Raw genomic sequence first — 110,805 nt, forward strand, 5'->3', positions numbered from 1 at the left:
CAGTAACGACAACGTCTACAGAATATACTTATAATGAGCGCTTCATTAACCGTGAGCTTTCCATTCTCGATTTTCACCTTCGAGTGTTGGAACAAGCTGTGGATCCGTTGCATCCGTTATTGGATCGCCTCAACTTCTTGCTGATTTTTTCTCGTAACATGGATGAGTTCTTTGAAATTCGTGTTGCAGGTGTCATGGAACAGTTGATGCTTGAAAATGAAAGCCGTAGCCCCGATGGTTTAACGCCAAAACAGGTACTTGAGCAAATTTCTCGGACGGCGCATGAAGCCATTGATCGTCAGTATCGTATTTTAAATGATGAAATCTTCCCAAAACTACGTGAAGCGGATATTAGTTTCTTACGTCGTGGAGAGTTAACGCCTGCGCAATCGGTATGGATTAAAAAATATTTCCAAGAACAAGTTGCACCAGTACTCACACCAATTAGTCTAGATCCTGCACATCCATTCCCACGTTTAGTTAATAAAAGCCTGAATTTTATTGTCACGCTTGAAGGTAAAGATGCTTTTGGTCGTCAAATTGATTTAGCCGTTGTTCCTGCACCCCGATCGTTGCCTAGAGTGGTACGTTTACCTGATGAGTTGACAGGGGGGAAAGAGCATTTTGTCATGTTGTCTGCCATTATTCATGAGCATGTTTCTGATTTATTCCCAGGTATGACAGCGACAGGATGTTATCAATTCCGTGTGACTCGAAATGCCGATTTAGCTTTAAATGAAGATGTTGAAGATTTAGCGAAAGCATTAATTGGTGAGTTAAGTTCACGCCGTTTTGGTCGTGCGGTACGTTTGGAAGTTACGCATAATTGTCCAAAGCATATTTATGAATATTTGCTTGATGAGTTTGATCTACATGAGGAACAACTCTACAAGGTAGATGGCCCTGTTAACTTGGCACGTCTTGTTTCGAACTTTAAAGTGCCACATTTGCGATATGACTCTCATGTGCCAGTCTTACCAAAAGTATTGAAAAAAACTGAAAATATTTTCTTAGCAATGCAGAAGCAAGATATCTTACTGCATCATCCATTTGAATCTTTTGCACCTGTCATTAATCTCTTACGAGAAGCCGCACGTGATCCTCAAGTACTCGCAATTAAGCAGACGCTATACCGCAGTGGTGCAGATTCTGAAATTGTACAAGTACTTGCTGAAGCGGCGCGTAATGGTAAAGAAGTCACCGCAGTTATTGAGCTACGTGCACGTTTTGATGAAGAATCAAATATTGAAGTGGCAAATGTATTACAAGAAGCTGGTGCCGTTGTGGTGTACGGTATAGTGGGTTATAAAACGCATGCCAAAATGATTTTGGTTGTGCGCCGTGAAAACAATAAATTAGTACGTTATGTACATTTGGGCACAGGAAATTACCATGCGACCAATGCACGTATTTATACCGATTATGGATTACTCACAACAGATAAAGAACTGTGCGAAGATGTGCATCGTATCTTCCAAGAGTTGACGGGTATGGGCAAAATGGCGAAATTAAAAAAGCTTTTACATGCACCATTTACTTTACATGCTCAACTCGTAACTTTTATTGATGAAGAAATAGAAAATGCGAAAGCAGGTAAGCCTGCGCAAATTATTATTAAAGTAAATGCTTTAACAGAAGTTCAACTTATCAATAAATTATATGAGGCTTCACAAGCAGGTGTGCAAATTGACTTAATCATTCGCTCAATTTGCTGTTTACGTCCAGGTTTAACTGGCTTGTCTGAAAATATTCGTGTGCGCTCAATTGTCGGACGTTTTCTTGAGCATACACGTGTATTTTACTTTGGCAACGCAGGGAATGCGCGGATTTATTGTTCAAGTGCAGATTGGATGGATCGTAACTTATTTAGTCGCGTTGAGGCTTGTTTCCCAATTGAGGAGCCTACTTTGAAAAAACGTATTTACCAACAAGGTTTGATCAACTATTTGAAAGATAATCAACAAGCATGGGAGTTGCAAGGCGATGGTACATGGGTACGTGTAACAGCTCAAGAGGGTGATATAGCACACAATGCACAGCAGATTTTACTTGCAACAGTGATGGGCTAATTTTTATTTGCTCTAACTCGGCTCTTTATAAAAAACCATCCCGATAATTCTTGGGATGGTTTTTAATTCAACAAATGGTAATTAACGGTCAATTTGGTCTTAAATCTTTTAATTAGTTAAATTCTCAGCTAGATTAAAATTATTTTTCAAGTTTAAATTAATAATATTATTAAAAAAGATAACAGAGACAATGATGAGTGTTAAATTGGAGGCCGAATAATTTTTTATCCTTAATAAAATTTTCTTGAATTTATTTAAATGAATTTGAGTGCCTGATATATAAAAATATAATAACTGCATTGGCAATGATTGTGTTCAATGAAGCCAATCTTGATGATGCCTTGCTAAAACAGGAAAAGAGTTTGACTATATTTGTAGGTCAGTTTTGTATGGCAGTTTCACTTTACTTATACAATGTGGCGTTGTTGAAGATCTGACGAAACGCCTGCTGAGCGTTTGGAGAATGTCAAACGAGGTTCTACATCAGATTTAAGCAGTGACATGGAACCTTGGATTGATAAGCCAAATATAGAACATGTCAATGGTATGGTAGAAAAAGCCATTAGTGATGGTGCAAAAGTGATTGTACGAGGTGATGTTGTTTCCGAGACTCCTTTGTCTAAAGGTGCATTCTATCGTCCAACACTTTTACAAGTGACCGATCCAAATGTAGATATCATTCAAAAAGAAGTTATTAGTCCTGTACTTTCTATGCTGATTTTTGATAGAGAAGAAGAACTTGCAAATAACAGTGAATATGGTTTTGTGGCAAGTATTTGGACACAAGATATTAACTGCCCGCTACATGTCGCACGTAAAATTTTAGCGGACACTTTTTGGATTAATGATTGGGCGATTATTTACGATGAATTTGAAGAAGGCAGTTATAAAAAGTCAGATCGAGGTTGTATGAATGGAGTGGCTACAATGGATGATTTTATTGAATATAAAAATATCACCATCACGGCAGGCGTGATTTAATTTTGTTTTGAGATTTCATGATTTAAATTAATTCATATGCATGAAAGTTAAATATGTAAAAAACCTCGAGTCAATGGTCGAGGTTTTTAATGCAAACTTTTAGAAAAATTAAATTGTCACAGTTGCGCCTAATGCTTTAATGAATTGTGCCATCCAAGCAGGGTGAGCAGGCCATGCTGGTGCCGTGACAAGATGACCATCGGTTACTGCTTCTGTCACTGCAATATCGGCATATTGTCCACCAGCAAGTTTTACTTCAGCCGCACAGGCAGGGTAAGCTGAGCATAAACGGCCTTGAAGTACATCTGCCGCTGCTAATATTTGTGCACCGTGACATACGGCTGCAATTGGCTTTTTCGCAGAATCAAACTCACGGACAATTTCAATTACACGATCATTCATACGTAAGTATTCAGGTGCACGACCGCCCGGAATGACTAAACCTACATAATCTGTGCTATCAACTGTATTAAAATCATAGTTGATGGCAAAGTTGTGACCACGTTTTTCGCTGTAAGTTTGTTCACCTTCAAAATCATGAATGGCGGTCGCAATGCTATCACCTGCTTTTTTATCGGGGCAAACCGTATGCACGTTATAGCCTAAACCTGTTAGGAACTGGTATGGCACCATGGTTTCGTAATCTTCTGCGTAATCACCGACCAACATGAGAATATTTTTAGACATATCGTATCCTTTTTGAAATCCATTTTTATTGAATATTTTTGAATATAGCATGTAGTAGTAACAATAAAATTGCAGAAAATGAAATCTTTAGTATTAATAATGACGACATAAATGTTGTTATATTCGTTATAAAATAAATACAAAATTTTAAGCAAACTTAAGTTTTTAGGATTAGTATCAGATGCATAGCATAGCCAAAATAATATTTTAAGGAAAGCCAAGCTAAATGTTTAAGTCATTTTTTCCAAATCCAAAGTGGTTTTTTAGTTCATTTGTGTTGTGGTTTTTGATTAACCTTGCATTGTGGTATTCAGGTGGTAATTCATGGGGTACTTTTATTGGTTTTCCTACAAATTATGCAACAGATGAGTTACCTATTAGTGTTAGTCGTTTTTGGTCAGCACAGTTTATTTGGTTCTATTTATGGTTTTTCATTTCAACTGCAATTTTTGCTACCTTTTGGAAATTAAAATCAACAAATCCATGGCAAAGATGGTCAGTATGGGGCTCTGCATTTATTCTATTTAATATTTGGTTTAGTGTACAAGTCAGTGTTTCTATTAATGCTTGGTATGGTCCATTTTGGGACTTAATTCAGAAAATGTTAAGTAGTGGTGGTGGAGATATTCGGCAATTATATATGGGAACTTTGACATTTCTTTTAATTGCAATGGTTGCTGTCACTGTCGCTGTGATGAATTCATTTTTTGTTAGCCATTATATTTTCCGTTGGCGTACTGCAATGAATGAATATTATACGGAACATTGGGCACAATTACGTGTTATTGAAGGTGCTTCACAGCGTGTGCAGGAAGATACAATGCGCTTTGCCACAACATTGGAAGCACTTGGAGTGAGTTTTATTAAAGCAATTATGATTTTAATTGCTTTCTTACCCGTACTTATTCAATTATCCGAGCATGTACCCGTTTTGCCTATTATTGGTGAAGTAAAATATTCGTTGGTTTGGGCTGCTGTAGGATGGGCGGTTTTTGGTACAGTATTATTAATGGGTGTTGGGATTAAATTACCAGGTTTAGAATTTAATAATCAAAAAGTTGAAGCAGCATATCGTAAAGAATTGGTTTATGGTGAAGATTATGAAGAACGTGCACAACCACAGACATTAAAAGAATTATTTAGTAATGTGCGTAAAAACTATTTCCGTTTGTATTTTCATTATGCATATTTTAATTTAGTCAGTACTTGGTATGCACAGCTTGATGTTTTATTTAGTTTAATTGTTTTATTTCCATCCATTGCAGCAGGAACTATGACCTTAGGTTTGCTTAATCAGATTGGTAATGTTTTTGATAAAGTTCGTGAATCTTTTCAATACTTAGTTAGCTCATGGAAGACTATTATTGAGCTACTCTCAATTTATAAGCGTTTAAAAGCTTTTGAAGCTGTTTTAAAAGATTAAATTGAGTCTATAAAAAGCCCGCAAATTGCGGGTTTTTTATTCAATATTATTTATAAAAATAACGCACCACTTCCTGCCCCTATCAGCATTAACCAAACAGGATGTACATTTTTAAATAAACTTAAGCAAGCGACAATAATAACAATCATGACCAGTAGAACATTCTGCGCCGATGTTCCTGCAATAATCCATGCACTGACTAAAACTAAACCGACTGTAATTGGCTTTAAAGCCTTTTCAAATTTGCCACGTAAAGGGTGATCTCTAAAGTTATTCCAAAATTTGAGTGCAAAAATGGTAATGACTGAAGATGGTCCAAACTTTGCAAAAGAAGTCACGAATAAGCCCATAGGGCCTGCGACATGCCAACCCACTAAAGGTACAATCATCATGTTTGGTCCAGGAGCGGCTTGTGCCATGGCAAACATTGAACTAAATTGTTCGGCTGTCATCCATTGATGTACTGTTACAACCTGATGTTGCATCTCAGGTAAAATGGCATTACCACCACCAAAGGCTAATAATGACAGTTGAGTAAAAACAAGAGTAAGCGCAACGAGAACATAAAGCATATTTTACTCCTGATTTTCTTTAGCATTTTGGATATTTGTGTGTAGCATATTCTTTTGTTGAATCATCAGAACCATCATATTTACAGTCACTAAGATCAATAAAGTCAGTGCCAAAGGCAGTTTAATGAACAACATAAAAATGACTGTGAGTGCGATGGTAAAATAGGTCAGTTTTTTTTTCATAATCGGTTTAAGCATTTTTAAACCTGTTGCAAATAATAACCCTGCAGCTGCAGCAGCCAACCCCTCAATCATGTGTTGTACGGTTGGAATAGACTGAAACTGTGCATAAAGTTCATATAAGCTAATGACGATTAAAGTGGGGGCGAGCATTAATCCAAAAATTGCACTGATTGCGCCTTTAACTCCCTGAAAGTCATAACCAATTGCAACTGCCATATTGACAATATTACCACCAGGTAATATTTGGCAAACACCGAGTAAGTTTGTAAATTCCTCCGCATTGAGCCATTTTTGATCTTCAACAATTAAACGATGTGCTAAAGGGAGTACACCACCAAAGCCCATTAAGCCAAGTTTCATGAAGCCTGAGAATAAAGCTTTGCAATTGGGAATATCTTGTATGTGCTCCATTGGAATTGTTTCAGTATTCATGCTTCATCTCGCTATCTATGTTATTGCACAAATTAAAATGATCCGACTGATTAGAACTTGTGGAAAGTATGCGCTTGTTTAGATATGTTTAAAAATGCTATTTTTGCTGTTACCCATATCAATAAAGTATGAATAAATGAGGTTGGAATGATAGAGATTCATAAACTGAATGCATTTGTTATTGTGGTTGAGGAAAGTAATATTTCTCGTGCAGCTGTTCGTTTAAATATGCAGCAACCGCCACTCACTCGCATGATCAAAAGTTTAGAAGATGAGTTAAATACAACATTACTCAAGCGATTACCACGTGGAGTTGAGGTTACAGAAGCAGGGAAAGCTTTATATCAAGAAGCAGTGACAATATTGGCACATGCGCAAGCCATTCCTAAACGTGTACAAAATATTGCGCAAGGCTTAGAAGGTCAGATGAATATTGGGTTTACGAATTCAGTCGGTTTGCATCCATTTTTGCCCGCATTATTACGTAATTTTCGTGATGCATTTTCTGCCGTTTCCATTCATTTAGAAGAAGATGGAAGCAATGCGCTTATTGACTCTATTCTCAATGAAAAAAATGACATTGTTTTTCTACGTAAACCTGCTCCGATTGGTTTGGGTTTAACGAGTTTACATGTTTTAGATGAGCCTTTAATTGTGGCTTTACCTAATAATCATCCACTCGCAATACAGCAAGAGAGCATTCACCTTTTAGATTTAGAGCCTTATGATTTTGTGTTATATAGACGTTTAGCAGGGCAGGATTTGTTTGATAATATTTTAGCGAGTTGTTATCAGGCAGGCTTTAGTCCAAATATTGTACAGGAGGCACCACGTTTAACATCAAGCTTAAATTTGATAGCCGCAGGTATTGGCTTATCGATTGTTCCTGAAGCCATTCGAGATTTTTGGAACAATCAAATTGTTTATAAGACTTTACAAGCAGATATACCCTGTATCGCACCAATTTATGCTGTGTATAAGCAAGATTTTAACCATATACGTTTAAGTCATATTTTAAGGTTATTGAAATAGCTGAAAGAAAAATGTTATTTGTTTTATGCTTTGGATTATAAATGCTTCAAGTTTGGCATTTATAGTGAAATTACAATATTAAGTCATATTTTATTTGGTAAAAATAAACAATAAAATCAATATTTTGACTCTATTTTTTTGTTTGATTTTCATATATTTTCAATATTTCAAAGTCATAGAGAATCAGATGTGAATTTAAAAGCACTTTTCCTGACAGGAAGTTTAGGTATTGCTTTACAGGGTTGTGCGAGCATGGGTGGTTTTAGCACAGATGCCTTTAAGAGCTATAGCTCACCACAACAGGTCATTGATCAGAAAAATCTGAATACTACCAATGGTACAGCAAAAGATTATGTTTATTACTGGGATCCAAAACAGGGTCAGCAGAATGTACAATCATTGACACCTAAATTGACTTTAGCGGCTTATTGTACAGCCAAAGGCGGTAAGCTTAAACAAGTACATAAAAGTTCGATGAAATTGATTAAAGATAAATGGTCACAAAAATTATTGAGCACATACAGCAGTGTTCAGCAGGGTATTGGTGCATATCAATGCTTAGAAAATAATGGTTCTACGTGGTTGGTGTCGATTGAACCTGTTGCTGAAAAGAAACTGGCAAAAGACAGCGAAACCCGATTGGTTGCTTTGCAAACTAAGGCTTTATCTTTGGATGAAATCAATCAATTTTACGGCATGAAGAATGTGACGGAAAAAAATAATACGCAAAATCAGAAAAATGTGATTACGCAGAAAAAAGATGATAAAAAAACACTAGAGAAAAAACAGGACAAAAAGACAGAAGAGAAAAAAATAGAGGAGAAGAAATTAGATGATAAAAAAGTAAACAATCAACAGACTATTACGCCATCTGTAAAAGTTACGGTTTCGCCACAAACACAACAAATGCAATTATATGCTGCTGCACGTAAAGATTTAGGTCGTGGGCAGAATCAAATTAATGCCTGTAATAATGCGGAACTCGCGTATGGTTATGGGCGATTAAGAGGAAATACAGGTGTTAATGCATACGCAGAATCAGGCATGCTCGTTGCACGTTGTTTAACGAGTATTCCTGCTTATAGTCGCAGATTCAATAATGCAGATGATCGTGCAAAGAAAATTTTACAAAATTTGGCAAGTAGCTATAACCATGCAGGTGCAAAACAAATGCTTAAACAGTTGAAGTAATGTGCCTTTTTTAAAGATTTATTTTTAAGCTACGGGAAATATACGTTCTTTGATTTGTTGCCAATTGGTCGATACCCAACAAATTAAAGAGCCACCTGTCACCAACAATACGCCATGCCAAAATTCGATAGGTAAACTTGTTTGTAAAATAGTCATAGAAATAAGTGTTGAAAAAATGGGGCTGAAATACGACAAAGCCACCAAAATGGCAATATTACCTTGAATAATCCCGATATTCCAAGCAGCGTAACCGAGTGCTGTGACGACTGAAAGCAACAGCATATAAATGAGAATATCTGGTTCAATGCTCGGAAATTCAGGAACACCATGTAAAAGCAACATTTTTGCCCACAGCACGATAGTGATCACTAAGAAAAACAGTGCAATTGGGTTATGCCCCTGACTGTATTTACGGGTAATAACACAATATAGTGACCATAACAATGCACCTGCAAAGGCTAAGAGATAACTCACAGGATTTTGTTGAATATTACTAAAAATCGTTGTCCAACTGAAATGACCATTGCCTGTTTGAATCAGCACAATTCCGCCTAAACTGACCGCTAAACCGATAATTACAAAAGGATTGAATTTGACTTCTTTAAATAAAATAAGTGCAATGATGGTCATACTTGGCCATAAATAATTGACCAAACTAATTTCAATGGCTTGCTGTGCAGATTGTGCTAAAGCAATGGCATAAGAAAAACATAGCTCATACACCACAAACAAAAGCGTGGCAAAGATTAGATAAGGTTTCGGAATCAGCTTTAAATTGGGGATTCGGAATATCAACAACAAAATGACAGCACTGAAGCTATACATACAAGTAACTGCCAAATCAGCACCTATACTAAAACTGATTTTTTTTAGTAAACCTACAATTGCAGACCATTGTAAAATGGCGCTAAAGCCAATCAGCGTTGCCAAAGTTTTGGACATGATGTACTCAGATGAAAAGGGATGAAATCAGCCAAGATTTCAAATGAATTATACAACCAAGCCTTTGCATGTGACAGCATGGAGATGAGTGATTTAGGTGTAAGTATTATGAAAAAAAGCCATACAAAATAGGATTGAAAAAAATATTAAATATGAGATTAATGCGTTGCATTGTAAAAATTTAAAATAGGGGTAGCTAAGTGCCGATTTTGTTGTTCTAAGGTCAGGTGAATGTTTACAAAATTGAAATCACCATCATCTATATACTTGGCAACACCATGCGTTTTCCCACTGATATTTGGAATTTGATAACTAAAAAATGCAGTCGTTTTTAATGGATAAACCAATGTTAACTTTTTATTGCGATCTTGCACGCCACCATATTCATATTCCAAGCTTTGTTTGAGTAATTGTGGAAAATACAGACTTGCATTTGGGTAACCACAACCTGCACATACCGATGAATTATACAACGTAATCGCCTCTTTTTGATTTGGGCTCATGATCAGTGCTGAACCTGTACCATTTGCCCCTGTTCCCGCAGAAATATCTGTCCAATGGCGTGGAATAAGTACATAACCAATGCTCGGTAATTCGATCAGTTTAAGTTGTGTCGCATCTTGTGCTTTGAGTGTGAAATTAAAATTACAGGTTTTTTTTGTACATGGTTCACTGTCCTTGAGTAATCCATCATCCATCGGGTTTTGTACCATTACACCATAGGCAGGAATTTTGATGCCATTTGAAAATGTTGCATCTCCCAATGAATAGAAGCGGTTAGATTTTTTACGTTCAATTGCATTCTCTGAAAACTGTGGGAACTGCGGGTCAAATGTTTTGATCTCTGCAAAAATCTGTGTACTGAATAATGTTGCTGACAGTGTAAATAGTGTGCTTAGTCCTAACTTGGCTAAAGATGGATTGACGAAAGCTAAGCGTGAGAGGTCAATCATTATTGTTCTTCTGTGAAATAGTGTGATTCAAAAATAGCATGATCTGTACGAATGCTGTATTTGAAAAGTGAATGATGAAGACTTTTTTACAGAGTTATAACAGCGCTAAAATTGCGATGTGATACAACTAAGCTGATTTTTATTTGGAGCTTTGCCCATGTCGGCTTTTGTATCTATGCGTTTTAAATTTTCTCGTTTGGCATCATCTACGTTGATGGTTGCAGGTATGTTGAGTGCGACTCAATTTGCTAATGCAGGGCAGACAGTCAATCAGCTCAGTGAATGTTTGGTGAAATCGACCACCGCAGCAGATAAAACCACAGTATTGCAATGGACATTTACTGCATTGGCGCAGCATCCTGAATTGAAAGCTTTTAGCAATGTAACGCCTGAGCAAAAAACGGCTTTAGATAAAAATTTAGCGCAGACTTTACAGCGGATTTTAACGGAACAGTGTTCTACACAAGCACAAGCAGTGATTAAGGCAGAAGGTCTGCAAGCTGTTGGTGAAAGTTTTCAGGAGCTAGGGAGTATTACAGGTGAAGAAATTTTGAAAACTCCTGAGATTAAACAGCAGTTAAATGGTGTGGTGAAATATATCGATTTAAATAAGTTGGTGGTGACTTTTTTAACCCCTGATCTTTGGAATAAATTAGGTGTGGTGAGAGGGGAGTGATCCCTCTTGTTTGAATTACAGATTATTAAGCTAAAGCAGATGTATTGATACAAATACGCTTATAGGTAAACAGCATTTGGCGCATCTGCTTGATCTGTTTTATCAGGTGGATGGCATTCGTCATAAAAAGGCGCAAACGGGTGGTTTAGGTTTGGCGATTGTACAGTCGATTGTGAAGTTGCATGGTGGTTGGGTGGAGGTTGAGAATAAAAAGAAAGGTGTGGTGTTTAAGGTGGCTTTGGCTGTTTGATTTGTTAACCTAGTAGGCCAAATAAAAAAGTGTATCTATTGTAATACGGGCCAGAGTCAATGAGGGGGGAATATTATAGAGGAAAGTTTTAGTTTATTATTTAATAAATATAAATTTTTTTTGTAAGGTATTGTTTTTATTTATATATTGTGTGATATTTCCAACTTCAATTTTTAACGGGGATAAAAGTGGAAAATAACGAAAATTTATTCATGGATGACTTGGTAGATGATGATGAAAGTAGTTACGCATTGTCAAATTTTAATTTGGTAACAACACCTAACGATTTTAATGTTGCGACAATTGTTGCATTTATGGATAAAGGTGTTTTTAAAATACCAAGTTTCCAAAGAAATTTTGTTTGGGATATTCAAAAAGCATCTAAACTTATAGAATCTTTGATAATTGGGTTGCCAATTCCGCAGATTTTTTTATATGAAAAATCTAGAAATAATTTTGAAGTTATAGATGGGCAACAACGACTCTTAAGTCTTTATTTTTTTGTGAAAGGACGATTTCCAAAAAATGATGCAAAATATCAATTGAGAAATATTGAAAATACGTGTGATCATTCATTATTTAAAGAAGAGTTTTTAAATAATGATAAATACTTTACAAACTTTAATTTGAAATTAAAGACTAAAGCAACTCCTGACAGTTTAGTTACCCCCTTAGACGGTAAAAACTATCAAACGCTTGATGTAAATAATAAAGTAGGTTTAGATTTAGCTACTATTAGAAATATGGTTATTAAATCAGCAGAGTCTAGTGATGAAGAACATTTAGCAAGATATGAAATTTTTAATAGGTTAAATAGTGGTGGTGTGAATCTTAATGGACAAGAAATAAGAATGTCTTTATATTCATCCAAATTTTTGAATTTATTAGTCGAATTGAACAAAAACCCTGTATGGCGAAATTTTTTTGGTAAGTAAAACCCTGATAATAGATTAAAAGATATAGAATTAATTTTGCGTTTTTTTGCGATGTTAATAGTTGGTGGAAAGGAAACACATCCTGCATACCCTCAAACTAATAAAATTTTATATCAAAATTCAATATTAAGCTTTCTAAATAATTTTGCTAATTTTTCTAAAGAATTTGATGATTTACAATTAAATAATTTTACAAAAATTTGGGAAAGTTTTATGTCTTCAATAGAACATATTGATATAGGAACATTTTCGAATACATTAGAAGATAATCCTAAAATAAAAAAAATAAGCATTCCTGTATTTGAGGCTGTATTTTATGGTTTATATAGAGATAAAATTAGGGCTGAGGATATTCAGAAAGTTGATATTACAGATCAATTAATTAAAAATTTAAAAATGGTTGATGGCTTTTTGGAGGCTTGCAATGATAAAACAACTTCTAAAAATAATGTTAATAATCGATTAAAGGAGTCACGTTTATTTTTTAGTATGAAGGGAATTTAATATGAATTTTGATAATGATGATTATAGAGGTTCAAAAGAATTTAGCCTTATACATGATATGTATTTAGATTATAGTGAAGATAATAAAATATTAAACTCAATTCTAATTAATCATGCAGAACTTACATCTTTCTATAGTGGGTACAATAATCTTTATACAAAAAGTTTTTTAGTAGCGTGTTCAAATTCTTTTGAAAAGAAATGGTTGGATTTTTTACCAAATTTTTTATCTGGAGATAATCCATTAACAAAAAACTTTATTCGCACCCAAGCTGTGGATAGAAAGTTTCATACTATGTTTGATTGGAAGAATAATAGTGCGGGGCCATTTTATGGGGCATTTGGTGAAGATTTTAAAAAATTTATTGCAGGTAAAATTAAAGCAGATAAGTATTTAAAGTCTAAACAAGATGCATTTTTAGAGTTAGGGAAATTAAGAAATCTAATTGTACATGAAGGTATACACAATTTTAATTTGCAGAGAGATATAAAATCTGTATATGAGTTATTTAATAATTCATTAGATTATTCTATATTTATTTATCAATCTATTTGTGATTTTTTTAAAAGAGAAGAAATTGCATAAAAAACCCGCTCTAAAGCGGGTTTTTTAAAACTAATTAGATTAACCAATCAGTTTCTTCATCAACTCATTTACTTGAGCAGGGTTGGCTTTCCCTTTAGACGCTTTCATCACTTGACCAACAAGACCATTAAAGGCTTTTTCTTTACCTGCTTTAAACTCTTCAACCATCTTCTCGTTGGCTGCAAGAACTTCCTTAATAATCGCTTCAATCGCGCCTGTATCAGTTTCCTGTTTCAAGCCTTTTTCCGCAATAATTTCGTCTGCAGTTTTGCCTTCATCCCACATAAAGCCGAACACTTGCTTCGCAATCTTACCGCTAATCGTGTTATCAACAATACGAGCAATCATACCGCCCAGTTTTTCACTCGATACAGGAGAGTCTTGAAGTTCTAGGCTCGCTTTGTTTAAAGCACCAGAGAATTCACCCATCACCCAGTTTGCAGCCACTTTACCTTGCGCAGCACCGCCAGCAGCTTTCACCACATCTTCATAAAACTCAGAAAGTTCACGAGTCAAAGTCAGAACGTGAGCATCATACTCAGTCACGCCAAAGTCAGCGATAAAACGAGCACGACGAGCTTTCGGTAACTCAGGCAACTCAGCACGCGCTGCTTCAATTTGCGCATCGGCAATGATTACAGGCAACAAATCAGGATCAGGGAAATAACGGTAATCGTTCGCTTCCTCTTTCGAGCGCATTGAACGAGTTTCCATCTTCACAGGATCAAATAAACGGGTTTCTTGGTCGATCTTACCGCCATCTTCCAAAATATCCATTTGACGTTCAATTTCAACATTGATCGCTTGCTCAATGAAACGGAACGAGTTGAGGTTTTTCAACTCACAACGTGTACCGAACTCATCACCCGGTTGACGCAAAGACACGTTACAGTCACAACGGAATGAACCTTCCGCCATGTTACCGTCAGAAATACCTAACCAACGCACTAATGTGTGAATAGACTTGATATAAGAAACCGCTTCTTCAACCGAACGCATATCAGGCTCAGAAACAATTTCAAGAAGCGGTGTGCCTGCACGGTTTAAATCGATGCCTGACATGCCTTCAAATTGGTCATGAACCGATTTACCTGCATCTTCCTCAAGGTGCGCACGTGTCACGCCAATACGTTTTACAGTGCCATCTTCAAGTTGAATATCGATATGACCCAAACCAACAATGGGATTGTCCATTTGACTGATTTGGTAGCCTTTTGGCGAATCAGGGTAGAAATAGTTTTTACGTGCAAATATAGAAGCTTGGTCAATGTAAGCATCAATGCCTAAACCAAATCGAATCGCAAGATCAACCACTTCTTTGTTTAAAACAGGAAGTGCGCCTGGCATTGCCAAATCGACAAGGCTCGCTTGTGTATTTGGGTCTTGACCAAATTCTGTTGAAGAACCTGAGAAAATTTTAGAATTTGTTGCAAGTTGCGTATGGATTTCGATACCAATAACGACTTCCCAACCATGAATCAATAAAGATTTAGGTTTCTTTTGAGCTTGAGCCATTATGCATTCTCCTCAGCAATTGCCGCACGTTTCGTATGCCAATCCGTTGCTTGTTGATATTGATGCACCACAGACAACAATTGAGACTCTGACCAATAATTACCAATCAACTGTAAGCCCACAGGCAAGTTGTTTTGGTCAAAACCAACAGGTGCGTTGATTGCAGGAAGACCTGCCAAGTTCACAGCAAGAGTGTAAATGTCGCCCAAATACATTTCAGTCGGGCTTAAATTTGCACCGATTTTGTACGCTGTAGTTGGCGCAGATGGTGCTGCAATCACATCAACAGATTCAAAGGCTTTTAAGAAGTCTTGCTGGATTAAACGACGTACTTTTTGTGCTTTCACATAGTACGCATCGTAATAACCCGCAGAAAGTGCATACGTACCAATGAGGATACGTTGCTGAACTTCTTTACCAAAACCTTCCGAACGTGAACGCTTGTACAAATCAGTTAAATCGACAGGATTTTCACAACGGTAGCCATAACGCACACCGTCATAACGCTGTAGGTTTGAAGATGCTTCAGCAGGGGCAATCAGGTAATACGTTGGAACATAGCTTTCAGTCATGTTGAGGTCAATCTCAACCAATGTTGCACCCATCTCTTCCAATTTTTTCAGAGATTCTTCAACACGTGCTTTAACATCAGCATCCAAACCTGCAACATTGAAGTATTGCTTAGGAATACCAATGCGTAAGCCTTTAACCGATGTAGCATTTAAGTTTGTCACATAGTTGTCGACGTCTTTTTCAACTGAAGTTGAATCTTTTGCATCGTGACCTGCCATAACATTCATCAAATAAGCACAGTCCTCTGCTGAACGTGCCATTGGACCACCCTGATCCAATGATGATGCATAAGCAATCATACCAAAGCGAGAAACACGACCATACGTCGGTTTTAAGCCTGTAAGACCACAAAAAGATGCAGGTTGACGAATCGAACCACCTGTATCTGTACCTGTTGCAAATGGTGCAAGATCAGCGGCTACAGCTGCCGCAGAACCACCTGAAGAGCCACCTGGAACATGAGATAAATTCCATGGATTAGCCGTTGCGCCATAGAATGAATTTTCAGAGGTCGAACCCATTGCGAATTCGTCCATATTCACTTTACCCAAAGTGACTAGACCAGCAACTTTGCCTTTAGCAACGACAGTTGCATCATAAGGAGAGATAAAATTATCTAAGATTTTGGAACCCGCAGTGGTTTTAATGCCTTGCGTACAAAAAATATCTTTGTGGGCAATTGGCACACCTGTTAAAACAGAAGCATTACCTGCTTTAAGCACAACATCAGCAGCATCAGCTTGTGCCAAAGCTTGCTCAGCAGTTACGGTAATATAAGAATGAACTTGTGTGTCAATATGAGCAATACGGTTTAAATAGTGCTGCGTTAATTCGCGTGACGAAAATTGAGCTGAGTTTAAGCCCTCAGTCATTTCACGAATCGATAAACGATGTAAATCAGTCATGGGTACAATTCTTTACGTTAATTTTTAAAAAGGTTAAACCGATTAAATATTATTCAATCACGCGAGGGACGAGGTAGTAACCATCCTGAATAGCAGGAGCTACTGCCTGATATGTATCACGCTGATTATTTTCAGACACGCGGTCTGCACGAAGTGGTTGAGGATTATCAAATGGGCTTTTCAATGGCTCAACACCATCAGTATCAATACCTTTTAAGCTTTCCATCATCCCCAAAATCTTGTTTAAACTTTGAGCATATTCAGCAGATTGCGCCTCATTTAGCTCCAGTCGAGCCAGATTGGCGATAGCTGAAACAGTTTGTGCATTTAACTCGGCAGATTGCTGTGCATCTGAAGTTGACATGTTTCTCACCTGATCAGTATTAAAAAAATTCAAAATATAGTGCTTTATAATAAGCGATTGACTTGTCCAAAGCATCACATTTAGTTAAAGTTGCCATCTTGCGTCCATATAAAGTTTAAACTGAGAACGACCTGTGATTCTAAAACGACTAATTGGCTTGTTTTCGCCAGATCTTGCCATTGATTTAGGTACTGCAAATACACTTATTTATGCACCAGGAAGGGGCATTATATTAAATGAACCAACAGTTGTGGCGATTCGTCACAGTGGTTCGCAGAAAATTGTTGCAGCCGTAGGTCTAGACGCTAAGCAAATGCTTGGTCGTACACCTGCAAATATTTCTGCAATCCGTCCAATGAAGGATGGTGTGATTGCAGATTTCGAAGTCACTGAAACTATGTTAAATCAATTTATTAGTAAAGTGCATGAAAAACGCTTATTTCCACCTGCACCACGTGTTGTGGTTTGTGTACCATGCAAATCAACACTTGTTGAACGCCGTGCGATTCGAGAAGCGGTATTTAATGCGGGTGCACGAGATGTTCGCCTGATTGAAGAGCCAATGGCTGCTGCAATTGGTGCAGGCATGCCTGTAGAACAAGCATGTGGTTCAATGGTGGTAGATGTTGGTGGTGGTACAACTGAAATTGCGATTATTTCATTGCAGGGTTGTGTCTATGCGGACTCGCTTCGTATTGGTGGTGATGTATTTGATGAGCAAATTATCAATTATGTGCGTAAAGCGCATGGTTGTGTAATTGGCGAGACAACTGCTGAAAACATTAAAAAAGAAGTGGGTATGGCTTTACCTGAAGTGGGTGCAAAACCGCTTGAGATTGAAGTTCGTGGTCGTAACCTTGCAGAAGGTGTACCACGTGCGATTACTGTCACCTCTGATGAAATTTCACAAGCAATTTCTGATCCATTACAAAGTATTGTTTCTGCAGTAAAATCTGCATTAGAACAAACACCACCTGAGTTATCTTCAGATATCGCAGAGCGTGGCATTGTATTGACAGGTGGTGGTGCATTGCTTCGTAACCTCGACAAATTGCTTTCACAAGAAACAGGGTTACCTGTTGTGGTTGCAGAAGAGCCGTTGACTTGTGTAACACGTGGTGGTGGTAAAGTTCTCGAGTTCTTCGATAATCCAAACCACGATATGCTTTTTGTAGGCTAATAAGCTAAGGACGGGCGGTGCAACCGAATCTCTTTTCAAGACAACCGCCATCTTTTCGCTCCTTCATTCTTGCAGTGATCACATGCTTTGTGGTGCTTTTTATTGATTGGCGCTTTTCAAGCGTTGTGAAACCTGCAAGAGAAGTTTTGTATGCGGCATATAATCCAATTTATGCCCTTGCAAGCTACCCGGTGTTGTCGAAAGAATGGCTGAATCAGCAAACCAAATCTGAAGCACAGTTGCGTCGTGAAAATACGGCAATGCAGGCTGAGCTCCTTCAGGCACAGGTGCGTTTGCAAAAACTCTCTGAACTCTCAGCAGAAAATACCCGTTTACGTGGTCTTCTCAATACACCATTGATTATTGATGGTCGTATGGAAATTGCAGAGGTGATTGGAACAGATGCTGATCCCTTACGCCATATCATTATTATTAACCGTGGTTCGAGTAGTCAATTACGAGTCGGTCAGACCGTACTTGATGATCAAGGGATCATGGGGCAAATTATTAATGTTTACCCTCACAGTAGTCGAGTTATGTTGCTGTCGGATAAAGAACACTCATTGTCAGTTCGTTTAGAAAGTTCGGGTATGCGTGCAATTGTCACGGGTACGGGTGATTTAGGGCGATTGAAGATGGAATATGTACCGACAAGTGCCAATATTAAAGTCGGTGATAAGGTCTATAGCTCAGGTCTAGGACAGCATTTTCCTGCAGGTTATTTAGTAGGGACTGTATCTAAAGTGATGCGCCATAATACGGGTGAGTTTGCACAAATTGATGTTAAACCAGCAGCGCAACTCGCGGGTGGTCATCATGTCGTGGTGTTGTTTTCAGATTCTTTAGCGATGGAGCAGCCAAATGTTGATCGCTAAGAGATTGCCTCAAGAAAAGAAGAATCGCGATCCTTTGTTTGTGATCGTGATTTCAGTTGTGATTGCCTCTATTCTAACGGTTTATCCATTGTCTTATGCCGTTGCAGGATGGCGTCCTGCATTTATGGTACTAATCACTTTATTTTGGGTGCTCTGTCAACCAACATGGTGTGGGGTATGGTTTTCCTTTACGATGGGGTTATTTACCGACCTATTACTTGGAGCGCCACTTGGCATAAACGCACTGAGTTTTGTTATTATTTGTTTTTTCTCTCGTTATTTTATAAGAGAAAGACGTGTACTGACTTTTAGTAATTTATGGATTATTGCAACTTTAGCCTTGCTAGCATACTTGGTAATTTTATTGTTTGTGCAAGCAATAATGGGTGTACATTTTTCAATTGCACGACATTGGCAACCGCTGTTAGGTAGTCTTTTATTTTGGCCAATTCAGTACTATTTGTTAAAGAAATGGCGAATTTAATATTAGCATCGAGTTCACCTCGACGTAGAGAGTTATTACAGCAATTGGGTTTGGTTTTTGATATCCATAGCCCAGATATTGACGAATCTGTGTTGCCGAATGAACAAGCTGATCAATATGTGCAAAGGCTTGCTCAGTCAAAGGCGAGAGCAGTTTTATCACAATATGTAGATGCTTGTGTTATTGCCGCCGATACGACACTCATGATTGATGGTATCATCATTGGAAAACCTGAATCTAAGCAACATGCTTTTGATATTTGGTCATTGTTATCTGGGCGTAAACATCAAGTCTTGACTGGCGTTTGTGTAGCAAATGGTCACCAGAAACATCAAATTGTCGTGCGTACATTGGTTGAATTTCAAAAATTAAGTCTCAGCGATATGGAAGATTACTGGGCAACAGGTGAACCGATTGGCAAAGCCGGTGGATATGCAATCCAAGGTATTGCAGCACAATATATTCCTCGTATAGAGGGCAGTTATAGCAACGTCGTTGGTCTGCCTTTATATGAGACGATGCAGTTATTTCGGGCGGTTAACACGCAGCATTAATTGCCTCAAAAAAATTTTATAATGTTTTGAGTTTTGTTATGTCTGACGAATTACTGATTAATGTCACACCTATGGAATGTCGTGTGGCTTTAATTCAAAATGGGACGGTCAATGAGTTATTTGTTGAACGTGCTGCCAAACGTGGTCTTGTAGGCAATGTCTATAAGGGGAAGGTTGTGCGCGTGCTTCCAGGCATGCAAGCGGCTTTTGTCGATATTGGTTTATCTCGAACTGCTTTTTTACACATCAATGATATGGTGTGGCCAAAAAACCAACCAACACCAAATGTTTTCGAACTTCTGCAACCAGGTCAAATTTTGACGGTTCAGGTCATGAAAGACATGTTAGGGACGAAAGGGGCTCGTTTAAGTACAGACCTTTCTATTCCTTCGCGATATTTGGTACTCATGCCTTTTGGTCATCATATAGGTGTTTCACAGCGAATTGAGTCAGAAGTTGAACGTGACCGCTTACGTTCGATGATTGAACGGATTCAAACACAGCATAAATTACCTGGTTCTGTGATTGTGCGTACTGCAGCAGAAGGAATCGAAGAAGAAGCAATTGCTCAAGACATGGCATACCTTGCGAAACTTTGGGAATATATCCAAAGTAGACAGAGAAGCGTGGTTGTACCTTCACTCATTTTTGAAGAATTGCCACTGCCACAGCGTGTAATTCGTGATCTTGCCAATGATGAAACCGCAAAAATTTTAGTCGATTCTCGTGAAATTCATAGTAAATTAAAAGAATTTGTCGATGTTTTTGTACCCAACATGAAGGAACGTTTAAGTCATTATCCTGGCGAGCGTCCTATTTTTGATTTATATAATGTCGAAGAAGATATTCAAAAAGCATTACAAACACGAGTTGCGTTGAAGTCAGGTGGTTATCTGATGATTGACCAAACCGAAGCCATGACCACGATTGATGTGAACACGGGTTCATATGTGGGTGGAAGAACACTTGAAGATACGGTGTTCAAAACCAACATGGAAGCAACGCTCGTCATTGCACGTCAACTGCGTCTGCGTAATTTAGGTGGAATCATTATTATTGATTTCATTGATATGCAGGAAGCTGTTCATCGTGATGAAGTCATGTGCCAGTTTGAAAAAATGCTGGAGCGTGATCATGCAAAGACTAAAATTACCCAAGTTTCAGAGTTGGGCTTGGTTGAAATGACCCGTAAGCGTACACGAGAATCATTGGAACACTTATTATGTGAATCTTGCCCGACTTGTCAGGGGCGTGGTTTTGTTAAAACGGCAGAATCGATTTGTTATGAAATATTTCGTGAGATTTTACGTTATACGCGTGCTTATGAGTCGCAAAGTGGCTTCACCGTTGTTGCTCATCCTTCCGTGATCGATCGTTTATTGACTGCGGAAGCAACAGCAGTGGCTGATTTAGAACATTTTATTCAGCGTGTGATTAAGTTCCAAGTCGAAAATTTATATACTCAAGAGCAGTACGATATCATTTTAAGTTGAAATTGTAACAGGATATCGTTAAACACTTGTTACATCTGAAATTTTACATTCGTTGCTGATTTTACAATACTAATAACATCTAGGTAGCCAAAGACAAAAGTAAAATTGTCTGAGCAAGTGAGGTCAAAAATGAATGTAACAGAAAAAATGATAACGCGCGGTTTGCAGCATGTCCTTGAAAATCAAGCAAAGAATACATGTGTGATGTTAGATGATAAAGGACGAGAAGTGCATATCACTAAAGATATGGTTGTTTCAGTGTGTCATCAATTATTAAAACAATGTCGTAGCGTGAAAAATTAAGGGGCTCATTTAAAGCCCCTTAATTTTTTGATCTAAAATTTATAAAATAAGTTCATGTTTAAAAAATAAAAAATCTAAATTGGTTTAGTTTGCTCAATTTCAGTCTTATTCAAAGTTGCATTTTCTTCCATATCGTTTTTTGCCGAAACTTGCTTTTTCGGTAACTCAATTTCAGCAGATTTTTTAGGAATAGATGCTTTCTTAACAGATTCAGATTTTACTTTTTCAGTTGCAGGAACATTAATAATTTCAGCTTGTATAGGTTGAGTGACTTGAATCAATTGTTCAAAACGTTGAATTTCTTGTTCTAGGTGTGTGAGTAAAGTTTGCATTTTAGGCAATGTTTTACGGCAGCCTGTTAGTCCGACTTCTAGTTTATCCATATAACTTGTCATGGTGATGTTAAGTGCTTGTCCATCTAGAACAATAGATGCAGGATATATGGCATCTAATTTTGCACCATTCCAATATAACGGTTCGCGTGGTCCTGGAACATTAGAAATAATCACGTTAAAAGCTTGGCGTTTTGGCATTAAGCCTGAAGCAATATTTAAACCTGCGGCGCCATATATAAATGCACTATAATTTAAAATTTGATTAGAACTCATACGTTTAAAGCGTGTTTTGGAGTTTTGTACACTACGTTTGATAATTTCTAGGCGTTCAAGCGGCTCTTCTTTATGAGTACCTAAGTTGGCTAAGATCATGGTAATTCGATTACTCATATCTGAGTCATCATCACGTAATGATGCAGGAACCATCGCAATTAAGGGCTTTTTAGGTAGGGCATCTTGAGTGATCAAATAATCACGTAATGCACCTGAGCAAACAGCAAGAACAACATCATTAATGGTTACACCAAGCGCTTGGGAAATTGCTCTAAAGCGACCCAAATCAAAAGACTGTGCCGCAAAACGTCGTGATGAACTTACACGCTGATTAAATAAACTGCTTGGTGCTTGAAAACTTGAAACATAATCTGGATTTTTGCCCATTTCTGTAAAGACAGTTTTAAATAATTCTTGGGTCACAGTAGGTGCAACTTCAAGCTGTCCTTTAATTGTGGACAGAATATTTTTAATTTTACCTAATCGCGTTTGTTTTAAGCGTTTTGCACGTTTACCTTCAATACACCAAGGTGGAACGATCGTTTTTGAATTTAGATCTTTAGAAAAGGATTTCTCTAATAAGCGCATGCCTGCTACACCATCAATCATGGCATGATGTATTTTGAAATACATAGCAAAGCGGTTGCCTTCTATGCCTTCAATAATATGACAGGTCCACAGGGGTTTTGCTCGGTCAATGAGTGAACTATGTTCTTGAGAAATATAGATAAGCAATTCACGAATACGACCAGGATGTGGTAACGCAATATGACGGAAATGATGGTCTATATCAAACTCTTCATCTTCATCCCAAAAAAAACCATTGAGGCGGTTATTGAAGGGTGGAACAGGGATACTTTTCGAGTTTCGAATATCTGCAACAAGGTCTTGAATAAAAGTCGACGGTGCATGTTCAGGAATCTGAAATAAAAATAGACCACCCACATGCATGGGTTGTTGGCGTTTTTCTAAGTTTAGAAAGATGAAATCGATCGGGTGTAATGGGCGCATGGTTTTTTGGTTGCCTCACTGCAAATACAACAGCCGCTCTTGTCTGAGTGCTGGATTTTTAGAATTATCAAATCAGTTTTTGAGTATAGAGCTTTTTTTACGAGATATCTAAATTTTTTTGAAATGCTGCGTCACAATGAAAAGCCACTACAAAATGAGTGGCTTTTATTATTATTTCTTTAGATTTCCTGCGTGTAAACCACATTCTTTGTGTGTTGCTTCTTCCCACCACCAACGACCTTCACGCTCATGTTGATTCGGTAAAACAGCACGTGTACAAGGTTCGCAACCAATTGAAATAAAGCCTCGTTCATGTAATGAATTATAAGGAATCTCCATCATACGGATGTAGTTCCATACATCAGCACTAGTCCAATTAGCAAGTGGATTGTATTTAATGAGTTGCTTATTTGGACCTGAAAATCCTACATCTGCTTGAACCACAGGAATTTCATTACGTGTTCCTGGACTTTGATCTTTACGTTGACCTGTAATCCAACCATCGAGTGTTGCTAATTTTTTACGTAAGGGTTGGACTTTTCGAATGCCACAGCATTGTTGATGACCATCCTCAAAAAAGCTAAATAAGCCTTTTTCTTTGACAAAATTTTGCACGGCTTCCGTTTCTGGATAGCAAATTTCAATATCAATTTTATAATGCTTACGCACAGTTTCAATAAATTGATAAGTTTCAGGATGTAGACGACCTGTATCTAAGCTAAATACACGGAAAGGTTTACCCAAATTTGCAGCCATATCAATTAAGACCACATCTTCAGCACCTGAAAATGAGATTGCTACATCACCTGATTGGCTAAGTGCAAGTTTTAAAATGTCCATTGGGGACTGATCTAGATATTCAGCAGCAAGTGCATCAACTAGATCAATAGTAGGGATTGTTGTCATATCTGTCCTGGCTATAGGCTTGGAACAATGAAACCTATATTAAATAATTTTATAACTATTTTACTAGAATTCATAAGTTTGACTTATCACTAAAAATTAATTAGTTATGAAAAAAATGGAATTAATAAAGAGCGAGGAAATGTTGTAAACATAAGCTATGATAGTTTGAATTTTATTAATAAAACAGAGGAATGATTCATGGAAGTCGTATGTCTAGATCTTGAAGGCGTTTTAGTGCCAGAAATTTGGATCAATTTTGCAAAAAAAACAGGAATTAAAGAGCTAGAAGCAACAACGCGTGATATTCCAGACTACGATGTTTTAATGACTCAGCGTTTAAATATTCTCAAACAGCATGGTTTGGGTTTAAACGATATTCAAGCCGTGATTGCGGATATGGGACCATTTGAAGGTGCAAAAGAATTTGTAGAGTGGGTGAGTACACATTTTCAATTGATTATTTTATCCGATACTTTTTATGAGTTCGCACATCCACTCATGAAACAATTGGGTTGGCCAACCATTTTCTGTCATAAACTTGAAACCGATGAAAATGGTGTGATTGCTGCTTATAAACTTCGCCAACCTGATCAGAAACGCAAAGCAGTACAAGCATTACATGGTTTGAATTTCCGTGTGATTGCGGCAGGTGATTCTTATAATGACACCACAATGCTTGGTGAAGCAGATGCTGGTTTCTTATTTGATGCACCAGATAATGTGATTGCAGAATTTCCTCAATTCCCACCTATTCATGGTTATGCAGCATTAAAAGAAGCAATTCGTAATGCATCGAACCGAGATATTCCAGCTTAATATTTTGATTAAAGTAAAAAGGCACATTACGTGCCTTTTTACTTTGCTTGCATCGTTTAGTTTTAGAAACGATAACCGAATTTTAAAGTATAGGCTAAAGCTGTATTGTCGTTAAACTCACCAACAACTGTACCACCAGTTTGTGCTTTTGCATCGCCTAACCACATGTAGCGGGCACCTGCTTGCACAAAATAGTTTTCTGCTGGGCTAAATTGACCGCCTAAGCCGATGCCCCAATAGCCTTCTGTTGGACCAAGTGTAGTGACTGGGTTGCCTGCACCTGTATCATAGCTGATAAGTGCTGAGCCTGACCATTTGTCATTAAATTTATGACCTAGACCAACATTTGCAGACCATTGGTCATCAGAGTAATCGATAAGATTAAAACCAGATTTAGCTTTTAAAGCTGTTGGCGTAACAGCGAATTGATCCCAATGTACCCAGCGAATATTGGCAAAAGCAAGTGTATTTTTTGCAATGCCTGTTTGTAGATCAATATTTACCGATTGAGGTGTGGTAGCTTGTAAAGTTGATGTTGGTACTTTTAAAAGTCCTAAACCAAAAGATTCATGTGCTGTTGCATTATGTTCAATTTCAGAACGATAAGTGATAGCAGCCTTTAATGCAATTTCAGGAATTTGATATGCCGCACCTGCGAGCCAACCCCAAGCTTCTTCTTTATCGACTTTAATATTATAACCTGAGTTTTTATAAGCCATACCACGTAAAGCAATGTCAGCTTCTACTGTTTGCCAAATAGGACCTGCATAAAAATTCCAGTTTTTAGTTGGTTGGTAACCGATTAAACCTGTTAGATTTTCAGTTCTGACCTCAACTTTTGTGCCCTGTCCATTTTGTGAAAAAACTGGATTTTCTAAGCCGTATTGTGCATCAGCGCCATAAGGTTGGTCGTAAATTAAGCCTAGAGAAATTTTATCAGTCGCTTGAACTTTAATTGCTGCTGATGGGAAGTAATAATCATCTGCCATGTCATTTACATTTTGTTGATTAATCGCTTGACCTTTTACGTCAGGATCAATAACTGTAATTGCAGCTTCTGCATAATTACCTGGCTGTAAAAATGCTTGGATAGATTGCCCTGAACGATCGAGACCAGCAGCAAATACGGAAGTTGTCGGTAGTAAACCTAATAGAATAGCTGTGTGAAGCTTAGTCAATTGCATGATGCATTTCCCTGATATGACTTACTTTTTTAAAACAGGGAGGGAAGTTAACACAATTTTACAATCTGTAAATGCTTGATGCTGTTTAGAATTTGAACTCAGGATGTATAAAAAAAGCTTGAATAGAGTAAATAGCCTATAAATATGTTTGTATATTAATAACTTGTCATAATTAAATTAGAGTAATTATTTTAATTTTAAAAGTTATTTGTTTTCATTCAATTGGTTGATTTTAAAACACAGTCAAAAATAAAAATGAGAACAATAAAAAAGACCATGATAAATCATGGTCTTTTTAGACTTTATACGAAGTGTATAGAATTAGAATCTATAACCAAGTTTCAAGCCATAAGCGAGCGCATTGTTGTCTTTGAACTCAGCAACGTAATCACTACCACCTGCTTGAGCACCAGTTTGAGCTTTAGCATCGCCTAACCAGAAGTATTTAACGCCACCTGAAATGAATGTTGCAGGAGTAGGGCTATACTGAACACCAAGACCTACGTTCCAATAACCTTCTGTTGGACCTAAAGTCGAAACAGGATTACCTGCACCAGAATCCCAACCTACAGAAACGTTACCTGCCCAATGATCATTTACTTTACGACCTACACCAGCAGTGACAGAGTATTGATCATCTGAATATTCAACAAGGTTAAAGCCATTTGGACGACCCACTAAGCCACCAATTGCTTCTGAAACCTTACCAAATTTGTATGGTTGAATAGAGAAGTCTTTCCAATTTACCCAACGTAAATTTGCAAATGCAACAGTATTAGCCATGATTCCTGTTTGGAAATCGACATTTACAGATTGTGGTGTAGTGATTTTAGTTTCACCAGTAGATTTCATTGCTGCAATTTGTGCTGGAGTAACACCTAAGCCACCTAATACAGCAGGATTTGCATCTAGTGCTTTTTCAACAGTTAAATTTTCTACTGCATCTACATCATGATCAATTTCAGAGCGATAGGTGACAGATGCTTTTAAGGCAATTTCAGGAAGTTGAAATGCTGCACCTGCTAACCAACCAACGCCACCTGTTTCTTTAATTTTAGCGTCATAACCGTTATATAAGCTGTACGCTGTACCACGAAGGCTTACATTTCCTTTGATCGTTTGGTAAACACCGCCACCATAGAGGTTAAAGTTTTTTGTTGGTTGGAAGCCAAAAATCATTGAAAGATTTTGGGTGTCAACTTCTACTGCGGTACTACCTGAACCAAGATTAGCATTTGCATCAGCTAGCCCTTTACTAAGTGCAACAAGTGGCTCACTTGCTTTTGCTAAAACAGCTTGAGTAGCGGCTTGTTGTGACAGACCTTGCTGCATTAAACCGCCAATCGCTTGTTTGGCTGCATCAGATTGCATATAAGCTGTAACTTTAGCAACACCAGCCGCTGCTAGAGCATCAAGCTGTGTTTTAGGTAAAATTGTATCTACACCAGGATTTGAAACGAATGCATTATTACCTTTGTATGCCGCATCTGCTCCAAAAGGTTGATCGTAAAGAAGACCAAATGAAAATTTATCTGTAACTTGTAGTTTTACTGCTGCCGAAGGGAAGTAGTAATCATCCCCCATGTCACTAATATCACGACGTGTAGGTGATGTACCTGCTTCTTGACCCTCAACAGTTGGATCTAAAATTGAAATACCTGCTTCAAAATAGTTGTCTGGTTGTAAGAAAGCAGAAATAGATTGACCTGAGCGATCTAATGCTGCAGCAAAAACACCAGTTGTCGGAATAGTTGTTGCAAGAAGAGCCAATGTTAATGTTTTTAATTTCATTCTAATCTTTCCCTAAATGTATAAAATGAATAATTTGAAGCACTTGTTTGTATATTTGAAATAACACACGCTTTACATAATCCAATACGTAATTTACTTCTGTTTACAAAATATCATATAAAAAATAAGAGTAAATACTCTAGAGCAAGGTTTAGTAAAAAAAATGTAAACTGAAGCGTTTATTTTTAGTACTGCATATTCACCGATTTTGCAGACACTCTTTAGTTAAAGTTAATAGTTGTGTTGTAATTGCTATAACAGCAATTTTATTTTTTTAAATATTTTCTTTAAATTTATGACTATCCTAAAATTTTGTGTTTAGAAATAATAAATAGTTTGACTCCATTTAATATTGCTTCCATATTTTTTAGATAGAGAAGCATTAAAGGTTGGAATACTAATATGCGCTACATGATCAGTTTCTTAGAATGGAGAAAAATCATGAATATAAGTAAATCTTAGAATAGCTTTTGCTTGAATCTAAACGGCTTTAGGTGTTCCTGATGTATGTAGCTAGAATATGAGTTCGATGATTTATTTCAAGTTGCACTAATTCGATATTGTTTTGTTGGTGTTGGTTTAAATTACGTATTTTAATAGTATTTGGTTCATTTAACGATCTTTATCTGAGTCTTGTGTAATCAAAATTTAAAATCAATTTTATTAAGCATTTTTTAAAACGTAAATTAGGTTAGTTTTTATTAAGTTTCATCTACATCTAAAATTGCTAATTGAACGATATTTTCAATGAATGGTTAAATGAGTATTCCAAGACGTTCTTTTGTTTTTATGTTCAATTATTTTAAGTAATGTGCGTATTTATGTGTTCTTAATAATAGGTCTTGATAAATTATTTTATGAATACCTAGATTTATTGCTTTTTTACTTGATTTTTATAACGATATTGTTTAAGTCCAAGTCGTTGTAATCTATTATTTGCTATGTGAGAAATATAATTTTATCTATGCATTATTCATAATTTTACAATATTTTTTTTTGGTTTTTGAAAAAAATAAATATTGTAGATTTTTAATAAAAAAGATAGCAGGTTGTAGAAAAATAAAAATGAATTTTATTTAATGTGTATTTTTGTTTTTTTTTCTAAATTATACTATGCTAATGGTTAATCTATATTGTTCTGAATGAGTTGCCGTTTTATTATTTCCTGAATATTTTTTATTTTTGGATGTTGTATTGATTTTATTGTTTTAGATAAATATTTTGAGCTGTTTACTTTGTATTAAATGTTTTTAGTGAAAACTAAAATAATTTTAATTAAATAAAAATACTAATTACATTATTTAATGTTGTCATAATATGATAAGTATTAAAACATAATTCCATTAAAATAATTTTTAGAATAGTGATGGATTGAGTATATATGGTTTTTAATAAAAAATTTAAAGATCAAGTTGCACTTATTACAGGTGCGGGAAGTGGTCTAGGTTCGGCTTTAGCTTTTGCACTAGGCAAACAAGGTGCGAAGCTCATTTTAGGTGACGTAAATCAAATAGCACTTCAAAAAGTGGTTGCTGATCTGACAGCGTTAGATATTCAAGTTGCTTTTAATGTATGTGATGTGAGTCAAAATACAGATCAAGTTGCGCTTGTACAATTAGCATTAGATACATGGGGGCGATTGGATATTGCAGTGAATAATGCAGGTATTTGTCCCCCGATGCATTCTTTTCATGAAATTTCAGAAGCTGATTTTGACTTTGCCATGAATGTAAATACCAAAGGTGTATTTTTAGGGATGAAGCATCAACTTTCAGCGATGGTTAAGTCTGAGCTATCAGGTGTAATTTTAAATGTGTCGTCTGTTGCGGGATTGGGTGCAGCACCGAAATTGGCATCTTATTCAGCATCTAAGTATGCTGTGATTGGACTAACGAAAACGGCTGCTGTGGAGTATGCTAAAAAGAATATTCGAATCAATGCAATTTGCCCATTTTATACGCAAACCCCCTTAGTTACTGAAAGTCAGCTATCTGATAAAATTGAATTTTTAAATAACTCTTCGCCAATGAAACGCTTGGCAACGACAGATGAAATTATCGATGTGATGTTAATGCTATGTTCACCCCAAAATACCTATATGACAGGGCAGGCAATTGCGGTAGATGGAGGCGTGACAGCACTTTAAGAGAGACATTTTTATTGTATCGTTTGATTGATTTGGTGCGCTCTGCGGGAGTCGAACCCACGCCGGTCACTTAGGAGGCAACTGCTCTATCCAATTAAGCTAAGAGCGCAAGGACACCTAATTTAACCCAAAAATAAATAAAAAAAAAGTTATTGCCAAGGCAATAACTTTTTTTTTCATAAAATTTATAGCGTTATTATTTTTTTGAATTCAGTAGTTTAAATACAACTGCCATTACTACAATCCAAATAGGAATCATGATTACAGATTCTTTAAAGCCTTGCGTCCACATAATGTACAAAACAGTCAAAATGAATGCCAATACCAAATAGTTGCTGATTGGTGCCCAAAGTGCAGGAAATTTAGAAACTTTGCCTAATTTATCCATGGCTTGTTTAAATTTCAAATGCGTTAAACTAATCATTGCCCAGTTTAAGACCAATGCACCAACCACAATATACATAAGGTGGCTTAAAGCATCTTCTGGAACAAAATAGTTCAATAATACACAACCAAAAATCAGTAATGCTGAGAACAATACTGCAGGAATAGGCACACCATGTTTATTCACTTTTTCAAAGATTTTCGGTGCATTGCCTTGTTTTGCCAAACCAAATAACATACGACTGTTGGCATACATGCCACTGTTATAAACAGAAAGTGCCGCTGTTAAAATGATGAAGTTTAACAAGTGCGCTGCCCAACCAATACCCAATTGACTGAAAATCATCACGAATGGGCTTTTATCTAGACCACCTAAATCGAGCTGATTCCATGGTACAAGCGAGAGTAAAATGGTTAATGAGCCGACATAGAAAATCAAGATACGAAAAACCACTTGGTTAATCGCTTTCGGAATGGTTTTTTCAGGGTTTTCAGCTTCAGCTGCCGCCATACCAATTAACTCGATGCCACCAAAGGCAAACATCAAGAAGGCAAGCATATAGAATAAGCCATCAAAGCCATGTGGGAAGAAACCACCATGCATCCATAAGTTACTAAATGAGGCAGTTGAGCCAACATCTGCTGTTAAAAGCAAATACAGACCAAACACGATCATAGAAACAACAGCGGCAACTTTAATAATGGCAAGCCAAAATTCAGATTCACCATAAAACTTCACATTGCCCAAGTTAACAATGGTAATGACAATGAAAAAGAACAATACCGATGACCAAGCAGGAATTTGCGGCCACCAATAGTGAATATATTTGGCAACGGCTGTCAATTCGGTCATTGCAACCAAAACATACAAAATCCAATAGTTCCAACCGGCTAAGAAACCAGGGAATTTTCCCCAGTACTTATTGGCAAAATGACTGAATGAACCTGCGACAGGTTCTTCAACAATCATTTCACCCAATTGACGCATAATGAGAAATGCAATTAAGCCACCTATGGCATAACCTAGAATAATAGAAGGTCCTGCAGATTGAATGACTTGTGCGGATCCTAAAAACAATCCGGTACCAATCGCGCCACCCATGGCTATGAGTTGGATATGCCGGTTTTTAAGTCCCCGCTGAAGATTTGTAGACTCGTTGCTCAAAGTATTCAGCTCTTTTTTTAATGGAATTTAATAATTGTAAATGATTGGTAACACTTAGCCTAGTAGTACACCCTTATGTTCGACTGAATGCATGGGTCATAAATTGATTTAAAAAACTATTCTTTTAAAAAACAATAGAATAATTTTTTAAGACTAAAGTAAAAAAATATTGAATCTAAATTCATTTTTTTGATGAGGATCTGTTTTATACTGTTTTAAAGGAAATGAAAGACATTTCTGCTGAATCTGAGTGATTTGACAGAAGAGAGTTAAAAAATTGAATCACAATGAGAATTTAAAGGATATAGACCAATGAGCTTTGCTGCACAAATTAAAATTCCGGCAACTTACATGCGTGGTGGTACGAGTAAAGGCGTATTTTTCAATTTAAAAGACTTACCTGAACAGGCTCAAGTTGCGGGTCAAGCTCGAGATCAATTACTACTTCGTGTGATTGGTAGTCCAGATCCTTACGGCAAGCAAATTGATGGTATGGGGGCAGCGACTTCAAGCACAAGTAAAACTGTAATATTGTCTAAAAGTAGTCAGCCTGAACATGATGTCGATTATCTATTTGGACAAGTATCCATCGATAAAGCATTTGTCGATTGGAGCGGAAACTGTGGCAACTTAACAGCGGCAGTCGGTTCATTTGCAATTAGTAATGGCATGGTCGATGCCTCTCGCATTCCTGAAAATGGTTTATGCACTGTACGTATTTGGCAAGCTAATATTCAAAAAACCATTATTGCGCATGTCCCTGTGACAAAAGGTCAGGTACAAGAAACGGGTGATTTTGAATTAGATGGTGTGACATTCCCTGCGGCAGAAGTACAAATTGAATTTCTTGATCCAGCGGATGATGGTGAAGATGGCGGTGCAATGTTTCCAACAGGTAATGTCGTTGATTCACTTGACGTTCCTGATATTGGTACATTTCAAGCTACACTAATCAATGCTGGTATTCCGACTGTATTTTTAAATGCAGAAGAGATTGGTTATCAGGGAACTGAATTGCAAGATGCTATCAATAATGATGTCGATGCCTTAGCTCGTTTTGAAACCATTCGTGCTTACGGTGCTTTGAAAATGGGTTTAATTAAAGATGTAAGTGAAGCAGCAACACGCCAACATACACCTAAAGTGGCTTTTGTATCTGCACCAAAAGCCTATGTATCTTCAAGTGGTAAACAAGTAAATACAACGGATGTTGATTTATTGGTGCGTGCACTTTCAATGGGCAAATTACATCATGCCATGATGGGTACAGCAGCAGTTGCGATTAGTACAGCAGCAGCAATTCCAGGTACTTTAGTCAATTTGGCAGCAGGTGGTGATGAACGTGAGGCTGTACGTTTTGGACATCCATCAGGGACATTACGTGTTGGTGCACAAGCCTCGCAAGAAAATGGACAATGGGTAGTCAAAAAAGCCATTATGAGTCGTAGCGCACGTGTTTTGATGGAAGGTTGGGTAAGAATTCCAGCCGATAGCTTTTAATACTTATTTTGATAAAAAAAATCAGACAAATGGATGTGGCATTTTTTAAAAATTGAGAGTAGCTTGTTTAAATCATATCATTTTTAATCATTAAGAACGTATCTTTTTTACCTAAAGACCTTATTTTAAAGAAGAAAAATAAGGTCTTTGTTGTTTTAATCTATTTGAAATACATTGTTTTGGCAGCATTTTATTATGGATTTATTTTTTAATTATTGATTACAATCTGTATAAAGTAATTGAAAATCCTAGACTATAAAATGATAACTTGTTCTCATAAAAATAAAATTATGCTATTTTTACTCAAAGATTCGATGCAATAAAGATTATAAATTTACACATTTCGATCAATCTATTCTTAATATAAAAAATTAATGATGAGATCAGCGAAACCGATAATTCCTTGAATAAATAGGTGTGAGGAAATGTCATGAATAAAGTTGATGTTGAGAGTAGTTTTAAGGTAATGATTCAAGATGAACAATTTCTTGATTTAATTCAAAAAACTGAAAAAATGGAATTGGTTTCTTTTCTAGCTCAGTTACCTATACCTGTTGCAATTTTTAGTAGAGAATCTCGTTTTCTTGGTTTAAATCAGGGTTTTGCTGATTTTTATGAAAGTGATGCACTGTATTTGAATGGTAAATTACTGAAAAGTGTTTCAACACTTGTTTACCATCAGTTTTTAGATGTCATTCCATTGTTTGAGAATGGCAAAAATGAAGTCGATTTTGAGTTTTATGGTCGAGGCCATTTTTATCTCTCCTATTATAAGGCACTTCGAGATCAAGATGGAGAAATCGTTGCTGTGGTCGTGGTATGTGCGGATATTACTCGTCTAAAACGCCGTGAAAATGTTTTATTACTCAATAATAAAAAACTGCATGATCATTTATATTTAGATGCTGTCACAGGCTTACCCAATAAAATCGCATTTGGGCAATTTTTAATTGATCCTGAAAATTTAGACTTAATGACACAGCGTATTTCGTTTTTAAAAATTGATTTAGATAGCTTTAAAAAATTTAATCAATTTAATAGTTATACTTGTGGTGATAAAGTTTTAGAAAAAGTTGCAGAAATTTTAACAGAAGAGCTTTCGCAAGATAATGCGAAGTATTTTCGGATGAATTCTGCAAATTTTGTGGTGGTGATGTTTGATGCAACAGAATGGTCAGTATTAACCGTTGCAGAGCGTTTAAAATGTGCAATTACGCAACAAAATTTAGAACTAACTGGAAACTCTACCGAATCTTTGACGGCATGTATTGGTATTGTTCATAAAGCAGCGAACACCGTGTTATCTGAAGATGAGCTTTTACAGAAAATGGGGGAGGCTGTGCAACAGGCAAAATCGCAAGGTAGTAACACTATTTATATGATGCCTGAATAAAAGGCAATAAGCGGGGAATGCTTCGAGTCCGACAAGATGATATGAATAATTGTTGATTCTGTGTTTGATAAAAAGATTTCAGGATGTTCAGAGCATTTAGAGGGTGAGTGTTGTATGTATTGTATGTAGAATAGGGCAAGATTTTTAGCTCGGTTCAGTAGACACGAGTACAAACATTTGAGGCGTAAAAGTGACATCTATACCCCATGTACATGCAAACGTTTTACAGTCAGCGCAACAACAAATTCAGCAAGATTTACAACTCGCACTTAATGCATTTTCTATTCCTGAGCCGTTAAAAGGTGCAGTACATCATGCGGTGATGTTGGGTGGAAAACGTGTAAGACCAGCACTGTGTTATGCAACCTCTCATTTGAAACCGAATCATCCTTGTTTTGCGGCAGCGCGTAGAGCGGCTGTAGCCATTGAATTGATTCATTGTTATTCGCTTGCACATGATGATTTACCGTGTATGGACAATGACTTATTGCGCCGTGGACAACCGACTTGTCATGTGGCTTTTGGTGAAGATACTGCATTGTTGACTGGTGATATTCTACAATCGATGGCATTTGAAGTGTTGGGAAGCCGTTTGTTTGATCAAGGTCAAGTTGTACCTGCGGAGATTGTTTTGCGTCAAATTCAGATTTTAGCGACGGCAAGTTCACGAATGGTCTGTGGGCAAGTGCTTGATTTACAAGCTGAAGGTAAGCATGTTGATCAGGAACATTTAGAACAAATTCATCGTAATAAAACGGGTGCGTTGATTCAAGCCGCAATCATGATGGCGGCTGTAACCATTTTTGAAGGCACTGATCCTGCTATTCCAAAGTTACGTCAATTTGGTCAAGCGATTGGGCTCGCATTTCAAGTGCAAGATGACATTTTAGATGTCACTGCCGATACTGAAATGTTAGGCAAAACAGCAGGCAAAGATGAGCAAGTTGAAAAGTCTACATATCCTGCATTAATGGGGCTAGAGCAGGCAAAACAGTATGCTCAGAAATTGCATGACCAAGCTTTTGAAGCATTAGAATATTTTGCTGATAATGCGACTGAATTAAATCAAATTTCGCAATTTTTACTGTCACGTCAAAGCTAATTTGAATTGAAATAATCTTGATTAAATGTCGTTAAGTACATTTAAATTGAATAAAAAACCGAAGCATTTTGCTTCGGTTTTTTATTGTACTGATTTATGCGTACATATTTTAACTTACATCTTTATAGGCACGATCTGCTTCTTCAAAACGATAAATAACATCTTGTTCAGGGGCACGAGTGATTAAGCTAAAGACAATAATGGCGATCATTGCACTGATGAATCCAGGAATAATTTCATAGATTTTAGTATCAGCAAAGACTGGGATATTTTTCCAAAGAATGACGACTACAGCACCAACAATCATTCCTGCAAGTGCACCTGCCAAATTCATGCGTTTCCAAAACAATGACAGCAAAATGAGTGGGCCAAATGCGGCACCAAAGCCCGCCCACGCATAAGCGACTAAGCCAAGGACTTGAGATTCAGGGTTACTTGCAAGTGCAATTGCTAAGACTGCAATCAGTAAAACCATTAAACGACCGACCCAAACCAGTTCTTTTTGTGAAGCATTTTTACGAATAAAGGCTTTATAAAAATCTTCTGTTAATGTGCTTGAACAAACCAATAGCTGACAACTGAGTGTGCTCATGACAGCAGCTAAAATGGCAGCAAGTACAATTCCTGCAATCCAAGGATTAAAGAGGATTTTGGTCAATTCCATGAACACAGTTTCAGAATTTTGATTCACTGTTACTGCAAGTTCAGGATGAATTTGGAAATAGGCGATCCCAAAAAAGCCAGCAGCCACTGCGCCACCTAAACATAAAATCATCCACACCATACCAATTCGGCGGGCATTTGGAATGGATTTTACCGAGTCAGCTGCCATGAAACGCACTAATATATGCGGTTGCCCGAAGTAGCCTAAGCCCCATGCCATCAGGGATATAATGGCAACAGCACTTAAATCTGAAAATAAGCTGTAGGCTTGTGGACGAGCAACTTCAAGTGCCGCATGAACCGTTGCCATATCACCAAGGCTTAACACCGCAACGACAGGAGTGAGGAGTAATGCAAAAATCATCAGGGTAGCTTGAATGGTATCTGTCCAGCTGACTGCAAGAAATCCACCAATAAAGACATAACTAATGGTTGCAATCGCACTAATCCACAATGCAGATTCATATGACATACCAAACATACTTTCAAATAGACGTGCACCTGCGACCATGCCTGAAGCACAGTAAATGGCAAAGAAAATCAGAATGACAAATGCAGATACGACCCTAAGTACTTTTTTATGATCATTAAATCGATTGGAAAAATAATCGGGGAGAGTGAGTGCATTGTTTTGCACTTCAGTGTGAACACGTAAACGCCCTGCAACCAATAACCAATTAAGCCATGCACCAATAATTAGACCAATTGCAATCCACATTTCAGATAAGCCTGAGAGATAAATTGCGCCAGGAAGCCCCATCAGTAACCAACCACTCATGTCGGATGCACCTGCAGAAAGTGCAGTCACAAAGCTTCCTAAGCGCCGCCCTCCGAGAATGTAGTCATCAAAACTATTTGTTGCACGGTAGGCAAATAAGCCAATGACGACCATGGCGACAATATAAAAAAAGAAAGTGATTAGCGTGGGATTCAGGAGATTCATACGGTATCCATTGACTCAGAATGGCGGTAAAGCGACAAGGAGTTTGTCAAAATATTCAATTCAGGCGAAATTTAACCACAGATTGATTATTTTTGCTGAGTCATTCTTGACCATAAGCACACGTCATTAAGCAACTTGATCTCATCATTTAAATTAGAATTCTGTAGGAAAAAGCATGAGGAACAAGTTAAAAAGTGGGGTAATGGATGTGGAATTGAGTAGTGAAATATTTTGAGAAAAACGTTTGTATTTAAATCTAATGCTATGGATGTAAAAATAGGCAGCCTAAACTGCCTATTTAAAATGGTATAAATATGAGGATTAGATTACGAATTACGCCCCATCACACCACGAATGGTATTCATAATATCGGCAGGTAAGACAACAGTTTTAGCATTGTTTGATTTCGACATATCTTGCATAGCTTTAATGTACTGTTCACCCAATAAATAAGACACAGGAATTTCTTTATCACCCACAGCTGAAGTTACCATGGTAATGGCTTTCTGTGAGGCTTCTGCCAATACAACTTGTGCCTCTGCATCACGACGAGAAGCTTCTAAACGACCATCTGCTTCTAGAATCGCTGCTTGTTTTTCACCATCAGCTTTGGTTACAGTTGCACGACGCTGACGTTCAGCGGCTGCTTGTGCTTCCATTGCCGCTTGCATGGTATTAGATGGTTGAATATCTTGAATTTCAACAGTTTTAAGTGTAATTCCCCAATCAGCAATATCATCTGAAATTGCAGCTTTGAGTTTAGCTTTGATATGATCTCGTGAAGATAAGGCATCATCCAAATCCATTTCACCGACAATTGAACGTAGTGATGTTTGTACAAGATTTTGAATTGCCCAACTATAATTTTCAATCCCATACACCGCTTTTTCAGGGGTGGTGATGTTGATATAGGCTACAGCGTTCATCACTAAAACAGCATTATCTCGGGTAATCACTTCTTGTGATGGAATATCAAGTACGATGTCTTTTGTAGTGATTTTATAAGCAACTTCATCGACATAAGGAATGACAAAGTTTAAACCAGGATTGAGCGTGGTGTGGTATTTACCTAAACGCTGCACAATCCATTTATAACCTTGCGGAACAATACGCACGCCTTTGAAAATCGTAATTGCAACAAAAGCAAAAAGTGCTAAGACAACTATAGAACCAAAACCCATTGATTATTCCTCATGATTGTTGATTATAAGAAGATGAATGTGGCTGAACCAAAAGGTCATTGCCTAAAATATCAGTCACACGAACACGATCACCTATTTGTACAGGCGAAGATGTTCGACAGTTCCATTCATCTGAACCGAGTAAAGGCATTGGAAAGCGAACTCTGATTTGGTCGTGTGCAAGCCCGATTTGAATGACCATGCCGACTTGTCCTATCGTCGCTTCACGAGGAAGTCCTGCTTTGGTTTTATCGACAGATAATGGTTTGATAAATTTAAACCAAGCAATGGTGCAACTAATGGATAAAAATATCCAACACACCATTTGCACAGTAAAGCTCATATTGGGAAAGAGCCACAAAAGAATACTGACCACAACGGCTGCAATACCAAACCATAGAGCAGCAAATGCAGGTAAGATCAGCTCCGATAAAATGAGCAGAATGCCCAAAACAAACCAATGCCACGGTTCAAAGATAAAATCCATACATTCACTCTGTTTGTTATGTTGATATGGATGACGCATCATCAATAACAATGTATCAGATTAAAAAACCTTCGACTAGAAAAACGTGTTTTTTCAATATTTTTACAACAAAGTAGCGCATGAAATGAGGGCGTAATAAAAATGCTGAATGTCAATTCATTATGACATTCAGCAAGCGTGTAATGCGCCAAAAATATATTTTTGAGTTTAGAATTTTGCTTTTGGTGCTGGTTTAAAGGCAGCAGGTGATTTTTTGAAATTAGTAATTGCCGCCTGAATGGCAGTAATTTTTCCTTGAGTAGCTTTTTCACCTTCTAAAATAGCTTGGTTACTCGCTTTGAGGTCAAGTGTTCCCAAATGTCCAACTTTGGGCTGAATCACAATATTGGCAAGACTCAATTCATAATTAATGCTTTGTTGCCCCATAATGTTAATGGTTTGGTCAAGTAAGCCCCACATATTCATCGATTGAGCACCCGTTGGGCGTGCTGAAATATCGACAGCGATCACAATGTCTGCACCCATATCTTTGGCTGTTTGTACAGGGATTGGACTGACTAAACCCCCATCGATATATTTACTCTTACCAATAGTCGCTGGTACAAAAACATTGGGAATACTGCATGAAGCACGAACGGCTTGTCCTGCATTACCTTTAATGAAATCTGCTTTTTTACCATTGTCTAAACGTGTCGCGACAGCAGCAAAGCGAATGGGAAATTGCTCAATAGGCTTATTGCCAACATTACGATTGACATAGTCTTGTAACTTTTGCCCAAGCACAATACCTTGACTATTCAAAGTCAAATCACGAATATCTGATTCTTTAAGTTGTTGCGCAATCTGTTGAAGTTGATAGGGGCTTTTACCACTTGCATAAATACTACCCACAAAACTGCCTGCACTTGTTCCTGTCACAATTTTCGGTTTAATACCATGTGATTCAAGCACTTTCAATACACCAATATGTGCAAAACCTTTGGCACCTCCGCCACCCAATGCAATTGCAATAACGGGTTCACGGGCTTTGATCACCGTGGTTTGCGTTGGTGTTTTGACATTTTTATCGCAACCAACCAATGCTAAACCCAATAAACTCAGTAATCCTAAGCGTTTCAAATACATATAAACTAATCATCAAAAAACAAAAAAATATGCTTTATATTTGAACAGATTAACACTTATTTCTCTATGTCTTTTTGCCATATTTTTTGTAAAGGAATAGCAAGTCGTTCAGCAATTTTAGGTGAAAACTTTCCTTTATATGTGTTTAGGATTTGTTCTAAATCATGTTCATAATTATCACTCGGATGCAGTATGCCTAAGCAACGTATGACTTTATGATCATAGTCGAAGGCAAACATGATTATTGGAATCTGTGCGCCATGAGCAATATGATAAAAGCCACTTTTAATGGATTGTGCGGTCTTTCGTGTGCCTTCAGGTGCAATGGCAATCCAAATTTTGTCACGAGTCCTGATAATATCTACAATTTGTTGAGTCAATCCATGTGTAGAATTTCGCTCTACAGGAATAACGCCAATCCATTCGAAAAAACCTTTGAACGGTGTTTTGAACAGTGTATCTTTGCCAAAAATAGTGACATTTAAGCCCAGTCCAAGTAGTGCAAGAAAGGCATATAAACCATCATAATTGGACGTATGTGGTGAAATAATGGCAACGGCTTTGGGTAAATTGGGAAATTCACCTTCAAAACGCCAACCTTGTGCTAGAAATAAGTTCTTAAAAATTGTTCGACTTAGCTGCGTTCCACGTGATGGAACTTGATCGGGTAATATTGGAAATTTTTTTGTCATTTTAATGATGATCTTGAACTTTTGAATAGTATAAACCTATGTTCTATTTTGAATTATTGCGAAAAGGTAAACAAGATAGTCATATTTTTATACGTCATATTTAAAATTATTTATATAAAATTGATGTATAAGCTTCCAATCCGATCAAGATAATATTCATCAAATAAAGGCACAGCACGACCATGCAAAAAAATATGTTGCAGAAAATATAATGCAAAAACACACACAGCTTTATCTACTATTGTTTTCCTTGTATTGGGCGCAGGGTTTACCTGTGGGTTTTATGACTCATGCACTTCCTGTAGTTTTACGTGCGCAAGGTGTGTCTTTGGCGCATATTGGTGGTTTTGGTTTGTTGATGTTGCCATGGGCGGTTAAAGTTTTTTGGGCGCCATGGGTCGATAAATTCGGTAGTGATCGTATTGGGCATTATCGTAGTTGGATTTTACCGACTCAAATGTTGACTGTAGTGATTCTGATAATCTTATCTTTTCTTCCAATTCACACCTTGAATCAGCCAAGTTATTTATTGGCATTTTTTGTGGCTTTATTTGTCATGAATAGTACTGGAGCAACGCAAGATATTGCCACCGATGGTTTAGCTGTAAGTATTTTAAAAGGTGATCAACAGCATTGGGGCAATATGTTCCAAGTGATAGGTTCACGTTTAGGCTTTATTGTCGGTGGTGGTGCAATTTTATGGGCTTTAGATTGGCTTAATTGGCAAAGTACCTTCTTAATTTTGGCAGGTTTGGTTGCCTTAAATACGCTACCGATTTTATTTTTTAATGAAAAATTTATTTCAACGGTTTCATTACATCAAAAATATGTGGCTGATTCTAAAATACAGGGAACACTTGGACAGCGCTTAAAGCATTACTTACGTTATTTTATAGATAGCCGAGTGATGCTAAGTTGGCTAGTGGTTTTGGCTTCTATTAAAATTGCTGATGGTCTATCAGGTCCGATTATTAAACCTTTATTAGTCGACCTAGGTTTGTCATTTTCTCAAATTGGCATTTATATCACGATGCTAGGTGCTTTGGCTGCACTGTTTGGTGCAGGTTTAGCGAGTTTAGTTTTAAGTAAAATCTCTCGTGCGAAAGCCCTCATTCTATTTTCAATACTTAAAGTGATCAGCTTAACGGGATTTGTTTGGTTGGCTTTTTTACATGATCAAGGACAGAGCATTCAGCCTAAATGGATTTATCTAATCAATGCTTTTGAAGATATGTTTGCAGCCATGCTACTTGTGGTGATTTTAACCTTAGTCATGCAATACAGTCGTAAAGAATATGCCGCTACAGACTTTACTTTTCAGGTGTCATTAATGGCAACAGTCAGTGGTGTACTTTATACGCTGAGCGGTTTTGCGGGAGATTATTTGGGCTATTTTAATTATCTGTTGGTGATTACTGTGGTTGCAATTTTTACACTCGTGCCAATTTATGAATGGGTACGGATTGAAAAATTTAAAAAATAGATATAAAAAATATTGAAGTGTTGTAGCGTTAACGAAGGGATAGAAAACTTAAAAAATAACTGATTATTAAGAATATAAGTAATTATTTTATACGTATAAATAATAATTTATTTGACCAATTAAGTTGCTTTTAAGTTTCAGGAAATAAATTAAAACATAATACTCGGGCAGTCTTGAAACGAATGATGCTTAATTTTTTACATAACTTAAAACAACGTAAAATAGCGTTGTCTCTAACAAGCTTCAACCTGATGGTTGCGGTATGGTTAGGTTTAGTGTTGAATTTTTCATTTTTTAAGAAAATTCAAACTCTTACACCATACGAAGGATTTAAGGCTTATGCCTTTATTGGTGCGACAGCAATTTTATTGATTGCCCTATACAATTTTATTTTGCAAATTTTAGATTGGAAATGGACGGCTAAATTTTTTGCAATCATTTTAGTTTTTATTGGTGGGTTTAGTGCTTATTTTGTCAACTCATTGGGTGTAGTGATTTCTCCTGATCAAATTCAAAATATGATGCAAACTGATTCGGCTGAAGCAACAGATTTATTGTCATTACGTTTTGCAGTATGGATTTTCTTTTTTGTTGTTTTTCCTATTGCCGTGATTAGTCGCATTCAAATTGGTTCTGAAACCTCAAAACCTAAAATTGTATTGAAAAAAGTATTGAATGTTGTGGCATCTTTGGCATTGGTTGGCAGTTTACTCTATGTATTCTATGTCGATTATGCAGCAATTTTTCGTGAACATCGTGACTTAAAAGGCATGATTTCACCGCAGAATGTCATTTCATCAACGCTATCGTATTACCATAAAAAGTCACCTAAAAAAGATTTACCTTTAATTCATTATGGTGAAGATGCGCATCTGGTTGAAGAAGTATCGAATCAACATATGCCGAAATTGATGGTATTGGTGGTGGGTGAAACAGCACGCGCAGAAAGTTTTTCATTGAATGGTTATAATCAAAACACCAATCCTGAATTGTCTAAACAGGCGGGTTTAATTAACTTTAGCCAAGTAAGTTCTTGTGGTACAGCAACGGCAGTTTCTGTACCGTGTATGTTCTCGGGAATGAAGCGAACCGATTATGATGAACAACTCGCTAGCCACCGTGAAGGTTTACTCGATATTGCCAAGCGTGTAGGTTATAAAGTCACTTGGATAGATAACAATTCAGGTTGTAAAGGGACATGTAACCGTGTTGAACAGTATGTGATTCCTGAACCATTAAAACAAAAATGGTGTAAAGATGATGAGTGCCAAGATGGTATGTTGGTCGATGCATTACAAACGTATTTAAAAACGATTCCTGAAAATGACAAATCACCACGTTTGATTGTGTTACATCAAATGGGAAGCCATGGCCCTGCATACTATAAACGTGCACCAAATGAATTTAAGAAGTTTGTGCCTGAGTGTGCAACCAATGCGATTCAAGGTTGTACATCGAAAGAATTGGTGAATGCTTATGACAATACAATTTTGTATACCGATCATATTTTAAGTCAGGTCATTGATACTTTAAAAGCACAGAAAAATTATCGTACAGGATTTTGGTATTTGTCGGATCATGGTGAATCAACAGGTGAGCATGGTATGTATTTACATGGCGCACCTTATGCCATTGCACCAACACAGCAGACACATGTACCTATGATGATGTGGTTCTCCGATGCGTGGAAAAATATTGCATCACCACAAATTAATTGCTTAACTCAACAAAGTTCAGCAACATTGAGTCAGGATAATTTATTTCCAAGTATGCTCAGTTTACTTGATATACAAACGCGTGTGATTGATCAGAATATCAATATGTTAAAACAATGCAGCTTACGCAGTTAATCAAACAAAATACTCAGGAACACGACCATGACAAAAATTCTGATGATTGAAGATGATTTTATGATTGCAGAATCCACTATGACTTTATTGCGCTTTCATCAATATGAAGTGGAATGGGTAAATAATGGTTTGGATGGTATAAAACAACTCACCAACAATGAATTTGACTTAGTATTGCTTGATCTCGGTTTACCCATGATGGATGGTATGCAAGTACTCAAACAAATTCGTCAGCGAACCACGTTGCCTGTGTTGATTATTTCTGCGCGAGATCAACTACAAAATCGTGTAGATGGTTTAAATTCAGGGGCAGATGACTACCTGATTAAACCCTATGAATTTGATGAGCTTATTGCACGAATTCAAGCTTTATTACGCCGTGTTGGTGGCACTCTACAACAAGTAAATAGTGACTGTGTATTAAAAAATGGTGATGTTGAACTTGATGTTGAACAACATATTGCCAAACTAAAAGGTGAAGAGGTTGAGCTTTCAAACCGTGAATGGGCGATTTTAGTTCCACTAATGACACATCCGAATAAAATCTTTTCCAAAGCTAATTTGGAAGATAAATTATATGATTTTGACAATGAAGTCAGTAGTAATACCATTGAAGTCTATGTACACCATATTCGTTCTAAATTGGGTAAAGATATTATTAGAACCATCCGTGGTTTGGGCTATCGTTTAGGTCAGGCAAGAGGTGTTTAATAAGTGTTGCCACGACATTATTCACTGAAAAAGAGGCTGATAGGGTTTACTTCAGCGTTTTGCATCCTGTTGGGATGCATTCTTGTTTTTACTGCATATAAAAGTGCGCTTCATGAAATTGATGAAATTTTGGATGCGCAGATGGAATATCTTGCAGAGCGTGTCGCTGTGGATGCTCGACCAATTCAAAGCCATTTCAATACTCATAAGCGTTACCAAGAAGAAGATTTATTTGTGGATGTTTGGGAATATGCCAAACAAAGTCATTTAACGCATGAACATCACATATTAGTAGAACCGAAGCAAAAAGCAGGTTTTTATACGCAGCATGCAGCAAGTGGCATGTGGCGGACGTATGTCATTCCAACTGACAAATATCAAATCCAAGTGAGTCAGCAGGAATCGGTACGTCAGCATTTGGCAATAGAGTTGGCGGGAACTATGTTCTTGCCTTATTTGTTAATTACACCATTTGCTTTGTTCGGCTTAGCGTTGGTTATTCGCCGTGGATTGAAACCTTTAGATGATTTTAAAGATGAATTATCACAGCGGAATTCTACTTCGTTAGAGGCGATACAACAGCAAAACTATCCTGAAGAGCTGCTACCAACCATCAATGAAATGAATCATTTATTTGAACGGATTTCTCAGTCACAACAAGAACAGCGGCAATTTGTCGCAGATGCAGCACATGAGTTGCGTACGCCTATTACAGCTTTAAATTTGCAAACTCAAATTTTACTTAGTCAATTTCCTGAAGAAAATAATTTGCATAATTTGAGTAAAGGTTTGGCACGAATGCAACATTTGGTCACGCAGTTGCTTACGCTTGCAAAACAAGATGGATCGCTTAGCGTGCAATCACAGCCGACGGCTTTAAAGTTGAATGATGTTGCTTTGAATTGTGTTGAGCAGTTAATGAATTTGGCAATGGAAAAAGAAATAGACTTGGGCTTTGAGCGCAACGATCCTATACATATGATCAGTATTGAGCAAAGTATTCATTCTATTGTGTTTAACCTGATTGATAATGCAATTAAGTACACACCGTCATCAGGCATAATTAATATTTCAGTGTTTCAAGATACATCTGGTATGGCATGTATTCAAATTGAAGATAGTGGTCCTGGTATTGATCCTGCATTGTATGATCAAGTGCGTAAGCGTTTTTATCGTGTGCATCATCACTTAGAAGTCGGAAGTGGTTTAGGACTGTCTATTGTTGATAAAGCCATTCAGCATTTGGGCGGGGAGTTGATTTTATCTAAAAGTGCAGATTTAGGTGGGTTAAGTAGTTTGGTAAAACTACCCATGAAATATGAATTTCACTAAAAAAGATGATAAATCAGGATAGTTGAAGTGGTTTATTGTCAACATTGAGTCATTGAAGTGAAATCAACATGGATAATAAAATCAATCTTTGAAGTACTTTTTTGTTATAGAGTGAATACATCAGTCATCTAAAGGTAGAGCTGATATATCTTTTGATAAGGTAGATTGCTTTTGTTGCTCAAAGAATTTATAGAAGTATGCATACAATGCGGTGTTAAAACACAGAATAATCCAACCTGTCCATAAGTTGTGACTTAAAAAATGTGCACCACGCATCATTTGTCCCCAACCCATCATAAAACCAAGCAGTAGCCCAGCAATAAGGTAAAACCATGCACGTTTAGGCTGAACTAGGCGAAAGACAAAAAAACCTGTGATGAGGGCAAAACCTGTACTGGCATGACCACCTGGAAAGCAATGACCGTGTGTTGCAGTAAAGTTCCAAATAAAACCTGTTGCCGTTTTCTCGGTCATGTCCCAAGGACAAGCATGTGCAGATTGGGATTTTAAAATACCAATGAGTGCAGTGGACAAGATGCTGACCACAAACATATAGCCATATAGCCAGCGTTGAGGTCTGAGCTTTTCGAGCTTAAAGGAAGCCAACCATAGAACGAAGAATGAAAGATAAACAGCAATCAGTAATTGTTTAAAAACTTTATGATTAAGATGAACGAGGTACCAATTATTGCGTTCAGTAAAATGACCGAATTGATCTATCCAAGGTTGTATTAATGCAAGATCGATTTTTCCATAAATAGGAAAAACATAAATCAAAATAGCTAAACTAAAGATCAGAATAGCGCTGATTCGAAGCATAAATTTTTTGAAATCGAAGGGCATGGTTTAGGTTCTTTTTTAGATTTTAGAATTATTCAGTGAGTTGCTTAATCAAAGCTTAAAAGCTAGCGTATTCTATAATAGTACTTAGTGATACTCTGAAATTTATACTCAAATATAGAACAAAATATTCAATAGAAAACAGCATATTCTTGTGAACATGCTGTCAGCTAAAAACTTAAAAAAAGACTTTAAACGTATGATTTAAAACATCGCATCTTCAGAGTTGGCAGAAATTTTATGAATAGATAAATCTGCGCCTCGGAATTCTTCTTCTTGTGTTAAGCGAATACCCATGGTCATTTTTAATATTCCATATACGACAAAACCGCCTATAAGTGCCACGATAATGGCAAACATCGTACCCAATAATTGTGACCACAGTGAAACACCACCTAGCCCTCCCATCCATTGTTGACCGAAGATTCCAACTGCAATACCGCCAAATGCACCACAAACACCATGTAATGGCCAAACACCCAAAACATCATCAATTTTGAGTTTATTTTGAGTGTAAGTGAAGAGTTTTACAAAGAGAAAGCCTGCAATTGCACCAATGAATAGTGCAGCAACAGGATGTACAATATCAGACCCCGCGCAGATGGCAACTAAGCCTGCAAGTGGACCATTATGTAAGAAACCAGGATCTTCTTTACCAAAGAAGTTAGCTGAAATTGTACCGCCAACCATTGCCATGAGTGAGTTAATTGCAACAAGCCCTGAAATAGCATCTAAACGTTGTGCGCTCATGACATTAAAGCCAAACCAACCGACTATTAAGATCCATGAACCAAGCGCAAGAAATGGAATGGATGATGGTGGATGTGCACTGACACGACCATCTTTTTTATACCGTCCATGACGCGCACCGAGTAAAAGTACGGCGACAAGGGCAATCCATCCTCCCATTGCATGCACCACAACTGAGCCTGCAAAATCATGGAAACCTGCACCGAATGTGGCTTCTAACCATTTTTGAATGCCAAAGTTACCATTCCATGCAATACCTTCAAAAAATGGATAAATTAGCGCAACTAAAAATAAAGTCGCAATTGCCTGTGTTTTCATTTTGGCACGTTCAGCAATTCCGCCTGAAATAATCGCAGGAATTGCTGCAGCAAAGGTCAGTAGGAAGAAACATCGCATGAGGTTATAGCCATGCTCGGCAGCAAGTTGTGAACCTGCATGAAAAAAATGCTGACCATAGGCAATATAATAACCGACAAAAAAGTAGGCGATGGCTGAAATAGAAAAGTCGGTCAAAATTTTACTGAGTGCATTGACCTGATTTTTATGGCGAACAGTCCCGAGTTCAAGGAAAGCAAAACCTGCATGCATTGCAAGCACAAGAATTGCACCGAGGAGGAGAAAGAGTAAGTCTGTATTTTGCATAGATGATTCTTTTTAGTGCTATATGTCACAATTCGGTTCAAGTATAACGATCTAAAACAGAACAGGAATACTTTTGCTGTAGGGAAAAATTGATTAAATCATTCAAAATATGATCAAGACTCGATATAAAGCGAGTCATGCACTGTTTTGGTCTTTTAGTATTAATTTGGTGCAAAGTTAATTTTATATATATTTTAATTTATTGATATTTAATATTATTTAAAAATTAATACTTACCATTTAGTTTATTATTTCATATTGTAAAACTACAGAAATGAATTAAGTTGAATAAAAGGGCATAGAATAATTTAAATTGTAGGCTTAAATAGTCGTGATAAATTTTTAAACTGAATGGCTTTGTTACATAAAACACCAAAAATCAAAATGACTCTAAACTACTCAAATTAAAGTGACAACTTGGATATAAGGTCGACCTAATTTTGTAAATTTATTTATTACTGGTACGAGTACATGAATTTTTTAGTTGGCTATGGAAGTTCTTAGTGCCGAGTTTATCGCTCAATAAATGAATGTAAAGAAGTCGATCCCTACATTCTGATAGAAAATTGAATATCAATATGCTCTTGTCCTTTGCAAAGGGTGGAATATCTGGTGCTGTTCATTTCAAACCACATTATTTAATAAGCGCTGAACAAGGCCTAAAACAATATATAGGAGCATCTAAAATAGAGATTTGATCATGAGGCAGCATTAAATAACAGTATCGGTATATATTTAATTTCAACCTTATTGACTTTGTCGTGGTACATACCATTAAGTAGTAGGGTTAAAGCAAAATAGATGTTTCCTCAACGAACTAATTTGGCGAAGTATACTGTTTATATAACAGGAGTAATTGATTGTATGATAGGTTTTAGCCTTATTCATTCGGTAATTTTATCTGCATAATGATGTTCTGTTTTTTCAATAATCATTGAGGTAAATTGCAGAATATAAGTGGCATGCTGCATGAGTTTTTTCTGTGAAGCCTGCCATTGATCTTTTACAGCATGTTTTAAAAACTGAGATAAAATTTCTTCAGAATGAAATAACTCAAAAGCCAATTGATTCACTTGCTCATCATAAATATTACTATGTACAAAAATATGTAATTCCTTGGCAAAAACAGGAATTAATTTTAAGTATTCAGATTCTAGACTGTGAATTGCATTCATTTCATGTTGATTTTGAAACTTTTCTAAAAATATTTGTGTGCTATTACGAAGTTGATACAGTGTTGGAAGTAATGTAATTAAAAACTTTTGTTTTTGATTTTCCTCAACTTGTTGTTCATCTCTATGTTGTTTTCGGTCAAAGTAAAGTGGAATTGCTACAGCAACAAAAATAGCGATGACTGAGCCAATGGCTTGTACCCATGCTGCGAGTTCTTGATTGAAAATTAAATTAGCTTCCGTTAAAGGCATATTTTTCCTCTATTTTTATCGGTTTAGAGTAAGTCTAGGATGAATTTAGCCTTTTAGATAGGACATAAAATACCGTTATATAGCTTCTTTCAAAGCCTGATTTTTAAAATGATGAACTTCCGTATGCTTTTGTTGGGTAAAAATTGCTACACTTTAGAACGTCTTATTTTTCATTTTTGTTATGTCTTTTGATCTAAAAATTAGTCTTTTACCAGATGTTGCATTGGCATCGCCACAGCATAAAAAGTTGCAACGTTTAATTGAACAAATTGAACAACAAAAGCTAGATTTAGCCATGTGGCAGAATATGCAACATGAAATTCAAAGTTATATGCACCATAAACTATTCCCGATTTATACTGAATTACATGGCACGTTATTTTCGCAACTTGAACAATTATGGATATATTTACAACAACAGGACTTTTCTAAGGCTGATTTAGAACAGCTCGATGCCAAATTACAATCATTGGCTAAAACACTCAAGAAATCACAGAGTTTAAATACTGAAAAAATCAATTTAGTCGATGAAATTTACAACTTTTATCAGCAAGATCGTACATATAGCCAAAGCAAAAAGCAGAGTAAACAGCAGAAAAAATCATCAAAACCAAGTTCTCAAAACATCAATCATTTTGAACAAGATGAGTGTGAAAGTGTAGATTTAGAGATTGAATATACTGAGTTTGAAGATTGGAATACTAAAGAATATGAGCAACAACGAGAAGAGTATCAACGGAAACGTTTAGCGCAAAAACGTGAGCAAGCTGAAAAGTTGGCAGAGCAGTCTTTAAAAACCGTGTATTTAAAGATTACGGCAATGATTCACCCTGACCGTGAACCTGATGAAGCTAAAAAAGTTGAAAAAACTGAGTTACTTCAAGTGGTGAATGAAGCTTACGCACAACAGGATTTATTTTATTTGTTGAAAATGCAATTACAGCTTGAAACTAATAAGGGCTTAAATCCTAAAGCTTTAAGTGATGAGCATTTGAAGTTTTATAAAATGGCGTTAGAAGCGCAAAGTCAGCGTTTAGCGAGTCAAATTGATGATATTACCGATGCTTTTCATTGGAGTGAAAAGCCTAAGCCGAAAAATATGCAGGTGAAAGATGTGTATAAGGTAATAGATGCAGATGTGGTGACTTTAAAAGAACAAGTAAAGTGGGAAAGAGAGCGATTGAAATATATAGGGAAGGTGAAAGGGTTGGAAGTTTTATTAGGTAATGAGATGCTTTAATTAATTATATTTAAAATAGTACTTTGAAAATACTAGAGAATTAATTAGAATGGAGTTGCCACTTATAATGGTTTTTTACTAGTGGTTTGCTTATCGGAGTATATTTTATTGCTGATAAGGACGTATATGTAAACTTCGGTATTAATGAATCGTTCGAACGCTTCATCAATACCTCGATGATTGTATTTATGTCGATGTAGATCCCTGTGCTGATGTATAGCATGAGAGAGAAGCTGATTAGTAACATTGTACAGACACTCCTTTGAAATGTTTAGACTGCACCTAAAAAGGAGGAAGGCATAGGCAGACTTGAGCTTATGTTCTTCAATAGACTTTGAGGGGATGTCCTTTTTGAGGATACAGATAGCAGTCCACTCTAACCCCTCAAAGTTGGCAAAATGAATAATATGATTGATATAAAATTTTTTGAAGATAGAAATAAAATTCGAAATTATTTACATTTTGATAGAAAGAAGAGTAATCAGAAAGTTTTCGAATATGTAACAAACCCAGCTAATATAGCTAAGCACTCATTTTTCCCTACGATTTCTTATTTTTTAAATGAAAAAAAAATTGCTCGAAATAATTCGCAGAAAACTTATCGAAAAGAAAGAATCAAGAAAAATGTTAATTTCAATAATATACCTAGATTGGTAAAATCTAGATACAAGTCGCCTTATGTGGTTAAAAAATATATTAATCAACTTAAAATGAGAAAAAGTGTACTGACTAGAAATGACTTTAAAGAAAAGCCTAGATTAATTAATTTCCCATCTCATATTGATGGGAATATTTATGCCTATTATTCAAAGATAATCGGTGAAAAATATGAGGTTTTTTTAAAAAATGAGCGATTAGATAAGAATATTATAGCTTTTAGAAAAGTATTAAAAGAAGATAAAAATAAAAAAATGATTTCTATGTGTAATATTCACTTTGCTAAAAATGTATTTAATTGCATTGAATCACGAAAAAATTGTTATGTATTGTGCTTAGATATTTCAGGATTTTTTGATAATTTAAATCATGAAATTTTAAAAGCTATGTGGATGACATTGTTGAATGATAGTAAATTACCAAAAGATCATTATCAGGTTTTTAAATCATTAACTAATTATGCTTATGTTAATAAAAAGGAATTATATAAGGAATTAAACTTATCATTAAATGCTCGAAAACTGTATAGACCTGATAAACGGTTATGTGATATTCAAACATTCCGAAACAGAGTAAGAACGGAAAAATTAATTAAGAGAAATTTAAAATCGAAAGGTATTCCTCAAGGCTCACCTATAAGTGGAATGCTATCAAACATATATATGATGGATTTTGATAAGAATATTGCCAAGAAGATAAAAGAGGTTGGGGGAGAATATTTTAGATATTGTGACGATATGATTTTTATTTTCGATCAAGAGTATCAGCAAGAGATTCAAAATTTAGTGTTAAAAGAAATTGATATTTTAAAGTTGAAAATTAATGACCAAAAAACCCAAAAAATTGAATTTCAAAATGGAATAGTTAAAAATAATAATAATCCAAGTTTTAACTATCCACATAAGCTTCAGTATTTAGGCATATTATACGATGGAAATAATATTTTTTTAAGAGAGAATGGACTGTCTAAATTTCATTATAAACTAAGAAAAGCAATAAGGATGAGGAATGCTCATTATAGAAGGTTAAAAAAATCGAATCAGCATAATAATCACAATATGTATATGAGAACATTATATACAAGATTTACCTATATCGGTAAAAGAAATTATGTGAGCTATGTTTTTAGAATTGCTAAAGAGTTTGAGTCAAAGAATGTAAAGAAACAAGTTAAAGGTCATTTTAATGTGTTTAATGATTATTTAGATAAGAAAAAATAAAACCCCCCAATTATGAGGGGTTTTAGCTTATTTTTTAAGTGTTTAGCAATAAATTAAAGCGCCGCAATCTGCTCCATATTTGCTTTAATCTTTGCTAATTGGTCAGCAAACTCAGCAAGTTTAACTTTCTCGCCTTCAACTACCGCAGCAGGTGCTTTCGCCACAAAACCTTCATTACCAAGTTTAGAGGCAATTTGATCATGTTGCTTTTGCACTTTGTCGAAGTCTTTCTGTAAACGACCAAGTTCCGCTTTAGGATCAATTAAACCTTTCATTGGCACAAATACAGATACATGACCAACGACAGAAGATGAAGACAATGGTGGTTGCTCACCATCAGCCAAGAAAGTAATACTTTCAACTTTCGCCAATGCTTTAAACAAAGGTTCAATACGAGTGATCTGTGCTTTTTCTGCTTCAGTCGTGTTCTGTAAAAGAACAGGCAATAAACGTGCATTACCTAAGCCCATTTCACCACGAATATTACGTACAGCACCAATCAAACCTTGAAGCCATTGCATATCTGCTTCAGCTTGTTCGTTTACACGCTCAGGGTTGGCAACAGGGTACTGCGCAAGCATGATGGTTTCAGCAGTAATGCCAAGTTTAGGCGCAAGCGTTTGCCAAATTTCTTCAGTCAAATACGGCATGATTGGATGCGCAAGACGTAAAGATGCTTCCATTACCGCAAGAAGAACACGACGAACTTCTGCTTTACGCTCAGTCGAAACATTCTCATCATTTAGAACAGGCTTAGTCAGCTCTACATACCAGTCACAGTATTCATTCCAAATGAACTCATAAATTGCTTGTGCGGCTAAATCTAAACGATATGTTGCAAATGCTTGTTGCACCGCAGCTTCCGCTTTTTGTAAACGGCTCACAATCCATTGCTCAGGCAATTCCCAAAGGTCTTGACGTTCTGATTGACCAATCACTTGCTCTTCACAGTTCATCATCACGAAACGAGTTGCGTTCCAGATTTTGTTGGCAAAGTTACGGTAACCTTCAACACGTTTCATATCGAACTTGATGTCACGACCTGTATTGGCAAGTGCACAGAAAGTGAAACGAACAGCGTCTGTACCGTAAGCTTGAATACCTTCTGGGAATTCTTTACGAGTAGACTTCTCAATCTTCGCTGCTTGTTTCGGATTCATCAAACCTGTAGTACGTTTTTGTACCAAAGTTTCAAGGTCAACACCATCAATCAAATCTAATGGGTCAAGCACGTTGCCCTTAGATTTAGACATTTTCTGACCTTCGCCATCACGGACTAAACCATGTACATACACCGTTTTAAACGGAACTTGAGGTGTACCATCGGCATTCTTCATGAAATGCATGGTCATCATAATCATTCGGGCAACCCAGAAGAAAATGATGTCAAAACCAGTGACTAGAACGTCAGTTGGGTGGAAAGTATTTAAGAAATAGTTTTCCGCATCTTTCTTCGCATCACCAGTCCAACCTAAAGTTGAGAATGTCCAAAGACCAGATGAGAACCATGTATCAAGTACATCTTCATCTTGATCCAGTTGAACATCAGCAGGGATGCCATTCTTTTCACGGACTTCTTCTTCAGAACGACCTACATAAATGTTGCCATCTACGTCATACCATGCAGGGATACGGTGACCCCACCACAATTGACGAGAGATACACCAGTCTTGAATGTTGTTCATCCATGCCATGTACATATTGCTGTATTGCTCAGGCACAAATTTAATGTCGCCATCTTTAACAGCTTTAATTGCAGGCTCAGCAAGTGGCGCAATTTTCACATACCATTGGTCTGTTAAAAGTGGCTCAACAATTACGCCTGAACGGTCACCACGAGGTGGTTTAAGCGTATACGGTTGAATTTGATCTAACCAACCTTCAGCTTCCGCTTGTTCAACCAATTTTTTACGTGCAGCAAAACGCTCAAGACCCACATATTCAGTAGGCGCTGTGATAGTTTTAGAAATTTGTTCACCAGCTTTGGCAATGAACTCAAACTCAGCCAAAATTTCAGCATTTTTATTGAAAATGTTGATGATTGGGAGTTCGTTACGTTTACCCACTTCATAGTCATTGAAGTCATGTGCAGGGGTGATTTTTACACAGCCTGTACCGAATTCTTTATCAACATATTCATCTTTAATGATCGCAACAGCACGACCTGTAATTGGTAAAATAATATTTTTGCCAACAAGATCTGCATAACGCTCATCATCAAGTGCAACAGCAACCGCGGTATCACCGAGTAATGTTTCAGGACGAGTTGTTGCTACAACGATGTAATCTTTACCATCATGTGTACGAACAGTTTTATCTTCAAAGAAATACTTAAAGTGCCAAAGTGAGCCTTGTTCTTCTTTATCTGACTCAACCTCTAAGTCAGACAGTGCAGTTTGTAATTTTGGATCCCAGTTAACGAGGCGTTTACCACGGTAGATCAAGCCATCTTCGTGTAATTTAACGAACACTTCTTTTACAGCATTCGATAAACCTTCATCCATCGTAAAGCGTTCGCGAGACCAATCTACAGATGAACCTAAACGACGAATTTGGTTAGTAATATTTCCGCCAGATTGTTCCTTCCATTCCCACACTTTTTCGATGAACTTTTCACGACCTAAGTCATGACGACTGACACCTTGCGCACCTAACTGACGCTCTACAACCATTTGCGTTGCAATACCAGCGTGATCTGTACCCGGTTGCCATAAAGTATTTTTACCTGACATGCGGTTATAACGCGTAAGGGCATCCATAATGGCATTGTTAAAGCCATGACCCATGTGCAAGTTACCTGTGACGTTTGGTGGTGGAATCATGATACAAAATGATTCGCCTTTTTCAGACGGTTTGAAGTAGCCACGCTCTTCCCAAGTTTGGTACCATTTTTTTTCGATCTCAGTTGGATCGTAAGTCGTAGAGATGTTTTGCGCTGAATCAGTCATAGCTCGAAAATTTTTAAATAGAATAAAAAATTAGATCCATTGTAGCAAAAAAATTCCATCTTTGTTGCTTCCTGTACATGCTGAAATACTGTGTTATTGAGACGATTCTGTTGAATGCAATGAATAAAACAAGCATGAAGAATGATTATTCATGTCAATTGTTTTAGGTAGGGCAAATAAATAGCTTTTGTGAATGTAATTGTTTTAGAAAAAATAGTCAGCTTTACAAATATATAGAAATAACTATTTGATTAAAAAATAAAACATAGAAAATAATATTTGAAATGGACGGTACTTAAAGACAATGTTGTTACACATTCGCTTTGTTAAGATGCATGGACTGCCCCAATAATGAAAATAATGGAAGTATAAAATGAGTTATAGAGTTGAATTATTAATCAAGCAACAGACCTATCAACAATTGGTCAATATTAGCCAACATCTCAACAAAGGTGAAAAAAAGGATGTTGCAAAAGAATTGGGGCAAGCATTTACGGACATGTCATGTCAGGTACTTGATCAGCTTTTTGGTACACTTATTGAAGAACAGCGTGCAAACTCACAACTCAGTGCCGAGGGTAAAAAGAGCTTAAAAGAGGCTGAGCAGATTTTTAATCAAATTGAAAGCGCAATGAAAAAGTACATGCCTTGGTCTATTTCTTTATTTAGTAATGAACGTCTAAAACCAGTTGCCAATCATATTTTGAAAAAATTTGATGCTTCAGAAAATGCTGAAGTGGTAATGCATTATCAACTAGATAAGCATTTGGGTGAAAACTCATTTAACGATTTACAAAAACTTCAGCAGGGCGATGTACAAAATTTGCGAGGCACGCTGAAAAATTTGATTCAGGTGATAGATTTGGGTGTTTCAGAATTTATTCGCGATCCTAAAACTTTGTTGAAATTTAATTTTGTGGTCGATAAAACCTTAAATGGTGTCATTAGTATGGTAACAAGTACAGGTTATAAACGCCTTGAAAAGGTGGCTGATGATTATGAAAAATCGAGTAGTAATGATGAAAAATTAAAACATTATGGTCATCATTTTTCAAAATTTGTACTTGAAGTTTAAATGAACTGATTCAATTCTTTAAAACTATTTTTATGTGAACTATTTTTCATAGATCGCATTTTTATGGCATAGTCGTGAGTAAAATAATGTCATTCAAAAAAATGAGGGATTGCTATGGAAAACGTACAAGGAAAAGTAGTGTGGATTACAGGTGCATCTTCAGGTTTAGGAAAAGCATTGACAACTACACTAGCATCGCAGGGAGCGCAAATTGTATTGAGCGCAAGACGCTTTGAAGAGTTGGAAAATGTGCGTGTAAGTTTGCCAAACTCAGATCAGCATATTTCTATTGCAATGGATATTACCAATGAAGCTCAAGTACGTGATGCATATGCACAAGTATTGAAAGAAAAAGGACGTATTGATTGGCTGATTAATAATGCAGGTTTAAGCCAACGTGCCTTGATTGCTGAAACAAGTATGCAAACTGAACGTGCGATTATGGAAGTCGACTACTTTTCACAAGTGTTTCTGACTAAGTTGGTTTTGCCTACATTTTTATCGCAAAAATCGGGACGTATTATCTATGTATCGAGTGTAGCAGGCTTATTAGGGACTCAGTATCGTGCATCTTATTCGGCAGCAAAAGCCGCTATTCATATGTGGGCAAACAGTTTACGTGCTGAAGTTGCACAAGATGGCATTAGCGTTTCTGTGTTATTTCCAGGGTTTGTACAGACCAATGTGTCGATCAATGCTTTAAACGGCGAAGGTAAAGCGCAAGGTTATGATAATGAAGCCACCGCAAATGGTTTAACTGCGGAAGAGTTTTCTGATCATGCGGTCAAAGCGTTATTAAAAGGTGAAGAATATATAGTGATTGGTGGACGTAAAGAGAAACTTGGCGTATTTGTTTCACGTATTTCACCTTCAATATTGTATAAAATGATTCGTAAAATGAAAGTGAAGTAATTGTGCATATTCGTAAGAAAGCAGTATTTAATTGGAGTGGTGGTAAAGATTCAGCTTTAGCACTCTCTAAAGTGTTACAAGAGAACCAGTTTGAAGTTATTGCTTTATTAACAACAGTCAATGAAGAAACAAAACTCTCTTCAATGCATGCGATTCCTTATACACTTATGATAAAACAAGCAGAGAGTATTGGTATTCCTCTTTATCCCGTATTTTTGCCTAAAAATCTTGAGATTTATGAGCTAAGAATGTTAAATGCGGCAAAACACTTTAAGGCACAAGGTGTGCAACATTTTATTTTTGGTGATATTTATTTAACAGATGTGCGTAAATATAGAGAAGATAGATTACATCCATTGGGAATAGAAGTAGTTGAACCATTGTGGAATCCCAACTCGACTGAAGTGATGCAAGACTTTTTAGCTTCGGGAATAAAAACAAAAATTATCGTCACTGATGCCAGTAAACTCGATGGAACTTTTATTGGAAAGGACATTAATTCGGGAAGCATTGACTTAATGCCAAACGATGTCGATGTATGTGGTGAAAATGGCGAATATCATACGTTTGCATATGACGGCGATTTATTCAATCATCCCGTAGATTTTAATATTATAGAAACACGTAAAATGATGTATGAATTTAAATTAGCCGATGGCGAAGAAAAAACCTATCACTATTGGCAAGCTATTTTTGAATAAGCAGTTTTTCTGTCCTGTCATTTAAAATGGTCAGGACAGTAATAATCATCATAATTGATGTGGAATAAATTAATAATATCAACTTCTTAATTTATTTTGTTGATAGCGATGATTTAATTTTTTAATGTGTTTTATTGACGTAATTTAATAACAATTCAGCATTTTTGCCTCTTAACTGCCATGACATACAGCGAACCCCACCGCCCATATGGCAAACATGATTAGATTGAACTGGAATAACTTTTCTTTTAGTGATTGCTCGAATTTGTTGTAATGCAACAGAATCTTCTTTGATACCAAATTGTGGGAAATATATGTGCTCAGGCGTTACTAACATATTGGTATATAAACCACATGCAGATCCGAATTTTTTATCATAGATTTGGCTTCCATCATAAGGGGTTATTATTTCATGAATTTTAATATTTGGAATACCACGTATTAAATCTGCTTTTAATTTTTTTGTATAATCAGGATCTTCAGGATAAGTGTTCATCACTAAGGTATTCTGATCTACGAAACTGACGACACCATCAGCATGTTCTAAGCCACCTTGTTCATCCGCATCAATAAATGCAATATGTTTAGCATTGGTCAAAGCGATTAATTTTTCACGTGCTACTTTTTCAGATAGACGATTATCCGATAAAAATTTAGTACTAATGACAACATTACCAAAACCATCTTCAACCCAATTTCCGCCATCATTGAGTAGTTGGGTCTGTATAAATTTTAAACCTGCTTTTTGGCTATAAAGTTTAAAGTCAGATTGAACATCATCAGAAATAGCTTGGGCTTTTTTAGTTCCACCTTGTCCAGCCGCTGTATAACGAAAAAGGGTCGGTTGATCTGGATTTGCACTACTAAAGTCACGCATCCAAATATCTTGCATAGGTGCAATGACAACATGATTTTGACCTATTGCTTTGACATAATCTGGGTAAAGATATTTGTCTGTTAATATAAGGACTTTATCTCCATTTTTAATAATTTGTTTTGCATAATTAATATGGAAGTCAAAAATATCATCAACCATTTTTGCATAATACGTATCCTCACTCTGAGGCGATGCCAATACAATTAATTCAGCTTTCGCTGTTAAAGAAATCATCGGTATTATAGCCATGCTCATTGTTAAAAATAAGTTTTTCATTTTTTTGACCAACATAATATATTGCCCTTTTTATACTCAATATAGATGAGTCATTAGGAGAGAAACAAGGTATATATGTTTATTCGTTCGTATGCTTGTTAATAAAAATAATCAAGCATTAATGAAAATATATTGTATTTTTAATACTTAATCGCTGTTCCATAAGCAAAAACTTCAACCATACCACCTTCCATTCCCAACTCAGTCGTACTTAAACGTAGCCCCATAATTTGATTTGCTCCAACATCTACAGCTTTTTGTTTTAAGCGAACAATTGCTTCACGCCGTGCACGATCTACAACTGATTCATAAGTTGTTAGACGTCCACCAAAGAAATTTTGAATTTGTGCAATTACATATTTAAAATAATCGTTAGAAATAACGACATTACTTTCAATGAGTTGTCCTGAATATTGAGAGGTTTGGAATTTATTGGTATCCATTTTAATATGTGCCAATTTTTTCTCTTTTTCTTCAAGCACTCTCAAATGTTTCTGTTCAACATGTCGTCCTACTAACCATCCAATACTAAATAAAAGGACAAAGAGGACGATCTTAAAAATCAATCCTTCCATAGCTTATCCTTGAGTTGGAAATGGATTAGGCAGCGAAGAAGAACTAATGGTTCGATTCGGTTGAACAATGACAGCCGTACCATAAACAAAAAGTTCCGAAGCACCTTGAGCAATATTTGATGTTGAAAAGCGAATACCAACAATTGCATTTGCACCCATCTGTTGTGCTTTTTGAATCATACGATCCATGGCTTCTTGGCGTGATTCTTCTAAAAGCTCGGTATAGCCTTTGAGTTCACCACCGACAATATTTTTAAGGCTTGCCATAAAATCTCGACCGACATGTTTACTACGGACAGTACTGCCATAGACGACATCAATTTGTTGAATAATGTCATGACCAGGAACACTTTCTAAATTACTTAGTTGCATACGATTTTTAACATAATGTGCTTAGTTTGAAGATAATCAAAATAAGGCTAAATTGCAATGTCAGGTGTATCTGAGAAAGTGAGTCATATTTTGAAGTTTTTCTATTTTTCTTTTAGACAGACATTATTTGATTAGAAAAGTGAAAGGTAATAAAAATGCCCACCGAAGTGAGCATTTTAAAAACTTAGAACTTATTGTTCAGTTTTACTTTGAGTCTTCAATTCAGCACTAGAGGGTTGCTGAATAACTTGGTCAGAACTGTTGGCTTTTACACCGCCACCAAGCGTTTTATACAATTCAACTTGGTTATTCAAATTGGCTTGTTCAAGCAATAATAAGCCTTGTTCAGCTGCATAAGAAGAACGCTGAGCATCCAATACAGTTAAGAAGCTATCAATACCAGCACGGAAACGGGCATTTGAAAGTTTATACGTTGTATTTGTTGCATCAACAAGACGTCTTTGCGCAGATAAACGGTCACCAATATTTTGGCGAACAGCTAGGGCATCATTGACTTCACGGAAAGCAGATTGAATAGATTTTTCATAATCAGATAACGCAATTTGTTGGTCTGTTTCAGAAATTTTTACATTCGCTTTACGTGTGCCCCAATCCCAAAGCGGAATATCAATACTTGGGCCTACAGACCAAACAAAACCACCTGATTTAAACAAATCGCTTAAATCGGTCGATGCGTAACCTGCAGAACCTGTCAGGCTAATGGTTGGGAACATACGTGCTTTAGCAGCACCAATGTTTGCACCCGCAGCAGACAGTTGATATTCGGCAGATTTAACATCTGGACGGTTATTCAACAAATCACTTGGTAGACCTGATGTAAATGTCGAAGCACTTGCAATTTTAGTCACGCGCTGCGCAGGGAGTAAGTTTGTCGGAATTTGCTGACCCACAAGCAAGTTCAGTAAATTTTGAGCTTGTGCAATTTGAGTCTTATAGTTCGCGACATCATTACGTGCAGTTTCAACAGAAATTTGTGCCTGACGAACAGGAACTTCACTGTCAATACCGACATCAAAACGTTTTTTGTTCAGATTGTAAGATTCTAACTGTGCTTTTAATGTTTGATCAGCCAACTTAAGCTGAGCATTGGCAAATGAGTAATTCAACCATGCTTGAGCTACTTGACCGACCAATGCAATTTGCGTTGCATCACGAGCACTAGACGTTGCCAAATAGTTATCTAAAGCATTGTCTTTTAGGCTACGAACACGCCCCCAAAAGTCGAGCTCATAAGCGGTTACACCCAAACCAACATTGTAAGTGGTCATTGGCTTGCTGTTCAGAGTGTCTTGACGTAGCACACCACCACTTGCACCAATGGTTGGCAATTGGTTGTTTTCAGTAATTTGGTATTGCTGCTGAGCACGTTGAATATTCAGTGTTGCAGTACGCAAATCACGGTTATTGGCAAGTGCTAGATCAAGCGTCTGAATCAGGCGAGGATCAGAGAAAAAATCTTTGTAGCCTTGTTCAGCGATTGATGGACCAGAAGATGCATTTGTTAAAAAGCCTTCTGGAATACTTGCTTGAGCTACGGGTTCTGGACCACGCATGCTTTGACATGCAGTCAAAGCAAGCGCAAGTGCAGATACCGCAATGCTACGACCTGAAATAGACCATACTTGTTGCATCACGATTTATGCTCCTGAATATTTTGATTTTTAGGTTTATATTTAAAGATACTACGAATCCATACGAAGAAGACTGGAATAAAGAAGATCCCGAGGAATGTTGAGCTGATTACACCACCCAATACACCGAAACCGACAGAGTGCTGACTTCCTGCACCTGCACCCGTCGCAAGCGCGAGTGGAAGTACACCGAAACCAAATGCCAATGTGGTCATGATGATTGGACGTAAACGCATTTTCGCTGCGTGTAAAGTTGCTTCAAACAAATCTTCGCCTTTTTCTTGCAGTTCTTTGGCAAACTCTACAATCAAAATCGCATTTTTCGCAGACAAACCGATGACTGCCACGATTGCGACTTGGAAGTAGATGTTAAAGGATAGGTTAGGATCACCTTTGATCACCATACCAAGCCAAGTTAATGCAAATGCACCAACAATACCTAGAGGTACAACCAAAAGAACAGAGAATGGAATCGACCAACTCTCATAGAGTGCTGCAAGACATAAGAAGACAATGAGTAGAGAAAGAATTAATAAAGGTAAAGTTTGATTACCTGAATCGCGTTCTTCTAAAGATAAACCTGTCCACTCGTAGTCAAAGCCTGTTAAGCCCATAGATGGAAGTTTGGCAATGATTTCTTCCATTGCTAACATCGCATCACCCGAACTTGTACCTGGTGCAGGTGTACCTTGAATGTTAACAGAAGAAACACCGTTATAGCGCTCTAAACGAGGTGAACCGTAAGTCCATTGACCTGATGCAAAGGAAGAGAATGGAACCATCTCACCTTTGTTATTACGAACGTACCACTTGTTTAGATCTTCAGGCATCATACGCGCGTTGGCTTCACCTTGAACATAAACTCGTTTTACACGGCCACGGTCAACGAAGTCATTAATGTATGAACCACCCCAAGCCATACTCATCGTCGAGTTGATTTCGGCAATACTCACACCCATTGCACCAGCTTGAGCTTGGTCAATATAGATTTGGTATTGAGGCGTATCTTCTTGACCATTTGGACGTACACCTGCAAGACGTTTGTCTTGAGATGCCATACCTAAAATTGCATTACGTGCAGCAAGTAGCTTGTCATGACCCTGACCCGCTGGATCTTTCAACTGTAAGTTGAAACCAGCAGTTACACCAAGTTCAGGCATTGCTGGTAGTTGTAATGGCATGATGTACGATGCATCTTTGACGATCATATTCAGTGCCATACCACGTTGAATCAGTGCACCAATTTGTTGTTCAGGTGCAGTACGTTCTTCCCAATCTTTTAATTTAATGAAAGCAAGTCCGGCATTTTGACCAACACCTGTAAATGAGAAACCTGAAACACTAAATACCGATTCAACAGTTTTACTTTCTTTATTCAAGAAGAAATCGGTCATGGTATCAATCGTTTTACCAGTACGATCTAATGTTGCATTTGGTGGTAATTGAACAAGTGTCATTACCACGCCTTGATCTTCTTCCGGTAAGAACGAAGAAGGCAACATTTTGAATAAAACAACTAAACCGCCAATCACTGCCGCATAAACAATACCCGAAAGGATTTTGTTATGCACCATGAAGTCTACACCGCCTTTATATTTTTCGGCAGTACGATCAAATACATTGTTAAATCCACGGAAGAAACGGGCAACAATATTGTTACTCGGTTTTGCTTCAGGATCATGTTGTTTAAGAATGGTCGCACATAGGGCAGGGGTGAAGGTTAACGCGACAATCAACGACAGAATCATTGCCGTTACAAGCGTAATAGAGAACTGACGGTAAATAACACCTGTGGTTCCACTAAAGAAAGCCATCGGTACGAATACCGCTGTCAATACGCTTGTAATACCAACCAATGCACCTGAAATCTGTTGCATTGAAATTTCAGTGGCTGTAAGCGGATCAAGATGATCTTCTTGCATGACCCGCTCAACGTTCTCAACAACAACAATCGCATCATCGACGAGTAGACCAATGGCTAGAACCATGGCAAACATCGTCAAAGTATTGATTGAAAAGCCGAAAAGATTAATTACAGCAAATGTACCGAGTACAACAACGGGAACAGCCATGGTTGGAATGATGGTTGCACGCCAATTCTGTAAGAACAAAAACATCACGAAGAATACAAGAATAATAGCTTCTACGAGTGTATGTACTACAGATTCAATCGAAAGTTTAATAAATGGCGTGGTATCAAATGCCAATTTATCAGACATACCTGTTGGATAGTTTTTACGTAATTCAACCAAACGTGCTTCAACAGCTTTGGCTGTATCAAGCGCATTTGCACCTGTTGCAAGTTTAATTGCTACACCACCTGCTGGCTTACCATTGAACTTTGAATCGAACTGATAGTTTTCAGAACCTAATTCAACACGAGCAACATCACCAATACGAACCTGAGCACCCGATGTGGTGTTTTTGAGGAAAATATTTTTGAATTGTTCAGGGGTTGTCAGCATACTTTGTGCATTGACGGTCGCATTAAGCATTTGACCTTCAATTGCAGGAGCACCACCCAATTGACCTACTGCAACTTGTGAGTTTTGCGCACGAATTGCTGCTGCAACATCACTTGGTGTGATATTGAGGCTGGTCATTTTGGCAGGGTCTAGCCAAATACGCATTGCATAAGAACCACCAAATACTTGTACTTCACCCACACCTGCCACACGGCTGAGGGGCTCAGAAATATTTGAGTTTACGTAGTCCTTAATGTCGGCTGCAGATAAGCTTTCATCTGGAGAATAAAACGCAATAACCTGTAGGAAGCTTGCGCCCGATTTAGTTACTTTTACCCCCTGACGTTGAACATCTTCAGGTAAAAGAGCTGTTGCAGATTGAAGTTTATTCTGTACTTGAACCTGTGCAATATCAGGGTCAATACCTTGATTAAAGTTCAACTCAATCGAGGCTTGACCATTACCTGCACTGTTAGATGAGATATAACGTAAACCATCCAAACCATTCATTTGTTGTTCAATAATCTGTGTCACTGTATTTTCAACAGTTGCAGCAGAAGCACCAGGGTATGTTGCAGAAATTGTAACAGTCGGCGAAGCAATGGTTGGATACTGTGCAATTGGCATTTTTGTGAGCGTGAGTATACCCGCTAACATAATGACCAATGCGATCACCCATGCAAAGATGGGGCGATGAATAAAAAATTGAGCCATTAAGTCTACCCCTTATGTATTTGAAGTAGCTTTTTGCTGCTGAGCAGGTTGAGTTGCTGACGCACCTTCTTTTGCAGCTGCAGGCGCTTGCGTTGCATCAGGTTTAGCTTGGTAAGGTTTAGCAACAACAGGCTGTTCAGGTTTTACTTTCGCAATACCATCAACGATAACTTTATCACCTGTTTGTAGACCTTGTGTCACAATCCAATTTTGACCTTGTGCACCAGTTGTTGTGATTGGACGCGCTTCAACCTGACCTTTAGCATTAACTAACATCGCCATTGCTTGACCCGTTGGCGTACGTGTAATGGCAGCCTGTGGAATGAGGTAAGCATTTGGAATCACACCTTGAACAATTTGTGCATTGGCAAACATACCTGGCAACAACAAATGATTTGGGTTTGAGAAGACAGCACGTAGCATTATAGAGCCTGTTTCAGGGTTTACACTTGCATCTGAAAATGCCAAGTTGCCTTCAACAGCGTAGAAACTACCATCTTCAAGTTTTAGGCGAACTTTGGTGTTGTTACTACGGTCGATACTACCTTGACTCAATTGTTGACGTAAACGTAGCAATTCAGCACTTGATTGGCTAATGTCGACATAGATTGGATCAAGCTGTTGAATTGTCACCAAAGCATTGGCTTGATTTGCTGTAACCAACGCACCAGCAGTCACCGAAGAACGACCTGATTGACCTGAAATAGGTGAGCGAACAGTTGAATAACCTAGATCAATTTGTGCATTTTTCACAGCAGCATTCGATGCTGCAATGTCAGCTTCGGCCAATTTGATTTGTGCAACTAAGTCATCATATTCCTGTTTAGATACGGCATTGATGCCGACCAATTGGCGGTAACGATTGGCTTTAATTTGCAGTGCATTTAAGTTGGCTTGTTGGCGAACCAAAGAAGCTTTGGCACTTTCAAGATTGGCACGATTAATACTTGAGTCAACTTCGTATAAAGGCTGACCTTCATGTACAAAGCTACCCTCTGTAAACAAACGTTTTAAGATAACACCGCTTGTTTGTGGGCGTACTTCAGAAATTTGATATGCTGAAGTACGGCCTGATAATTCAACCGACTGTTCAACACTTTGTGGTTGAGCAACAATGACACCAACCTCTGTCGGCGGCATTTTTTGGGCAGCAGCAGCTTGCTCTGCTTCTTTAGGATCTTTGCTGCAACCGACAAGTGCAATACTTGTTGCTAAAGCACAAGCAGTCAGGGCTGGTGCCCAAAGCTTTGCCGACATCATTATTTCACCTCATTAGGATTTTTTATCTAAAATAATTTGTTTCTTTTCAATGCGTAATGAGAGAGTACAAACCACACAAAGGTTGTCCATATCAATCCAATTCCCCATCCAGCCAAAACATCTGTTGGATAATGTGCTGCAAGATAAATTCTCGATAGCCCCATACAAACCAACCAGAAACAAGCGAGCATAATGAACAATTTAGCTTGTTTATGTCTACGGAAAATAAACATAACACTACAGCCTAAAACAGCAGCATAAATGCTGTGTGCGCTTGGAAATGAAGCACCGTAAGTCTCAACCATCCGATAAACTTCATCGGGGCGGGGACGGTCAATTGCATATTTGAGCAACCAACCTAGCGCAGCACTCCCAGTAATGTTCAATAATACGAACCAAATTTCCGTATACTTTTTACTTTTACTTAGGGTGAGACATCCTATTCCGCTGATGATCAGTGTCGATGGTAATCCACCCAATACAGACATAACGACCGTAATTGCATTGAGATATGCATTACGGTGCGAAGCTATCCATACGATGGTTGATGTATCGAATTGATGTATAAGGGGAATATGTAGTCCTATGCAGCTTATACTTAAACCAATACAGCCTAAAATCAAAAGTAAAAAAGGCATAAATTGACCTGTTTAGTTTATAAAATATCACAAGCCAGATCAGATTTCATTGCAAAGTGTACTAGCCAGTACACTTTTTTTCAAGTCAGACTAAACGGAAGATTTATATTAAAATCTTTTTATGTGCGATGTAAGAAAATGCACAAAATCATAACAAAATGTCTAATGTTTTGGCGGACTGTTTGTATTTGTGGTGTTTTGAATATCAATTGGTTGTGCTGGCGGCCAAAAAAAATCAATTGGGCGAGTCGTAAAGTGGGTAAAAACAAGCTTGGCTAAAGGCTTCCACTGTTCAAAACGTACCTGACGTGCACGTAAGGCGACAATAATGGTTAAAGTGAAGCTGACAAATAAGTTAGTCAGTCCAATCAGTAAAACACCTAGGAAGGAAACAATAATTAAACCCATTTCAGGTGTACCATTAATGCTCATTAAACCTTGTATAAAGTTGGCTGAAGCAAAAGCAATATGACGAATATCTAAAGGTAAACCTAAAATAAAGCCAACCGTTCCCATACTGCCAAGCATGATGCCGAAGATGAAATTTCCTGCCAATGCCCCTAAATTTCGTTCAATATAATTCGAAAATGTATCGAGTTTTGCTTGTCCAAGCTGTTTTTTAAGAAAAGGGTGTGCTTTTAAACGAGGGCCAACTTTTCTATAAACAGCCATATTGTCAAAATAGCCTGCCAATAAGCCCGATAAAAATAAACACACTCCAGCAATAGCTGCATGTGGAATGGCAAGTGAGGTAAATGGATTTAGGCTATGTAAAAGTGTAGTGGCTTTAGTATGAGTCAAAAGTGGCTCTTGTAAACCTATTTGCCATAGCCATGTAATGAGTGCGGCTGTAGGAATGGCAATGGAAATATTACCTAAAATTGCAATAAATTGGGTACGTATAATACTGATAATTAAGGCGGCGAGCTCTGCAATCTGTGCAGTTTTAGAGCCTTTGCTACGCTGAACGGTTGATGCAAGTGCAGCAGCCGTCATAGCAGGTTGTTTAGTCGCAACTGTAAAATGCAAGACATGAATAAGCATAAAGCCCAATGCATAGTTCATGCTATATAAAAAAGCATGTAAAAATGGAGCAAGGACGAGTCGGGCAGTCAAAATCTTTAGTGTTGCCATTATGGCAATAATGGCACCTGCACCCGCCGCAGCTTTGTACATGCCAAAGAAGCCTTTTTTGTCAGTACTTACATAATGCTCGCCTGTTTTACTTGCATTTTCAGTGACCTGTAGTGCAATCAGTTCACTATTAGTACGCATGAGTTCGCGAACACTGGTTTCGGTGTAATGAGCATGTACCACATGAGTGAGTAGCTCACCCATAGAGTCATAAAGTAAATCATCATCGTCAACCAACAAATTTAATAAAATTTCGACACGATCTAAGCATTGTTCAAGTAGTGCTAAAAGATAAGTTAGGCTTAGACTGACCCCAATGCGTTTGGTCGCACGTCGAATCTTAAGAACGACATCTCGGCATTGTTCAAGTATGACTAAGGCTTGGTCAGCATCGGATGGCACAAAAACAGCAATATCACCTATAGAGCGATATTGCTGTTTATAGGCTTCAATGAATTCAATAATTTCACGGTTTTGTACTAAAAAGGGTGACTCATATTCCGAAAGTTCAGGTTGTGCATTAATAAATTCTTGATATAAGCCAATACCACTAATGCGATAAGATAAGACCGTAATGGCTTTGATGAGTTCATTTTTAATGGTGGTTTTTTCGTTTGCAGAACCATAACCATTATTTAACAGTTTAAATAATTCTCGCCAAAGTTCATTATCAATACGTTCAAGCCATTGTGGATCACTTGGTTGATGGAAAATTTTTCCAATTAAATCACGTAGATCGGTTTCATCTCTCAGTAAGGGAAGAATATGTGCGCCTAGACGTTGTCCAAACTGATTCCAAAAACCATCTAAAGATAAAATACCGCTGTCAGTATATAAACTGGTTTGTTTGTAATGATTGATCAGTCGAAGTAAATAACATTGTAGGTCAATTGCAGCAGAAGGTGTAATGAGTAAGGCTTGGATCAATGCCTTTAATTTTTGATGGATTTCTTCAGTATTGCTTACTTCTTGAGGTCGTATCCGATTGATGAATTCAATCAGGATATTGGGGTTCGGAGCAGCCAGAGGTGTGTTCTGCTGCTCTCGTATTTGTTGGAATAAGTCATGAAATTTTATATGCATAGGCAAATTAAAGCGTCTAAATTATTGAATACGATGTAAAGCAAGCTGCGCTAAATTGTAGAGGGCTTGACGATATTCACTTTCAGGAAGGCGATGTAATGCCTTTAAAGCAGCGTCGGTTTCTTCATGTGCACGTTGACGGCAGTAATCAAGAGCACCTGATTGATGCACAATTTGAATTACCTGTTCCAAATGTTCTGTACCACCTGTTGCAATGCTCTTGCGAACAATTTCGTGCTGTTCACCTGTAGTATTTTGTAGTGCTGAGATTAACGGTAAAGTCGGTTTACCTTCCATTAAATCATCACCAATATTTTTACCTAATGTTTCAGCATCAGAGGTGTAATCGAGAATATCATCAATGATTTGAAATGCATTACCAAAGTGACCTGCAAATAAACGCATCGGTTCACGGTAGTCAGGTTTTCCTGCAAGAATGGCTGCACCTTCGGTTGCAAGTTCGAATAAACGTGATGTTTTACCGTGAATAATATCGAGATAAGTTTGTTCAGTAGTATCAGGTTGATGCTGTGCTTGAAGTTGAAGGACTTCGCCTTCAGCAATTTCACATGTTCCTGTAGAGAAGTCTTTGAGCAAGACCATATTGTCTAAATCGACTAAAAGGTCGAATGCGCGAGAAATCAGGAAATCACCAACCAAAACCGCAGTTTGGTTATTCCATGTTGCATTGGCTGTTGGACGACCACGACGTAAACCCGATTCATCAACCACATCATCATGTACCAATGTTGCAGTATGTAACATTTCAATGATTGCGGCAAGTTTGCGGTAAGGTTCCATTTGTATGTCGGTAGCACCACATGCCTTTGCTGCAAGTAGACACATAATCGGACGCATACGTTTACCACCTGCCTCAACAACATGTTTGCTGACTGCCATGACTAAAGCAACTTTTGAAGTAATCCCTTCATTAATAAACGTGTCCATCGCAGTGAAGTCAGTTGCTACAGGAGCGAGAATATCTTGCTTAAAGTCGATGGTCATGTGAACGGATTCCTCATGCAAATGCGTTGAATTTCAAGGCTAGTGTAACAATTTATCACGACTGAATGTTGCCTAAGCAATACAGTAATTGATCAAAACCATACAGCTTTGTACTTAATCTGTCCAAATTTGAATGATTTTTGAAAGTGAGTCATTGCTATTATTTTCTGAACTACTTTATTGTCTACATAGTAGCGGATTGATTTGAAATTACCATTTCAATTTGAATAAACAGTGAAATGATCATAACTTACCTTTTAAAGGTGGATAGTTGTTTGATTTATATCATGAGTTAATGCTGACATTGAAGTGCAAAGACTAAAAATGAAATGTAGAGGGGGCGGGATATCGGAAATATTAGACAAAATCACTTGTTGTTTAATAAATTATCACTTAAAATCTTCGCCTTTGTATAACCCCAGTGGCGTTCGTCTTAAGCTCGGTATCTTCCTTTATCGGCACGACGACACGGGAATGTTGGAGTACATTATGTACGCAGTAATCCAAAGCGGTGGTAAACAGCACCGTGTTGTTGAGGGTGAAACCCTTAAAGTAGAATTGTTGAAAGCTGAAACAGGCGCAACTATTACGTTTGATGACGTATTAATGCTTGTAAACGGTGACAGCATTCAAATTGGTGCTCCAGTTGTTGCTGGTGCTACCGTAACTGCTGAAGTAGTTAGCCATGGTCGTCACGACAAAATCCGCATCATCAAAATGCGTCGTCGTAAGCACTATCGTAAACAACAAGGTCACCGTCAATGGTTCACTGAGTTGAAAATTACAGCTATTTCAGGCTAATTACGAGGAGTAAATAGACATGGCAACTAAAAAAGCCGGTGGTTCGACACGTAACGGTCGTGACTCAAACCCAAAAATGTTAGGTGTTAAAATGTACGGTGGTCAATCTGTGACTGCTGGTAACATTATCGTTCGTCAACGTGGTACAGAATTCCACGCTGGTACAAACGTAGGTATGGGCCGTGACCATACTTTGTTTGCTACTGCAGACGGCGTAATTAAATTCGCAGTGAAAGGTCAGTTTGGCCGTCGCTACGTATCTGTTGAAGTGTAAGCTTTAATAGTAAAAAACCCGCTTTATTGCGGGTTTTTTTATGTCTGTTATAAAAAGTTTAAAATTTTAAATACAGTGACTTGTTCTTCATCATGATGGATAAATTTCAACAATTTATATAAAGAACAATACAAAAGTTCATTCATTCTCAATTCTTTAGCACTCAATCTAGTTTAAGATAAAACATCTGAAAAAATTGCGATTAAGCAAAACAAGTCAATATAAGGTGAACCTATGAATATGCTTCGTAAAACGGTTGGTGCAGTAGTAATAAGTGCGGCTGTGTTTGCACCGATAATGAGTACCCATGTTTTTGCAGCAGGTGCTGCATCGGAGCAACAAGCGACAGCACAACTGATTAAACAACTGGGTGATATTAAAAGTTTAACTGCTAATTTTGAACAAACCACGAAAGCAACAGATGCCAGTAAAATAGCGCCTAAAAAAGGTTTAACCGCACAGCACATGAATCAAACATTCAAAGGTTTAATGAAGGTTGAGCGTCCAGGTAAATTCTATTGGCAAACAACATCGCCCGCGAAACAAACCATTGTAACCTCGGGGCGTACAGTATGGATTTATGATCCTGATTTACAACAAGCGGTTCGTCAAAGTCTAGATGAGCAAGTGGCAAATACACCTGCATTACTGTTATCTGGAAATACTAAGCAGATTATGAATGCATATAAAATTACCATGCCTGATGCTGCTAAAACTTATTACACGCTTTATCCTAAACAAAAAGATGGTGCATTTCAAAGTTTGACCATTAGTTTTGGCGCAAAAAATGCACCCACATTAATGATTTTAAAAGACTCTTTAGGGCAAACAACTACTATTCGTTTTAATGATGTTAAAGTTAATGCAACGATTCCGGCTTCAACTTTTAATTTTGTACCGCCTAAAGGTACAGATGTAATTGATCAATAATTTTCATTCAATCTATTGAAAGCAGTCTTTGGACTGCTTTTTTTGATTGTTGTTTTATGGCTGATCGTATCTTATAGGTTGATATTTCGTGTTTAAAAATACAGAAATTATGAGTATGAACAACAATTAAAAATGTTTATTTAATGTTGGGAGCTTTATGATTAAAATAAGTCTGATTATGCTGTAAAAATATGGAAATGAACGTGAATTTTAAAATTGGTTTTGCTGTTTCTGCGTTGGTTTCTGCAATTGTACTGACAGCTTGTCAGGAAAAGCCAGCGCCACAGGCTGAACAGGTCACTGCTGCAGTTAAAACTGTAGCTTTAATTGAAGCTAAAATTGAACGTGTTGAATTACCAAAAAAGCAATTTTGTGATGAAGATGGTTGTACACAATATGATTTTCAGAATGTTAAAACCAATGTAGATTGGATTGATGCTTACTTTCTAGATCGTATGAAAAAAGATGTACCTATGGCTTTTTCAGTCGATGCACATCAGACGCAGACAGCGAGTGATGTTGCTGTGACATCTCCTAAGGGGCTTAATCAAAATAGTATTTATGTACGTTTTATTTCACAGCAGTACAATTTGGCAACTTTTGTAATTCAGTCTTATACTTATGTTGCAGGTTCGGCACATGGTATGCAGCACAATGAATTTGTGACCTTTGATTTAAATACACAAAAACGTTTAGCACTCACAGATATTTTAAAGCCTAATGTGGAGGCTAAGGTTGCTGAGCAACTTTATGATACTAATGCGAGTTGGTTAACGCAACATGACATCACACGTGACAAGTTGCAGTTGAGTGATAACTATTTTTATGGTGTAAATGGCATTGTTTTTGTTTACCCCTTATATGAGCTAGCACCTTATGCTGAAGGTATGCCTGAGCTACGCTTGCCTTATCAAATTGCAAAAGATTTGGTCAAAGCCGAATATTTACCTGCGTTGCCACAGATTAAGGCAGATCAACCCGTTAAGCAGGAAAATTAATTAAGGTGGTGTAAGGAAATTGAGTCTTGTGCATGATTGTTGTCTAAATATGCAATTCTAGGGCTGAAATATTCCTGTCACTGTATTTATCATGGTGAAAAGTTTACACTATGAACAGTTTTTTTCTAAATATTCAGATTGGCTATGATCGACCCGAAATTACTCAGAACTAATATTGAGGCTGTAAATTTAGCCTTAGCAAAACGTGGTGTTCAATTGGACACAGCGGAATGGGCTGCGCTTGAAGCACGCCGTAAAGACATACAATCCAAAACTGAAAACTTACAAGCAGAGCGAAATGCTGGTGCAAAACAGGTCGGTCAGATCAAAAAAGCTGGCGGTGATGCGTCTGAAATCATGGCACGTATGTCTGCCATTGGTGATGAAATCAAAGCCGCTGAAGTTGATTTAAATGAACTTCAAGCTGAACTTGATGCAAAATTGATGTCTATTCCAAACTTACCTGATGAATCTGTACCTGAAGGGAAAAGTGAAGAAGACAACGTTGAAATTTTAAAATGGGGCACGCCTCGTCAGTTCGATTTTGAAGTGAAAGATCATACTGACCTTGGTGAAATGATGGGTGGTTTGGAGTTTGAAACTGCGACCAAACTCACAGGAACTCGTTTTAGTGTTTTGAAAGGACCATTGGCGCGTTTACAACGTGCAATTACCCAGTTTATGTTAAATACGCATACACTTGAGAATGGTTATACTGAAGCCTATGTACCGTATTTAGTGAATGCTGATTCTTTGCGTGGCACAGGGCAATTGCCTAAATTTGAAGAAGATTTATTCAAATTGCAAGGTGAAAAAGAATACTATTTGATACCGACTGCTGAAGTTCCTGTGACGAATTTTGTCCGTGACGAGATTATTGATCCTGAACGTTTACCACTCAAATATGCTGCACATACCCCGTGTTTCCGTAGTGAAGCGGGTTCGTATGGTCGTGATACACGTGGTTTGATTCGTCAACATCAGTTCGACAAAGTTGAAATGGTTCAGATTGTTAAACCTGAAGATTCGATGAATGCTTTAGAAGAATTGACAGGTCATGCTGAAGGTATTTTGCAAGCATTGGGTTTACCATACCGTAAAATTTTACTTTGCGGTGGAGATATGGGCTTCGGCGCATGCAAAACTTACGATTTAGAAGTTTGGGTGCCAAGCCAAGAAACGTATCGTGAAATTTCTTCATGTTCAAATATGTGGGATTTCCAAGCACGTCGTATGAAAGCACGCTATCGTGCAGACCAAAAGAAAACTGAGTTTATTCATACATTAAATGGTTCAGGTTTGGCTGTTGGTCGTACATTGCTTGCTGTGATGGAAAATTACCAACGTGCAGATGGTTCTATTGAGATTCCTGAAGTATTACGTCCATATATGGGCGGTGTAGCATTTATTGATTAATCGCTGAAATTATACTGTTATTTGAATAAGCCAAATTTTATATTTGGCTTATTTTTTTATGTAAAATAATGATGAATGAAATCAATCGGTAGGTAGGGTGAGGCATGGATGTATTAATTTATAATGAACTCGATACACAAAAGATTACGGGTTTAGATAAATTAATTGCTCACTTAAAAGCAGATGATTTTAAATCTGCCGATGTTAAAAAAATTCAAAATAATTTATATCGTGCCAAATTAAATCGCAGTGATCGCATTTTATTTTCGATTTATCAATATCAACAAAAAAACTATATTTTGCTTTTAGAGTATTTGAAAAAGCATGACTATCAAGGTTCACGTTTTTTAAATGCAAACATTGGTATTGATGAAGATGCTGTGCCTGTAGTGCAGTCTGCAGATGAGTTAACTATTGATGAACAGATGGTCTATATCAATCAGAATAATCCTCAGTTTGTATATTTAAATAAATTTATTTCTTTTGATGATGTGCAGCAGCAAATTTATCGTCATGCGCTTCCTTTGGTGATTATTGGTTCAGCAGGTAGTGGTAAAACTGCGATTTTATTGGAAAAAATGAAACAACTAGACGGGCAAGTATTGTATGTGACTTTATCTGCTTTTTTAGTCAAAAACTCACGTGAACTCTATTATTCAGACCATTATTATAATGATCAACAATTAGTCGATTTTTATTCCTACCAAGAATTTTTAGAAAGCATCGCTGTACCAGATCAAGGTATGGCGGATACTGCATTTTTTATGCAGTGGTATAAAGAAAATTATAAACATAAATTTAGCGCACATAGTTTGTATGAAGAATTTAAAGGGGTTTTGACAGGTGCAATCACTGAAAAAGCTTATTTATCTAAACCTGATTATTTAAATTTAGGCATTAAACAGTCTATTTTTAATGTTGAAGAACGCACTGAGGTTTATGCAATTTTTAGTGAATATCTTGTAGCGTTGGGAAAAAATAATCTGAGTGATGTAAATGTACTTAGCTTTGAGTATTTGCAAAAAATCAAACCTGCCTATGATTTTGTAGTGATTGATGAGGTGCAGGATATTACAGCCATTCAACTCTATTTGATTTTAAATAGCCTAAGTAAATCTGGACAATTTTTGATGTGCGGTGATGCCAATCAAATTGTACATCCGAATTTCTTTTCTTGGGCGAAAGTTAAAACGCTATTTCATGAGTATGAATCCTTACATCATGGCGTTGAAATTACTCATATATTGCAACATAACTATCGTAATGCACAAAGAATTACTGAAGTATCCAATCGTGTTTTGTTACTTAAGAATGCGCGTTTCGGCTCGATTGATAAAGAAAGTCACTATTTAGTTAAAAGTAATGCTGATATTCAAGGTGGTGTATATTTTCTAAAAAATGTACCTGATGTTTTACATGAACTGGATCAAAAGACAGCCGTTTCTACGCAATTTGCTGTTGTGGTGATGCATGAATCACAAAAGCGCATGGCACAGCGTGTATTCAAAACGCCATTGGTCTTTGCAATTCAAGAAGCCAAAGGCTTGGAATATCAAAATATTATTCTTTATAACTTTGTTAGTCAGTCTGCTTCACATTTTTCAGATATTTGTGCTGAGATTGGTGTGCAAGATTTACAAAATGATTTTGTTTATGCGAGAAATAAAGATAAGGCAGATAAATCACTCGAACTTTATAAGTTTTATATCAATGCTTTGTATGTGGGACTAACGCGGGCAATGTCTAATATTTATTGGATAGAGCAACAAGATCAGCATCGTATTTTTCATTTATTGGGGTTGGATCAAGCCGCCGATTATTTAGATTTGGCAGATCAGCAATCGAGTTTAAAAGAGTGGCAGAAAGAAGCACAAAAACTTGAACTGCAGGGTAAAACAGAACAAGCGGCACGTATTCGTAAGGAAATTTTAAAAGAAGAAACACCAAATTGGGTGACTTTGAACAGCAGTGAATTAATACAACTCGCTCATCAAGCTTTAATATTAAAGAATAAAAAGGCGCAATTAACCTTGTTTGAGTATGCTGTAGTGTATCAGCATCAGGCATATTTGACGAAGCTTGCGGAAAGTGGTTTTAAACCTGCCTTGAGTGTTTTCAATCAGGCAAATGTCGTGCAAGCACATAAAGCTGAACAGGGGATTTTAGCCAAATATTATATGAATTATCAGGTGAAGCATCCGACAGCATTAATTAAGAAAATAGAAAAATTCGGTATTAACCACCGTAATGAGTTTAATCACACGCCACTCATGGCGGCAGTTTGGGTAGGGAATGCTGAGTTCTATCAGCAACTATTGCAAGATGGTGCTGATGCACAATTGATTGATAGTCATCATTTAAATGTATTTCAAATCGCATTACAGCGTAGTGTGCTCTCGCAAAAAAATATATCGAACTTTGCAGAACTGATTCCTAACTTAGAACAGAATAGTTTGGTTCTACAGATTAATCATCGTTTATTTAAGTTGGAGTCCAACCAACCTGAATATTTGATTGTTCAGTTGATGTACGTGATGAGTTTGATTCATGGCTATCAGCGTTATGTTTGGTTGGAAAAAGCTTTCGATAGCACTTTATTGATGGAGTATTTACAACGATTGCCTGAGCATTTATTTGATAAAAAACGTCAAAAACGCACGTATATCAGCAGTTTGTTCTCAAAAAATGAAGTTTGTAGTTCTGATAAGTACAATAAGAAACTCTTTAAGCGCGTGGGGCGTGGGCAATATATGTTGAACCCTGAATTGGTGATGAAGATCAATGGTGAGTGGCATCCAATTTATCAAACTATGGATGTAAAGCGTGTTGATTATTATAAAGAAGAACCGATTGGCTTAGATTATGCATATAAAACAGGTGCGGATAAAGTTGATCCTATAATTTTAGAGCATTCGCTGAAAGCACTTGAAAAAAAGGATCAAGAATACCGAAATCGTTCATCAATGTTTTTTGATATTATTGGGCGCAAATATGATGATAAAATTGTGGCTGAATCCTAAAGGGGCGTAACGTGGATATTTTTCCCATCTCTTTGAAATTACAACAACAAAAATGTTTGTTGGTTGGTGGTGGGCGCATTGCTTATCGTAAAGCTTTACTGCTTGCAAAGGCAGGTGCGTGCGTTGATGTAATTGCACCTGAAATTGAGCCTGAATTATTAGATTTGGTGCATGCTACTCAGGGGCAGTATGTTGCACATGCTTATGATATGCAATCAGGTTTATCTCATCATGGATTAAGTTTGAATCTGTACCGTTTAGTGATTGCTGCAACCAATGATAAGTTAGTCAATCAAACTGTATTTGAACATTGTGAAATTTTGAATGTGCTGGTGAATAGTGTGGATGATTTACCACATTGTCGTTTCATGGTGCCTGCGATTATTGATCGTTCACCTTTGGTGATTTCTATTGCGACTAATGGTGCTTCTCCTGTGCTATCTCGTCAAATTCGTACTCAGCTTGAGGCATCTATTCCGCATGGTATGGGTAAGCTTGCTGAATTTTCAGGGAAATGGCGTAAAATCGTTAAAGAAAAAATTATCAATCCTGATGAGCGTCGTATTTTTTGGGAAGATTTATACGCAAGTCCGCTGAAAGAACAAGTATTTAACGATAATGTTGCAGAAGCGGATCGCCTTATTGAACAGGCATTATTAGGGTGGCAAAAGCCGAAAGGTGAAGTGTACTTGGTTGGTGCGGGACCAGGTGATCCTGAGCTTTTAACATTGAAAGCATTGCGTTTGATGCAACAAGCCGATGTTGTGATTTATGATCGCCTTGTTTCACCTGCGATTATGGAGTTATGTCGCCGTGATGCTGAGAAAATTTATGTAGGCAAAGCACGATCTAATCATTCTGTTCCACAAGAGGGCATAAATGCTTTGCTTGTGGAATATGCTTCGCAAGGTAAGCGTGTCTGTCGTTTAAAAGGCGGTGATCCGTTTATTTTTGGGCGGGGTGGCGAAGAAATACAGGAACTCTTTGCGGCGGGTGTTACATTTCAAGTTGTTCCAGGGATTACCGCTGCTTCAGGTTGTTCTGCTTATGCAGGTATTCCATTGACTCATCGTGATTATGCTCAAAGTGTGCGTTTTCTAACAGGGCATTTAAAAGAGGGGTCGCCTGAGTTGCCGTGGAAAGAATTAGTTTATGAAAATCAGACGCTTGTGCTTTATATGGGTTTGGTAGGTTTGGAAAAAATCTGCCAAAAACTCATTGAGCATGGTCAGCGTTCTAATATGCCTGTCGCATTGATCTCCAAAGGGACGACACCTGAGCAAAAAGTTGTGGTTGGAACACTTGCCGATATTGCCTCAAAAGTAGAGAATAACTACATTCAAGCGCCTACACTGACCATTATTGGCGAAGTGGTGAGTTTGCGCGAACAGTTACAGTGGTTATAAAACTCCTCCCAACCCCGCTTTAAGAAAGAAGGGATTTCCTCACTTTTTGGAGGGGGCTAGGAGCGGTTTAAGAAACGTTGAGAAAATTTGTGATACATGTTGTTTTATTTGAGCCTGAAATTCCTGCAAATACAGGAAATATTATCCGTTTATGTGCCAATACAGGTGCACAATTACATTTAGTCAAACCTTTGGGTTTTGAGCTGGATGATAAGAAGTTGCGTCGAGCTGGATTGGATTATCATGAATGGGCGCATATGAAAGTGTGGGAAAACTTTGCTGAATGTTTAGCGTATTTAAAAGTACAGGGTATTGAAAATGATGCAATTTATCCGTTAACGACGAAAGGTTCTGAAACACCACATACCTCAAATTTAAACCGTCCTATTGCATTATTAATGGGGCCTGAAACTCGTGGTTTACCTGAAAGTGTGCGTTTAATATTTCCCGAAGCACATTGGATTCGTTTACCTATGGCACCAAACTCACGTAGTTTGAACTTGTCTAATGCAACAGCTGTAATTTTGTATGAAGCATGGCGTCAGCAAGGTTTTAAAGAGCTAAAATAACTCAGCTTAGTGTTTAGATTAGTATAAAACCCCATCTTGATGATGAGGTTTTATTTCAAGGTTTATAGTCAAAGTTGACTCAATTACATAGTTTTATATTGTGCTTCATCAAATTCTCTTTGTGCTTTCATGACGTGTTGCATATTGCCTTCAGCCCAAATTTTAAAAGATAGTGCGGTTTGTGCAAATTCAGCACCTAAAGCTGTGATTGCATATTCAACTCGAATGACTTTATTTTCATGGATAGTTCGTGAGATAAAACCATCACGTTCAAGAATTTTGACTTTTTGTGAAAGTACTTTAGGTGAAATACCATCTAAGCTTTTTTTTAGTTCATTGAAATACATAGATTGTGATGCAAGTTGGTAAATAATCAATAAAATCCATTTATCTGCAAATTTGTCAAAAAAAGATCGAGCGGGGCAATTTGTTTTAAATATATTGAAATTTATCACTTTATTCATTTAAGACAGCCTTAATAAATACAATTTATACTCAGTAATACTAAAAAATAGAGTGGTTACTTGGTGGTAACTAATTGATACTAGATTTCAAAAGTATATCATTAATTTATTCATTTTATGTGTATTCAATAATCGATACAATATTTTACTGTTTAGATAAATGGTTAGATTGAAGTTCATAATTGAATAAAAAATAAAATATTTTTAATACAATGCTAAAGAGTATTCATATGTCAAAAATCGCCGTCGTTTATTATTCAGGTTATGGTCACACCAAAGTGATTGCCGAAACTTTTGCCAATGAAATTCAGGCAAATTTGGTTCCAGTTGATCAGGAAGGAAATATTGCCGATGCAGATTGGGATACTTTAGATCAAGCAGATGCCATTGTATTTGGTGCACCAACCTATATGGGTGGTGTACCTTGGCAATTTAAAAAGTTTGCTGATGCTTCTTCTAAACGTTGGTTTACACGGGTTTGGCAAGATAAAATTTTTGCAGGTTTTACCAACAGTGCAAGCTTAAATGGTGATAAACAAGTCACCTTAATTAGCCTACAAACGCTTGCTTCACAGCATGGTGGTATTTGGGTGAGTCTGGGTCTTGCACCTTCAAATACAAAAGTTTCGACACGCCAAGATGTGAATAGTCTAGGTGGTTCTGTTGGTTTGTTGGTTCAATCACCAGCAGATGCAAGTGCAGATGAAATTCCAAGTGGAGATTTAGACACAGCAAAAGCATATGCAAAACGCATTAAAACTGTGACTGATAAATTTATTGGTTAAATATGATGATGTTGTAATTAAATAGATTTTTTCTATTTTAGAAAAAAGCAGAGTAAAAAAGACCGCATAAAAGCGGTCTTTTTTACTCTGCCTCAATCCCTCTTTTAAAAAGAGGGAAATTAAAGGCTAATTAAGCAGATTTAACGGCAGCAATTAACTCAGCTTGACGTGTTTTAAGTGCAACAGGTAAGCGCTCACCAAGTTTGTCAAACAGTTCAGTATGGCTTTCAAGCTCTTTGATCCACTGGTCTTTATCTTGACCCGTTACAAGGTCAAATTGTTCTTTAGTGAAATCTGTACCTGTCCAATTCAACTGTTCATATGTTGGAACTAAGCCAATTGGTGTTTCAACAGCATCAGCACGACCTTCACAACGGTCAATGATCCACTCAAGAACACGCATGTTTTGACCGAAACCAGGCCATACAAAGTTACCTTCAGCATCACGACGGAACCAGTTAACGTTGTAGATACCTGGAAGTTTGTTGCCGTTTGCAGCAGCTTTAGTGGCAACTTCTTCGCCTAGTTCTAACCAGTGTGTGAAGTAGTCAGCCATGTTGTAACCCGCAAATGGAAGCATTGCGAATGGGTCACGACGAACGATACCTTGTTGACCAACAGCAGCAGCAGTCGTTTCAGAGCCCATTGTTGCAGCTTTATATACGCCATCCACCCAGTCAAATGCTTCTGAGATTAATGGAATAGTGTCTGCACGGCGACCACCGAAGATGAATGCTGAAATTGGAACGCCAGCTGGATTTTCCCAGTCAGCATCAATAGAGGGGCATTGACCCGCGGCAACAGTGAAGCGTGCATTTGGATGCGCAGCTTTTTCACCCGTAACGTGCGGTTGTCCTTTCCAGTTTGTAAGGTTAGCAGGCGCTTCTTTAGAAAGACCTTCCCACCAAACTTCACCGTTATCAGTCACAGCTACGTTTGTATAGATTACATCTTTAGTCAATGTAGCCATACAGTTCGGATTGGTTTTTGTATTTGTACCTGGTGCAACACCAAAGAAACCAGCTTCAGGATTGATTGCATATAAGCGACCATCTTCACCTGGTTTGATCCAAGCAATATCGTCACCTACAGTTTCAATTTTCCAACCTTCATAACCTACAGGAGGAATCAACATTGCAAAGTTGGTTTTACCACATGCAGAAGGAAATGCTGCTGCGATGTAATGTTTTTCACCTTGTGGATTTGTTACGCCAAGGATCAACATATGTTCAGCCAACCAACCTTGTTGACGACCCATAGAAGATGCAATACGTAACGCTAAGCATTTTTTACCCAATAATGCATTACCGCCGTAACCTGAGCCATAAGACCAGATTTCACGAGTTTCTGGATAATGAACGATATATTTTTCAGGATTACATGGCCAAGCAACATCTTTTTGACCTGCAGTAAGCGGTGCGCCTACTGTGTGTACACATGGGATATAGTCGCCATCTGTACCCAATACATCATAAACAGCTTTACCCATACGCGCCATTTTACGCATGCTAACAGCAACATACGGCGAATCAGTCAATTCGATACCGATGTGTGCAATATGTGAACCTAAAGGCCCCATAGAGAAAGGTACAACATACAAAGTACGACCTTCCATTGCACCATCAAATAAACCATTGAGACGTGTACGCATTTCAGCTGGAGCTTCCCAGTTGTTTGTTGCACCAGCATCTTCAGCTTTTTCTGAACAAATATACGTACGACCTTCAACACGAGCAACGTCAGAAGGATCAGAATTGGCAAGGTAAGAACCAGGGTGCTTTTCTTGGTTAAGCGCTTGCATTGTGCCGTTAGCGATCATTAAATCAATATAACGTTGATTTTCTTCGTCACTACCGTCACACCATTCAATTTTTGCTGGTTTCGTTAATTTTGCAATTTCTTCAACCCATGCAATGAGCTTGGGATGACGAACGAATTCTGGTGCGTTCACTTGGGTCATGGTGAGGCCTATCTAAAAAATGTACATTTTTATGTACAAATAATAATCAAAATGCAGGTTTACTACATTTAGATTTTAAGTATGAAAAAAAGTGGGCATATTAAACCACATATTCATGTAAAAAATAAGACTAAAGGCGTAAAAGATACCAAATTCAACATTTTTGTTAAAACATTGAATTATAATAATATTTTATAGTTAATGCTGTTAAAATATTCATATTAATGGTATTTATGTGTGATATTTTAAATATAAATAGTATTTGTTTACAGTGGGATAGTAGTTGCTGTTTTGCAAAAAAGTATCATTGATTTAATGAATGATTATAATTTGAATTTTACATAAAGGTGCTTTTATTTGCATACATAATCAACGAAATTAGAATAAAGACTTTAAAAGAATCAATCTTATGCAATCAGCATTAAAACCACTTTCGATGATTTACAATGAAAAGTCTGGTTTTCATGCAAGTCATCATGATGAAATTTATGAACAATTGATGACCCTTTGGACATCGTATGGTTTTGAAATTCAAGTTTTTGATATTAAAGCTGAGCGAGATATACAAAGCTTAATGAAAAAAGTATTTCAACGCCATGAAAAATATCAGCATCAAGGTGTGATTGTCGCTGCGGGTGGGGATGGTACGCTCAATGCGGTAGCATCACAAATGCTCAATCAAAAAATTCCAATGGGTATTCTACCTTTAGGTACTTTTAATTACGTGGCGAGAGTTTTGCATATTCCGCTTGATATTTTACAGGCTGCTGAAGTAATTGCGACAGGTGAACAACGTGCGTCACATGTGGCATGTATCAATGATCAAATTTATTTAAATAACGCAAGTTTGGGGCTGTATCCTTTATTTATTAAAAAACGAGAAGAATATAACCGTAAATTTGGGCGTTTTCCTTTAAATGCCTATACATCTGGTTTAGATGTGCTGATTCGAGATTGGAAAGAATTAAAACTCGAAGTTGAAGTCGATGACAAAAAATATCCTGTTAAAACACCACTGATCTTTTTTGGAAATAATCAATTACAACTCGAAGAGTTAAATCTTAAAGTGTCTAAATGTGCTGAGTTTGGTGAAATTGCGGGTGTGGTGATTGCTAAAGGGGACAAGCTGACTTTATTTAAAACCTTATTTCAAACCATTCGAGGCAAGTTGGAACAAGCATCGGATGTGTATAGTTTTGGTGCGCAAAAAGTCACAGTCTATTCGCAAAAGCCTAAACTAACGGTCGCGATTGATGGAGAAATTGTATCAATGTCTACGCCACTACACTTACATGTAGAAAAAAATGCATTAAATATTATGGTGCCTCATGCTGCTACATCTGTCTGATCTACATTTTGGTACAGAGCGCCCTGAATGTATTCGAGCGATTCAAAAGTTTTGTATTGAACAGCAACCAGAAGTGGTGGTTGTGAGTGGTGATTTGACACAACGTGCAAAATTTAGGGAATTTTTGGCATGTAAGCAGTTTTTAGAATCCTTGAAAATACCATATTTTGTCGTGCCGGGAAATCATGATATTCCGCTGTATCATTTATGGAATAGGGCTTTTCGTCCATTTGGTTTGTACCAACTTTTTTTTGGCAGTTTGGAAAATACGCTGGTCACTCAACATTTTTATTTGATTGGAATGAATAGTATTCGACGTCGTTATCACACACGTGGTTCTATTTCTTTAGAACAAATTCAAAAAGTTGATCAACAATTGATGCAAGCACCTGCGAATAAATTAAAAATTATTGTCAGCCATCAACCATTTTATACTGCAAAAGAAAATCATCATTTGAAAGATTGTCCTGCTTTAGGCCAATTTGCCATTCAAGAATGGGGGAAACATCAACTTTATGCTTTGTTACATGGGCATTTGCACTTGGTTGCTGTTTATGATTTAAATCAAGAGTTTGAATTAAATCTTAGTCAAGCTGTTTATGAAGTTCATGCAGGAACGGCTATTTCTAGTCGCTTACATAAAAATATACCCAACAGTTTTAATGTTATTAGTAGTGATGGTTCATTTAAGCATTATTTTTTTGATGAGCAACAACAGGATTTTATTGCCCAAATTTGAGGGTGAATTTTTAAATAATGAGCAATTTGATGTAAACGTGTAAAAAACACACATTTTTTGATTTTTTTTTATATTTTACCCTTGAAGCATTTATTTCAATCCCCACAAATGTGTCATGAATAAATTTTGTCGATGACCTAGGAATAAGAGTCATCTTCACATCGTAATCAATGACATTTTAAAATGTCGATGGAGTTTCTAATGAGCAACATTCGTCCTTTACATGACAACGTAGTAATCCGCCGTGTTGAAAAAGAAACTAAAACTGCGGGTGGTTTAATTCTAAGCACTTCAGCTGCTGAACAACCTGCTCAAGGTGAAATCCTTGCTGTCGGTAACGGTAAAGTAACTGATACAGGTGTACGCCCATTAGATGTAAAAGTTGGTGACAACGTATTGTTCGGTGCTTATGCAGGTACGAAAGTAAAAGTTGATGGTGAAGAGCTTCTTGTGATGAAAGAATCTGACATCCTTGCTGTACTTGAAGGCTAATTGCAGAACGAATTTGATTGTTCTGAACAATCAATGAATTGAAAAATTTAAAAATATTTGGAGATAAGCATGTCAGCTAAAGATGTAAAGTTTGGTGATTCAGCGCGTTCAAAAATGATCGCAGGTGTAAATGTCCTTGCAGATGCAGTAAAAGTAACTTTAGGTCCTAAAGGTCGTAACGTTGTTATCGACCGTTCTTTCGGTGCGCCGCACATCACTAAAGATGGTGTAACGGTTGCTAAAGAAATTTCTCTAAAAGATAAATTTGAAAATATGGGCGCTCAATTGGTTCGTGAAGTTTCTTCAAAAACCAATGACATCGCAGGTGACGGTACGACTACTGCAACTGTACTTGCTCAAGCGATTTTAAATGAAGGGATCAAATCTGTAACTGCAGGTATGAACCCAATGGATTTAAAACGTGGTATTGACCTTGCTGTTAAAGCATTAGTTAAAGAAATTAAAGCAACTGCAAAACCTGCTTCAGATACCAAAGCAATTGAACAAGTGGGTTCGATTTCTGCAAACTCTGATGAAACTGTAGGTAAACTTATTGCACAAGCAATGGAACGCGTTGGTAAAGAAGGCGTAATTACAGTTGAAGAAGGTTCAGGCTTTGAAGATGCGCTTGATGTTGTTGAAGGTATGCAGTTTGACCGTGGTTATATTAGCCCGTACTTTGCAAACAAACCTGAAACTTTGACTGCTGAACTTGAAAACCCATTCATTCTTCTTGTTGATAAAAAAGTTGGCAATATTCGTGAATTGATTACAGTGCTTGAAGCTGTAGCTAAAACAGGTAAGCCGCTTCTTATTATTGCTGAAGATGTTGAAGGTGAAGCGTTAGCTACACTTGTAGTGAACAACATGCGCGGTATTATTAAAGTATGTGCGGTTAAAGCCCCTGGTTTTGGTGACCGTCGTAAAGCAATGTTACAAGATATCGCGATCTTGACAGGCGCAACTGTGATTTCTGAAGAAGTGGGTATGACTTTAGAACAAGCAGGTCTTCAAGATTTAGGTACAGCACATAAAGTAACTGTTTCTAAAGAAAATACTGTGATTGTTGATGGCGCAGGTGATGCAGCTCAAATTGCTGAACGTGTTACTCAAATCCGTGCGCAAATTGAAGAATCTACTTCAGAATACGATAAAGAAAAACTTCAAGAACGTGTTGCTAAATTGGCAGGCGGTGTTGCAGTGATCAAAATCGGTGCTGCAACTGAAGTTGAAATGAAAGAGAAGAAAGACCGTGTTGACGATGCACTTCATGCAACGCGTGCTGCGGTTGAAGAAGGTGTTGTTGCAGGTGGTGGTGTTGCACTCGTACGTGCTGCTAAAGCGCTTGATGGTATTGTTGGTGCAAACGATGACCAAACTGTAGGTATTAACATTTTACGTCGCGCAATTGAAGCACCACTTCGTCAAATTGTTGCAAATGCGGGTGATGAGCCATCAGTTGTGATCAATGCTGTGAAAAGCGGTGAAGGTAACTTCGGTTATAACGCTGCAACTTCAGAGTATGGCGATATGCTTGAAATGGGTATTCTTGACCCTGCTAAAGTTACGCGTTCTGCACTTGAGCATGCTGCATCTGTAGCAGGTTTGATGTTGACGACTGAATGTATGATCACAGACATTCCAGAAGATAAAGCAGCTATGCCTGATATGGGCGGCATGGGTGGTATGGGCGGAATGATGTAATATCATTTAGACTATATAATCTAAAAAAAATCCTCGCTTTTAGCGGGGATTTTTTTATTTTGATAAGTAGCTAGAACGAGGTGCGTTATTCTATTAAATTATTCTTTCCTAAAATGCTGTGGTGCTTCACCTAAATGCTTTTTAAACATGGCACTAAATGCACTAGGATTTGAGTAACCTAAAGCGATTGCAATCCTAGAAATAGATTCACCTCGTGACAACTTACCTAAAGCAAGTGCTATGTGCATTTGTTGAACCCAAGTACGATAATTCAATCCCGTTTCCTTTTGAAAAAGCCGAATTAGTGTTCGACTACTGGTGCCAATTTGGTCTGCCCACGCACCTAAATTTTTAGGATTGTCAGGATGTTCCATCAGCTCTTCACATATGCGAATTAAACGAGGATTTTTAGGCCAAGGAATTACGATCGGAAAAGAAGAAGCCTGCTTGATTTCATGAAAAATCAACAGCTGTAAAGATTTTTCAATTTCACTTTCTATAAGGTTTGGTTCAAACTCCAAATAATCTAATTGATTAAAACGTAAAACTAATTCACGCAAAAGTTTACTGATTCGAACAATAAAACAATGATTTCCAAGAGAGTTAGCTGCATTTTTTTCCACTAACACTGTGCTTAAACGTACTTCGCTTAGAGAAACAACACTGTGTTCAATATGCGCAGGAATCCACAACGCACATTGCGGTGGAACAATCCAAACATTGTCTGCGGTATAAACACGAATTGCACCTTCAGAAGCATATAAAAGCTGGGCACGGTTATGTGTATGTGGTGCAATCATACTACGATACGTATGTTGAGAACCTAAACCCACTATGAGCTTTTGAGAAGGTTTAATGTCCTGAATCATAAAAACCTCAAATCAAAAAGGGATATTAAAATATTTAAATTTGTCACTTATACGATGAATGTTGGAACTTAAGCTTATGGATGACAAATTAAAATAATAAACTTAAGCGTAAAGGAGGGCAATATTTCATGCAAGCATCTGCTCAATCATCGTCAAATATCGAAAAAACCCAAGAAACTATACACGGAACTAGTCAAGATAAAGCACAAAATATGGTTGTATCAATCATTTGTGCAGTGGCATTTGCTCATCTACTTAATGATTTGATTCAAGCATCATTGCCTGCAATTTATCCATTATTAAAAGATAATTTTTTGCTAAGTTTTTCTCAAATAGGTTTAATTTCACTGGTCTATCAAATTACTGCATCACTATTACAACCGTGGATTGGGCTATACACAGACAAGCATCCAAAACCTTATTTATTACCTCTGGGAATGATTGTGACCTTGATCGGTATTGGTGTTTTGGCAATTGCCCCAAGTTTTACGATCTTATTGGTTGCTGCTGCCTTAATTGGAATCGGCTCTTCGACCTTTCATCCAGAAGCCTCTCGTGTGGCAAGATTTGCATCGAGTGGTCGCTTTGGCACAGCTCAATCTGCATTTCAGGTTGGTGGTAATTCAGGTTCTGCAATTGGCCCATTGTTGGCAGCCATCATTATTGTTCCGTATGGGCAGATGGCAATTGCATGGTTCATGATTTTTGCATTTATTGCGGTATGTGTTTTATTTAAAGTTAGTCAATGGACGGTAAAATATGCGCATAAAATCGTCAGCAATGCAGCATCGACCCAATATAAATTACAAGGTAAAATGCTGATTCGTGCTTTAGTTATAATGTGTATTTTAGTATTGGCGAAATTTACCTATATCGCAAGTTTAAGTAATTATTATACTTTTTATTTGATGGATAAATTCCAAGTATCGCTACAACATGCGCAATTGTACCTATTTGCATTTTTAGCAGCTGTTGCTGTTGGGACTTTTGGTGGTGGACCAATTGGGGATAAAATTGGGCGTAAAGCCGTGATTTGGATTTCATTTTTAGGCATGCTTCCATTCGCTTTAATGTTGCCACACGCCAATTTATTTTGGACAGTTGTTTTTGCAATGCTTGCTGGGCTGATTCTTTCTTCTGCATTTGCAGCCATGGTGGTTTATGCGCAAGAAGCTGTTCCAGGGCGTGTAGGCATGGTTGCAGGCATGATGTTTGGTTTAATGTTTGGAATCAGTGGGATTGCAGCAGCAGCACTGGGTGCTTTGGCAGATCAGCATGGGATTGAATGGGTATTTAAACTATGTTCATTTATTCCGTTATTAGGTTTAGCAACAGTTTTCTTGCCGAAAACCAATGGAAAATCTTAAGTATTTTTGATTGAGTTTGATGTGGTTTATAACAATAAAGCGCCTGAATCTGATCGGCGCTTTATTGTCGATAAAAATTAAATATTTAATTTTTATAATAAGTTATGATTCAATCAGTTAAAAAGAATAATCACCCAAGTAAAGAAAATAATCGCTTGCGCCACAAACTGTGCTGCACTACCCATATCTTTGGCATTTTTAGACAGCGGGTGGCGTTCTAAGGAAACACGGTCTACTACAGCTTCTATGGCTGAGTTAAAAAGTTCGACAATAATTGCAAATAAACAGACACCAATCATGAGGGCTTGTTCGATAGGCGTGACATCAACAAAAAATGTAATCGGAATTAAGACAATATTAATCCATATAATTTGACGAAAAGCAGCTTCATTTTGATAAGCAGCTTTAAAACCTGCTAAAGAATAACCTGTTGCATTTAAAATGCGTTTAAAACCTGTCGTACCCTTAAACGGTGAATAATCACTCATAAAATCAATGCCACTATATTTTTGAACAAGTGTATTATTTTAAACTTAATTTGGTCTTAATTTGAAAAAAAATCAAACAAGTTAAGAAAAATAAAGCAAACCGATGAATGGCTTGCTTTAACGATGATTAATATCTCATTTTACTTAGTTGTTGAATTGGCTTTTAGATAAGCATCAACAGCTTTACGTCCTAAAGCAGGATCATCAGTAAAAATACCATCAACACCTGCTTTAAAATACATTTCAAATTCTTTATTTGCACCCGTTTCACAGCGTTGAGCCGCATTTTCAGCAAGACCATTACATTTTAAGTTTGGAGCAAGGAAGTTATTTTCAGGACGGAAAGTATAAGGATGCACTTTTAGATTTACTGCATGTGCATTTTTAATAAAGTCTGATGGTGCTGTATAAGTGTCATTAAAAATATATGGTTTCCATGGACCGACACCGTTGGCATAGGTTGCTACATTTTTGAGTCCTTGTGCTGTTGCCATATCTGCATAAGTGATATTCACGTTTTGTGCAACAAAGTCAGCAGGGCGCATAGATTTTTCATCATATAGTTGAATAATTTTAGCGCGCTTTAATGTTTTATGTAGCGTCAGTTGGTCTTTGAAATATTTTAAATTAGTGACTTCAAAAGATTGTAGATAAATGGGTGCAATGTCTCGGGTATAGCTATATTTAGCCAAAGTTTTGAGTAATGGATCTTCTAAACTTAAATTTTGTTGTTGGAAATAAGTTGGGTGTTTGGTTTCAATATAAAGACCTACCATTTTGCCAGTTTTTTTATAATTTTTTTCTGCAAGTTCAATAATTTGTTCAAGAGTTGGAATACTAAATTGATCATTATATTGGACATTATTAGGACGTAATGCAGGAATCCGTTCACGAGCCTTGAGTTGATTCAGCTCACTTAAAGTGAAATCTTCAGTAAACCAACCAGTCAGTTCAACACCATCTATAATTTTGGTTTTTTTACGGTCTGCAAACTGTGCCAAAGTACTGACATTGGTTGTTCCACTAATTTCATTTTCATGGCGTGCGACTAAAACACCATCTTTGGTTGAAACCAAGTCGGGTTCAATAAAATCAGCACCATCATCAATGGCTTTTTGATAGCTTTCTAGGGTGTGTTCAGGACGTAAAGCACTTGCACCACGATGTCCAACCACAATAATTTTAGGTTCTTTATTGTCTTTTTCTACTTCAAAGCGATAGTCGTTATTGTCATCATTACACGCAGACAATAAAGCAACGAAACCCGTTGTGAGTAATGTTTTTTTCATCATTTTTAACTCGGATCATTCTTTATAAACTGCAAATGACTATGTCGCTAGAAATTGACAATATGACGACAGTACGGTGAAAATTTGATGAAATCGACTCGTTATTTTTAGGTTAACTCGAATCGCATATTCACAATCTCTCCATATTTGGCTTGATGATTCGGATTTCTGTTATTTCTCTTGAATTTTTGCCTTAAGTCACACAAGATCATTGCAAGAAACGGAATTACTTATTGCTAGTGATGATTGGCAGTGACATTAATCACATTCATTTGACACAGAACCTAATCTGATGCTCTCAAAATTTTTTATTCAACGTCCCATTTTTGCTTGTGTACTTGCCATTATCGTGATGGCTTTAGGTATTTTTTCGGTTTTAAATTTGCCCGTTGAGCGTTACCCCGATATTGCACCACCTCGAATTTCTGTATCCACCACTTATACAGGGGCAGATGCCGAAACTGTTGAAGAAAGCGTGACACAGGTTTTAGAGCAACAAATTAAAGGAATTGATAATTTACTTTATTTTAGTTCGAGCAGTGATTCTTCAGGTCGCGCTCGAATTAGCATTAGTTTTGAAAACGGTACAGATCCCGATACTGCACAAGTCCAAGTACAAAATAGTATTAATGGTGTCCTGAATCGATTACCTGACGATGTGCAACGTCAAGGCGTTACCGTAAATAAATCACTCGGTGATACGTTTATGGTGGTTGGGCTGTACGATGAAACAGGCAAAAGTAACAACATCGAATTGGGTGATTATTTATCTGATCACATTGAAGATGAATTATCACGAATTGAAGGCATTGGTGAATTGGATGTGTTTGGTTCGCAATATGCCATGCGAATTTGGCTAAATCCGAATTTACTTCGTCAATATCAACTGATGCCGAGTGATGTTCGTAGTGCAATTGAAGCACAGAACACTCAAGTGGCTGCAGGCGGTGTCGGTGATTTACCGGTTGTGGCAGATCAATATCTAAATGCTAAGGTCACAGCGGGCTCGCGTTTAAAAACGGTCGATGAGTTTAAAAATATCATTGTCAAATCCAATGTTGATGGCAGTTATGTCTACTTAAAAGATGTTGCTCGTATTGAATTGGGTGCGGAAAACTACCAATCTTTTAATACTATCAATGGTTATCCATCTTCGGGAATGGCAATTTCATTGTCTTCAGGTGCAAATGCGCTAGCAACTTCAGCTCTAATAAAAGATGAATTGGTAAAAATTTCTGAAAAATTGCCTCAAGGCTATAAAATTGTTTATCCACGAGATAACACACCTTTTGTACAAGAGTCGATTAAAGAAGTCATAAAAACATTATTAGAAGCCATCATTTTAGTGGTTTTGGTAATGTTCATTTTTCTACAAAGTTGGCGTGCCACGTTGATACCAACTATTACTGTGCCGATTGTAATTTTGGGTACATTTGCTGTGTTGAATGTGCTTGGTATGAGTATTAACACATTAACTTTATTTGCTTTAGTATTGGCGATCGGTTTGTTGGTCGATGATGCAATTGTCGTCGTGGAAAATGTTGAACGGCTTATGCATGAGCAAGGTTTGACTGCTAAAGAAGCCTCAATTGAGTCAATGCAGGAAATGACGGGTGCATTGATTGGGATTACCGTGGTTTTGACTGCTGTATTTATTCCGATGGCATTTTTTACAGGGTCTACAGGTGTGATTTATCGGCAATTTTCCATCACACTTGTGGCTGCGATGACCTTATCACTCTTGGTGGCTTTAATTCTGACACCTGCCTTATGTGCCATCATTTTGAAACCTAATCCAAAGCCGATGCGTTGGGCAACATGGTTTAATGAAAAACTAGAAAATTTAAAACTGGCTTATATTACCCTTATCAAAAAAACCTTAAATTTAAAATGGGTGGTTCTAACGCTGTTAGTCGGTTTAATGGCAGTGTTTGCGCTGACCTATCGGACATTACCAACAAGTTTTATTCCAAGTGAAGATCAAGGCATGCTCAGTGTACAGTTCCGTTTAGCCGATGGTGCGCCGATGTCGAGCAGTCAGAAGATTGGAGAAAGTATTCGAGAGTATTTCTTAGATCAAGAAAAGCAAAATGTAGAGATTGTCTTAATTCGTTATGGTCGAAATTTTTCAGGAACAGGACAAAATTTAGGAACGGGATTTATTGCATTAAAACATTGGAATGATCGTTCAGGAACTGATAATTCTGCACAAGCCATTCGTGAACGTGCCATGAAATATTTTAGTCAAAACCCCAATGCACGCATTACCATCAGTTTACCTTCTTCTGTGAACGGTTTAGGTGATAGTGATAGCTTGGAGTTTTGGTTGCAAGATGTAAATGGACAGGGGCGTAAGTATTTAAATCAACAATTCACCACTTTACAAGAGCAAGCGAAACAATTTAGCTCTTTTGAAAATTTAGATAAACGCTCTAATCCTGATAAAGCCAAGTTAAAAATCTATGTAGATCAGAAACTAGCATTAGCAAATGGTCTGTCACAAACTGCAATTAATAGTACTTTATCAACGGCATGGGGCGGTTCGTATGTCAATGATTTTATTGATCGTGGACGAATTAAACGGGTGATGATGCAAGGCGATGCCGAGTTCCGTTCAAAGCCTGAAGATTTACAAACGTGGACTGTTCGCAACGCACAGAATCAAATGATTCCTTTTAGTAACTTTGCTAGGATTGAATGGGAAGGTGGTCCTGATGTTGTGAATCGATTTCAAGGTTATACGGCTGTGCAAATGGAAGCAATCAATGCTAAGGGCAGTAGTTCTGGTCAAGCGATGAGTGATATCCAACACTTGGTCAATCAAAATGATGGTTTGGATGTGGCTTGGAGTGGTCTATCTTTTGAGGAACAAAAATCGAGTGGACAATCAGGTTTACTGTATCTCATTTCCATCGGCTTTATTTTTCTCTGTTTGGCAGCCTTATATGAAAGTTGGACGATTCCGACAGCTGTGATTGCAGCGATCCCTTTAGGGATAGGTGGAAATATTATATTCAGTAAATTAGTTGGCTTCCCAAATGATATTTACTTTCAAATTGCACTTCTCACGACCATTGGTTTGTCATGTAAAAATGCAATTTTGATTGTTGAATTTGCGGCTTTGGCACAAGAGAAAGGTAAAACAGCAGTTGCTGCAGCACTGGAAGGAGCAGGGCTTCGTTTACGGCCAATTCTGATGACATCTTTAGCTTTTGGTGCCGGTGTACTTCCTTTGGTTTTTGCGCTTGGTGCAGGTGCTGCAAGTCGTCAAGAAATCGGTGTGAGCGTATTGGGTGGGGTGATCTTTGGTACGGTTTTAGTATTGTTGTTTATTCCGTTTTTGTATGTACTGATACGTACTTTGTTTAAAGCAAAATTAGATCAACCTATAGGATAAATCCTTTATACTGATACTGAACATTCGGCATCATTTTATGAAAAGTAGGGCGTTGTGGGACAAGAAAAAAAATTAGCGACTCAAGATGTCATCCGCTTAGAGCGAGATTTAGCGAAGTTTGCCAATATGATGGACTCGGTGGTGCGTATCCCTTTCACTAAGCAAGGTGTCGGTGCCGATGCTGCACTGAGTACGATTCCTGTAGCGGGTGATGTAGCAGGCTTTATATTAACCTGTTATGCGGTGTATAAAGCCAAACAAATTGGTGTGCCGCAAAGTAAGCTCAATGGTGTGTTGAAGCTTGCTGTTATGGATGGTGTCGTAGGTTTAATCCCGATTGTGGGGACAATATTTGATATTTTTATACGACCAAGTCGCCGTGCTTTAGATGTCGTGCATGATCATATTCGTACTGAATACCAAATTCAGTCTGATGATCATATCGTACATCCATTTTTACATGAAAAACTTGAACAAAAGCAGCAAAATTCAGCTTTTTGGCGCAATCCCATTGTAGCTTGGGTATGGTTACATACTCCTGATCTATTGGGACTTATTGTCTTAATTTTGATTGGCCTAGCGATGTGGTTTGGGCTCAATGTGTTGTGGGATTGGTATCAAAGTTTTAAGGCGACATGATTTTAAAGCGCAGGTCGATAAAATAGGGTGATGTTATGCAAGACTATATTTCGGCAAATCTTCCTGCCATTGATTTTGATCATACACGTCAATTTTATGCATTTTTAGGTTTTAAGTGTGATTATCAATCTGAACAATGGATGATTTTAAGCAAAGATAGCCTTATGCTAGAGTTTTTTCATCATCCTCAACTCGACCGAAAAGAGTCATGGTTTAGTGCGTGTTTAAGAACACATACAATGCATGATCTTTTTCATGTTTGGCAAGCATTGGATTGGACAAGGTTTCCAAATGCACGAATCACCGAAATAGCGTGTTCAGAGGAAATAGAGCTATTTTGTGTCATTGACCCCAATGGAAGTCTTATACGATGTATTCAAACAGATTAATTTTTATATAAAAAATCGTATTTAGCATTTTAGGATATAAAATAACAAAGCCTCCTTAATGGAGGCTTTGTTATTATGAAAATATGAAATTGCTTAGATTTCTGACTTAATTTACATTCAATTGGCGTAAAGCCGCAACACGTTGTTCAATACTTGGATGCGTTTGGAATAATGCGGCCAAACTGAAACCTTGTTCTTTACCTTCAGTAATTGCAAATGCTTTCATTTCTTTTGGCATTTGATCAGGCATTTCAGACTCAGCTTGTAAACGTAATAAAGCTGAAATCATTGCTTCTTTACCTGCAAGTTGAGCGCCTGCTTCATCGGCACGGTATTCACGTTGACGTGAGAACCACATGACAATTGAAGACGCTAAAATACCAAATACAATATCGAGTACCATCGTGATTGCAATAAATGCCAATCCTGGAGGTGCATCATCGGCACGACCGAAGACATTTCGGTCAATGAAGTCACCTACAATACGAGCAAAGAACATGACAAAGGCGTTGACTACACCTTGAATCAGCGCAAGGGTAACCATGTCACCATTTGCCACGTGACCAATCTCATGCGCAAGAACAGCACGCAATTCATCTTGGTTCATACGCTCAAGTAATCCTGTAGACACGGAAACTAGTGCATCATTTTTGTTCCAGCCTGTTGCAAAAGCATTCGACTGATACGATGGGAAAATGCCCACGTCAGGCATTTTAATGCCTGCACGCTCTGAAAGTTGAGCAACTTCTTGTAGCAACCATGCCTCTGCTTGGTTACGTGGGGCATTAGGGTCAATTAACTCAGTACCTGTCGTTTTTAACGCCATCCATTTCGACATGAACAGCGACACAATTGAGCCAACCATACCAAAGACAAAACATAGCACTAAGAGATTGCTTAGGTCTAAACCGCCGGCGCTGCGATAGCTACCAACACCCAGTACAGACAGGATGATACCAGCGATTACAACCACAGCGAGGTTGGTTAGCAAAAACAAACCAATCCGCATCATTGAGAGTATCCTTTTATTAAAAATGATATAGGGTAATTTATAAAAAATATAAATCTTAAATTAATATGCGGTTTAGCCTTTGAAAATTCAAGAATAATCGAAAAAAACGATGTGGCTGTGGGGCAGGAGTAATTATTTATATCGATATTAGGTGCATAAATAACAAATAATTAAAATGTAAAATAAACGCTATTCTCATTTTTAGAGAATAGCGTTTATTTTAAATATATTGAATAGTTTAAAAATACTCATACTGGCTTTTTTTTAAACGCAGATTGAACTTTTAATGTAGCGCTATATTGAATTAGAACTAAATTAGGTATTAATTTTCAATCGTAATACGTGCAGATGCTGTTGCATTATTGGTTGAGTATGAGCCAGGAGCATCTGTAAATGTACCATCTGAAGAAACAATAATTTGACGTGGTGAATGACTATTCGAATTTGATGTGTTGTTACGACTATTGTTGGAATTGTTTGATGAGCCTGAAGCAATCAGTTGCCCTTGTGGTGCTGATTCGCTGACTAAGGCATTAGTATTGCTATTGGCTGAAGAAATTCCACCAGCATATAAATTGGAATAACGGCTCGTAACACGGCGAACGTAATCCTGTGTTTCACGAAAAGGTGGAATACCACCATATTTTGCAACATTTCCTTCACCCGCATTGTAAGCCGCTAATGCAAGTGAGGTATTGCCATTAAACCGTTTTATTAACCAACCTAGATACTTTGCTCCACCGAAAATATTTTGTTGTGGATCATAGGCATTAGAAACATTAAAACGCCGTGCTGTTGCAGGCATGAGTTGCATTAGACCTTGCGCACCAACTGGCGAGCGAGCATTTGAATTAAAGCCTGACTCTGTATGCATAACAGCTTTAATTAAACCTTCCGAAACACCATGCGTTTGTGCTGCTTGACGAATAATATGGTCATACGCATTTTTGCCACGGCTATAACTCGGTAGTACCGCTGCTTCAGAACTCCCCCAATTGCTATAACTGTGAATGTTACTGTCAGCATAATAGGTCGCTTTAATTTTAGTGAGCGATTGATCTGAACTTTTGCGATTGGTGAGCAATGTGCTGCCATTCTTATCTTTATAAATATACATTTGGCCTGCGTAGGCAGATAGGTTTACCGATGTAGCACCGATCACCCCAAAAAGTAAAAAATATGAATTTTGAATAAATTTTTTCATTGTAGTAATTAGTTTTAACCTCAACTGACAAGCAGGAGTTTATCAAAGTTAATTCAGAAGAAAAACCTTGAATTAATTTTTACCTAAATCTTTTGAAAAAATCAAGTCGTTATTGTTGGCTTAATAATCAAAAAATATTTAATTTATTTTTTCATATAGGTCTATTGACTTGAGTAAGCATATGATTTTAATGTGAAAAAAATAGTGGTTAAAAAGTGATCAATTTAATCAGGATGCCCATTATCTAGGGGCATAGCGCTGTCAAGCCCTAAAGAATCCACACTTTTATCCACAGATTTTGTGGAGAACTGTGGAAAAGTCCAAAAGATAAGCAACTTGGGTGTTAATTAGCCAAAATAAGTGAAGCCCAATGATTGTAAAGTTCACATGATGTCAAAAAGATGACGAAAGGTAGGCTGTAGTAAAAATAAATAATCTTTAGATGCGTAGCGAGGTGAAATCAGATAAAATCGTGCGGTATTTTTTTATGGGTAATACTCGTCTATGTACTCGCCAGTTGAGTCCGATCAAGGGTTTAATTTCAAGCCTGAACTACCAGATAGTTCGGCTTATCATCGTCTATTGAAAAAGCTTCGTCGTCAGGTTGGTCATGCGATTCGTGATTTTAAAATGATCGAAGAAGGTGACAAGGTGATGGTTTGTGTTTCTGGCGGCAAAGACAGTTACACATTGCTTGATATTATGTTGCAGTTTAAACGTATTGCACCCATCAATTTTGATGTCGTTGCTGTTAATTTAGATCAAAAACAGCCTGGTTTCCCAGAAGATGTTTTGCCACGTTATATGGAAGAAAACAATATTCCGTATTACATCTTGGAAAAAGATACCTATACGATTACTAAGCGTCTTACACCTGAAGGTAAAACCTACTGTGCAGTGTGTTCACGTTTACGCCGTGGTTCGCTATATGGCTTTGCACAAGAGATTGGTGCAACCAAAGTAGCGCTTGGGCATCACCGTGATGATATTTTGGCAACATTCTTCTTAAACTTGTTTCATGGTGGTAGCTTAAAAGCCATGCCACCTAAATTGTTGTCTTCGGATAAGAAAAATATCCTGATTCGTCCACTTGCTTATGTGGAGGAAAAAGACATCATCAAGTATGCAGAAATGCGTAAGTTCCCAATTATTCCATGTAATTTGTGTGGTTCTCAGGAAAACTTACAGCGTGCAATTTTGAATGACATGTTACGTGACTGGGATAAACAACATCCAAAACGTTTACATAGTATTTTTGGTGCTTTACAAAATGTATCGCCATCACAACTGGCTGACCGTGAATTGTTTGACTTTGAAAAGTTAGATGAGCAACGAGAGTTTGATATGAAATGCGATACAGAAGAAACGAAAAATCGTCTTGATGTGGTCAATTTGAGTATTGCAGCAGATTAATTTGTTGTACTAAAACATTTAAAAAAACCATTGATCAGGCATTCATTTTATAGTGAGTGCCTGATTTTTATTTGAATTTTGTTCAATCATGTAAAAATTGAACACTGCGTACAAAAAACGTTAGCCCAAAGTAAAATTATCATGCTATAACATTATGCAAGCAAAAAAGCTTCACCCTGATGTTGTTGGGATAGACAACACAATAAATTGAATAAATACATTGAGGAATGATCATGGCTGCATTTTTAACTGATGATTGGTTTGCAACTGTCGAAAAACTTACAGCAGAAGCTGGTGATTTAAACTTGCCACCTGCATTGGCTGGTCTTGCAATTAACCTAGTTGTTTCTGATGCGTCTGGTGATAAAGAACTTGCTTTAGATGGCGGAAAGATTGTTAAAGGTAGTTCTGCAAGTGCTAAAACAACACTAAATATGGATGCTGAAACGTTACGTAAAGTATTCTTAGAGTTCGATATGGCTGCCGCAATGCAAGCATTCATGACAGGTAAAATAAAAGTTCAAGGTGATATGTCTCAACTTATGGCTTTGCAAACTGCAAAACCAAGCCAAGAACAAAAAGATTTATTCAAGAAAGTTCTTGAACAAACTGCGTAATTGAAGCTCTAAATCAATTACAGTATTGAAAAAAAGCTTATCTCTAGTCTAGAGATAAGCTTTTTTTTGCTTAAATGAAATGACGTAGAAGCCTATTCATTTAGAATGTAGATTTGCTGAAACGAGATGACTTAAATTTCAAGTAATTTCGGTGAAGTCTTAATGTGTTCGAGATATGACCGAATACGCGTTACATATTGAACGGCTTGTTTATAACGTCCATTACTCGCCTGATTGTGCTGTAAAAAGTTATACATCGTCATCCAATCATTTGGGTTTTTGCCCTGAGCACGTAGACGTTTTTGAATACCATCTACAGCACCTGGCCCCATATTGTAAGCCACTAACGCAAACCAGTTACGATCGGGGTTACGAATGTGGGAGTAGCGAGACAGCATTTGATCAAAATACTTTGCGCCGCCTTGAATACTTTGAGCAGGGTCAGTACGGTTGCTTACGCCCATCGCTTTCGCCGTATTATTAGTCAGCATCATAATGCCACGAACACCTGTGGGAGAAACAGAGTCGGGTTTTAAATATGATTCTTGATAACCAATGGCTGCCAAGAAGTGCCAATCTAGATCATATTGCTGTGCCGTTTTCTGAAAGCTTGCCTTATAGATGGGCATGCGTTTGCTCAGATCACGTTGAATGATATTCCAATCTTGCTGCTTAATCACATTACGGTTATAAAAAGAGGCAAGTTGTTGAATTGAACCATTCTGTTTACTTTGACAGATAAAACCACTTGCAGTATCGGTCAAAGGGTCTTCACTACTTTTGAATACCCAATTGATCTTATTACTCAGACCATTTTTACTCAGGCTACTAAAATCTCCACAGGTTGCTGAAAAACTTGTGAGTTTTTTTTCCTCAATGGTTTGGATATCGGCTGTAGTAATGGCAAAGCTTGCTTTACCTTGTGAAACCATTTTCAATGCAGTGGCATTATCAGGAACTGTTTTCAAATCAAGTTTTACATTTAGACTACGAGCGTAGTTGTTCGCAAGGTCGTGTGCAAAACCATGTTTAAAGCGACCATCCTTAAAGACAATAGATGGATTGGATACAGCAACTACGGTCAGTTTGTTTGAGTTAAGTACGGTATTGTACTGATTTGCTTTTGTTGCATTGATTGTGTGGAATGGAACAAATAAGCAACTTAATACAAGAATTTTCAGAGGGAGTGGTTGAAAAAATGAGTTTAGGCTAAGCCTCGACCCAGAAGTTGAACTACTGTGCATGTTGTCTCCGCTACAGGTAATTACTGCCCAGAAAAATTCACAGCTATGGAGCCAAATGAATTCTTAAAAGTGTTTAAATACAATAAGGGTGGGCAATTCATGGACGTCATTCATAATGACATATGGGAAATATTTGTAGAAAAACTACAAAAATAAATAGTAATGTTACTAAAGATGGCGCGTATAATACTGCTTATTTTTTGACTTGTCAAATTTTGTACAATTTTACGTATTTTGTAATGATTTAAGTTGTTGATATATAATATTAAAAATATTTACCAACTTTAGTAATTAAAATACGTTATAACATGCGATATTAAGTAAACGTATGTAAGATTGATCACAGACTATATTATGAAATCAAACTTAATTACCCGTGAGGGACATGATTTATTGGTCGCGGAATTAAAGCGGCTTTGGCATGAAGAAAGACCTGAAATTACTAAAAAAGTAAATTGGGCAGCAAGCCTTGGTGATAGATCGGAAAATGCTGATTATCAGTACAATAAACAAATACTTAGAAAAATTGACCGCCGTGTACGTTATTTGGGTAAGCGTTTGGAAGAATTACGTATCATTGATTTTTCACCTGAACAGGATGGTAAGGTTTATTTTGGTGCATGGGTTGATATTGAAAATGATGAGGGTGATGTTAAAACATTGCGTGTTGTCGGTATCGATGAAATTTATGATCACCATCCTCAAAATATTTCCATTGATTCACCTATGGCTCGAGCTTTGTTATCGAAACAGGTCGATGATGAGGTTGAGGTGGTAACGCCGTTGGGTAAAAAGCATTGGTATATCAACTCAATTCGCTACAAACAGGATTAAACTATACAATGGCGTTAAAATTGTTCTAAATTTACCCACTTGATTTGAAAATAGGTGAAAGTATTTGCTTATAATCAAAATTATTTATATTATGACGCCCATGGAAGCGTGGCAGAGCGGTTGAATGCACCGGTCTTGAAAACCGACGAGGGTGTGAGTCCTCCGTGAGTTCGAATCTCACCGCTTCCGCCAAATATCTAAAAAGCCCTTGTATTTGCAAGGGCTTTTTTTCATTTATGTTTATAACAAAAAATAATTCGTATGAAGAGTTTTTAACAATAATTAGTATTTATCATTTCATACATGAGCTGATTTAAAGTGAAAAAGTGATACAGATAGTCTAACTCTACATAAAAAGAATGAGTTGTCATTAGGGAAGATGTTATTTCAGAATATGCGTGATTAGCTTATGATGAAAATAATAAGAAAATAAAACACTGAGTTGGTTGTGCAAATATGTATTTAAATCATGAGATATTAGATGATATTGACTAAAGCATTTTCGAGATCTAATAGCGATATTTCGCAATAAGATGATCTTTAAATGCTTGAAGGAATGAAATAATTTAGTTATTTTAAAGTGTCTATAATTTAATCAATAACAAATTATTAAAATTAAACATAAAATAGAGTTTTTATAAAAAGTGACTCGAATAAGAGGATAATAAATCCTCCTATTCGAAATGAAAAAAATTAATTTTATTGAGAGTTCAATGCATTATTTAAAAGTGGAAGGTTTTGCCCTGTCGCTGCAGCGAGAATAAAGTTTTGGCTCTGTTGAGTAATTGTCCATTTTTGGTTGTTACCACCACCACAACCATAAGTGATTAATTTACCACGACCGTCTGGTGTAGGCGTCCATCCACCACTCAAATCAAGGCAACTGTTGTTTTGTCGAAATTGCTGAGTAGAGCCTGAAACAGGTGTTTCCCAAACCTGACTACTCGTATTGTTATTACATTGAGCTAGTGCAGCTCCAGATAAACAATATGCAGGATATTGAACACTGTGAACTTTACCTACAGCATCATGAATCCATAAAGTTGAGTTACTGCCATCACAACCGTTTTTACCACTGATAAAGACTTCAGGTAATCCTGTTGTTGTCGAAATTTCAGTTTTCATACATGCGGAATTCATATTTGGCATGACTAACATGGTTGCCCCAGCCATAGGATTACTGTTACTTAGACCAAGCGTACTGACAAAATTTTTCAAAGCATCATTGGCTGCGCTGACATTATTTGTTAAATCAGCACGGTAAACATTGATCCAACGATTCAAACGATATAATAAATTTTGTTGTTCTTCATAACGTTTGAGTTCAATTAACCCGTTACTAGAAAACTCGCTTGTATAGGTTTTATAAGCCTCATATAACACCTTTTGATTCGGCGTTAGCGTGGCAATACTTTTGTTTTGATTGTTTTGTAAAGCCTGATCTAGTTCGGGTAATTCAATTTGGCGGATCGCTGAGAAGCCCTGTGTCTTACCTACAATAATAGCAGGGGGTAATGGTGTTGCATAATCAGGAATATCAATGTGAGACAGCTTAATGGCTTGCTCACCTGCTTTTTTACAGTATAAATCAACTTGTTTTGGTAAATCACTTTGCGCAAGATTGATGTGCAATTTGTTAGCATTACTGCCCATACGTGTTGGTGCTAAAGCAATATATTGTGGAGCTTTACTAGCATAAGTAACATGCGCCCAACAGCTTGCATTATTGGTATTTGTATCGACTTGAGGTAAAGCAAAAATATTACCCCAGTTACCACGTGCGGCTGGATAGAGTAAGCCCGTATTATTTACTGGATCATAGCCTCCTAAAATTGTAAACACAGGGACACCAAATTGTATTGGTTTTAGATAGTTTCCATTCGCACTGTTATACCAGACTTGAGTGGACATCGGAACTTTAGGCTGAACAATGTCCATCTGACGTGTAGTCGTATTCCATTGTTTATAACCAGTCGGTGAAGATGCATCCCAAACTGCTCGATTAAAGGCTGGTTGAATGCTACGGAAAGTACTATAACCAGTATAGTGGGTATAGTTTGATAATGAGCTTGAATAGTTTCCACCAGACATCGCATCGGTTGAATAAATATATTTATTTTGGAATAAAGGTGTTCCATTTAAACGATTATCTAAATTAGTAACATTCCAATTAAGATTGCCTCGCATACGATTACGGTAGGCAATATAGCCCCAGCCACTGTCAGGATGATGACTCGCCCAGAAATAATTATCGCCACTTTGCCCAGGATAATGTCCTAGTCCGTAATGATGTCCAATTTCATGACTAAACTCATTTCCAATAGAGTCGATCAGCGTCAGAATCCCATTCCCCCCACTTAGTCCGTGATTGGCTAAGCCATTTTGATAGTTACCACGAGCATGGTGGATTACTACACTTTGAGTTAGCTGAGGTTGCTGTTGACTCACCATACCTGCACTGGTGATCCCCCAGTTAGCGAGATTGATCCCTGTACTGAAAGTAGATTTAGCGGTATTTTCACGCATATCTCCACCATAGACATCACCATCAGTGTCACTTACAGTATCGTAAATTTTACCACTTGCCACCATGACTTTGTTTAGCACCATGTCATCATACTTGCTGACTGTAATTTGTGCCGCTGGAATGGTTTGTAAATAATCAGTTCCCGCTTGTGCAGGTTGATTGAGAAAATAGTATTGCCCATTAGGTGGGGTGGTGAGCATACCTAAACGTATGGATTGAACGACCAATTCTCCAGGTCCAGCAAAATCAATGGCAGTTGCTGCTAAGCGACCATTTTTACGTGAGTTTGGATCGACAATACGAATGTTTAATCCAGGTTTTACTTCATCCCACTTTAAAGCAGTAGTCCACGCTTTTTTTGAATATTCAACACGTGCTCGGTTGTCATTATTGCTTTGATCTGAAAGTGGAATCTGTGATGGCTCTTGTAACGCCACACGACGAATTAGACGACTGTTAAGATAGATTTCAGCATTGAGTTGCTGAACATCTTCCATTGCTGTTGTAGGTGTCACCAATAATAACGCATCTTTTTCACTGGTTAAGCGTGGCATTTGTTTTGCTTCATTGCCATTTGGATCTACGGTATGATTTTGAGCGAACTGAATCATTGCTGCAAAATTGCCTGCTAAGTCATTACGGATGATTCGCTCGCTACCTTGAAGGTCTTGATCATAAAAACCAAGTGTTCCAATTGTGAATACATCTTTAGCTGGTTCTGGATAAGCAGATTCAGAGGTCAGCATACGTGCTTGCATAGGTGCAGCAGATGTTAATTCGGCATGATTATTTTCCGTTGCATCTTGTGAGTTTCCTCCACAAGCAGATAATAATATTGTCGATATACAAAGTGATAATGTACTAATTGAATATTTTCTTGAGATTCTCATACCAATATTGACCAAATTGATGATTTTTTGATAAATAATATGTTCTGTATATTATTTGGATGTTGTTTAAATAATATATTAAATATTATTTAAATGTAGATAATTAGATTTTTATAATATGTGATGTTGTTGTTGTTTTTATTTTTAAAACATAGAAAAAGTCAATTTTTTATATTTTTATTTTAACTGCATCTTGTTAATTTATTGAAATTATTTATTATTTGTTATTTTATAATGTGTGAGTTTGAATAGTAGTTTGACAATTATTGTTATAAATGATCAATTTTTATTATTTGTTCTTTTATTTTTAATTTTTTGTATATTTATATTAATTAAAACAATGTATCTTTCATTGTTGTTGGTTTTCTTACTTTATTAATAATAATCTATTATTATTTTTTATCGGAAATGATATTGAGGTCACATAATTTAAATTGTGAATACATTTTCTGATTGAAAATAAAACAGAAATAGATACTCAGCGTTAAAATTAAATTTGAAGGTAGGCTATAAATGAATAAGGTTTATAAGACAGTATGGAATAAGCGTCTAAATTGCTCTCAAGTAACTTCTGAACAAAGCAGAGGGCATTCAAAAAACAGTCAGTCCTCATCCCAAGTCAAGCCTGTAGAAGTACAAAAAAATTGGTTTGATTTTGCTCGACTATCCTTATTAAGTTTAGCCTTACTTCCATTATCTGTATGGGCAAGTATTTACGATACTCAGTTACCAACAGGAGGCAATATAACTGTTGGCTCGGCTCAAATTAGTCAAAATAACAATACGCTGAATGTTCATCAAAATAGTCAAAATGTTGGAATTCAATGGAATGATTTCAATATTGGGCAAAATGCTACGGTTAACTTCCATCAGCCAAATTCATCTTCTATTGCTGTAAACCGTGTTTTAGATAGTAATGCTAGCCAAATTATGGGGAAATTGAACGCCAATGGTCAGGTATTTTTACTGAACCCGAATGGTGTCATTTTTTCGAAAACGGCTCAGGTGAATGTCGGAGGGATTGTTGCATCGACATTAAATGTAACAGATGGCGATATTATGAGTGGCAACTTTACTCTAAAAAATCAGGGTGGTGCAGGTAAAGTTGAAAACCATGGTTCCATTATTGCCAATGGTGGTGTGATTGCTTTTATTGCGCCGAATGTGATTAATACGGGGAATGTTGAGTCTAAAAATGGCGTGATTCATTTTACTGCCGCAGATCAGGTAATTTTGCATTTACAAGATGGTCAATTGACTGAATATCAAGTCGATATTGGAACTTTACAAGGTTTGATTGACAACCAAGGCGCTATTCTCGCTAATAATGGCGCTGTATATTTAACTGCGAAAGCCAAAGATAGTTTAAGTAAAGCAGTTGTTAATCATAGCGGGATTATCGAAGCCAACCGTTTAACGAAAAATGCCAAAGGTGAAATTGTCCTTCTCGCGGATATGGAGCAAGGTACAGCCAATATTAATGGTGTGCTGAAAGCTGAAGGAAAAAATGGGCAAGATGGAGGCTTTATTGAAACCTCAGCTGCTACGGTTCATATTGGACAAGATACTCAGGTATCGACCAAGGCCGAGGGTGCCAAGACAGGTACATGGCTTATCGATCCAACTGATTTCACTATTCATGGGGGCACAGGGGCAGCAACGGGTAGCGGAATTGGAGCGATCACATTACAAAATAATTTGAATAACACCTCAATTCAGCTTGAAACACAAAATACAGGAAGTGAAAAAGGTGATATCCATGTCAACGCAGCAGTGACATGGAATAAAGACACTACACTTACGCTAAATGCACATAACGATATCAACATCAATGCCAATATTACAGCTCAACATCAAGATGGAAAAGTTGAACTACTATATGGGCAAAATGGTGAAAAAAATGCCAACTATTATTTAAATAATAATGCTCAAATCAATTTGCAAGCAGGTCAAAATTTTAGTACCCAAAAAGGCACAAATACAGTCAATCGTATCGATTATACAGTCATTACACAGTTAGGGAATGAGGGCTCAACATCAGGTACAGACTTACAGGGGATCAATGGTGATTTATCTGGAAATTATGTTTTAGGTGCAGATATTGATGCGACTGTAACGAAAGATTGGGGAAGTTTTGATGAACAAGGCTTTAACCCAATTGGCAATGAGTGGGATGGCAGTTTTACAGGACGTTTTGATGGCTTAGGACACAAGGTTTCCAATCTCAATATCGATCGAAGCTATGCTTATGGTGTAGGGTTATTTGGCTCAATCCAAGATGCTATTGTTCGAAATATTGGTGTTCAAAGTGGTAGCATTCGTGGTGATAGTTTTGTTGGTGGTTTGGTTGGACAAAGTCACAATAGCTTGATTGAAAATAGCTTTAGCCGTGCCAATGTGGAAGGAATTGCGACGATTGGCGGTTTGGTCGGAGGCAACTACGATGGCAGTCAAATTCAAGATTCTCATGCAACAGGAAATGTAACAGGTGGAGATTTTTCACTGTATGTAGGTGGTCTAGCAGGTGCAAATGACAACGCTCAGATTGAAAACTCCTATGCCACTGGGACAGTGAAAGGTGATGAAATTGTCGGTGGACTCGTCGGAGATAATAATAACAATGCCGTGATTGATCGCAGTTATGCAACAGGTCAAGTTACAGGGGGGAGCAATGTCGGAGGTTTAGCTGGAAACTCATATTACGGTTCAGAAATTAAAGACAGTTATGCAGTCGGTTCAGTGACAGGCAATAACATTGTGGGTGGATTAGTCGGTGAAAATCTTGCTGCGAGTATTAATACTAGTTATGCCTTAGGTAAAGTTGCAGCGACAGATAAGACTGCAGGTGGTTTGGTCGCGAAAAATACCCAAGGCACTGTAAATAACAGTTATTGGGACAAAGACCGAACAGGTCAAACGACGAGTGCAGGCAGTGCAAATAAAAATGGTCTAGCAAGTCAGGATATGTTCAAAGCAGATCAGTTTATCGGTTTTGATTTTGACACCGTTTGGGGAAATGCCAATGATCAAACCACGCCATATTTACAAAATCACAAAGGTAGCAATCAGGTCATTAAGAAAGATGATGTTACAGGCGCCTTTTATGGTGTGATTCAAACCATTCAACAATTACAAGCGGTGAATAATCAACTCGATGGGCATTATCTTATTGGTAATGACATTGATGCCAGTGCTACGCAAAGTTGGGGTGATTCTGAAGGTAATGGTTTTAAATCTATTGGTGATCAAGACACTGCATTTACAGGTGTAATTGATGGTTTAGGTCATCAGATAAAAGAACTGTATATAGACCGAAAAAATAGCGACCAAGTGGGTTTAATTGGAATCAATCAGGGCACAGTTAATCATCTCAGTATAAAAGATGCCAACATTACGGGACGTGATTTTGTTGGTGGTGTAATTGGTCAAAACGAAGGGCAAGTGAGTGAAATCTATAGTTCTGGTACGATTACGGGGCAGAAGCATGTAGGTGGGCTGCTCGGAAGTAACAATCAGACTGTACATGAAGTGTATAGCACTGCGAATGTAAGTGGACAACAGCAAGTCGGTGGTTTAGTTGGACAAAACACAGGAATACTTCAGGATATTTATAGTACTGGAGATGTCAAAGGTGTCGATCAGGTTGGTGGTTTGGTCGGATTTAATAGCCAAAATGCGAATATTAAAAATGCTTTTACAACAGGAACTGTGACGGGAGCAAGCAAAGTCGGTGGTGTAGTTGGTCAAAATGACGGTACGCTGGTAGCAACCTATTGGAATACCGATCATCAACAAACGACATCGAAAGGTGTAGGCGAAGGTTTAGGTGATGCAATAGGTCTGACTACTGAACAAATGAAACATGCTAAAAACTTTTCATTCCTCAATGAAGATAGTCAACTAGGCGGTAAAGATACGGTTTGGCGAATCTATGAGGGAAATACAAGTCCCTTGTTACGTCGGTACTTAACAACAGTTGATTTATCGCTCAAAGATAAAAATACAGTCTATAACGGTAAGGAACAGCATTTCGCAGATGTTTGGGGATTAGATGAGTCTAAATATAAAGCTCAAGGTCAAGTTAGTGGAACAAATGCAGGCCAATATAAAGCGACTTATTATTCAGATGATCAACAAGGCTACGACTTTATTGGAAATGAAGGCACTTTAACCATCGATAAAGCAAAAGTCACTGTGACTGGTTCAAGTGAAACGGACAAAATATATAATGGTCAAAATCAGTCTATGAGCCGTCCAGACTATACCGTGAGTGGTATGGTCAATGGTGAAAGTGAAATATTATTGGGTTCAATTTCCGCTTCAGGTGTAACAGGTAAAGACGCAGGAACTTATGACAATAAAGTGACAGGTAAAAATCAGTCAACTCAGAATTACGACATTGTCTATGTTGATGGTAAATTTATTATTAATAAGAAAAAAATTACTGTCACTGCTCTAGATGAAACTCGTGAATATAATGGATTTAATCAACAGATAAATAGTTTTAAGGCTGAAGGTTTGGTCGATGGTGAGAATGAAAGTGTTTTAGCCAACAGTGTGAATGCACTTGCTACACGTAAAGATGCAGGCACCTACGATCATTTGGCTGCATATAAAAATGGAAGTGGTGATAAAAATTATGATATTACCTTCCAAAAAGGAACTTATACCATCACCAAAGCCAATGCCACTGTCAAAGGAAATAATCTCGATACGACTTATAATGGAACAGTACAAAACCAAGGTGGGTATGTCGTTTCAGGTTTGAAAGGTAATGATAAACAAGGTGTTTTAGGTAATATTGGCAATACGGCTGCAAGTGGTAAAAATGCAGGCCAATATCAGAATACAGTATCAGGTGCAGAGTCTAGTGCTAACTATAATATTGTGTATGAAAATGGCGTATTGGATATTGCCCAAAAACAAATCACAGGCTCAATTAGTGCACAAGACAAAGTCTACGATGGCACGACCAATGCGATTGTGAATGGTAGTCTGAACGGTGTGATCACTGGTGACAATGTCAATATCACAGCACAAGGTCAATTTAGCGATAAAAATGCAGGCTCAAATAAGAATGTGAATGTATCAGGTGCTTTAAATGGTACAGATGCAGGCAACTACG

90 protein-coding genes, 2 tRNA genes and 1 pseudogene (1 of these 93 running past the window's edge) are annotated in these 110,805 nt (G+C 37.3%); 52 read left to right on the plus strand and 41 right to left on the minus strand.

Annotated features, from left to right (window positions below; all coding sequences use genetic code 11):
- Together ppk1 and FW754_RS04045 are read left to right on the plus strand one after the other, a co-directional pair.
- Positions 1–2,069, plus strand: partial view of a polyphosphate kinase 1 gene (ppk1, locus tag FW754_RS04040; RefSeq protein WP_446323938.1) — the 3' portion only. It extends 10 nt beyond the left edge of the window; 2,069 of the gene's 2,079 nt are visible here — the last part of the coding sequence; its start codon lies off the left edge, out of view; the stop codon is at positions 2,067–2,069.
- Positions 2,070–2,525: 456 nt separating this feature from the next.
- Entirely contained in the window at positions 2,526–3,050 is a 525-nt protein-coding gene (locus tag FW754_RS04045) for an aldehyde dehydrogenase family protein (RefSeq protein WP_446323939.1), read from the plus strand.
- Between the two features lie 108 nt (positions 3,051–3,158).
- Here the strand turns inward: FW754_RS04045 and FW754_RS04050 are convergent, their stop codons facing one another.
- Entirely contained in the window at positions 3,159–3,737 is a 579-nt protein-coding gene (locus FW754_RS04050; RefSeq protein WP_409511303.1) for a DJ-1/PfpI family protein, read from the minus strand.
- Positions 3,738–3,963: 226 nt separating this feature from the next.
- Between FW754_RS04050 and sbmA the strand changes: the two genes are divergently transcribed.
- Positions 3,964–5,160 carry a peptide antibiotic transporter SbmA gene (gene sbmA, locus FW754_RS04055; RefSeq protein WP_446323940.1) on the plus strand — a complete coding sequence of 399 codons (1,197 nt, stop codon included), beginning with the start codon at positions 3,964–3,966 and terminating at the stop codon, positions 5,158–5,160.
- Between the two features lie 50 nt (positions 5,161–5,210).
- Here sbmA and FW754_RS04060 read toward each other — a convergent pair whose 3' ends face one another.
- Positions 5,211–5,732: a chromate transporter gene (locus tag FW754_RS04060; RefSeq protein WP_446323941.1), complete on the minus strand. Its 522-nt coding sequence runs from the start codon at positions 5,730–5,732 to the stop codon at positions 5,211–5,213.
- 3 nt (positions 5,733–5,735) lie between these two features.
- Entirely contained in the window at positions 5,736–6,347 is a 612-nt protein-coding gene (locus FW754_RS04065) for a chromate transporter (RefSeq protein WP_446323942.1), read from the minus strand.
- A 147-nt stretch (positions 6,348–6,494) separates the two neighbouring features.
- Between FW754_RS04065 and FW754_RS04070 the strand changes: the two genes are divergently transcribed.
- The gene (locus FW754_RS04070; RefSeq protein WP_409511299.1) at positions 6,495–7,379 is read left to right on the plus strand and encodes a LysR family transcriptional regulator; all 885 of its coding nucleotides are present in this window, start codon (positions 6,495–6,497) and stop codon (positions 7,377–7,379) included.
- Positions 7,380–7,568: 189 nt separating this feature from the next.
- A complete protein-coding gene (locus FW754_RS04075) occupies positions 7,569–8,570 on the plus strand; it encodes a hypothetical protein (protein WP_446323943.1) in 1,002 nt (333 codons plus the stop codon).
- 24 nt (positions 8,571–8,594) lie between these two features.
- On the opposite strand, the gene yddG is transcribed toward FW754_RS04075, so the two are convergent.
- Together yddG and FW754_RS04085 are read right to left on the minus strand one after the other, a co-directional pair.
- Positions 8,595–9,512 carry an aromatic amino acid DMT transporter YddG gene (yddG, locus tag FW754_RS04080; protein ID WP_409511297.1) on the minus strand — a complete coding sequence of 306 codons (918 nt, stop codon included), beginning with the start codon at positions 9,510–9,512 and terminating at the stop codon, positions 8,595–8,597.
- A gap of 158 nt (positions 9,513–9,670) precedes the next feature.
- The gene (locus FW754_RS04085; RefSeq protein ID WP_446323944.1) at positions 9,671–10,465 is read right to left on the minus strand and encodes a DUF4850 domain-containing protein; all 795 of its coding nucleotides are present in this window, start codon (positions 10,463–10,465) and stop codon (positions 9,671–9,673) included.
- Between the two features lie 157 nt (positions 10,466–10,622).
- Here FW754_RS04085 and FW754_RS04090 point away from each other — a divergent pair, with 157 nt between their 5' ends.
- From FW754_RS04090 to FW754_RS04110, 5 genes are all read left to right on the plus strand, one after another.
- A complete protein-coding gene (locus tag FW754_RS04090; RefSeq protein WP_446323945.1) occupies positions 10,623–11,141 on the plus strand; it encodes a hypothetical protein in 519 nt (172 codons plus the stop codon).
- A 43-nt stretch (positions 11,142–11,184) separates the two neighbouring features.
- Positions 11,185–11,391: an ATP-binding protein gene (locus FW754_RS04095; protein WP_446323985.1), complete on the plus strand. Its 207-nt coding sequence runs from the start codon at positions 11,185–11,187 to the stop codon at positions 11,389–11,391.
- 188 nt (positions 11,392–11,579) lie between these two features.
- A complete protein-coding gene (locus FW754_RS04100) occupies positions 11,580–12,326 on the plus strand; it encodes a DUF262 domain-containing protein (RefSeq protein WP_446323946.1) in 747 nt (248 codons plus the stop codon).
- Positions 12,327–12,362: 36 nt separating this feature from the next.
- A complete protein-coding gene (locus FW754_RS04105) occupies positions 12,363–12,830 on the plus strand; it encodes a hypothetical protein (protein WP_446323947.1) in 468 nt (155 codons plus the stop codon).
- Position 12,831: 1 nt separating this feature from the next.
- The gene (locus tag FW754_RS04110; RefSeq protein WP_446323948.1) at positions 12,832–13,416 is read left to right on the plus strand and encodes a HEPN domain-containing protein; all 585 of its coding nucleotides are present in this window, start codon (positions 12,832–12,834) and stop codon (positions 13,414–13,416) included.
- 39 nt (positions 13,417–13,455) lie between these two features.
- Here the strand turns inward: FW754_RS04110 and gatB are convergent, their stop codons facing one another.
- From gatB to gatC, 3 genes are read right to left on the minus strand one after another with little or no spacing between them, the layout of a single operon-like run.
- Positions 13,456–14,931: an Asp-tRNA(Asn)/Glu-tRNA(Gln) amidotransferase subunit GatB gene (gene gatB / locus FW754_RS04115; protein WP_446323949.1), complete on the minus strand. Its 1,476-nt coding sequence runs from the start codon at positions 14,929–14,931 to the stop codon at positions 13,456–13,458.
- Positions 14,931–16,409, minus strand: a complete 1,479-nt coding sequence (gatA, locus tag FW754_RS04120) for an Asp-tRNA(Asn)/Glu-tRNA(Gln) amidotransferase subunit GatA (protein WP_446323950.1) — start codon at positions 16,407–16,409, stop codon at positions 14,931–14,933. The genes gatB and gatA overlap by 1 nt, the downstream gene beginning before the upstream one ends.
- Positions 16,410–16,458: 49 nt before the next feature.
- Positions 16,459–16,773, minus strand: coding sequence for an Asp-tRNA(Asn)/Glu-tRNA(Gln) amidotransferase subunit GatC (gatC, locus tag FW754_RS04125; protein WP_409511291.1), 315 nt, complete (start codon positions 16,771–16,773; stop codon positions 16,459–16,461).
- A gap of 133 nt (positions 16,774–16,906) precedes the next feature.
- Here gatC and FW754_RS04130 point away from each other — a divergent pair, with 133 nt between their 5' ends.
- The 6 genes from FW754_RS04130 to FW754_RS04155 all read left to right on the plus strand — a co-directional run bounded on the left by FW754_RS04130 (position 16,907) and on the right by FW754_RS04155 (position 21,662).
- Positions 16,907–17,953 (plus strand): rod shape-determining protein, encoded by a 1,047-nt coding sequence (locus FW754_RS04130; RefSeq protein WP_409511290.1) that lies wholly within the window; start codon positions 16,907–16,909, stop codon positions 17,951–17,953.
- A 17-nt stretch (positions 17,954–17,970) separates the two neighbouring features.
- Complete coding sequence (mreC, locus tag FW754_RS04135; RefSeq protein ID WP_409511289.1) at positions 17,971–18,828, plus strand: rod shape-determining protein MreC; 858 nt, start codon at positions 17,971–17,973, stop codon at positions 18,826–18,828.
- A complete protein-coding gene (gene mreD / locus FW754_RS04140) occupies positions 18,815–19,312 on the plus strand; it encodes a rod shape-determining protein MreD (RefSeq protein WP_409511288.1) in 498 nt (165 codons plus the stop codon). Before mreC ends, mreD begins: the two co-directional genes overlap by 14 nt.
- Positions 19,300–19,866 (plus strand): Maf family nucleotide pyrophosphatase, encoded by a 567-nt coding sequence (locus tag FW754_RS04145; protein WP_419346538.1) that lies wholly within the window; start codon positions 19,300–19,302, stop codon positions 19,864–19,866. Before mreD ends, FW754_RS04145 begins: the two co-directional genes overlap by 13 nt.
- A 38-nt stretch (positions 19,867–19,904) precedes the next feature.
- Complete coding sequence (rng, locus tag FW754_RS04150) at positions 19,905–21,359, plus strand: ribonuclease G (protein ID WP_409511286.1); 1,455 nt, start codon at positions 19,905–19,907, stop codon at positions 21,357–21,359.
- Between the two features lie 129 nt (positions 21,360–21,488).
- On the plus strand, positions 21,489–21,662 hold the full coding sequence (locus FW754_RS04155; protein WP_409511285.1) for a PA1571 family protein: 174 nt from the start codon (positions 21,489–21,491) through the stop codon (positions 21,660–21,662).
- A gap of 263 nt (positions 21,663–21,925) precedes the next feature.
- On the opposite strand, the pseudogene FW754_RS04160 reads toward FW754_RS04155, so the two are convergent.
- Positions 21,926–23,281: pseudogene (locus tag FW754_RS04160) on the minus strand (WS/DGAT/MGAT family O-acyltransferase); the annotation flags it as partial.
- A gap of 171 nt (positions 23,282–23,452) precedes the next feature.
- The gene (locus FW754_RS04165) at positions 23,453–24,187 is read right to left on the minus strand and encodes a phosphoadenylyl-sulfate reductase (protein ID WP_409511284.1); all 735 of its coding nucleotides are present in this window, start codon (positions 24,185–24,187) and stop codon (positions 23,453–23,455) included.
- Between the two features lie 198 nt (positions 24,188–24,385).
- On the opposite strand from FW754_RS04165, the gene thrH reads away from it, so the two are divergent.
- A complete protein-coding gene (thrH, locus tag FW754_RS04170) occupies positions 24,386–25,003 on the plus strand; it encodes a bifunctional phosphoserine phosphatase/homoserine phosphotransferase ThrH (RefSeq protein WP_446323951.1) in 618 nt (205 codons plus the stop codon).
- 62 nt (positions 25,004–25,065) lie between these two features.
- Here thrH and FW754_RS04175 read toward each other — a convergent pair whose 3' ends face one another.
- Positions 25,066–26,187: an OmpP1/FadL family transporter gene (locus FW754_RS04175; RefSeq protein WP_446323952.1), complete on the minus strand. Its 1,122-nt coding sequence runs from the start codon at positions 26,185–26,187 to the stop codon at positions 25,066–25,068.
- Between the two features lie 321 nt (positions 26,188–26,508).
- On the minus strand, positions 26,509–27,978 hold the full coding sequence (locus FW754_RS04180; RefSeq protein WP_446323953.1) for a long-chain fatty acid transporter: 1,470 nt from the start codon (positions 27,976–27,978) through the stop codon (positions 26,509–26,511).
- A 1,381-nt stretch (positions 27,979–29,359) separates the two neighbouring features.
- On the opposite strand from FW754_RS04180, the gene FW754_RS04185 reads away from it, so the two are divergent.
- Positions 29,360–30,124 (plus strand): SDR family NAD(P)-dependent oxidoreductase, encoded by a 765-nt coding sequence (locus FW754_RS04185; RefSeq protein ID WP_446323954.1) that lies wholly within the window; start codon positions 29,360–29,362, stop codon positions 30,122–30,124.
- Between the two features lie 33 nt (positions 30,125–30,157).
- Here the strand turns inward: FW754_RS04185 and FW754_RS04190 are convergent.
- A tRNA-Arg gene (locus FW754_RS04190) sits at positions 30,158–30,233 on the minus strand.
- Between the two features lie 87 nt (positions 30,234–30,320).
- Positions 30,321–31,673: an amino acid permease gene (locus FW754_RS04195; protein ID WP_446323955.1), complete on the minus strand. Its 1,353-nt coding sequence runs from the start codon at positions 31,671–31,673 to the stop codon at positions 30,321–30,323.
- A 312-nt stretch (positions 31,674–31,985) separates the two neighbouring features.
- Here FW754_RS04195 and prpF point away from each other — a divergent pair, with 312 nt between their 5' ends.
- The 3 genes from prpF (at position 31,986) to FW754_RS04210 (ending at position 35,668) form a co-directional block, all read left to right on the plus strand.
- Entirely contained in the window at positions 31,986–33,173 is a 1,188-nt protein-coding gene (prpF, locus tag FW754_RS04200; protein ID WP_446323956.1) for a 2-methylaconitate cis-trans isomerase PrpF, read from the plus strand.
- 430 nt (positions 33,174–33,603) lie between these two features.
- On the plus strand, positions 33,604–34,566 hold the full coding sequence (locus tag FW754_RS04205) for a GGDEF domain-containing protein (RefSeq protein WP_446323957.1): 963 nt from the start codon (positions 33,604–33,606) through the stop codon (positions 34,564–34,566).
- A 190-nt stretch (positions 34,567–34,756) separates the two neighbouring features.
- A complete protein-coding gene (locus FW754_RS04210) occupies positions 34,757–35,668 on the plus strand; it encodes a polyprenyl synthetase family protein (RefSeq protein ID WP_446323958.1) in 912 nt (303 codons plus the stop codon).
- A 109-nt stretch (positions 35,669–35,777) separates the two neighbouring features.
- On the opposite strand, the gene putP is transcribed toward FW754_RS04210, so the two are convergent.
- From putP to FW754_RS04235, 5 genes are all read right to left on the minus strand, one after another.
- Positions 35,778–37,274 carry a sodium/proline symporter PutP gene (gene putP, locus FW754_RS04215; RefSeq protein ID WP_446323959.1) on the minus strand — a complete coding sequence of 499 codons (1,497 nt, stop codon included), beginning with the start codon at positions 37,272–37,274 and terminating at the stop codon, positions 35,778–35,780.
- 326 nt (positions 37,275–37,600) lie between these two features.
- The gene (locus tag FW754_RS04220; protein ID WP_409511274.1) at positions 37,601–38,455 is read right to left on the minus strand and encodes an SPFH domain-containing protein; all 855 of its coding nucleotides are present in this window, start codon (positions 38,453–38,455) and stop codon (positions 37,601–37,603) included.
- Positions 38,456–38,465: 10 nt separating this feature from the next.
- Positions 38,466–38,942, minus strand: coding sequence for an NfeD family protein (locus tag FW754_RS04225; protein WP_409511273.1), 477 nt, complete (start codon positions 38,940–38,942; stop codon positions 38,466–38,468).
- A gap of 207 nt (positions 38,943–39,149) precedes the next feature.
- Entirely contained in the window at positions 39,150–40,067 is a 918-nt protein-coding gene (locus FW754_RS04230; RefSeq protein WP_409511272.1) for a patatin-like phospholipase family protein, read from the minus strand.
- A gap of 56 nt (positions 40,068–40,123) precedes the next feature.
- Positions 40,124–40,759, minus strand: a complete 636-nt coding sequence (locus tag FW754_RS04235) for a 1-acyl-sn-glycerol-3-phosphate acyltransferase (protein WP_446323960.1) — start codon at positions 40,757–40,759, stop codon at positions 40,124–40,126.
- Between the two features lie 211 nt (positions 40,760–40,970).
- On the opposite strand from FW754_RS04235, the gene FW754_RS04240 reads away from it, so the two are divergent.
- The 4 genes from FW754_RS04240 (at position 40,971) to FW754_RS04255 (ending at position 46,135) form a co-directional block, all read left to right on the plus strand.
- Positions 40,971–42,242, plus strand: a complete 1,272-nt coding sequence (locus FW754_RS04240) for an MFS transporter (protein WP_446323961.1) — start codon at positions 40,971–40,973, stop codon at positions 42,240–42,242.
- 185 nt (positions 42,243–42,427) lie between these two features.
- Positions 42,428–44,092: a phosphoethanolamine transferase gene (locus tag FW754_RS04245; RefSeq protein WP_446323962.1), complete on the plus strand. Its 1,665-nt coding sequence runs from the start codon at positions 42,428–42,430 to the stop codon at positions 44,090–44,092.
- A gap of 27 nt (positions 44,093–44,119) precedes the next feature.
- Entirely contained in the window at positions 44,120–44,803 is a 684-nt protein-coding gene (locus tag FW754_RS04250) for a response regulator transcription factor (RefSeq protein WP_409511268.1), read from the plus strand.
- 6 nt (positions 44,804–44,809) lie between these two features.
- Positions 44,810–46,135 (plus strand): ATP-binding protein, encoded by a 1,326-nt coding sequence (locus tag FW754_RS04255; protein WP_446323986.1) that lies wholly within the window; start codon positions 44,810–44,812, stop codon positions 46,133–46,135.
- 120 nt (positions 46,136–46,255) lie between these two features.
- Here FW754_RS04255 and FW754_RS04260 read toward each other — a convergent pair whose 3' ends face one another.
- The 3 genes from FW754_RS04260 to FW754_RS04270 all read right to left on the minus strand — a co-directional run bounded on the left by FW754_RS04260 (position 46,256) and on the right by FW754_RS04270 (position 49,791).
- The gene (locus FW754_RS04260) at positions 46,256–46,978 is read right to left on the minus strand and encodes a phosphatase PAP2 family protein (RefSeq protein WP_446323963.1); all 723 of its coding nucleotides are present in this window, start codon (positions 46,976–46,978) and stop codon (positions 46,256–46,258) included.
- Positions 46,979–47,179: 201 nt separating this feature from the next.
- Positions 47,180–48,367, minus strand: a complete 1,188-nt coding sequence (locus tag FW754_RS04265; RefSeq protein ID WP_409511266.1) for an ammonium transporter — start codon at positions 48,365–48,367, stop codon at positions 47,180–47,182.
- An 884-nt stretch (positions 48,368–49,251) separates the two neighbouring features.
- On the minus strand, positions 49,252–49,791 hold the full coding sequence (locus FW754_RS04270) for a hypothetical protein (RefSeq protein ID WP_446323964.1): 540 nt from the start codon (positions 49,789–49,791) through the stop codon (positions 49,252–49,254).
- Between the two features lie 181 nt (positions 49,792–49,972).
- Between FW754_RS04270 and FW754_RS04275 the strand changes: the two genes are divergently transcribed.
- A complete protein-coding gene (locus tag FW754_RS04275) occupies positions 49,973–51,031 on the plus strand; it encodes a molecular chaperone DnaJ (RefSeq protein ID WP_446323965.1) in 1,059 nt (352 codons plus the stop codon).
- Between the two features lie 398 nt (positions 51,032–51,429).
- The gene (gene drt2 / locus FW754_RS04280; RefSeq protein WP_446323966.1) at positions 51,430–52,908 is read left to right on the plus strand and encodes an antiviral reverse transcriptase Drt2; all 1,479 of its coding nucleotides are present in this window, start codon (positions 51,430–51,432) and stop codon (positions 52,906–52,908) included.
- Positions 52,909–52,961: 53 nt separating this feature from the next.
- Here the strand turns inward: drt2 and FW754_RS04285 are convergent, their stop codons facing one another.
- The gene (locus tag FW754_RS04285; RefSeq protein ID WP_446323967.1) at positions 52,962–55,856 is read right to left on the minus strand and encodes a valine--tRNA ligase; all 2,895 of its coding nucleotides are present in this window, start codon (positions 55,854–55,856) and stop codon (positions 52,962–52,964) included.
- 373 nt (positions 55,857–56,229) lie between these two features.
- Here FW754_RS04285 and FW754_RS04290 point away from each other — a divergent pair, with 373 nt between their 5' ends.
- The 3 genes from FW754_RS04290 to FW754_RS04300 all read left to right on the plus strand — a co-directional run bounded on the left by FW754_RS04290 (position 56,230) and on the right by FW754_RS04300 (position 58,544).
- The gene (locus FW754_RS04290) at positions 56,230–56,931 is read left to right on the plus strand and encodes a hypothetical protein (protein ID WP_409511260.1); all 702 of its coding nucleotides are present in this window, start codon (positions 56,230–56,232) and stop codon (positions 56,929–56,931) included.
- Between the two features lie 114 nt (positions 56,932–57,045).
- Positions 57,046–57,843, plus strand: coding sequence for an SDR family NAD(P)-dependent oxidoreductase (locus tag FW754_RS04295; RefSeq protein WP_446323968.1), 798 nt, complete (start codon positions 57,046–57,048; stop codon positions 57,841–57,843).
- Between the two features lie 2 nt (positions 57,844–57,845).
- The gene (locus tag FW754_RS04300; protein ID WP_446323969.1) at positions 57,846–58,544 is read left to right on the plus strand and encodes a Dph6-related ATP pyrophosphatase; all 699 of its coding nucleotides are present in this window, start codon (positions 57,846–57,848) and stop codon (positions 58,542–58,544) included.
- Between the two features lie 121 nt (positions 58,545–58,665).
- On the opposite strand, the gene FW754_RS04305 is transcribed toward FW754_RS04300, so the two are convergent.
- The 9 genes from FW754_RS04305 to sdsA form a co-directional block, all read right to left on the minus strand.
- Positions 58,666–59,697: an agmatine deiminase family protein gene (locus FW754_RS04305; RefSeq protein WP_446323970.1), complete on the minus strand. Its 1,032-nt coding sequence runs from the start codon at positions 59,695–59,697 to the stop codon at positions 58,666–58,668.
- A gap of 140 nt (positions 59,698–59,837) precedes the next feature.
- On the minus strand, positions 59,838–60,272 hold the full coding sequence (locus tag FW754_RS04310; protein ID WP_446323971.1) for a YbjQ family protein: 435 nt from the start codon (positions 60,270–60,272) through the stop codon (positions 59,838–59,840).
- A gap of 3 nt (positions 60,273–60,275) precedes the next feature.
- Entirely contained in the window at positions 60,276–60,644 is a 369-nt protein-coding gene (locus FW754_RS04315) for a YbjQ family protein (protein ID WP_446323972.1), read from the minus strand.
- Between the two features lie 191 nt (positions 60,645–60,835).
- Entirely contained in the window at positions 60,836–62,296 is a 1,461-nt protein-coding gene (gene adeK / locus FW754_RS04320; RefSeq protein ID WP_446323987.1) for a multidrug efflux RND transporter AdeIJK outer membrane channel subunit AdeK, read from the minus strand.
- On the minus strand, positions 62,296–65,475 hold the full coding sequence (gene adeJ / locus FW754_RS04325) for a multidrug efflux RND transporter permease subunit AdeJ (RefSeq protein ID WP_409511254.1): 3,180 nt from the start codon (positions 65,473–65,475) through the stop codon (positions 62,296–62,298). The genes adeK and adeJ overlap by 1 nt, the downstream gene beginning before the upstream one ends.
- A gap of 12 nt (positions 65,476–65,487) precedes the next feature.
- Positions 65,488–66,735, minus strand: a complete 1,248-nt coding sequence (locus tag FW754_RS04330) for an efflux RND transporter periplasmic adaptor subunit (protein ID WP_409511253.1) — start codon at positions 66,733–66,735, stop codon at positions 65,488–65,490.
- A 26-nt stretch (positions 66,736–66,761) separates the two neighbouring features.
- Complete coding sequence (locus tag FW754_RS04335; protein WP_446323973.1) at positions 66,762–67,373, minus strand: phosphatase PAP2 family protein; 612 nt, start codon at positions 67,371–67,373, stop codon at positions 66,762–66,764.
- A gap of 162 nt (positions 67,374–67,535) precedes the next feature.
- A complete protein-coding gene (locus FW754_RS04340; RefSeq protein WP_446323974.1) occupies positions 67,536–69,590 on the minus strand; it encodes a site-specific recombinase in 2,055 nt (684 codons plus the stop codon).
- Between the two features lie 21 nt (positions 69,591–69,611).
- Positions 69,612–70,595 (minus strand): All-trans-nonaprenyl-diphosphate synthase, encoded by a 984-nt coding sequence (sdsA, locus tag FW754_RS04345; RefSeq protein WP_409511250.1) that lies wholly within the window; start codon positions 70,593–70,595, stop codon positions 69,612–69,614.
- Between the two features lie 489 nt (positions 70,596–71,084).
- Here sdsA and rplU point away from each other — a divergent pair, with 489 nt between their 5' ends.
- The 8 genes from rplU to FW754_RS04385 all read left to right on the plus strand — a co-directional run bounded on the left by rplU (position 71,085) and on the right by FW754_RS04385 (position 80,009).
- Positions 71,085–71,396, plus strand: a complete 312-nt coding sequence (gene rplU, locus FW754_RS04350; protein ID WP_005011534.1) for a 50S ribosomal protein L21 — start codon at positions 71,085–71,087, stop codon at positions 71,394–71,396.
- Positions 71,397–71,415: 19 nt separating this feature from the next.
- On the plus strand, positions 71,416–71,670 hold the full coding sequence (rpmA, locus tag FW754_RS04355; RefSeq protein WP_409511249.1) for a 50S ribosomal protein L27: 255 nt from the start codon (positions 71,416–71,418) through the stop codon (positions 71,668–71,670).
- A 234-nt stretch (positions 71,671–71,904) separates the two neighbouring features.
- Complete coding sequence (lolA, locus tag FW754_RS04360; protein WP_409511248.1) at positions 71,905–72,600, plus strand: outer membrane lipoprotein chaperone LolA; 696 nt, start codon at positions 71,905–71,907, stop codon at positions 72,598–72,600.
- Between the two features lie 197 nt (positions 72,601–72,797).
- Entirely contained in the window at positions 72,798–73,598 is an 801-nt protein-coding gene (locus FW754_RS04365) for an RsiV family protein (protein WP_446323988.1), read from the plus strand.
- A 144-nt stretch (positions 73,599–73,742) separates the two neighbouring features.
- Positions 73,743–75,014: a serine--tRNA ligase gene (gene serS, locus FW754_RS04370; protein WP_409511247.1), complete on the plus strand. Its 1,272-nt coding sequence runs from the start codon at positions 73,743–73,745 to the stop codon at positions 75,012–75,014.
- A 104-nt stretch (positions 75,015–75,118) separates the two neighbouring features.
- Positions 75,119–78,034 (plus strand): UvrD-helicase domain-containing protein, encoded by a 2,916-nt coding sequence (locus FW754_RS04375; RefSeq protein WP_446323975.1) that lies wholly within the window; start codon positions 75,119–75,121, stop codon positions 78,032–78,034.
- 11 nt (positions 78,035–78,045) lie between these two features.
- Complete coding sequence (gene cysG / locus FW754_RS04380) at positions 78,046–79,440, plus strand: siroheme synthase CysG (RefSeq protein ID WP_409511245.1); 1,395 nt, start codon at positions 78,046–78,048, stop codon at positions 79,438–79,440.
- A gap of 89 nt (positions 79,441–79,529) precedes the next feature.
- Positions 79,530–80,009, plus strand: a complete 480-nt coding sequence (locus tag FW754_RS04385) for a tRNA (cytidine(34)-2'-O)-methyltransferase (RefSeq protein ID WP_419346487.1) — start codon at positions 79,530–79,532, stop codon at positions 80,007–80,009.
- Between the two features lie 83 nt (positions 80,010–80,092).
- Here FW754_RS04385 and FW754_RS04390 read toward each other — a convergent pair whose 3' ends face one another.
- Entirely contained in the window at positions 80,093–80,473 is a 381-nt protein-coding gene (locus FW754_RS04390) for a winged helix-turn-helix transcriptional regulator (RefSeq protein WP_409511243.1), read from the minus strand.
- Between the two features lie 230 nt (positions 80,474–80,703).
- Between FW754_RS04390 and FW754_RS04395 the strand changes: the two genes are divergently transcribed.
- Positions 80,704–81,258, plus strand: coding sequence for a flavodoxin family protein (locus tag FW754_RS04395; protein WP_409511242.1), 555 nt, complete (start codon positions 80,704–80,706; stop codon positions 81,256–81,258).
- Positions 81,259–81,388: 130 nt separating this feature from the next.
- Here the strand turns inward: FW754_RS04395 and FW754_RS04400 are convergent, their stop codons facing one another.
- The gene (locus FW754_RS04400) at positions 81,389–83,218 is read right to left on the minus strand and encodes a phosphoenolpyruvate carboxykinase (GTP) (RefSeq protein WP_409511241.1); all 1,830 of its coding nucleotides are present in this window, start codon (positions 83,216–83,218) and stop codon (positions 81,389–81,391) included.
- Between the two features lie 409 nt (positions 83,219–83,627).
- On the opposite strand from FW754_RS04400, the gene FW754_RS04405 reads away from it, so the two are divergent.
- The 4 genes from FW754_RS04405 to groL all read left to right on the plus strand — a co-directional run bounded on the left by FW754_RS04405 (position 83,628) and on the right by groL (position 87,501).
- The gene (locus tag FW754_RS04405; protein ID WP_409511240.1) at positions 83,628–84,566 is read left to right on the plus strand and encodes a diacylglycerol/lipid kinase family protein; all 939 of its coding nucleotides are present in this window, start codon (positions 83,628–83,630) and stop codon (positions 84,564–84,566) included.
- Positions 84,547–85,305, plus strand: coding sequence for a metallophosphoesterase family protein (locus FW754_RS04410; RefSeq protein ID WP_409511239.1), 759 nt, complete (start codon positions 84,547–84,549; stop codon positions 85,303–85,305). Before FW754_RS04405 ends, FW754_RS04410 begins: the two co-directional genes overlap by 20 nt.
- A gap of 201 nt (positions 85,306–85,506) precedes the next feature.
- Complete coding sequence (locus FW754_RS04415; RefSeq protein WP_409511238.1) at positions 85,507–85,797, plus strand: co-chaperone GroES; 291 nt, start codon at positions 85,507–85,509, stop codon at positions 85,795–85,797.
- 69 nt (positions 85,798–85,866) lie between these two features.
- Entirely contained in the window at positions 85,867–87,501 is a 1,635-nt protein-coding gene (gene groL / locus FW754_RS04420) for a chaperonin GroEL (RefSeq protein ID WP_409511237.1), read from the plus strand.
- Positions 87,502–87,599: 98 nt separating this feature from the next.
- Here groL and FW754_RS04425 read toward each other — a convergent pair whose 3' ends face one another.
- On the minus strand, positions 87,600–88,370 hold the full coding sequence (locus FW754_RS04425) for an AraC family transcriptional regulator (RefSeq protein WP_446323976.1): 771 nt from the start codon (positions 88,368–88,370) through the stop codon (positions 87,600–87,602).
- Positions 88,371–88,582: 212 nt separating this feature from the next.
- Between FW754_RS04425 and FW754_RS04430 the strand changes: the two genes are divergently transcribed.
- Positions 88,583–89,737 (plus strand): MFS transporter, encoded by a 1,155-nt coding sequence (locus FW754_RS04430; protein WP_446323989.1) that lies wholly within the window; start codon positions 88,583–88,585, stop codon positions 89,735–89,737.
- A gap of 113 nt (positions 89,738–89,850) precedes the next feature.
- On the opposite strand, the gene FW754_RS04435 is transcribed toward FW754_RS04430, so the two are convergent.
- Together FW754_RS04435 and FW754_RS04440 are read right to left on the minus strand one after the other, a co-directional pair.
- On the minus strand, positions 89,851–90,225 hold the full coding sequence (locus tag FW754_RS04435) for a diacylglycerol kinase (RefSeq protein ID WP_409511235.1): 375 nt from the start codon (positions 90,223–90,225) through the stop codon (positions 89,851–89,853).
- 140 nt (positions 90,226–90,365) lie between these two features.
- On the minus strand, positions 90,366–91,517 hold the full coding sequence (locus tag FW754_RS04440) for a glycerophosphodiester phosphodiesterase (protein ID WP_419346480.1): 1,152 nt from the start codon (positions 91,515–91,517) through the stop codon (positions 90,366–90,368).
- A gap of 289 nt (positions 91,518–91,806) precedes the next feature.
- On the opposite strand from FW754_RS04440, the gene FW754_RS04445 reads away from it, so the two are divergent.
- The 3 genes from FW754_RS04445 to FW754_RS04455 are packed head-to-tail and all read left to right on the plus strand — an operon-like array spanning position 91,807 to position 95,939.
- Entirely contained in the window at positions 91,807–94,911 is a 3,105-nt protein-coding gene (locus FW754_RS04445; protein WP_446323977.1) for a multidrug efflux RND transporter permease subunit, read from the plus strand.
- A 54-nt stretch (positions 94,912–94,965) separates the two neighbouring features.
- Positions 94,966–95,550: a DUF4112 domain-containing protein gene (locus tag FW754_RS04450; RefSeq protein ID WP_419346477.1), complete on the plus strand. Its 585-nt coding sequence runs from the start codon at positions 94,966–94,968 to the stop codon at positions 95,548–95,550.
- A 35-nt stretch (positions 95,551–95,585) separates the two neighbouring features.
- Positions 95,586–95,939 (plus strand): hypothetical protein, encoded by a 354-nt coding sequence (locus FW754_RS04455; RefSeq protein WP_419346475.1) that lies wholly within the window; start codon positions 95,586–95,588, stop codon positions 95,937–95,939.
- Positions 95,940–96,045: 106 nt separating this feature from the next.
- Here FW754_RS04455 and htpX read toward each other — a convergent pair whose 3' ends face one another.
- Both htpX and FW754_RS04465 read right to left on the minus strand, forming a co-directional pair.
- Positions 96,046–96,951 (minus strand): protease HtpX, encoded by a 906-nt coding sequence (gene htpX / locus FW754_RS04460; RefSeq protein WP_409511230.1) that lies wholly within the window; start codon positions 96,949–96,951, stop codon positions 96,046–96,048.
- Between the two features lie 322 nt (positions 96,952–97,273).
- The gene (locus tag FW754_RS04465) at positions 97,274–98,068 is read right to left on the minus strand and encodes a lytic transglycosylase domain-containing protein (protein ID WP_419346473.1); all 795 of its coding nucleotides are present in this window, start codon (positions 98,066–98,068) and stop codon (positions 97,274–97,276) included.
- Between the two features lie 591 nt (positions 98,069–98,659).
- Between FW754_RS04465 and ttcA the strand changes: the two genes are divergently transcribed.
- Complete coding sequence (gene ttcA, locus FW754_RS04470) at positions 98,660–99,568, plus strand: tRNA 2-thiocytidine(32) synthetase TtcA (protein WP_409511228.1); 909 nt, start codon at positions 98,660–98,662, stop codon at positions 99,566–99,568.
- A 233-nt stretch (positions 99,569–99,801) separates the two neighbouring features.
- Entirely contained in the window at positions 99,802–100,185 is a 384-nt protein-coding gene (locus tag FW754_RS04475; protein WP_446323978.1) for an SCP2 sterol-binding domain-containing protein, read from the plus strand.
- 131 nt (positions 100,186–100,316) lie between these two features.
- Here the strand turns inward: FW754_RS04475 and FW754_RS04480 are convergent, their stop codons facing one another.
- Positions 100,317–101,429: a transglycosylase SLT domain-containing protein gene (locus FW754_RS04480; protein WP_409511226.1), complete on the minus strand. Its 1,113-nt coding sequence runs from the start codon at positions 101,427–101,429 to the stop codon at positions 100,317–100,319.
- A 354-nt stretch (positions 101,430–101,783) separates the two neighbouring features.
- On the opposite strand from FW754_RS04480, the gene greB reads away from it, so the two are divergent.
- Positions 101,784–102,263, plus strand: a complete 480-nt coding sequence (gene greB, locus FW754_RS04485; RefSeq protein WP_409511225.1) for a transcription elongation factor GreB — start codon at positions 101,784–101,786, stop codon at positions 102,261–102,263.
- 102 nt (positions 102,264–102,365) lie between these two features.
- Positions 102,366–102,455, plus strand: a tRNA-Ser gene (locus FW754_RS04490).
- A 507-nt stretch (positions 102,456–102,962) separates the two neighbouring features.
- On the opposite strand, the gene FW754_RS04495 is transcribed toward FW754_RS04490, so the two are convergent.
- A complete protein-coding gene (locus tag FW754_RS04495) occupies positions 102,963–105,680 on the minus strand; it encodes a M66 family metalloprotease (RefSeq protein WP_446323979.1) in 2,718 nt (905 codons plus the stop codon).
- 513 nt (positions 105,681–106,193) lie between these two features.
- Here FW754_RS04495 and FW754_RS04500 point away from each other — a divergent pair.
- On the plus strand, positions 106,194–110,805 hold a 4,612-nt coding region (locus FW754_RS04500; protein ID WP_446323980.1), incomplete at its 3' end, for a GLUG motif-containing protein.

It is taken from the genome of Acinetobacter sp. 1207_04 (genome assembly GCF_052850415.1).

Coding starts and splice junctions, on each gene's coding strand:
- FW754_RS04050 (WP_409511303.1), bottom strand. CDS start 3,737: ATGTCTAAAAATATTCTCATGTTGGTCGGTGATTACGCAGAAGATTAC.
- sbmA (WP_446323940.1), top strand. CDS start 3,964: ATGTTTAAGTCATTTTTTCCAAATCCAAAGTGGTTTTTTAGTTCATTT.
- FW754_RS04060 (WP_446323941.1), bottom strand. CDS start 5,732: ATGCTTTATGTTCTCGTTGCGCTTACTCTTGTTTTTACTCAACTGTCA.
- FW754_RS04065 (WP_446323942.1), bottom strand. CDS start 6,347: ATGAATACTGAAACAATTCCAATGGAGCACATACAAGATATTCCCAAT.
- FW754_RS04070 (WP_409511299.1), top strand. CDS start 6,495: ATGATAGAGATTCATAAACTGAATGCATTTGTTATTGTGGTTGAGGAA.
- yddG (WP_409511297.1), bottom strand. CDS start 9,512: ATGTCCAAAACTTTGGCAACGCTGATTGGCTTTAGCGCCATTTTACAA.
- FW754_RS04085 (WP_446323944.1), bottom strand. CDS start 10,465: ATGATTGACCTCTCACGCTTAGCTTTCGTCAATCCATCTTTAGCCAAG.
- FW754_RS04090 (WP_446323945.1), top strand. CDS start 10,623: ATGTCGGCTTTTGTATCTATGCGTTTTAAATTTTCTCGTTTGGCATCA.
- FW754_RS04110 (WP_446323948.1), top strand. CDS start 12,832: ATGAATTTTGATAATGATGATTATAGAGGTTCAAAAGAATTTAGCCTT.
- gatB (WP_446323949.1), bottom strand. CDS start 14,931: ATGGCTCAAGCTCAAAAGAAACCTAAATCTTTATTGATTCATGGTTGG.
- gatA (WP_446323950.1), bottom strand. CDS start 16,409: ATGACTGATTTACATCGTTTATCGATTCGTGAAATGACTGAGGGCTTA.
- gatC (WP_409511291.1), bottom strand. CDS start 16,773: ATGTCAACTTCAGATGCACAGCAATCTGCCGAGTTAAATGCACAAACT.
- mreD (WP_409511288.1), top strand. CDS start 18,815: ATGTTGATCGCTAAGAGATTGCCTCAAGAAAAGAAGAATCGCGATCCT.
- FW754_RS04145 (WP_419346538.1), top strand. CDS start 19,300: ATGGCGAATTTAATATTAGCATCGAGTTCACCTCGACGTAGAGAGTTA.
- rng (WP_409511286.1), top strand. CDS start 19,905: ATGTCTGACGAATTACTGATTAATGTCACACCTATGGAATGTCGTGTG.
- FW754_RS04155 (WP_409511285.1), top strand. CDS start 21,489: ATGAATGTAACAGAAAAAATGATAACGCGCGGTTTGCAGCATGTCCTT.
- FW754_RS04165 (WP_409511284.1), bottom strand. CDS start 24,187: ATGACAACAATCCCTACTATTGATCTAGTTGATGCACTTGCTGCTGAA.
- thrH (WP_446323951.1), top strand. CDS start 24,386: ATGGAAGTCGTATGTCTAGATCTTGAAGGCGTTTTAGTGCCAGAAATT.
- FW754_RS04175 (WP_446323952.1), bottom strand. CDS start 26,187: ATGCAATTGACTAAGCTTCACACAGCTATTCTATTAGGTTTACTACCG.
- FW754_RS04180 (WP_446323953.1), bottom strand. CDS start 27,978: ATGAAATTAAAAACATTAACATTGGCTCTTCTTGCAACAACTATTCCG.
- FW754_RS04185 (WP_446323954.1), top strand. CDS start 29,360: ATGGTTTTTAATAAAAAATTTAAAGATCAAGTTGCACTTATTACAGGT.
- prpF (WP_446323956.1), top strand. CDS start 31,986: ATGAGCTTTGCTGCACAAATTAAAATTCCGGCAACTTACATGCGTGGT.
- FW754_RS04205 (WP_446323957.1), top strand. CDS start 33,604: ATGAATAAAGTTGATGTTGAGAGTAGTTTTAAGGTAATGATTCAAGAT.
- putP (WP_446323959.1), bottom strand. CDS start 37,274: ATGAATCTCCTGAATCCCACGCTAATCACTTTCTTTTTTTATATTGTC.
- FW754_RS04220 (WP_409511274.1), bottom strand. CDS start 38,455: ATGGGTTTTGGTTCTATAGTTGTCTTAGCACTTTTTGCTTTTGTTGCA.
- FW754_RS04225 (WP_409511273.1), bottom strand. CDS start 38,942: ATGGATTTTATCTTTGAACCGTGGCATTGGTTTGTTTTGGGCATTCTG.
- FW754_RS04230 (WP_409511272.1), bottom strand. CDS start 40,067: ATGTATTTGAAACGCTTAGGATTACTGAGTTTATTGGGTTTAGCATTG.
- FW754_RS04235 (WP_446323960.1), bottom strand. CDS start 40,759: ATGACAAAAAAATTTCCAATATTACCCGATCAAGTTCCATCACGTGGA.
- FW754_RS04240 (WP_446323961.1), top strand. CDS start 40,971: ATGCAAAAACACACACAGCTTTATCTACTATTGTTTTCCTTGTATTGG.
- FW754_RS04245 (WP_446323962.1), top strand. CDS start 42,428: ATGCTTAATTTTTTACATAACTTAAAACAACGTAAAATAGCGTTGTCT.
- FW754_RS04250 (WP_409511268.1), top strand. CDS start 44,120: ATGACAAAAATTCTGATGATTGAAGATGATTTTATGATTGCAGAATCC.
- FW754_RS04260 (WP_446323963.1), bottom strand. CDS start 46,978: ATGCCCTTCGATTTCAAAAAATTTATGCTTCGAATCAGCGCTATTCTG.
- FW754_RS04265 (WP_409511266.1), bottom strand. CDS start 48,367: ATGCAAAATACAGACTTACTCTTTCTCCTCCTCGGTGCAATTCTTGTG.
- FW754_RS04270 (WP_446323964.1), bottom strand. CDS start 49,791: ATGCCTTTAACGGAAGCTAATTTAATTTTCAATCAAGAACTCGCAGCA.
- FW754_RS04275 (WP_446323965.1), top strand. CDS start 49,973: ATGTCTTTTGATCTAAAAATTAGTCTTTTACCAGATGTTGCATTGGCA.
- drt2 (WP_446323966.1), top strand. CDS start 51,430: ATGAATAATATGATTGATATAAAATTTTTTGAAGATAGAAATAAAATT.
- FW754_RS04285 (WP_446323967.1), bottom strand. CDS start 55,856: ATGACTGATTCAGCGCAAAACATCTCTACGACTTACGATCCAACTGAG.
- FW754_RS04290 (WP_409511260.1), top strand. CDS start 56,230: ATGAGTTATAGAGTTGAATTATTAATCAAGCAACAGACCTATCAACAA.
- FW754_RS04295 (WP_446323968.1), top strand. CDS start 57,046: ATGGAAAACGTACAAGGAAAAGTAGTGTGGATTACAGGTGCATCTTCA.
- FW754_RS04305 (WP_446323970.1), bottom strand. CDS start 59,697: ATGAAAAACTTATTTTTAACAATGAGCATGGCTATAATACCGATGATT.
- FW754_RS04310 (WP_446323971.1), bottom strand. CDS start 60,272: ATGGAAGGATTGATTTTTAAGATCGTCCTCTTTGTCCTTTTATTTAGT.
- FW754_RS04315 (WP_446323972.1), bottom strand. CDS start 60,644: ATGCAACTAAGTAATTTAGAAAGTGTTCCTGGTCATGACATTATTCAA.
- adeK (WP_446323987.1), bottom strand. CDS start 62,296: ATGCAACAAGTATGGTCTATTTCAGGTCGTAGCATTGCGGTATCTGCA.
- adeJ (WP_409511254.1), bottom strand. CDS start 65,475: ATGGCTCAATTTTTTATTCATCGCCCCATCTTTGCATGGGTGATCGCA.
- FW754_RS04330 (WP_409511253.1), bottom strand. CDS start 66,735: ATGATGTCGGCAAAGCTTTGGGCACCAGCCCTGACTGCTTGTGCTTTA.
- FW754_RS04335 (WP_446323973.1), bottom strand. CDS start 67,373: ATGCCTTTTTTACTTTTGATTTTAGGCTGTATTGGTTTAAGTATAAGC.
- FW754_RS04340 (WP_446323974.1), bottom strand. CDS start 69,590: ATGCATATAAAATTTCATGACTTATTCCAACAAATACGAGAGCAGCAG.
- sdsA (WP_409511250.1), bottom strand. CDS start 70,595: ATGACCATCGACTTTAAGCAAGATATTCTCGCTCCTGTAGCAACTGAC.
- rplU (WP_005011534.1), top strand. CDS start 71,085: ATGTACGCAGTAATCCAAAGCGGTGGTAAACAGCACCGTGTTGTTGAG.
- rpmA (WP_409511249.1), top strand. CDS start 71,416: ATGGCAACTAAAAAAGCCGGTGGTTCGACACGTAACGGTCGTGACTCA.
- lolA (WP_409511248.1), top strand. CDS start 71,905: ATGAATATGCTTCGTAAAACGGTTGGTGCAGTAGTAATAAGTGCGGCT.
- FW754_RS04365 (WP_446323988.1), top strand. CDS start 72,798: ATGAACGTGAATTTTAAAATTGGTTTTGCTGTTTCTGCGTTGGTTTCT.
- serS (WP_409511247.1), top strand. CDS start 73,743: ATGATCGACCCGAAATTACTCAGAACTAATATTGAGGCTGTAAATTTA.
- FW754_RS04375 (WP_446323975.1), top strand. CDS start 75,119: ATGGATGTATTAATTTATAATGAACTCGATACACAAAAGATTACGGGT.
- FW754_RS04390 (WP_409511243.1), bottom strand. CDS start 80,473: ATGAATAAAGTGATAAATTTCAATATATTTAAAACAAATTGCCCCGCT.
- FW754_RS04395 (WP_409511242.1), top strand. CDS start 80,704: ATGTCAAAAATCGCCGTCGTTTATTATTCAGGTTATGGTCACACCAAA.
- FW754_RS04400 (WP_409511241.1), bottom strand. CDS start 83,218: ATGACCCAAGTGAACGCACCAGAATTCGTTCGTCATCCCAAGCTCATT.
- FW754_RS04405 (WP_409511240.1), top strand. CDS start 83,628: ATGCAATCAGCATTAAAACCACTTTCGATGATTTACAATGAAAAGTCT.
- FW754_RS04410 (WP_409511239.1), top strand. CDS start 84,547: ATGCTGCTACATCTGTCTGATCTACATTTTGGTACAGAGCGCCCTGAA.
- FW754_RS04415 (WP_409511238.1), top strand. CDS start 85,507: ATGAGCAACATTCGTCCTTTACATGACAACGTAGTAATCCGCCGTGTT.
- groL (WP_409511237.1), top strand. CDS start 85,867: ATGTCAGCTAAAGATGTAAAGTTTGGTGATTCAGCGCGTTCAAAAATG.
- FW754_RS04425 (WP_446323976.1), bottom strand. CDS start 88,370: ATGATTCAGGACATTAAACCTTCTCAAAAGCTCATAGTGGGTTTAGGT.
- FW754_RS04430 (WP_446323989.1), top strand. CDS start 88,583: ATGGTTGTATCAATCATTTGTGCAGTGGCATTTGCTCATCTACTTAAT.
- FW754_RS04435 (WP_409511235.1), bottom strand. CDS start 90,225: ATGAGTGATTATTCACCGTTTAAGGGTACGACAGGTTTTAAACGCATT.
- FW754_RS04440 (WP_419346480.1), bottom strand. CDS start 91,517: ATGATGAAAAAAACATTACTCACAACGGGTTTCGTTGCTTTATTGTCT.
- FW754_RS04445 (WP_446323977.1), top strand. CDS start 91,807: ATGCTCTCAAAATTTTTTATTCAACGTCCCATTTTTGCTTGTGTACTT.
- FW754_RS04455 (WP_419346475.1), top strand. CDS start 95,586: ATGCAAGACTATATTTCGGCAAATCTTCCTGCCATTGATTTTGATCAT.
- htpX (WP_409511230.1), bottom strand. CDS start 96,951: ATGATGCGGATTGGTTTGTTTTTGCTAACCAACCTCGCTGTGGTTGTA.
- FW754_RS04465 (WP_419346473.1), bottom strand. CDS start 98,068: ATGTATATTTATAAAGATAAGAATGGCAGCACATTGCTCACCAATCGC.
- ttcA (WP_409511228.1), top strand. CDS start 98,660: ATGTACTCGCCAGTTGAGTCCGATCAAGGGTTTAATTTCAAGCCTGAA.
- FW754_RS04475 (WP_446323978.1), top strand. CDS start 99,802: ATGGCTGCATTTTTAACTGATGATTGGTTTGCAACTGTCGAAAAACTT.
- FW754_RS04480 (WP_409511226.1), bottom strand. CDS start 101,429: ATGCACAGTAGTTCAACTTCTGGGTCGAGGCTTAGCCTAAACTCATTT.
- greB (WP_409511225.1), top strand. CDS start 101,784: ATGAAATCAAACTTAATTACCCGTGAGGGACATGATTTATTGGTCGCG.
- FW754_RS04495 (WP_446323979.1), bottom strand. CDS start 105,680: ATGAGAATCTCAAGAAAATATTCAATTAGTACATTATCACTTTGTATA.